This window comes from Hymenobacter bucti, from assembly GCF_042681145.1.
GTDB classification, from domain to species: Bacteria; Bacteroidota; Bacteroidia; order Cytophagales; family Hymenobacteraceae; genus Hymenobacter; species Hymenobacter bucti.
In genome coordinates this window covers 1-115,343 of record NZ_JBHUFD010000018.1, presented here as the reverse complement: position 1 = coordinate 115,343, position 115,343 = coordinate 1, and the positions used below count along the sequence as shown (strand labels likewise).

89 protein-coding genes and 1 tRNA gene are annotated in these 115,343 nt (G+C 61.1%); 51 read left to right on the top strand and 39 right to left on the bottom strand.

The window, feature by feature from the left end; translation table 11 throughout:
• Positions 1-305: 305 nt before the first annotated feature.
• Complete coding sequence (treA, locus tag ACFSDX_RS19620) at positions 306-1,949, bottom strand: alpha,alpha-trehalase TreA (RefSeq protein WP_382316650.1); 1,644 nt, start codon at positions 1,947-1,949, stop codon at positions 306-308.
• 195 nt (positions 1,950-2,144) lie between these two features.
• On the opposite strand from treA, the gene ACFSDX_RS19615 reads away from it, so the two are divergent.
• On the top strand, positions 2,145-2,699 hold the full coding sequence (locus tag ACFSDX_RS19615; protein WP_382316648.1) for a hypothetical protein: 555 nt from the start codon (positions 2,145-2,147) through the stop codon (positions 2,697-2,699).
• Positions 2,700-2,804: 105 nt separating this feature from the next.
• Here the strand turns inward: ACFSDX_RS19615 and ACFSDX_RS19610 are convergent, their stop codons facing one another.
• A complete protein-coding gene (locus ACFSDX_RS19610; protein WP_382316646.1) occupies positions 2,805-3,356 on the bottom strand; it encodes an RNA 2'-phosphotransferase in 552 nt (183 codons plus the stop codon).
• Positions 3,357-3,463: 107 nt separating this feature from the next.
• Between ACFSDX_RS19610 and murB the strand changes: the two genes are divergently transcribed.
• Together murB and ACFSDX_RS19600 are read left to right on the top strand one after the other, a co-directional pair.
• A complete protein-coding gene (murB, locus tag ACFSDX_RS19605) occupies positions 3,464-4,507 on the top strand; it encodes a UDP-N-acetylmuramate dehydrogenase (protein ID WP_382316644.1) in 1,044 nt (347 codons plus the stop codon).
• Between the two features lie 98 nt (positions 4,508-4,605).
• Complete coding sequence (locus ACFSDX_RS19600) at positions 4,606-5,613, top strand: fibronectin type III domain-containing protein (RefSeq protein ID WP_382316642.1); 1,008 nt, start codon at positions 4,606-4,608, stop codon at positions 5,611-5,613.
• A gap of 78 nt (positions 5,614-5,691) precedes the next feature.
• On the opposite strand, the gene ACFSDX_RS19595 is transcribed toward ACFSDX_RS19600, so the two are convergent.
• A complete protein-coding gene (locus tag ACFSDX_RS19595; RefSeq protein WP_382316640.1) occupies positions 5,692-8,613 on the bottom strand; it encodes an MSEP-CTERM sorting domain-containing protein in 2,922 nt (973 codons plus the stop codon).
• A gap of 450 nt (positions 8,614-9,063) precedes the next feature.
• Between ACFSDX_RS19595 and ACFSDX_RS19590 the strand changes: the two genes are divergently transcribed.
• From ACFSDX_RS19590 to ACFSDX_RS19575, 4 genes are all read left to right on the top strand, one after another.
• On the top strand, positions 9,064-10,209 hold the full coding sequence (locus ACFSDX_RS19590; protein ID WP_382316638.1) for a putative sensor domain DACNV-containing protein: 1,146 nt from the start codon (positions 9,064-9,066) through the stop codon (positions 10,207-10,209).
• Positions 10,210-10,547: 338 nt separating this feature from the next.
• A complete protein-coding gene (locus tag ACFSDX_RS19585; protein WP_382316636.1) occupies positions 10,548-11,018 on the top strand; it encodes a hypothetical protein in 471 nt (156 codons plus the stop codon).
• Between the two features lie 50 nt (positions 11,019-11,068).
• The gene (locus tag ACFSDX_RS19580; RefSeq protein ID WP_382316634.1) at positions 11,069-11,872 is read left to right on the top strand and encodes a HipA family kinase; all 804 of its coding nucleotides are present in this window, start codon (positions 11,069-11,071) and stop codon (positions 11,870-11,872) included.
• Positions 11,859-12,236 (top strand): DUF3037 domain-containing protein, encoded by a 378-nt coding sequence (locus ACFSDX_RS19575; RefSeq protein WP_382318192.1) that lies wholly within the window; start codon positions 11,859-11,861, stop codon positions 12,234-12,236. Before ACFSDX_RS19580 ends, ACFSDX_RS19575 begins: the two co-directional genes overlap by 14 nt.
• A 27-nt stretch (positions 12,237-12,263) precedes the next feature.
• Here the strand turns inward: ACFSDX_RS19575 and ACFSDX_RS19570 are convergent, their stop codons facing one another.
• The 4 genes from ACFSDX_RS19570 to ACFSDX_RS19555 form a co-directional block, all read right to left on the bottom strand.
• Positions 12,264-12,623: a DUF4260 domain-containing protein gene (locus ACFSDX_RS19570; protein ID WP_382316633.1), complete on the bottom strand. Its 360-nt coding sequence runs from the start codon at positions 12,621-12,623 to the stop codon at positions 12,264-12,266.
• Between the two features lie 66 nt (positions 12,624-12,689).
• Positions 12,690-13,283, bottom strand: a complete 594-nt coding sequence (locus tag ACFSDX_RS19565) for a Crp/Fnr family transcriptional regulator (protein WP_382316631.1) — start codon at positions 13,281-13,283, stop codon at positions 12,690-12,692.
• 12 nt (positions 13,284-13,295) lie between these two features.
• Positions 13,296-15,224: an alpha/beta hydrolase-fold protein gene (locus ACFSDX_RS19560; protein ID WP_382316629.1), complete on the bottom strand. Its 1,929-nt coding sequence runs from the start codon at positions 15,222-15,224 to the stop codon at positions 13,296-13,298.
• 222 nt (positions 15,225-15,446) lie between these two features.
• A complete protein-coding gene (locus ACFSDX_RS19555; RefSeq protein WP_382316627.1) occupies positions 15,447-17,885 on the bottom strand; it encodes an endonuclease MutS2 in 2,439 nt (812 codons plus the stop codon).
• 496 nt (positions 17,886-18,381) lie between these two features.
• On the opposite strand from ACFSDX_RS19555, the gene ACFSDX_RS19550 reads away from it, so the two are divergent.
• On the top strand, positions 18,382-20,109 hold the full coding sequence (locus tag ACFSDX_RS19550; RefSeq protein ID WP_382316625.1) for a hypothetical protein: 1,728 nt from the start codon (positions 18,382-18,384) through the stop codon (positions 20,107-20,109).
• A 487-nt stretch (positions 20,110-20,596) separates the two neighbouring features.
• A complete protein-coding gene (locus ACFSDX_RS19545; RefSeq protein WP_382316623.1) occupies positions 20,597-22,318 on the top strand; it encodes a hypothetical protein in 1,722 nt (573 codons plus the stop codon).
• A 142-nt stretch (positions 22,319-22,460) separates the two neighbouring features.
• Here ACFSDX_RS19545 and ACFSDX_RS19540 read toward each other — a convergent pair whose 3' ends face one another.
• Entirely contained in the window at positions 22,461-23,219 is a 759-nt protein-coding gene (locus tag ACFSDX_RS19540) for a TIGR02757 family protein (protein ID WP_382316621.1), read from the bottom strand.
• Positions 23,220-23,340: 121 nt separating this feature from the next.
• Positions 23,341-24,267 carry a LysM peptidoglycan-binding domain-containing protein gene (locus ACFSDX_RS19535; protein ID WP_382316619.1) on the bottom strand — a complete coding sequence of 309 codons (927 nt, stop codon included), beginning with the start codon at positions 24,265-24,267 and terminating at the stop codon, positions 23,341-23,343.
• Positions 24,268-24,480: 213 nt separating this feature from the next.
• Here ACFSDX_RS19535 and kdsB point away from each other — a divergent pair, with 213 nt between their 5' ends.
• Positions 24,481-25,230, top strand: coding sequence for a 3-deoxy-manno-octulosonate cytidylyltransferase (kdsB, locus tag ACFSDX_RS19530; RefSeq protein WP_382316617.1), 750 nt, complete (start codon positions 24,481-24,483; stop codon positions 25,228-25,230).
• Here the strand turns inward: kdsB and ACFSDX_RS19525 are convergent.
• The 4 genes from ACFSDX_RS19525 to ACFSDX_RS19510 all read right to left on the bottom strand — a co-directional run bounded on the left by ACFSDX_RS19525 (position 25,227) and on the right by ACFSDX_RS19510 (position 29,607).
• A complete protein-coding gene (locus ACFSDX_RS19525) occupies positions 25,227-25,655 on the bottom strand; it encodes a DUF1622 domain-containing protein (RefSeq protein ID WP_382316615.1) in 429 nt (142 codons plus the stop codon). The two genes, kdsB and ACFSDX_RS19525, sit on opposite strands and share 4 nt — an antisense overlap.
• 3 nt (positions 25,656-25,658) lie before the next feature.
• The gene (locus ACFSDX_RS19520; protein ID WP_382316614.1) at positions 25,659-26,177 is read right to left on the bottom strand and encodes an HPP family protein; all 519 of its coding nucleotides are present in this window, start codon (positions 26,175-26,177) and stop codon (positions 25,659-25,661) included.
• Positions 26,178-26,344: 167 nt separating this feature from the next.
• Positions 26,345-28,879: an ABC transporter permease gene (locus tag ACFSDX_RS19515; protein WP_382316612.1), complete on the bottom strand. Its 2,535-nt coding sequence runs from the start codon at positions 28,877-28,879 to the stop codon at positions 26,345-26,347.
• Positions 28,880-28,920: 41 nt separating this feature from the next.
• The gene (locus ACFSDX_RS19510; protein ID WP_382316610.1) at positions 28,921-29,607 is read right to left on the bottom strand and encodes an ABC transporter ATP-binding protein; all 687 of its coding nucleotides are present in this window, start codon (positions 29,605-29,607) and stop codon (positions 28,921-28,923) included.
• A gap of 237 nt (positions 29,608-29,844) precedes the next feature.
• Here ACFSDX_RS19510 and ACFSDX_RS19505 point away from each other — a divergent pair, with 237 nt between their 5' ends.
• Together ACFSDX_RS19505 and ACFSDX_RS19500 are read left to right on the top strand one after the other, a co-directional pair.
• Complete coding sequence (locus ACFSDX_RS19505; protein WP_382316608.1) at positions 29,845-30,528, top strand: arylesterase; 684 nt, start codon at positions 29,845-29,847, stop codon at positions 30,526-30,528.
• An 18-nt stretch (positions 30,529-30,546) separates the two neighbouring features.
• Positions 30,547-31,077 (top strand): GNAT family N-acetyltransferase, encoded by a 531-nt coding sequence (locus tag ACFSDX_RS19500; RefSeq protein WP_382316606.1) that lies wholly within the window; start codon positions 30,547-30,549, stop codon positions 31,075-31,077.
• Positions 31,078-31,139: 62 nt separating this feature from the next.
• On the opposite strand, the gene ACFSDX_RS19495 is transcribed toward ACFSDX_RS19500, so the two are convergent.
• On the bottom strand, positions 31,140-31,373 hold the full coding sequence (locus ACFSDX_RS19495) for a hypothetical protein (RefSeq protein WP_382316605.1): 234 nt from the start codon (positions 31,371-31,373) through the stop codon (positions 31,140-31,142).
• 119 nt (positions 31,374-31,492) lie between these two features.
• On the opposite strand from ACFSDX_RS19495, the gene murI reads away from it, so the two are divergent.
• Together murI and ACFSDX_RS19485 are read left to right on the top strand one after the other, a co-directional pair.
• A complete protein-coding gene (gene murI / locus ACFSDX_RS19490; protein ID WP_382316604.1) occupies positions 31,493-32,326 on the top strand; it encodes a glutamate racemase in 834 nt (277 codons plus the stop codon).
• 337 nt (positions 32,327-32,663) lie between these two features.
• Positions 32,664-36,005, top strand: coding sequence for a T9SS type A sorting domain-containing protein (locus ACFSDX_RS19485; protein WP_382316602.1), 3,342 nt, complete (start codon positions 32,664-32,666; stop codon positions 36,003-36,005).
• 79 nt (positions 36,006-36,084) lie between these two features.
• Here ACFSDX_RS19485 and ACFSDX_RS19480 read toward each other — a convergent pair whose 3' ends face one another.
• From ACFSDX_RS19480 to ACFSDX_RS19470, 3 genes are all read right to left on the bottom strand, one after another.
• Complete coding sequence (locus ACFSDX_RS19480; RefSeq protein ID WP_382316600.1) at positions 36,085-36,411, bottom strand: HesB/IscA family protein; 327 nt, start codon at positions 36,409-36,411, stop codon at positions 36,085-36,087.
• A 224-nt stretch (positions 36,412-36,635) separates the two neighbouring features.
• On the bottom strand, positions 36,636-37,052 hold the full coding sequence (gene iscU, locus ACFSDX_RS19475; protein WP_157565727.1) for a Fe-S cluster assembly scaffold IscU: 417 nt from the start codon (positions 37,050-37,052) through the stop codon (positions 36,636-36,638).
• Between the two features lie 129 nt (positions 37,053-37,181).
• The gene (locus tag ACFSDX_RS19470; RefSeq protein WP_382316598.1) at positions 37,182-38,396 is read right to left on the bottom strand and encodes an IscS subfamily cysteine desulfurase; all 1,215 of its coding nucleotides are present in this window, start codon (positions 38,394-38,396) and stop codon (positions 37,182-37,184) included.
• A gap of 183 nt (positions 38,397-38,579) precedes the next feature.
• Here ACFSDX_RS19470 and mce point away from each other — a divergent pair, with 183 nt between their 5' ends.
• The 4 genes from mce (at position 38,580) to ACFSDX_RS19450 (ending at position 42,388) form a co-directional block, all read left to right on the top strand.
• Positions 38,580-39,029, top strand: a complete 450-nt coding sequence (gene mce, locus ACFSDX_RS19465) for a methylmalonyl-CoA epimerase (RefSeq protein ID WP_382316596.1) — start codon at positions 38,580-38,582, stop codon at positions 39,027-39,029.
• Between the two features lie 131 nt (positions 39,030-39,160).
• Complete coding sequence (locus tag ACFSDX_RS19460) at positions 39,161-39,739, top strand: L-threonylcarbamoyladenylate synthase (protein ID WP_382316594.1); 579 nt, start codon at positions 39,161-39,163, stop codon at positions 39,737-39,739.
• A 112-nt stretch (positions 39,740-39,851) separates the two neighbouring features.
• Entirely contained in the window at positions 39,852-41,270 is a 1,419-nt protein-coding gene (locus ACFSDX_RS19455) for a CCA tRNA nucleotidyltransferase (protein ID WP_382316592.1), read from the top strand.
• A gap of 119 nt (positions 41,271-41,389) precedes the next feature.
• A complete protein-coding gene (locus tag ACFSDX_RS19450) occupies positions 41,390-42,388 on the top strand; it encodes a bifunctional heptose 7-phosphate kinase/heptose 1-phosphate adenyltransferase (RefSeq protein WP_382316590.1) in 999 nt (332 codons plus the stop codon).
• 20 nt (positions 42,389-42,408) lie between these two features.
• Here the strand turns inward: ACFSDX_RS19450 and ACFSDX_RS19445 are convergent, their stop codons facing one another.
• The 5 genes from ACFSDX_RS19445 to ACFSDX_RS19425 form a co-directional block, all read right to left on the bottom strand.
• The gene (locus ACFSDX_RS19445) at positions 42,409-42,963 is read right to left on the bottom strand and encodes a sugar O-acetyltransferase (protein ID WP_382316588.1); all 555 of its coding nucleotides are present in this window, start codon (positions 42,961-42,963) and stop codon (positions 42,409-42,411) included.
• A gap of 17 nt (positions 42,964-42,980) precedes the next feature.
• A complete protein-coding gene (locus tag ACFSDX_RS19440; RefSeq protein ID WP_382316586.1) occupies positions 42,981-43,190 on the bottom strand; it encodes a hypothetical protein in 210 nt (69 codons plus the stop codon).
• Between the two features lie 7 nt (positions 43,191-43,197).
• Positions 43,198-43,407 carry an alkylphosphonate utilization protein gene (locus ACFSDX_RS19435; RefSeq protein ID WP_382316584.1) on the bottom strand — a complete coding sequence of 70 codons (210 nt, stop codon included), beginning with the start codon at positions 43,405-43,407 and terminating at the stop codon, positions 43,198-43,200.
• A gap of 173 nt (positions 43,408-43,580) precedes the next feature.
• Positions 43,581-44,606, bottom strand: a complete 1,026-nt coding sequence (gene hemE / locus ACFSDX_RS19430; protein ID WP_382316582.1) for a uroporphyrinogen decarboxylase — start codon at positions 44,604-44,606, stop codon at positions 43,581-43,583.
• A gap of 33 nt (positions 44,607-44,639) precedes the next feature.
• A complete protein-coding gene (locus tag ACFSDX_RS19425; protein ID WP_382316580.1) occupies positions 44,640-45,260 on the bottom strand; it encodes a MarC family protein in 621 nt (206 codons plus the stop codon).
• 182 nt (positions 45,261-45,442) lie between these two features.
• Here ACFSDX_RS19425 and ACFSDX_RS19420 point away from each other — a divergent pair, with 182 nt between their 5' ends.
• Positions 45,443-46,543, top strand: a complete 1,101-nt coding sequence (locus tag ACFSDX_RS19420) for an endonuclease/exonuclease/phosphatase family protein (RefSeq protein WP_382316578.1) — start codon at positions 45,443-45,445, stop codon at positions 46,541-46,543.
• 116 nt (positions 46,544-46,659) lie between these two features.
• Here the strand turns inward: ACFSDX_RS19420 and ACFSDX_RS19415 are convergent, their stop codons facing one another.
• From ACFSDX_RS19415 to dnaK, 3 genes are all read right to left on the bottom strand, one after another.
• Positions 46,660-47,298 (bottom strand): LEA type 2 family protein, encoded by a 639-nt coding sequence (locus tag ACFSDX_RS19415; RefSeq protein WP_382316576.1) that lies wholly within the window; start codon positions 47,296-47,298, stop codon positions 46,660-46,662.
• Between the two features lie 153 nt (positions 47,299-47,451).
• Positions 47,452-48,066: a hypothetical protein gene (locus tag ACFSDX_RS19410; RefSeq protein ID WP_382316574.1), complete on the bottom strand. Its 615-nt coding sequence runs from the start codon at positions 48,064-48,066 to the stop codon at positions 47,452-47,454.
• Positions 48,067-48,378: 312 nt separating this feature from the next.
• Positions 48,379-50,313 carry a molecular chaperone DnaK gene (dnaK, locus tag ACFSDX_RS19405; RefSeq protein ID WP_382316572.1) on the bottom strand — a complete coding sequence of 645 codons (1,935 nt, stop codon included), beginning with the start codon at positions 50,311-50,313 and terminating at the stop codon, positions 48,379-48,381.
• 313 nt (positions 50,314-50,626) lie between these two features.
• On the opposite strand from dnaK, the gene ACFSDX_RS19400 reads away from it, so the two are divergent.
• From ACFSDX_RS19400 to ACFSDX_RS19380, 5 genes are all read left to right on the top strand, one after another.
• Positions 50,627-51,058 carry a CHRD domain-containing protein gene (locus ACFSDX_RS19400; RefSeq protein ID WP_382316570.1) on the top strand — a complete coding sequence of 144 codons (432 nt, stop codon included), beginning with the start codon at positions 50,627-50,629 and terminating at the stop codon, positions 51,056-51,058.
• A 198-nt stretch (positions 51,059-51,256) separates the two neighbouring features.
• On the top strand, positions 51,257-51,700 hold the full coding sequence (locus ACFSDX_RS19395; RefSeq protein WP_382316568.1) for a CHRD domain-containing protein: 444 nt from the start codon (positions 51,257-51,259) through the stop codon (positions 51,698-51,700).
• A gap of 143 nt (positions 51,701-51,843) precedes the next feature.
• On the top strand, positions 51,844-54,342 hold the full coding sequence (locus tag ACFSDX_RS19390) for a M1 family aminopeptidase (protein ID WP_382316567.1): 2,499 nt from the start codon (positions 51,844-51,846) through the stop codon (positions 54,340-54,342).
• 157 nt (positions 54,343-54,499) lie between these two features.
• Positions 54,500-55,348, top strand: coding sequence for a transporter (locus ACFSDX_RS19385; protein ID WP_382316565.1), 849 nt, complete (start codon positions 54,500-54,502; stop codon positions 55,346-55,348).
• A gap of 125 nt (positions 55,349-55,473) precedes the next feature.
• Positions 55,474-55,944, top strand: coding sequence for an META domain-containing protein (locus ACFSDX_RS19380; RefSeq protein WP_382316563.1), 471 nt, complete (start codon positions 55,474-55,476; stop codon positions 55,942-55,944).
• Positions 55,945-56,034: 90 nt separating this feature from the next.
• Here the strand turns inward: ACFSDX_RS19380 and argH are convergent, their stop codons facing one another.
• From argH to argB, 3 genes are all read right to left on the bottom strand, one after another.
• Positions 56,035-57,336, bottom strand: a complete 1,302-nt coding sequence (gene argH, locus ACFSDX_RS19375; protein ID WP_382316561.1) for an argininosuccinate lyase — start codon at positions 57,334-57,336, stop codon at positions 56,035-56,037.
• A 77-nt stretch (positions 57,337-57,413) separates the two neighbouring features.
• Positions 57,414-58,490: a M20 family metallo-hydrolase gene (locus tag ACFSDX_RS19370; RefSeq protein ID WP_382316559.1), complete on the bottom strand. Its 1,077-nt coding sequence runs from the start codon at positions 58,488-58,490 to the stop codon at positions 57,414-57,416.
• On the bottom strand, positions 58,478-59,263 hold the full coding sequence (gene argB / locus ACFSDX_RS19365; protein WP_382316557.1) for an acetylglutamate kinase: 786 nt from the start codon (positions 59,261-59,263) through the stop codon (positions 58,478-58,480). The genes ACFSDX_RS19370 and argB overlap by 13 nt, the downstream gene beginning before the upstream one ends.
• Before the next feature lie 423 nt (positions 59,264-59,686).
• On the opposite strand from argB, the gene ACFSDX_RS19360 reads away from it, so the two are divergent.
• From ACFSDX_RS19360 to ACFSDX_RS19270, 19 genes are all read left to right on the top strand, one after another.
• A complete protein-coding gene (locus ACFSDX_RS19360) occupies positions 59,687-60,280 on the top strand; it encodes a GNAT family N-acetyltransferase (RefSeq protein WP_382316555.1) in 594 nt (197 codons plus the stop codon).
• Positions 60,281-60,409: 129 nt separating this feature from the next.
• Positions 60,410-61,594 (top strand): argininosuccinate synthase, encoded by a 1,185-nt coding sequence (argG, locus tag ACFSDX_RS19355; RefSeq protein ID WP_382316553.1) that lies wholly within the window; start codon positions 60,410-60,412, stop codon positions 61,592-61,594.
• Between the two features lie 150 nt (positions 61,595-61,744).
• Complete coding sequence (gene argC, locus ACFSDX_RS19350; RefSeq protein WP_382316551.1) at positions 61,745-62,734, top strand: N-acetyl-gamma-glutamyl-phosphate reductase; 990 nt, start codon at positions 61,745-61,747, stop codon at positions 62,732-62,734.
• Between the two features lie 71 nt (positions 62,735-62,805).
• On the top strand, positions 62,806-63,099 hold the full coding sequence (locus tag ACFSDX_RS19345; protein WP_382316549.1) for an Imm50 family immunity protein: 294 nt from the start codon (positions 62,806-62,808) through the stop codon (positions 63,097-63,099).
• A gap of 242 nt (positions 63,100-63,341) precedes the next feature.
• The gene (locus ACFSDX_RS19340) at positions 63,342-64,505 is read left to right on the top strand and encodes an aspartate aminotransferase family protein (protein ID WP_382316547.1); all 1,164 of its coding nucleotides are present in this window, start codon (positions 63,342-63,344) and stop codon (positions 64,503-64,505) included.
• Between the two features lie 255 nt (positions 64,506-64,760).
• Complete coding sequence (carA, locus tag ACFSDX_RS19335) at positions 64,761-65,852, top strand: glutamine-hydrolyzing carbamoyl-phosphate synthase small subunit (protein WP_382316545.1); 1,092 nt, start codon at positions 64,761-64,763, stop codon at positions 65,850-65,852.
• Between the two features lie 195 nt (positions 65,853-66,047).
• On the top strand, positions 66,048-69,284 hold the full coding sequence (gene carB / locus ACFSDX_RS19330; protein ID WP_382316543.1) for a carbamoyl-phosphate synthase (glutamine-hydrolyzing) large subunit: 3,237 nt from the start codon (positions 66,048-66,050) through the stop codon (positions 69,282-69,284).
• A gap of 116 nt (positions 69,285-69,400) precedes the next feature.
• Positions 69,401-70,345, top strand: a complete 945-nt coding sequence (locus tag ACFSDX_RS19325) for a Rossmann-fold NAD(P)-binding domain-containing protein (protein ID WP_382316541.1) — start codon at positions 69,401-69,403, stop codon at positions 70,343-70,345.
• A gap of 152 nt (positions 70,346-70,497) precedes the next feature.
• Positions 70,498-70,989: a GNAT family N-acetyltransferase gene (locus ACFSDX_RS19320; protein WP_382316539.1), complete on the top strand. Its 492-nt coding sequence runs from the start codon at positions 70,498-70,500 to the stop codon at positions 70,987-70,989.
• An 89-nt stretch (positions 70,990-71,078) separates the two neighbouring features.
• Positions 71,079-71,684 carry an urease accessory protein gene (locus ACFSDX_RS19315; protein WP_382316537.1) on the top strand — a complete coding sequence of 202 codons (606 nt, stop codon included), beginning with the start codon at positions 71,079-71,081 and terminating at the stop codon, positions 71,682-71,684.
• A 173-nt stretch (positions 71,685-71,857) separates the two neighbouring features.
• Positions 71,858-72,163 carry a GIY-YIG nuclease family protein gene (locus ACFSDX_RS19310; RefSeq protein WP_382316535.1) on the top strand — a complete coding sequence of 102 codons (306 nt, stop codon included), beginning with the start codon at positions 71,858-71,860 and terminating at the stop codon, positions 72,161-72,163.
• Between the two features lie 135 nt (positions 72,164-72,298).
• Positions 72,299-73,024: an urease subunit beta gene (locus ACFSDX_RS19305; protein ID WP_382316533.1), complete on the top strand. Its 726-nt coding sequence runs from the start codon at positions 72,299-72,301 to the stop codon at positions 73,022-73,024.
• Between the two features lie 41 nt (positions 73,025-73,065).
• Positions 73,066-73,566, top strand: coding sequence for a hypothetical protein (locus tag ACFSDX_RS19300; protein WP_382316531.1), 501 nt, complete (start codon positions 73,066-73,068; stop codon positions 73,564-73,566).
• Between the two features lie 29 nt (positions 73,567-73,595).
• Positions 73,596-75,317: an urease subunit alpha gene (gene ureC / locus ACFSDX_RS19295; protein ID WP_382316529.1), complete on the top strand. Its 1,722-nt coding sequence runs from the start codon at positions 73,596-73,598 to the stop codon at positions 75,315-75,317.
• 276 nt (positions 75,318-75,593) lie between these two features.
• Positions 75,594-76,601, top strand: coding sequence for a YihY/virulence factor BrkB family protein (locus ACFSDX_RS19290; protein WP_382316527.1), 1,008 nt, complete (start codon positions 75,594-75,596; stop codon positions 76,599-76,601).
• Between the two features lie 171 nt (positions 76,602-76,772).
• A complete protein-coding gene (locus tag ACFSDX_RS19285) occupies positions 76,773-77,441 on the top strand; it encodes an urease accessory protein UreF (RefSeq protein WP_382316525.1) in 669 nt (222 codons plus the stop codon).
• Positions 77,442-77,526: 85 nt separating this feature from the next.
• The gene (ureG, locus tag ACFSDX_RS19280; RefSeq protein WP_382316523.1) at positions 77,527-78,279 is read left to right on the top strand and encodes an urease accessory protein UreG; all 753 of its coding nucleotides are present in this window, start codon (positions 77,527-77,529) and stop codon (positions 78,277-78,279) included.
• Positions 78,280-78,616: 337 nt separating this feature from the next.
• Positions 78,617-83,122 (top strand): glutamate synthase large subunit, encoded by a 4,506-nt coding sequence (gene gltB, locus ACFSDX_RS19275; protein ID WP_382316521.1) that lies wholly within the window; start codon positions 78,617-78,619, stop codon positions 83,120-83,122.
• Positions 83,123-83,163: 41 nt separating this feature from the next.
• Complete coding sequence (locus ACFSDX_RS19270; RefSeq protein ID WP_382316520.1) at positions 83,164-84,633, top strand: glutamate synthase subunit beta; 1,470 nt, start codon at positions 83,164-83,166, stop codon at positions 84,631-84,633.
• A gap of 496 nt (positions 84,634-85,129) precedes the next feature.
• Here ACFSDX_RS19270 and ACFSDX_RS19265 read toward each other — a convergent pair whose 3' ends face one another.
• Together ACFSDX_RS19265 and ACFSDX_RS19260 are read right to left on the bottom strand one after the other, a co-directional pair.
• Entirely contained in the window at positions 85,130-85,957 is an 828-nt protein-coding gene (locus tag ACFSDX_RS19265; protein WP_382316518.1) for a phosphatase PAP2 family protein, read from the bottom strand.
• Positions 85,958-86,153: 196 nt separating this feature from the next.
• Complete coding sequence (locus ACFSDX_RS19260) at positions 86,154-87,020, bottom strand: urease accessory protein UreD (RefSeq protein ID WP_382316516.1); 867 nt, start codon at positions 87,018-87,020, stop codon at positions 86,154-86,156.
• Between the two features lie 192 nt (positions 87,021-87,212).
• Here ACFSDX_RS19260 and ACFSDX_RS19255 point away from each other — a divergent pair, with 192 nt between their 5' ends.
• From ACFSDX_RS19255 to ACFSDX_RS19240, 4 genes are all read left to right on the top strand, one after another.
• A complete protein-coding gene (locus ACFSDX_RS19255) occupies positions 87,213-87,929 on the top strand; it encodes a 3-ketoacyl-ACP reductase (RefSeq protein ID WP_382316514.1) in 717 nt (238 codons plus the stop codon).
• Between the two features lie 241 nt (positions 87,930-88,170).
• Positions 88,171-94,221, top strand: coding sequence for a carboxypeptidase-like regulatory domain-containing protein (locus ACFSDX_RS19250; RefSeq protein ID WP_382316512.1), 6,051 nt, complete (start codon positions 88,171-88,173; stop codon positions 94,219-94,221).
• Between the two features lie 359 nt (positions 94,222-94,580).
• Positions 94,581-95,105 carry a hypothetical protein gene (locus tag ACFSDX_RS19245; RefSeq protein ID WP_382316510.1) on the top strand — a complete coding sequence of 175 codons (525 nt, stop codon included), beginning with the start codon at positions 94,581-94,583 and terminating at the stop codon, positions 95,103-95,105.
• Between the two features lie 168 nt (positions 95,106-95,273).
• Positions 95,274-95,939, top strand: coding sequence for a DUF6766 family protein (locus ACFSDX_RS19240; protein WP_382316508.1), 666 nt, complete (start codon positions 95,274-95,276; stop codon positions 95,937-95,939).
• 22 nt (positions 95,940-95,961) lie between these two features.
• Here ACFSDX_RS19240 and ACFSDX_RS19235 read toward each other — a convergent pair whose 3' ends face one another.
• The 3 genes from ACFSDX_RS19235 to ACFSDX_RS19225 all read right to left on the bottom strand — a co-directional run bounded on the left by ACFSDX_RS19235 (position 95,962) and on the right by ACFSDX_RS19225 (position 98,432).
• Positions 95,962-97,047, bottom strand: a complete 1,086-nt coding sequence (locus ACFSDX_RS19235; protein WP_382316506.1) for a PAS domain-containing sensor histidine kinase — start codon at positions 97,045-97,047, stop codon at positions 95,962-95,964.
• A gap of 148 nt (positions 97,048-97,195) precedes the next feature.
• Complete coding sequence (locus ACFSDX_RS19230; protein WP_382316505.1) at positions 97,196-97,900, bottom strand: GAF domain-containing protein; 705 nt, start codon at positions 97,898-97,900, stop codon at positions 97,196-97,198.
• A 244-nt stretch (positions 97,901-98,144) separates the two neighbouring features.
• Complete coding sequence (locus tag ACFSDX_RS19225; RefSeq protein ID WP_382316503.1) at positions 98,145-98,432, bottom strand: hypothetical protein; 288 nt, start codon at positions 98,430-98,432, stop codon at positions 98,145-98,147.
• Positions 98,433-101,535: 3,103 nt separating this feature from the next.
• On the opposite strand from ACFSDX_RS19225, the gene ACFSDX_RS19220 reads away from it, so the two are divergent.
• Entirely contained in the window at positions 101,536-101,811 is a 276-nt protein-coding gene (locus ACFSDX_RS19220) for a globin family protein (protein ID WP_382316501.1), read from the top strand.
• A 1,246-nt stretch (positions 101,812-103,057) separates the two neighbouring features.
• On the opposite strand, the gene ACFSDX_RS19215 is transcribed toward ACFSDX_RS19220, so the two are convergent.
• The 4 genes from ACFSDX_RS19215 to ACFSDX_RS19200 form a co-directional block, all read right to left on the bottom strand.
• A complete protein-coding gene (locus ACFSDX_RS19215; RefSeq protein ID WP_382316499.1) occupies positions 103,058-103,276 on the bottom strand; it encodes a hypothetical protein in 219 nt (72 codons plus the stop codon).
• 414 nt (positions 103,277-103,690) lie between these two features.
• Entirely contained in the window at positions 103,691-104,083 is a 393-nt protein-coding gene (locus ACFSDX_RS19210; RefSeq protein ID WP_382316497.1) for a hypothetical protein, read from the bottom strand.
• 827 nt (positions 104,084-104,910) lie between these two features.
• A complete protein-coding gene (locus ACFSDX_RS19205; protein WP_382318190.1) occupies positions 104,911-105,927 on the bottom strand; it encodes a chemotaxis protein CheB in 1,017 nt (338 codons plus the stop codon).
• A gap of 600 nt (positions 105,928-106,527) precedes the next feature.
• Positions 106,528-106,600, bottom strand: a tRNA-Lys gene (locus ACFSDX_RS19200).
• Between the two features lie 155 nt (positions 106,601-106,755).
• Here ACFSDX_RS19200 and ACFSDX_RS19195 point away from each other — a divergent pair.
• A complete protein-coding gene (locus ACFSDX_RS19195; RefSeq protein WP_382316495.1) occupies positions 106,756-107,454 on the top strand; it encodes a hypothetical protein in 699 nt (232 codons plus the stop codon).
• 101 nt (positions 107,455-107,555) lie between these two features.
• On the opposite strand, the gene ACFSDX_RS19190 is transcribed toward ACFSDX_RS19195, so the two are convergent.
• Positions 107,556-109,019 carry a hypothetical protein gene (locus tag ACFSDX_RS19190; protein WP_382316493.1) on the bottom strand — a complete coding sequence of 488 codons (1,464 nt, stop codon included), beginning with the start codon at positions 109,017-109,019 and terminating at the stop codon, positions 107,556-107,558.
• 116 nt (positions 109,020-109,135) lie between these two features.
• Positions 109,136-109,936: an SDR family oxidoreductase gene (locus ACFSDX_RS19185; RefSeq protein WP_382316491.1), complete on the bottom strand. Its 801-nt coding sequence runs from the start codon at positions 109,934-109,936 to the stop codon at positions 109,136-109,138.
• 275 nt (positions 109,937-110,211) lie between these two features.
• Here ACFSDX_RS19185 and ACFSDX_RS19180 point away from each other — a divergent pair, with 275 nt between their 5' ends.
• Together ACFSDX_RS19180 and ACFSDX_RS19175 are read left to right on the top strand one after the other, a co-directional pair.
• On the top strand, positions 110,212-110,463 hold the full coding sequence (locus ACFSDX_RS19180; protein WP_382316490.1) for a hypothetical protein: 252 nt from the start codon (positions 110,212-110,214) through the stop codon (positions 110,461-110,463).
• 63 nt (positions 110,464-110,526) lie between these two features.
• The gene (locus ACFSDX_RS19175) at positions 110,527-114,780 is read left to right on the top strand and encodes a T9SS type B sorting domain-containing protein (RefSeq protein WP_382316489.1); all 4,254 of its coding nucleotides are present in this window, start codon (positions 110,527-110,529) and stop codon (positions 114,778-114,780) included.
• Positions 114,781-115,343 lie beyond the last annotated feature (563 nt).

Genomic DNA, 115,343 nt, shown 5'->3' with positions numbered 1-115,343 from the left:
TTAAATATAGCTGTGCTTACCTATTCAAGCAGCGCTATAGCATCTTTAGAAGAATTAATAGACCCATTTCCTCCAAAAAGCTTGGCCTATACTTCGGTTAGCAGTGCCCGAAGCCGATGGCCGCGGCGCCCGCACGCGTGGTAGCAGGCGCCAGGCGCACCATTGCGCCAGCGCGCACATTGCCCGCCGCGGACATACCGGGCACCCCCTGCGCCATTAGCTGAAGCGCTCAGCCGTTAGCCCGCGTTTCGCAGGCTCTGCATAATCAACGCTGCTTTAGTAGCGCACGCCTACCCAGGCAATTCTTACCGCCCGGCACGCTTCTCTTCATTCAGCAGCGTCAGCAGCACGCCATTGGTCCAGCCAAAGCCGTCTTGCAGCGGATACTCGCCGCCGCCGGCCAGCAAGTCGGTTTTCTCGACGTTGTACTTCTCGAGCAGCTTACCGGTTTGGGTGAAAACGCGCACGTTGAGGCGCGTCCAGCGGTGGGCCACGGTGTCGGCGAGGGCTTTTTGCTGGTAGCGGCGCAGGCCCACAATGGAGAGGTATTCGAGGGGCGCCCAGGCGTTGGGGGCGTCCCACTGCTGGCCGCTGGGGTTAGTGGTGGTAAGCAGGCCGCCGGGGCGCAAAAACTCGTTTTGGAGGTGCTGGGCCACTAACTTGGCCTGGGCGGGCGTAGCCACGCCAAAGGCCAGCGGAAACGCCCCGGCCAGCGTGTGCACTGGGGACGGCCGCCGCTGGGGCAAGTCGTAATCGACGTAGAAGCCCGCCTTGGCATCCCAGCAATACTTCCGGATGGCGGCGGTGCGCGCTTGCCCGGCCTGGCGGTATTGCCGGGCTTCGGTCGAGTCGCCGGCCTGGCGGGCGGCGGCACCTAGGGTTTGCTCCAGGGTCAGCAGCAGGCAGTTGAGGTCCACGGGCACGAGGCTGGTGGTGCGAATGGTTTCCAGCCCCTTGCCGGGCACAAACCAGCGCGAGCTAAAATCCCAGCCCGAGGCGGCGGCGGCCCGCACGTTGCGGTTGAACTCGGGGGCCGGCTGCGGGCTCTTTTTGGCGGCTTCCACGTCCTCCTGGTACGACTCTTCGCGGGGCTGGTCGCTGTCGTCCCAGTAGCGGCTCAGGGTTTCGCCGCCGGGCATGCGCACGGCGCGGCCGGCGGCGGTACCGGGCTTCAGGTCGGCGGCGCCGGCCGTCCAGTAGGCGTATTCGAGCTTGAGCTGGGGGTGAAATTGCGCTATAGCCTGGCTGCCGGGGCCTTCGGCCTGGGCCAGCAGCTGCACCATGAGGGCAAAAAACGGCGGCTGCGAGCGCGAGAGGTAGTAGGTGCGGCTGCCGTTGGGCACGTGGCCGTAGCGGTCGATGAGGTAGGCGAAGTTGGCCACCATGTCGCGCAGCAGCGCCGTGCGACCCGCCTCGCGCAGGCCCAGCATCGTGAAGTACGAATCCCAGTAATAGATTTCGCGGAAGCGCCCGCCCGGCACCAGGTAGGGGCGCGGCAGCGGCAGCAGCGACGAGTACTGCGCCGCCTCAGCCTGCCCCGGCCGGCGCAATACCGTCCAGAGCGTGTCGAGATGCGCCCGGATGCCGGCCTTCACATCGCTGCGGTACACGTCGGTGGCGGCCACGGGCGGCCGGAAATACTGCCCCACGAAGGTCTTCAGCTCGAAGCCAGGCTGGGTGCGCTGGCGCTCGTAGGCGGCCACGATTTCGGCGGGCGGGGCGGTGGGCAGGGCGTCCACGAAGGTCTTGTTATCGGCATACACCCGGCCCAGCTGCACAGCCTCAAACAGGCCGGGGTAGAGCTGGCGTGGCGTGGGCAAAGTGGGTAGGTTGGCGGTCTGCCTGACGGTGGCGGCAGTTTGGGCGGGGGCGGGGGCGGGGGCGGGGGCGCGCTGGGCGGCTACCGGAGCGGCTGCCGCAAGCAAGCCGCTCAGAAGAAAATATTTCATAGCAACGTGGGTGGGAATGGCACGCCAGCCTAGGGCCGACGGCCCTGGCTGGTGAGGCGTGAAGCTTAGCCGTGCAAAATAGCGGCTGGCCCACCAGCTCGTTGAAGTCAGCGAAAAAGCTGAGCCGTAAGGGCGCACTGCACCTATATTTGTGCTTATCAATAAAATACTTATTAATCTATCATAATCTGCCTTATGCGCAATATTATCCTTCAAAAATCATACCTAGTACTACTGGCTTTTCTCCTTCTGGGAGCCGGAAGCTGCAAAAAAATTCTGGAGCTGCTCAGCTTCAAGGTCAGCGACTCGAGCAGCTTCACCATCCCGGGCACGCCCTTCGTGCCGCCGGGGGTGTCGCTGAGTATTCCGGGCGTGTCGGTGCCCACCACCGCGCAAACCACTTATAAGAACAATAACACGTCGGCCGAGTACGTGCAGGACGTGACCCTCGACCAGCTGACCCTCACGGTGACCAACCCGAGCACTCAGAATTTTAATTTTCTGAAGAGCATCAGCATCTACATCGCCACCAACGCGGCGGGCTCCAACAAGGTGCTGCTGGCTTCGCTGCCCACCGTGCCCACCGGCCAGACCAGCATCACCTTAAACCCGGCCGGCAACAAGCTCGATTTATATTTAAAGAACAGCGCTTACACGCTGACCACCACCGCCGAGCTGGCCCAAACCCTGCGCCAGAACACCGACGTGCGCGCTGACTCGCGCTTCAACGTGCACGCCAACCTGCCCTAGGTGCCACGGCACGCTAGCGAAGGGGGGTAGGGAGCGGGGCTCCCTACCCCCCTTTTTTCGTTGATTGAGATAAGCCAAAGCAGCCGATAAAACTAAATAGGCATTTCACCCGGGTAGCTCGCGCACGTACTGCGGCGGCACGCTATCGACCAGCCACACGCCATTGCCCGAGCGGTAAAACACGCCGCCCGCCGCGTGCAGCGCGGCGGCATCTACGGCCAGCAGCACGGGGCGGCCCCGGCGCTGGCCCACGCGCCGGGCGGTGGCCTCATCGGTGGTGAGGTGCACGTGGTGGCGCTGCATTTTCTGCAAGCCCGAAGCCCGGATAGCGGGCAGCGCGGCCGGCGCGGTGCCGTGGTAGAGCACGGCGGGCGGCGCGGCGGACGCGAGTTGCAAGTCAACTGCTACGCTGTGGCCCTGCTGGGCGCGCAGGCGCTGGCCCGTTTCATCGAAGGCAAAGCGCTGCTTGTCATTGTCTTCGACCAGGTCTTCCAGCTCGTCGCGGGTGAGGGGGTGGCCGTGGGCAGCGCAGGCGGCCAGCAGGTCGGGCACGCTAGCCCAGCCGCCGGCTTGCAGCGTGAGGCCAATGTCAGCGGGGGCGTGGCGCAGGTGCTTGCTGAGAAACTTGCTGAGGCGGGTGGCGGCTTTGGGTTCCATGCGGCGAAAGTAGCGCGGACGCTGCAAGTCCGCGAATACAGTAGCTCGCTCAACTACTTCCCGCGCGGACTCAGCAGAGTCCGCGGTACTTCCCGACCTTTGCGGCCATGCAGCTCGAAGAACACGTTTCCCTCCGCCCCTACAACACGTTTGGCCTCGATGTGCAGGCCCGTTATTTTGCCCGCTTCGCCTCGGCCGAGGCGCTGCGCCAGCTGCTGGAGCGGCCCGAGGTGCAGGCCGGCCCGCTGCTCATTCTGGGCGGCGGCTCCAACCTGCTGCTGACGCAGAACTTCGGCGGCGTGGTCTTGAAAAACGAGATTAAAGGGCTCGAAATCATTGGGGAGGATGCCGACACGCACACGGCTCTGCTGCGCGCCGGGGCCGGCGAAAGCTGGCACGGCCTGGTCGAGTACGCCCTCGGCGAAGACCTGCACGGCGTGGAAAACCTGTCGCTCATCCCCGGCACGGTGGGCGCGGCGCCGCTCCAGAATATCGGGGCCTACGGCGCCGAGCTGCAAGACACTTTCGAGCGGCTGGAAGCGCTGGAAATCAGCACTGGGCAGCTGCGGGTTTTTGGTAAGGAAGACTGCGGCTTTGGCTACCGCGAAAGCGTATTTAAGGGCCCGCTCAAAAATCAGTTCGTGGTTACGGCTGTGGTGCTGCGCCTGCACCGCGCCGCGGCCCAGCGCCCCACCAACGTACGCTACGGCGACATTCAGACCACACTCGCCGACCTAGGTATCGAAACCGAGCCCACCCCGCAGGACGTGAGCCGTGCCGTGGTGCACATCCGGCGCTCGAAGCTGCCCGACCCGGCCGAAATCGGCAACGCGGGCTCGTTTTTTAAGAACCCCGAAGTGTCGCAGCATAAGTTCGACGAGCTCAAAAGCCGCTACCCCGCCCTGCCCGGCTACCCGGTGCCGGGCGGCGTGAAGGTGCCCGCCGGCTGGCTTATCGAGCAGGCCGGCTTCAAGGGCTTGCGGCGCGGGGCGGGCGCCGGTACCCACGGCGTGCACGACCGCCAGGCGCTGGTGCTGGTGAACCACGGCGGCGCCACCGGCCAGGAATTGCGCGCGCTGGCCGAGGAAATTATCCGCTCGGTGCGCGACCTTTTTGGCATTGAGTTGCACCCCGAAGTGAATATTTTGTAGCCTACCGGGAGCGTAACCAAGGGGCGGTAAGCTATGGTATTTTGTCGGCTTACTTTGCGGCTGACCAAAATTAGCCCAGCTTCTCGCGCCTTCGTTTTATGCTCATTTCTACGCTTTTAGTAGCCGCTGGCTTTTTGACCCCGCCGGCGGCGCCCGGCCCCGGCACTCCGGCGGCGGGCCCACTGGCGGGGCCCATTGCGGGCGTTATTTCGCTCAAAGCGGCGCGCACCCAGGGGGTGGGCGCTACGGTTACGGTGCGGGGGCTGGTGCTCAACGGGGCTGAGCTGGGGGGCCTGCGCTTTGTGCAGGATGGCGAAAGCGGCCTGGCACTCTACGCCCTGCCGAGCCGGGTACCGGGCTTCGATGCGCTGCACGCCGGCGACAGCGTGCAGGTAACCGGCCAGCTCAAAAACTACAACGGCCTGCTCGAAATGGACCCCGTGCTGGCGGTGCACAAAGTCACCGGCAACCGGCCGCTGCGGGCGCTTAGGGTGCCGGCCGCGGCCCTCACCGGCGCGTTTGTGGAAGCAAATGAGGGCCGCCTGGTGGAGATAACCGGCGTCACGCGCCTCACCAGCCCGGCCGGCGCCACGGTCACGACGCTCGCCGCCAACGCCAACTACCTGCTCAATGGCCAAAGCGGCGGCCTGCTGCGCGTCGTCAACGCCAGCACGGGCCCGGCCGGTCTGGTCGATGCCGCCGTGCCGCAGGGCGAGGTATTCAACGTGCGCGGGCTGCTGAGCCAGTACTCGCCCACCGGCACCGGGGGCTACCAGCTGCTGCCCCGCCTGGCGGCCGACCTCGTGCGCGGCGGGGGCCTGCCCCTCCTCACCGGCGAGCCGGTGCCGGTGAGCGTCACGCCCCAGAGCGTCACCATCGAGTTCACCACCACGCACCCCGGCGATACGCGCGTCAAATACGGCCCCTCGGCCACCCAGCTGCTCGAAACGCGCACCAGCGAAACCCTCACCACCCAGCACCGCATCGTGCTGGATGGCCTGGCGCCGGGCACCACTTACTATGTGCAGGCCGGCTCGCACAATGCCGCAGGCACCACCAGCGCGCCCGCCGTGCCCATTATCACGGGTGGCAAGAAGAAAAAATAAGCGTTGCTAGTAAGCAGGAAGTGGGCCAAGGGGAAGGCGAGTTACTCGCCTTCCCCTTGGCCCACTTCCTCTTATCTACTACCCAGCCACGCGGTAGCGCTGCCGCAGCTGCCGCACCCCTAGGGCCAGCCCAAGCAGCAAGAGCAGCCACTGGCCGCCGTTGAGGGGCACGGCGGCGGCATCGCCGGCCGGGCGCGGCGGCTCCGTTTCCTGGGCGTCGAGGTTGTGGTTAGCGGCGAGTACCTCCTCCTGCTTGCGCTGGAGGGCAGCCTTCTGCGCGTCGTTTTCCAACACCAGGTAGGCCGTGAGCGGCGTGAGAATGCCGGCCCGAAAGCTGGCTTGAATGAAGGGCAGGTGCCCGCGCCCGGCCGCTTCGGGGTGCAGGCTTTGCCACTGCCCGAAGCCGTGCAGCAGCAGGCCCGTGGCCCAGCGGGTGGGCGCCCCGCCGGGCACGGCCAGCGGGTCGGCCGGGTGGGGCAGCACGAGGGCGGCCTCGCCGGTATCGGGCAGGTAGGCTAGCGCATGGGCCGCGTTGGGCCAGGCGCGCACGGCGGGCCCCAGGGCGGGCGGCGGCCCGCTGGCGAGCGCCGTGGCCGGGGCCTGGCGGAGCGAGTGCGCTTCGAGGCGGCCATCGGGCAGCAGCACGTAGAACTCGTCGCTTTCGGGGTAGGCGGCCCCTAGGTCAGCAAAATTGGCGGGCAGCACGGCACTACCCAGGCTATCAGTCACGACGACCAACCGTGGGTAGGTGGCGGCGGGGCGCAGCTGAGCGGCGGTGAGTGAGCGGCGCACGGCCCCGGTGAGGTAGCAGCCGCCCTCGTTCCTGCACTCAGCGAGCGCCCGCTGCCAGTCGGCCCCCTCGCCCAAGGGCGCCGTGTAGGCATTTACCAGGCTGAAGCGCGGCCCCACGGCCAGCGGCTGGGTGCGCAGCAGCGCCTGCACGCGCTGCACGTAGCCGGCCTTGGCCCCGGCCTGCCCCCGCGATACATCGAGCAAAAAGTGGTAGTAGGGCCGCCGCTGCACCAGCGGCAGCTGGCGCTTGGCCGCGGCCCCTAGGTACACCACCGCGCCGCCCGCGGTAGCCGCGGGCGCGGCGCCGGCCGGCGCCGCGCCGGGCGTGCCGAGCTGCACCGTGCGGCCGCCGATGGCCAACTCAAACGGCTCCTTATGCAGCAGCTGGATGCCGGTGCGGCGCACCTCCGCCCCCACTACCGGGTACACGCGCAGCGACAATTGGTTGGGCCCAAGGTAGGAGAGCAAGCCGGGGTCCTGGCCCGTGCGGTCGTTCACAATCTGCGAATAAACCCAGGTAGCGGCCTTGCGCTCGGCCAAGGTGCCGTACTCGCGGCGCGGGCCAATGTCGAGGTAGTAGTTGCCCACCCAGCAGCCGGCCGGCAGGGTAATGGCCGTGCTGTACTCGGCCTGGCGGCTGATGTCGGTATTGGCAATTTCGAGGTCTACCCAGCTCACCCAGGCTTGCTGCTTGGCATCGTAGGTGCTGCGGGTGCTGAGCTGTTGCAGGGCCGGCTGCCCGACCGTCGGGCCCTGGTCTTCGGCGAAGTTGGTGGGGGGCGTCCAGCGGTTCCAGCGCGGGCGCTTGGCCAGCGGCTCGGCCCCCAGGAATATCTTTTGCAGGTCGGCAATCTTACTCTCGGGCAGCGTGAGGTTGTCGAGTACCAGCCAGTTGTAGTAGGTTGATAAATAAGGCTGCTGCGAGCCCATAAACAGGTCCCAATTGCTGTCTTTGTGCTGCTGCACCACGGCCAGCGCGTGGGTCAGGGCCGCCGCGTCGAGGTCGTAGTGCTTGGCATAATCGGGGCTGTAGGCGTATTCCAGCGCCTCGTGCAGCACCTGGCGCTGGTGCCAGTAGCTACCCGTGAGGCCCAGCGGTAGCACCACCAGGCCGCCCACCAGCACCGCCCGTCGCACCAGCGGCGCGTAGTAAGGCGCTAGCGCCCCTAGGTCGTCGTGCAGCGTGCTCACGTGCACCACCAGCAGCATGAGCGGCGCCAGCATCAAAAAGCCCGAGCCAATGGCGATAACCGCCACCATCGACAGCGGCAGGAAGGGCAGAAACACCAGAAAAAAGTACGCCGTGTAGCCCAGCAGCGCGCTGCGCGCCCCCAACAGCGCCAGCCGCCCGCGCGGACCTAGGCGGTGGGCGGGCAGGCACAGCAGCCCGCCGTTCAGCACCGCCAGGCCGTAGAACCACGGGCTATTGAAATTACCGAAAATACCGGCCTCGGTATCAGTGCTGAAGTGCCCGAAAAACAGCCCCGAATTCACGGCCAGCCCCAGCACCGGCAGCACGGTGGTCAGCACCACTTTCCAGACAATGCTGTAGTCGCCCCACTCCTTTTCCTGGCCCAAGCTCAGGATGTAAACCGCCCGCACCAAAAAGAACAGAAACAGCAGCGGCCCCACGCCTATCGCCCCAACCAGCAGCACGTAGCCGCCGCCCATGCCGTGCTCAAACCAGCCGCTCAGCAGCCCCCAGAGGCCCGTGAGCAGGCCCAGCGCCAGCCACGCCCCCACCGGCACCGCCACGGCCAGCCCTAGGTTGGCCAGGGCGCTGTGCGGCCGGCCGGGGGGCGTAAAGCGCACCACCAGCACCAGCAGCGCGTGCGCCAGCGTGGGCATCAGAAAGGTCCAGACGCAGACTACAATATCGGTGGGCACCAGCCAGCGGGGCACGCTGCGCGGCAGCACTTCGTCGGCGTGGAAGGTGTAGAGGCCCACAAACAAGCTGTAGGCCACCAGCGCCGCCACCGCGTACCAGGTGCTCACCTCCTGCTCGTGGGCCCAGGCCCAAACCAGGTACACCAAGCTCACCAGCCCGAGCGCCCCCAGGCCCCACCCAAAGCTCTGCCACAGCCCCACGCTGGCCGGCGGTAGCAAGGAGTGAACGACCGAAAACTCGCCGTAGCAGAGCGCCGCCAGCAGCAGCAAGGGGCCGACAGTGAGCGCCAGTAGCCATTTGGGATTGAGAAAGTTGTGCATAACAGGGTACTGGTGCAGAAAATGAAAGAGCGTGGAGGTGGTTGGCTGGCCAGCACTAAGCTTTGGGCCGAATGGCACGTGGCGAATTGACCGTCGCAAATGTATTACGAAGAACTTTGTATTTCAAAGTTAATAAAAAACAAACCGCTCTTTTCGCTTTTTTCGGGTGCTTTCAAGACGCGGCTTGACTCAGCCCCAAGCGCCTACCCTAGCGAGCGTAGCGAAGCAATCGCATCTGTTGAGCGCCGCTGTTCGGGTGCGATTGCTTCGCTACGCTCGCTAGGGCAGGCGCTTTTAGACTGTTTAATTCAACCCGCTACTAAGCAAAAGCATGGGGTTTGCTGTTCTCCTACGCGCTTGGTAATGCGCCCCCCTCAGGGGCGGGCGCTCGGGTGCGGCGGGCGGCCCGCCTGGCGCCTATGTGGCGCTTTCATCCGCTTATTTCGCCTTATGCTTTCAGAACCTACTTATTTGGCGGCCCGCATGGTCGCGCCAGTGCTGGCCGTGCACTTTGCCCAGCACTGGGCCAATGCGGCGCGGCTGGGCGCCTCCTCGCTGGTGCCCCCACCCGACGCCGCCCTTATCGAAGCAGTTATTGACGTGGCCTTTTGGGCCAGCCTGCGCCGCGAGGAAGGTCGGCCGCCGCGCATTTCGCTGGCCCTGCTTTCGCCCGCCGAGGCGGTGCAGCCGCTGCGCTTTGCCCACCGCCTGCGCCTCACGCCCCAAAGCATCATTAAGCTGGCGCCGGCCGTGGAGCAGCCCGGCATCCACCTAGGGGTGGGCCAGGACGAGCAGGGGCTCTACGTGTGGGGCACGGTCACGCAAATCCCGCCGGTGTGCTTCGTGCTGGAGGTGGTCGAGCCGGGCCTGCTGGTGGCCAAGCACCGCCGAGCCGATGGCTTCGGCAAATTCGTGAACGTGGCCGTGCTGCGCGGCGACCAGGTGCGGGTGGTGGACGAGGAAAACCGCGGCCTGGCCGACTCCCCGGCCCTGCACGAGTCGCTGCCCGCCATCGCGCTTTCGTCCACCATTCCGGGGGCCAGCCCGGTGGTGGAGGTGCTGCTGGAGCTGGCCCGCGCCATGCGCGCCCACGGCCGCGGCGGCCTGGTGCTGATGGTGCCCGCCGGCTCCGAGGCCTGGCAGGCCTCCATCGTGCAGCCCCTGAGCTACCCCGTGGACCCGGCCTACAACAACATTGCGACGCTGCTCAACGAGGCCGACCACACCCAGCGCGACTGGCAGGATAGCCTGCTCGATACCATTGGGGTGGTGGGCGGCTTCACAGCCGTGGATGGCGCCACCGTCATCACGCGGCAGTACGGGCTGCTGGCGTTCGGAGCCAAGGTTACGCGCAGCCTCGCGGGCTCGCCCGTCGAGCAGCTCGTCGTGACCGAGCCCGTGGTGGGGGCCAGCGCCACCATCCTGCACCCCGCCAAAAACGGCGGCACTCGCCACCTGGCCGCCGCGCAGTTTGTGCACGACCAGCACGATGCTGTGGCCCTGGTGGCCTCCCAGGATGGCAATTTCACGGTTTTCACCTGGTCTGAGCAGTTCGGCATGGTGCACGCCCACCGCATCGACGTGCTGCTCTTGTGACCTAAGCGTTGGCCGGCGATGCGGCTGGTTCTCACCCAAAGCAGCTTGAGGCATAGCGCGCTTGGCCAGTCGCGGGCACCTAGAGCAGTTTCGGAGTCAGTGTACGGGAGGTCCGTAGCGCGAACTTTGGAGTTCGCGCTACTTCCTGCACCCGGTGGCCGGCGCCGCGCTGGCTGCCCGGCGCCGGGCAGCAGTCCGTAATACCTTCGTGGGCAGGAAGCCCTACCTAGCAGCATGGGGCAAAGACGTGCCCGCCGAAATTGCGCCGGTGCGGGCCAAGCTGGTAAGCGCGGCCTATAAGTTGAAATAACGGCCGCCAGCATTCTCTAAAATACCCCATGACCGAACCAACCAGCACCGCTTTTGAACGGGCCCGCACCGGGCTCTGGACGAGCCTGCAAAAGCACCTAGCGCTTATCTACCAGGCCGAAACCACCTTCGCCAAGTCGGTGGCTTTTGCCGATTCCTTCCCATTTTCACCGGCCTTGGTCGAGGCCGAGCCGCTGGCCGAATACCAGCAGCAGCGCCGCGCCCTGCGCGACCTTTTCACCGACGAAACGGCCCAGCTGGACACCCTAACGAAGGCCATCCGCACCAAGGGCTACTCGGAAAACGAGAAAAAGCAGCTGTATCTGTTGCTGCTAGGCTACCTGGACATTGCCGCTTCGGTTTTCGACCGGCTAACCACCCAGGTGCCCAGCGGCCTACCCAAAGACGAAGAGCTGGAAGCCACGCAAGCCCGCTTCGAGCGGACGCGCAATTTTGCCCGGCTGCACGTGAAAGGCATTGCCGGGCTGCTGGGCAGCTAAGGAGTTTGCCGGCGCGGCCCGTCCTTTGCAGCCCTCTTTGTTACGCGTCCATGCCCGCTCCTACCCTCGCCCTGCGCACCGTTAATGTCACGCGCTACATCACGCCGCTGCGCGAAGGCGGCTCGCTGCCGGCCCTCGTGGAGGCCGACGATGGATTTATGTACGTGGTCAAATTCCGGGGCGCGGGCCAGGGCATCAAGGTGCTCATCGCCGAGCTGATAGTGGGCGAACTGGCCCGCGCCCTGGGGCTGCGCATGCCTGAGCTAGTGTTTTGCGAGCTCAACGAAGCCTTCGGCCGCACCGAGCCCGACGAGGAAATCCAGGACCTGCTCAAGGCCAGCGTGGGCCAGAACCTGGCCCTGCACTACCTGGCCGGCGCCAGCACCTTCGACCCGCTCGTGACCAAAGTGGAGCCCGCGCTGGCCTCGCTCATCGTGTGGCTCGACTGCCTGACGCTGAACGTGGACCGCACCGCCCGCAACACCAACATGCTCATCTGGCACAAGGAGCTGTGGCTCATCGACCACGGCGCGGCGCTCTACGTGCACCACACCGGCCCCGAGTGGGCGCAGCCGCGCCCCCAGCCCCGCGCTTTCTCGCAGGTGAAAGACCACGTGCTGCTACCCCAGGCCAGCGAGCTGGCCGCCGCCGATGCCGCGGGCCACGCCCGCCTCACGCCCGCCGTGCTGCGCGAAATCGTGGCCCTGGTGCCCGACGAGTGGCTCACCGACGAGTCGTCGGCCCTGGCGCCCGCCGCGCGGCGCGCCGAGTACGTGCAGTTTTTGGAAGCCCGCCTGGCGGCTTCCGCCGTGTTTGTTCAAGAAGCCCAAGCCGCCCGCCATGCACTTGTTTGAGTACGCCGTGCTGCGCGTGGTGCCGCGCGTCGAGCGCGAAGAATTTCTGAACGTGGGCGTCATCCTGTTCTGCCCCGCCCAGGGCTTTCTGCAAACTCAGTTTGAGCTGAGCGAAGCGCGCCTGCTCGCCTTCGCCGGCCACCGCCTCGACCTAGGCGAGCTGCGCGAGCGCCTGCGCTCGTTCGAGCGCATTTGCCGGGGCCGGGCCGAGGGCGGGCCAATTGGGCAGTTGGCGGTGGCCTCACGCTTCCGCTGGCTCACGGCCCAGCGCAGCACGGTGGTGCAGACCTCGGCCGTGCACCCCGGCCTGTGCACCGATGCCGGGGCCACCCTAGGGCGGCTGTTTGCCGAGCTGGTGGGGTAGCTGGCGCGATTTTGCCGCGGGCCCAGCTTAGGCGGCGGGCGGCCCCAGCGGGCTTAGATGGGTGTGTTTGAAGCCCGTTTCGTGCTTGAAGCCGTAGCCCAGCAGCCGGTCGAAGCTACTGTGAAAGAGCACCACTACGCCCGCCAGCAGCAGCGCGGGCTGGCCCAATAGGTAGCCCGCCGCGCCCAGGGCCAGCGCCAGCAGCTTGTGGTGGGCCAGGTTGTAGCACCACGCGCCCAGGCGCGGCCCGGCCAGGTAGCCCAGCATGCTCAGGTCGGGCACCAGGAACAGGGCCGGCAGCCACCACCAGGTATAGGGCAAGTAGGCAAAGACCAGCACGGCCAGCAGCAGCGAGGCCAGCTCATCGAGGTTCAGCAGGGTTTTCATGGGGCGTGGGGGTTAATTGATGGGGCAAAGTTCCGCCCCGCGCCTAGCTCCCCACGATAACAAAAGCTAAGAAAACGCCGCGCCCTCGGCCGCCACCCGCGCCCGAATACGGCTGAGCGACACCGGCGTAATGCCCAGGTAATTGGCCACCAAGTGCTGCGGCACCCGCTCCAGAATCTTGGTTTTGCCGCTGCGCAGCAGCTGGCGGTAGCGCGCCTCGGGCGCGAGCGTGAGCTGCTCGACCAGCCGCGCATCGGTGCCCAGCAGGTGGTACTCGGCCAGCAAGCGCCCAAAGCGCTCGTACACGGGCAGCTGGTCGTAGAGCCCGCGCAGCACGGCGTAGTCGCACACCACCAGCTCGCAGTCGGTGAGGGCCTGAATACTGAGCTGGCTGGGCCGGCCCGTCAGGCAGCCGGCGTAGTCGGCCAGCAGGTGGTTTTCGAAGAAAAAATACGTGGTGCGCTCCTCACCCGTGGCCTGCGGGTAGTAGAGGCGCAGCGCGCCGCTCAGCACCAGCGCCAGCTCGGGGCGGGTTTCGCCGGCTGCCACGAAGTGCGCGTGGCGGGCCAGGTGGCGCGGGCGCAGAGCCGCCGCCAGGGGCGCCCACTCCGCCTCGGTAAGGGCCACAAAACGCTCGATGTAGGCGCGCAAAGGGTGCATGGAGGACCAGAATTAGTTGAACAGCCCTTGCGCGAACTTATACAAATCGTGGCGCCACACGGGCCAGGTGTGGCCTCCGGCGTATTCGCTGTAGCTATACTTGAGGCCCAGCTCGTCGAAGCGGGCGCGCATCACCTTGTTGTTGGCGTAGGCAATATCCTCGGGGCCGCCCATCGACAGCCACAGCTGCTTCAGGTTGCCGTTGAGGGTGCTGGCGTTGGTCTTGATGTAGTCATACTGCGGGTCCGACAGCGCGGCGTTGTTCGCAAAAAAGCCCGAGCTGAACACCCCTAGGTAGCCAAACATGGCCGAGTTGCGCAGGCCGGCGTACAGCGTTTGCAGGCCGCCCAGCGAGAGGCCCGCCAGCGCCCGCCCCCCGGCGCCAGGGGCCGTGCGGTAGTTGGTTTCCACCAGCGGCAGCACCACTTGCTTGAGCTCATTTTCGAAGCTTTTTAAGCTGTTTTCGTTGAAGCCCGCCAGGCCGCCCGGCCCGCCCATGTTGCCATCGAGCATCACCACGAGCATGGGGCGGGCCTTTTTGGCGGCCAGCAGGTTGTCCAGTATCAGGTTGGCCTTGCCCTGGCGGGCCCAGCCGGTTTCGTCTTCGCCGCCGCCGTGCAACAGGTACAGCACGGGGTATTTTGCGGCCGCGTTGGCGTCGTAGCCAGCCGGCGTGTACACGAACAGCTGGCGCCACGAGTTGGTCACGGCTGAGAAGTAGCGCCGGCTGCGCACCTCGCCGTGGGGCACGTCTTGCAAGGCATAAAAGCCCTCGCTGCGCGCCGGAATCTCGATGCCGCTGGCCTGCCGCCCCATGCCGTAAAAGGTGTCGCTGGCGGGGTCGGCCACGGCCAGGCCATCCACCAGCAAGGAGTAGTATTGAAAGCCCTGCTTGATGGAGTCGGTGGTGGCCGTCCAGTAGCCAGTGCTGTCTTTGGCCAGGTCGTATTTACGCCCTAGGTCGATTTGCACCTTACGCGCCTCGGGCGCTTTAACGCGGAATACCACCCGGTTATCGGGCAAAATCTGGGGGTATTTGGCGTTGCGCACGTTGGTGGCGGCCGGCGTGCCCAGCACCGTGTAGGTGGGCAAGCTGGCTGCATCCACGGGCTTAAACAGGAACTGCGAGAACATGTACAGCCCGTTTTTCCAGACCTTAAAATCGTGCCCGCCCGCCTCTAGGTAGTACACGTGCGGCACCGCATGCTCATAGAGGTAGTCGTGCATGCGCTTACTGATGCCCAGCAGCCCGTCGGCGTCGCCGCACGAAATCCAGAGCAGCTTGAGCTGCTGCTTGGCCTTGGCGGGGTCGGGCACCAGCTGCTCGGGTAGCTTGGTGTTGGGGGCCGACGAAAACCCGCCCACCCAGGCAAATTTATCGAGGTTGCCCAGCCCAAAATTCAGCGACTGCCCGCCACCCATCGACAACCCGGCCAGGGCGCGGTTTTCGCGGTTGGTGAGCACGGGATAGTTTTTTTCGACGTAGGGAATGAGGTCGGTAAGCAAGTCCTTTTCAAAGTTGGCAAAGGCCGCCACCTTCTCCTTGGAGTAGATATCGCCCACCGCCCGGTCGTCCTGCATGGCCCGGCCGTTGGGCATTACCACCAGCATGGGTTTGAGTTTGCCCTCCGCGTAGAGGTTGTCGAGTATTACCTGCGGGTTGCCGCCGCGCAGCCACTCCTTTTCGGTGCCCCCAATGCCGTGCAGCAGGTACAGCACCGGGTATTTTTTCTTCTTGGAAAAGCCCGGCGGCGTGTACACCAGCGCCTTGCGCACCGTGCCCACCGTCTTGGAAGCGTAGCTGATACTATCTAGCCGGCCCGCCGCGACGCCCGCCCGCGGCTGGTCGAAGCCCTTGGGCATTTCCTTGACTACTTGGGCAAAACCGGCGCTTGCGCTCAACAGGGCCGCACCTAGGGCGAGGGTAACTAATCGGCTCATGATTTGAATAATACGCGGCCCCTACCAGGCCGCGTGTGACAGCTGTTGCGGGCAAAATCTCGGCCCCGGCAGCAAGCTACTAGGCGCACGAAGAAAAAGTAACTATCTGGGTGCAGCTGCGCTCACCCGACCTTTCCTTCCCCCAAAAAATCAGCCGCCCGCCGCTTTCAGAATTGTCTTCCGAAGGCAGCGGGCGGCTGAGTCAGGGCCGGCTGGTTTTGCTTATTTGAGCACGGCCAGGGTCACGCCGTCGCCGCCGCGGTCGGCGTGCTCGTCGCCCACGCTGGCCACGGTGCGGTTGCGGCGCAGGTAGTCGCGGGCTATCTGGCGCAGCACGCCGTTGCCGCGGCCGTGCAGGATTTTGATTTCGGGGATGCCGAACATCACCGCATCGTCCACGAAGGACATGAGCTTGGTGAGCGCGTCTTCGGCGCGCTCGCCGCGCAGGTCGAGGGTAGGGCTGAAGCCCGCCATGCGGCCGGTGAGGTCGAGGCTCTGGCCGCCCGAGTTGGCGACGGCCGTTTTGCGGGCGGTGGCTTCGCGCTCGCGCACTTCGGCGCGGCTCAGCTTTTCGAGCTGCGCCACTTTCACCAGCGTTTTCATGCCGCCGAAGAGGACTTCGGCGGTTTTGCCCTTCACGCTCACCACTTCGCCGTGGCCCTCCTGGCCCAGAATGGCCACGCGGTCGCCGGTACCGAGGGTGTTGGCGTCGGCCAGCTCGCGGGTAGGACGGGCCTTGGGGGGCTCGGCTTGCAGCTTTTCGCGCACGAAGGTGTCGAGCTTTTCGCGGGCCTGCTTGGTGGTTTCCTTGTCGGCCTGCGAGTGGCGGATTTCGGCAATGGTGGCCTCGATTTGCTGGTTGGTGTCCTTGAGCAGCTTCTGGGCCTGGTGCTTGGCGTCGCGCAAGCGTTCGAGGCGGGTGTCTTCGAGGTGCTTCTTCAGGTCCAGGTATTCCTGGGTGAATTTGCGCAGGCCGTTTTGCAGCTTTTCGGTGTCGCGCAGCTTGGCTTCAAGCTCGGTTTTGTCCCGTTCGAGGCCTTCGAGCAATTGGTCGTAGCGAATTTTGTCTTTGCCCACCAGCTGGGTAGCGCGCTCCACAAGCTGCCTAGGTAGGCCAATCTTGCGCGCAATCTCGATGGCGAACGACGAGCCCGGCTTGCCCACTTCGAGGCGGTAGAGCGGCTGCAACCGCTCGGGGTCGTAGCGCATGGCGCCGTTCACGAGGCCCTCGGTCTTCTCGGCGAAGTTTTTGAGGTTGGTGTAGTGGGTGGTAATCACCCCAAACGCCCGCTCTTTGTTCAGCTGCTCCAGCACGGCTTCGGCAATGGCGCCACCTAGGGTGGGCTCGGTGCCGGTACCAAATTCGTCAATCAGCACCAGGCTCTTCTTATTGGCCACGGTCACGAATTGCTTCATGGCCAGCAGGTGCGAGGAGTAGGTCGAGAGGTCGTTTTCGAGGCTCTGCTCGTCGCCGATATCCAGCAGAATATCCTCGAACATGCCAGCCTCGGAGTAGTCGTCGCACGGAATGAGCAGGCCGCATTGCAGCATGTACTGCACCAGGCCCACCGTCTTGAGCGACACTGACTTACCGCCCGCGTTGGGCCCCGAAATGACGAGGATGCGCTGCTCGGGCGTCAGCTCAATGTCGAGCGGCACCACCTGGCGCTGCTCGGCGTCTTTGCCAGCGGCCTTGTTCTGGTCGCGGAACGTGAGCGCCAGCACCGGGTGCCGCACGCCACGCCACCGGATGAGCGGGCGGCTGCTGAGCTCGGGCAGCTGGGCATCGAGCTCGCGGGCCAGGCGCGCCTTGGCCCGGATGAAGTCAAGCAGCCCTAGGTAGCTGTAGGCTTTGCGCAGGTCGGGCAGGTGCGGGCGCAACTGGTCGGTGAGGGCCGAGAGAATGCGAATCAGCTCGCGCTGGTAGGCGTTTTCGAAGTCCTTGATGTCGTTGTTGAGCTCGAATATTTCGGCCGGCTCGATGTACACGGTCTGGCCCGACGCGCTTTCGTCGTGAATCAGGCCGCGCAGGCGGCGCTTATGCTCGGCCACCACCGGCAGCACCAGGCGGCCGCCCCGGATGGTGGGCTCGGCGTCGCCGGGCGTCCAGCCCTCGCTTTTGGCGTGGCGCAGGATGCCCGCAATCTGCTTGCGCAATTGGCCCTGGCGCTGAATAAGCTCCTGCCGAATCTGGCGCAGCAGCGGCGAGGCATCGTCGCGCACCTTGCCCTCGTCGTCCACTACTTTATCCATGGCGGCCAGCAGGTTGCGGTCGGCCTGAATGCCAATGCCCAGCAGGCGCAGGCTCGGGTAGAGGTTTTCGGCGGCGTGGGTGAAAAAGGTGAGCGCGGCCCGGATGGTGCGCAGGCTCATCTTGATTTCGTAGAACGCGGCCACGTCGAGGAAGGCGCCCGGCAGCGAGGCGCGCTTGAGGTGCATCGTCACGTCGAAGAAAAACGCGCCCGGAAACTCCGAGCCGCTGTTCAGCAGCTGGGTAAATTCATCGGTTTGGGCCAGCAGCTTGGTTAAGCGTTCGTGGTCGGTGATGAAATCCATTTTGGCCACGTACTGCCGCCCGAGGGCCGATAAGCAGAGCTGCTCGAGCAAGTCGCGGAGGGTAGAGAAGCCAATTTTGGCTTCGAAGTTCTGGGGTACTAACAAATCAAAAAAGGCGGGGAATTTCAGTGTAGAACCGCAAAAGTAAAACACCTGAGCGGGGTAGAAGATTCGCGGAATCAACTAAGTAGCGGCAGCTGCCTACTGCTTGTGCTGCCTCCTAGCTTAACTAACAAACTAGCAACTACGCAAGGGATACGCACCCAACTGCTAATTAGCTACAATATAGCTTGTGAGAAGGTGCAACTATCCGGAATATTTATATAAAAGTCCTTTTAATTGCCTTGACTATAAGCCTAACTATATTCTAATTTTGAGCGCTTATAACATTTACTGCTATTTAATAAAGCACCCATATTTATTGCACTGATTATCAATAATTTATTTTTAAATAAAGCTTGATTAGACAGCAGTTTTTCTACTGACTTCTACCACTACTAACCAGCCGTCATTGGCAAACTCACGGAGTATCCGAGCACTTTCCATCTGATTTTCTTACCTTCTACAACTACAATTTGTACTATTTTCTACCGATTAATTCATGAAAGTACTTCATCGTTCGCTACTTGGCTTATCGCTGCTGACTGGTGGTACGGCGGCGGCGCAGGGGCCGGCTACGGCGCTGCGCCCCGCCCAAACCATCGCGCTGGGTCCGCACGCCACAGTGGGCGGCACCGTGGCGCTGCCCAACCACAATACGGTGTTGCTACTTACCAGTTCGGAGTCGTCTGATGTGGTGGCGCAGTGCCTCGCCCCCGATGGCCACACGCTCTGGACAACGCCCCTCACCCGCTTTGGGCACACCGCGCACCGGGCGGGACCCCTGCTCGACAACTGGCAGCTAGGTAAGAGCCCCGAAGTGCGGGCCGCCAGGCAGTTGCAGCAGGAAATAGCCGCTGCCGAGCTCTACACACTCAAGGTGTTTACGGACGGTAATGAAGTAATACTGGCCGAGCACATTTCGGAGGAAGCAAGCAAGAGCTTGGTAAAAGCCGGGGCCGCCAGCCTCCCAGGATGCCAGATGCACGTGCAGCGCCTCGACGAGCAGGGTGCTCTTACCAAGCACTTGTTTAATGCGGGGCCCACGGCAGCGGCTAAGCAAACGGAGTCGCTGCGGCTGGCTAGCTACGCCGATGCGAATGGGTACGTGGAAGTAGTGCGTGAAACGAATCCGCGGGAGGAGAACGTGGCTTTCTACACGCTGCACTATGATTTAAAAACCAATGCTATTCGCCGCGAACCGCTGGCGCTGCCCACTACCCCCGCGCACGCGGGTAGCCTAGGCCCCTTCAGGCACTGGTACCAGGAGTGGGCCTACCTGGGCCACCGCCCCAACCAAACGTATTTCTGCCGCCGCACCCTGGTCGCCGACGCCCAGCAGAAGCCCGGCAAGCAGCCCGTTACGTACCAAGTATACCTGGCCGACGACCAGGGCCAGACCGCGCCCGGCGGCTTCAGCACTACGCTGGACCTAGGCAAGGGTACGGCACCGGTGTACTCGGGGGCTATGCCCAGCTATGGCGAGCTGGACCATATTCCGCGCTACTACACGCAGCAAGGCGCCAGCGGCTCGGTTACCTCCGACGAATGGGACACGTCGACGGGAGGCCTAGGGTCGTTTTACCTCGACCGCAGCACGGGCGACGTGCTTGTTTTTGGTGAGTACGGCAAAGGCGACTTACCGGCAGTAAATTCCCATCCCGAGTTACAGGGCTTTTTTGAGCAGCGCTACGCGGCCGATGGGCGGCTCGTGGCGCAGCTCCAGGCGCCGTACAGCGACGCCATGCGGGCCCGGCAGAAAAATGGCAGCTTCCAGGGTCACCCCGACCGCCAGCTGCGCTTTTTCTTCGACCCGCTCACGGGCCAGAGCCAGTACAGCTTTTCGACGCTGCCCCCGCACGGCCCCGGCGAGCACCTTAGCTTGTTTATGGACCGCGACCTGAAGATGCAGCGCTACGAGTACTCGCCGGCCAAAGCCAAAGGCGAGCAGGTGTTCACCACCATCCAGTTTGCGGAGCCTTTCTGCGTGTACAACGCCGACGGCAACACGGCTAACTTGCGCACCTACGCACACGCCGCCAAAGACGATTTGCCCGTGTACACCGCCCTCGAAAACCTGCGCCAAGCGGCCGGCCCTAACCTTCCCGACCATAAATTTTATCTTAGCGCTAGCAGCCCTGGCACCGGCCTCGTGCTAGAGCAGCCCCTAGGTATCGGCGGAGCGCTCAAGGTGTACACGTTCGAAGCCGAGTTACTATCTAAGAACTGATACTCACGAAAAAGCACTGGCCCAGCAGCCAGTGCTTTTTTATGGCTAGCGCAAGCAGTTAGCTTAGCTCCTCAGCTGCTTTGCTACTTTACCCACGCCGTCACCGCGCTCCGGCTTTAGCCAGCACCTACCGCGTGCACCGGGCAATGAGCGCGGCCACCACCGCTACCACTAGCAACGAACCTAGGCGCAGCGCCAGAAATACCCAGGCGGGTAGTTCGGGGCCTTTCGAGTTTTTGAGCATGGCGAGTTGTACGCTACTCGCCTATTTAAGGCACTTTAGAATAGGGGATTTGGGAAGCAAAAAGCGGGAAACAACTTGTAAAAAAGCACTGGCTACTTAGATTTCAGCTTTGAAAAACAGGTCTATTTATTCTGTCCTACTCTGAAAACCAATTGTTCAACTGCACTGGCAGCTAGCGGCAGCCTGCTTCGGCTTCCCGAGCCTATATTTTTTTAATTTACTCCTTATATCACGTTATCCTTTATGAAATCATTTTACCTTGGATGGGCTACGCTGCTGCTGGCAGGCCCGGCGCTGGCCCAGTCGGCTGGCCCACCTAAGCCTGCGCAATCCATCACCCTCGACGACCACGCTACCGTGGGTGGCGTGGTTACTTTACCCAACCAAAACACGGTGCTGCTGCTCACCAACTCGGCCAAAACCGATGTGGTAGCGCAGTGCTTGGCGCCCGATGGCCACACGGTCTGGAAAACGCCCCTCACCCGCTATCAGTATTCTCTCTTCAACTCTGGCCACCTGCTTGATAATCGCCAAATTGCCCTTGGGCAGCCGGCCCGTGACCGCAAGCAGCTGGCCAAGGAGATGACGGCCGCCAGCCTCTGGCCCGTGAACGTGTTTACGGACGGCAATGAGCTAGTGCTGGCGGAGGTATTGGGGGCCGATGCCGCCAAAGAATCGGTCAAAAGCGGCTCGACTAAGCTCGCAACTGACCAGGTTTTTGTGCAGCGCCTCGATGCGCAGGGCCACCTTACCCAGCACCTGTTTGAGCCACCGGCCGCCCCGGAGTCGCGTAAAGTGGAAGTGCGCACGCTCGGCCGCTACGCCGACGCGGCCGGCTACGTGGAGGTCGTGCGGGAGCTAAACACCCGCGAGGAAACCACCACTTTCTACCTTCAGCATTACGACTTGGCTACCCGTGCGCTGCGCCGCGAGCCAGTAGTGCTGCCCCCCACTCCCAAGCAGCCAAACAATATGTTTTTGCGGCACTGGTACCAGGACTGGGCTTTCCTGGGCCATCGGCCGGGCCAGACATATTTCAGCCGCCGCACGCTGGAAGGCGGCCCTAAGGCCAAGCCCGGCGACTTGCCCACAAACTTTCAGGTGTTTGTGGTGGATGACCACGGGGCCGCGGCAGCGAGTGGGTTCCACACCACGCTGGAGCTCACCACCGGCACCCACCCCGCTTATTCGGGCCGGGTGCCTGGCCTGGGCGGGGCCAACCATATTCCGTATTACTTCAACATGTCCCAGGGTAAGAATTACATCCGTATGGACGAGTATGAGGTCAGCAGTGGCGGCGTGGGCGGGCTATACCTCGACCACGCTACCGGCGACGTGCTAGTGTACGGCGAGTACGCGCTGGGCGAGGTGCTTATGGACGGCAGCAGTACCAAGTTGGATGGTGTATTTATGCGCCGCTACGCGGCCGACGGCCGCGTGCTGGCCAGTGCACAGCTGCCCTACACCCCCGAGATGCGCAACTATGGCAGCTCAAGCATCTTCCGAGGCGGCCTTTACCGGTACGTCCGCTTTCACGCCGACCCGCTGACCGGCCAGTACCAGTTTGTGATTACCAACGTGCCGCCGCGCCATACCGATGATGGCTATATTCCCCACTATGGCCAGCAGCAAACGTATACTTTCTACTTTGACCAGGCTTTGAAATTACAGCGCTACGACCACCCCGATAGCAAGCGCAAAGACGAGCCAGTGTACACGTCTATTCACTTCGCGCACCCCACCTATGTTACCAGCAATTTCAGCGCGGCCCACAATGTGCGCACCTACGAGCGCGCTGGTCCGGCTGACCTACCCGTGTACGTGGCCCTTGAAAAGCTACTTCAGGCAGCTCCCGGCGATGCCGAACAGCACTATTTTTACCTGAGCCCTACCGGTTTGGGCAAGGCCTTGGTGGTAGAAAGACCATTAGGCATAGGCGGAAAGCTGAACGTCTACACGTTCTAAATACGGTATCTGAACTTACGCAAAGCGCCTGCTGGGCGTCACTAAAGTGGCGTTCAGCAGGCGCTTTTATATCGTACCTAAACCTAGCCATCTACTGCCATCCGATTCGGCTTAGCCAGCCTTGGCCGGTATGATGGGCCAGCTACCCCACGCCCTCGCCAAAGAGCGCGAAGTCGTACTTCACCGGGTCTAGGGGGTCGAGCAGGCGCAGGTTGGCCGTCAGTTCTTCGGCGGCTTGCCAATCTACTTTTTCGCGCTTGAGCAGACCTAGGAGGCGAGCCTGGCGCTCGACGTGCACGTCGATGGGGCAGATGAGCTCGGCGGGCGAAATGCGCTGCCAGAGACCAAAATCGACGCCCTTATCGTCGCGGCGCACCAGCCAGCGCAGGTACATATTGAGGCGCTTGCAGGCCGAGCCGCGGGCGGGCGTAGCCACGTGCTTGCGGGTGCGGGCCGGGGCGTCGGGCAGGCTGAAGAACAGGTTGTGGAAATTTACCAGCCGCTCGCGCATGGTGGCGCCGTGCAAAAAGGCGTCCTCCAGCGAACTGTTCCCTTCGTAAAACCAGCGCAGCCAGTGCACGAAATACAGCAGGTCGGTATCGCAGAAGGTGCGGTGGCAGAATTTGAGCAGCTTTTTCAAATCCTCGTCCTCGTGCTGAGTGATGAACTGGTAAGGCGCATTGTCCATACGCTGCATTAGCTCGGCGGTTTTTTTGAGGATAGTGGGGCGCTGGCCCCAGGCGAGCAGCGCGGCAAACAGGCCGCTGATTTCGATATCCTGCAACTGGCTAAACCGGTGCGGGATGCTGATGGGGTCTTTGGCAATAAAGGCGTGTTGGTTGTACTGGTCGGCCCGCGCATCGAGGAGGGCGCGGAGTTCTGCTAGTTTAATTACGTCCATAAAATGCGTTTGTCATTGCGAGCGCAGCGAAGCCATCGCACCCGAACAGCGGCGCTGAACAGGTGGCGATGGCTTCGCTGCGCTCGCAATGACAAACAAGGCTAAAGCGTAGAATAAGTCCCTACGGCACGTAGCTGGTTTCGACCCGGAACTTCGAGTCGCTGGTGCCCAGCTTCTGCACGGCGCGGGGCGAGAGGCGCACCAGAATATTGTTGTTTTCGCCGGTGTCGGGCAGCGGGCCGATAACGCGCACGTACACCGACTGGCCGTTCATCTGGTTTTTGACCTGCATGATGGTGCCCACGACCGCCGTTTTGTGCAGGGCCAGGTATTTATCGGTGCCGCTGTTGGCGATGGCGGCGGCCATGCCGCTCTCCGTCACGCGGCTTACTACCTCGCTGGCGCGGGTGGGGGCGCGGGTTTCGGGCGCTTCGGCGTCGGGCTCCTTGGTCGTGGTGATAGTCGCAATCTGGGCCGGCGCGTTAGGGTTTACCCTAGGCGCGGGTGCCGCGGCCTCGGTGGGAGTGGGCCGAGCGGGCGGGGTGGCGGCAGCTACCGGCGCGGCCCCGGTCTCGGCGGCGCGCAGCAGCAGTTCCTGGCCCACGCGCACCGAGCCACCCGCGGGCAGGCGGTTGAGCAGCATCAGCTCGGCGGGCGAGAGGTTGTAGCGGCGCGCGATGCCAAACAGCGTTTCGCCCTTGGCCACGGTGTAGCGGGCGGGCGCGGTGGTAGCGGCAGCAGCGGGCGCACCTACGGGCGCCTTTGTGGGCGTGGGCGTGGCCGCGGTGGGCCGGGCGCCGCCAGCACTGGGCCGCGGCACGAGCACTACCTCCCCAATGGCGAGGCCGTTTTTGAGCTGCGGGTTGGCGCCGGTAATCTGGTCGACGCTGACGCGGTAGCGGCGGGCCAGGGCAAACAAGGTTTCGCCCTGCGCCACGCGGTGGCGCACCAGGCGCTGGCCGCCCCGAAATTCTTGCCCTATCGAGTCGGCGGGCGCCGGGTGGGCGGCGGGCACCACGGGGCCGTGCAGCGAACTAATAATCAACAAAGAAGCAAACAAACTCATGCGCGGAAGCGAGCTAAATAATACCTATCCCCGTTTAAAACGGGCCCTGGCGCAACGCCAGCAGCCAACAAAGTAAATAGCTAACGGCCGGGCGGCCGTAGTTTCGGAGCAGAAAGCGGCGAGCAGGCCTTGATTTCTAACGCCAAGCTGCGCGCTTATCGTCTGTTTCACCTTCCCAACCCTTTTTTCTTTCGCATGTCTCTGGCTATCGGCATCATCCCGGCCCGCTACGCTTCGACCCGCTTGCCCGGCAAGCCGCTCATCGAGCTAGGTGGCCAAACCATGATTCAGCGCGTGGTGGGCCAGGCTCGGCTGGCGGGCCTGGCCCGCGTGGTAGTGGCCACCGACGATGCGCGCATCCTGCACCACGTGCACGAGTTTGGGGGCGAGGCCGTGCTCACGCGGCCCGACCACCCCAGCGGCACCGACCGTGTGTGGGAGGCGTTTGAGCAGCTGGGTAGCCCCGCCGAGGTGAGCTGCATCGTGAACATCCAGGGCGACGAGCCCTTCATTCACCCCGCCCAAATTCAGGCGCTGGTCACGCTCTTCGACCAGCCCGCGCCGCCCGACATTGCCACGCTCATCAAGCCCGTCATCACCGACGAAGAATTATTCAGCCCGCACCTGCCCAAAGTTGTGACCGACCGGCGCGGGCGGGCGCTGTACTTCAGCCGCCACCCCCTGCCCTACCAGCGCCAGCAGCCCGAGGGCGAGTGGCTGCTGCACCACCCCTACCACCGCCACCTAGGCCTCTACGCCTACCGCCCCGATGTGCTGCGCCAGCTCACGCAGCTGCCGCCCTCGCCCCTCGAAGTGGCCGAAAGCCTGGAGCAGTTGCGCTGGCTCGAAAACGGCTTCGTCATTCAAACCGCCGTGACCGAGCTCGAAGCCTTCGGCATCGACACGCCCGAAGACGTGCGCCGGGCGCTGCTGCGGCTGGCCTAGGCGGCGGGGCGGGCGCCTTGCTTGGGGCGCGCTACTACGGTCTGCTCATCGCCGCTTTGCCGGCGCTCGTCCTGCATTTCTTTCGATAGAAAGAAGTTGAGCGCGGTGCGGATGACGGCGATGGCGCCGAGCTTGCCAAGCTGCTCCCAGCTCGGGGCGATGGCCGTGGACAGGATATCGGCCCCGAGCTGAAACTCCAGGGCCAAGGCCAGGTAGCGCGCCAGCGTGAGGCGAATGGCCGTAAAATCGGCCGTGCGGTGCTTCGCCAGTTCCTTCACCAGCAGTAGCCCCGCCGTGATGATACCTAGGGCAATAATGGCCGCGCCCACCAGCTCGGCCCCTAGCTTGAGCCACTGCACGGCGGCTACCACACTGGCTTCGGTGCGGGCAAATAAGGTGATGGGAGTTTCGGGAAGGGCTTGCATAACCTAGGCAAGGGGGGTGAAGCGCCGCACCAAATAAGCCGACGCGTGCTGCACGGCCAGCAGCACGAGCACCAGCCCCACGGCCAGCCCAAACAGCAGCAGGCTGCCCTCGCCCGTGCCCGCCCGGAAGGCAAAATTTAGCGCCGTAGCCACGGCCGGCGGGTGCATGGTATTGGTCGCTATCATCACGGCAATGACGCTCAGCAGCGCCAGCGCCGCGCTCAGGTAGCCCGGCCCCAGCCACGCGTGAAACCCGAAACCCAGCCCGGCGCCCGCTAGCTGGCTGACGACCAGCGTACGGGCGCTATTGGCCGGGTGGCTGGGGTCAAGGTAAATCAAAAAGCAGCTCGACGCCAGCGACGCGAACAGCAGCTGTTGATTGCTGAGCAGCTTGAGCAGCCACAGCAACCCCAGCACCGTGACGGTAGGCAAGATGGCCAACAGAATTTCGCGCCGCCAGCCCAAACGCGGGCGGCCTAGGGGCGCGGCCGGGGTGGCGGCGGTAGAGGAGGTAGGAGGCATGGGTAAAGACGCAGGCTGGCGCTTAGCTCCCATACGACCAACCCGCTACCTAGGTAGGAAAATCATAAAGCATCCGCTAATTGGCTTGTAAGCTGACCCGCAAAAAAGAGGCGTGCGGGAAGACCTAGGTCCTCCCGCACGCCTCTTTTTTTAGTGGCAATGGTAATCTACCCCTCGGCGCGCAGCACCGCCAGCGGCGGCTGGCTCAGCACCGAGCGGCTATTGAGACCGCCGATGAGCGCCGTGAGGCCCGCCACTAGCGCCACCAGCGCCGGCAGCCACAGCAGGCTGCTGCTGACAAAAGGTGTTTCGAAGACCCAGAAGGCCAGCGCCCACGCCGCCAGCGCCGCCAGCAGCACGCCTGCCAGCGCGGCCAGCGTACCCAGCAAGGCGTATTCGAGCACCGTGATGCGTAGAATCTGGCTGCGGCTGGCGCCTAGGGTGCGCAGCAGCACGCTTTCGCGGGTGCGCTGGTAGCGGCTGATGAGCACTGAGCTGGCCAGCACCAGCAAGCCGGTGAGAATACTGAAGCCCGCCATAAAGCGAATGACGAACGAGATTTTGCTCAGAATCTCGTCCACCGTTTGCAGAATCAGCCCCAGGTCGATGGCCGACACATTGGGGAAGTCGCGCACCAGTGCGCGCTGCGCGGCGGCGAGTTGCTGGTTATCCTTCACCCGCGTGAGGATGACGTGGAACTGCGGCGCGGGCTCGAGCACGCCGGTGGGGAACACGACCAGGAAATTGGTTTGCACGCGGGCCCAATCGACCTCTCGGGTGCCGCCCACCACGGCGCTGAGCGGCGCGCCCTGCACGTTGAAAGTCAACGTATCGCCGAGCTTGAGCTTAACGCGCTTGAAGTAGTCACCATCGACCGACACGCGGGGCAGGCCGCCGGCCACGCCGGGCTGGGGTGGCGTGCCAGCGGTCAGCTTCTCGCTGGCGCTGAGCGTATCGCGGTACGTGACGCGGTACTCGCGGGTGAGGGCGAAGCGCGGGATGCCGTTGGCGGTGTCTTTGCGCAGCTCGCCCACCGTGCGGCGGTTGATGGAGGCGAGCCGCATCGTCACGATGGGCACGCGCTGCATGATGGGAATGCCTTGGTTGAGGAGCAGCTGCTCGACGCCTTTTTCCTGCTCGGTCTGGATGTCGAACAGCACCAGATTGGGCTGCTGGCCGCTGGCCGAGAGCTGCACCCGGCTCAGCAGCAGCGCTTGGGTGAGGAAAAGCGTAGCCAGCAAAAACGTGCCCAGCCCCAGCGAGATGATGAGCGTAACCGTCTGGTTCTGGGGCCGAAATAAATTGGCCAAGCCCTGGCGCGCCACATAGCTCCAGCCCACCGGAAAATAGCGGCGCAGCAAGTAGCGCAGTCCCAGGCCCAGCCCGGCCAGCGCCCCTAGGGCCACCAGCAGCCCGGCCGCGAACCCTAGGGCCTGCTTCCAGTCGCGGGTTTGGGCGTAAGCGAAGGCCACGATGAAGAGCAACACCACGCCCAGCACCAGCCCGCGCAACGGGTCGGGCGCGGTCGTGTCCTCATCGAACGAGGCGCGCAGCACCCGCAGCGGCGACACCCGCCGGATGCTCAGCAGCGGCAGTAGCGCGAAGAGCACCGCCATCGCCAGGCCCGTTATTAGCCCGATGGCCACGGCGCTCGGCGACACCGCCACGCTCACGGCCACTGGCAAAAAGCTGCCCAGCACCTTGGGCAGCACCAGCTGCACCACGGCCCCTAGGGCCGCGCCAATGATGGCGCCCAGCAATCCCAGCCCCGACGTTTGGATAAGATAGATGAGCAGCGCCTGCCGGCCGCTCGCGCCCAGGCAGCGCAGCACGGCCACCGAGGCCAGCTTTTCCTGCACGTAGAGGTTCACGGCGCTGGCCACGCCCACGCAGCCCAGTAGCAGCGCCACGAAGGCCACTAGGCTCAGGAAGCGCGTGAGGTCGCGGAAGGCGCGGCCGGTTTGCTGCTGGCGGCTGGCCACGGTATCGGAGTCAATATTGCTAGCCTCTAGCTTGGCCTCAAGCGGCTTGATGGTAGCCGCCACGTCGGTGCCAGCCGCAAACTGGTAATAGGTGCGATACTGCACCCGGCTGCCAGGCTTAATAAGATTGGTCTTGGCCAGCAGGCTTTTAGGAATGAAAACCTTAGGCGCCACGGCCGCGCTGAAGCCCGTTTGGCCCGGCGTGCTCATCACCCGGCCCACGATGGGCAGCGTCAGCGTGCCGACCTTGACGGAGTCGCCCACGCGGGCGTTGAACTGCGCCAGCAGCACGTCATCGACCAGCGCGCCCGCGCTTTGGCCAGCCTTGAACTGCGCGGCGGCGGCGGCGGGCTGGGTCTCCCAATCGCCATAGTAGGGAAAACCCGGACCTAGGGCCCGCACCTGCGCCAGCCGCACGCCCTGCGTGCGCGGAAACGAGACCAGCGACGCAAACGAAGCCTCATCGCTGCGCGTGCGGCCCAGCTTGGCCAGGGTCGGCGCCAGCTTGGCGTCGAAGGGCTGGCTGGAAGACAGGACCAAATCGGCTCCTAAGAGCTCGCGCGCCTGCTCGCGAATGCTGCGCGCCAGATTGTCGCCGAAGGAATTGATGCCCACCAGCGCCGCAATGCCCAGCACAATGCTCGACATAAACAGCGCCAGCCGCGAACGGCTGCGGCGCGAGTCGCGCCACGCCATTGTTATTAACCACTTGAAATCCATATCGTTTTTACTGGCTGTTCACTAGCTTTTGCTGGCGCGAGTTAAGCCGTTTTGCCAACCGTTTCTTCCACCACGCGGCCGCCTTTCATGCGCATGGTGCGCTGGGTTTTGGCGGCCAGCTCCAGGTCGTGCGTCACGAGCACGAGCGTGGTACCGGCTTCTTTATTCAGGTCAAACAAGAGGCCTTGCACGGTTTCGCCGGTGTCGGGGTCGAGGTTGCCGGTGGGCTCGTCGGCGAAGAGGATGGCCGGGCGATTGGCAAAGGCGCGGGCCAGGCTCACGCGCTGCTGCTCGCCGCCCGAGAGCTGGGCCGGATAGTGGTGGCCGCGCTCGCCGAGGCCCACGCGCTCGAGCAGCGCCTGGGCGGTGCGAGCCACGTTGCGCTCGCCGCGCAGTTCCAGGGGCACCTGCACGTTTTCGAGGGCCGTGAGGGTGGGCAGGAGCTGAAAATTCTGAAAAATGAAGCCCACGTGCTGGTTGCGCACCGCTGCTCGTTGGTCTTCGCCCAGGCTATCGAGCTTGATGCCTTGCAAGGTCACGCTGCCGCTGCTGGCGCGGTCGAGGCCGGCGCAGAGGCCTAGCAAAGTGGTTTTGCCGCTGCCCGAGGGGCCCACGATGGCAAACGTATCGGCCGGCTGGAGGCTAAAGCTGACTTCGTGCAGCACCGTGAGCTGGCGGCCGGCGCTGGTGTAGGTTTTGGTGAGGTTTTCGACTTGGAGGCTGGTCATCTAACTAAAAAGAAACACGCTCGTCATGCAGAGCGTAGCGAAGTATCTCGCGTGGTGCAGTAAATTCTTATGTAAACAACGGTGCGAGCGAGATGCTTCGCTACGCGCTGCATGACAGCCTAGGCGTTGTGCACGAGGAAAAAGCGTTTCGGGAAGAAAAACGTCTCCCCGCTGGTTATAGGCTACGTAGGACGCGCAACCGCGGCCTATACTTTCGCCGTTTTCGCCTTTTGCTCTATGAAATACCTCTCAAGTAGCGCCCTTCTGCTGGCTCTGCTGGCCGCCGGCTGTCAGTCCGACGCCCCCGCCACCACTGCGGCCGCACCCGCCGCTACTACGGCGGCGGCCGAAGCGCCGGCCGCCAAGTCGCAGCAAACTATTTTGTTCTTTGGCGATAGCATCACGGCCGGCCTGGGCGTGGACCCCGACGAGGCCTACCCGGCGCTCATCGGCAACCGGGTCGATTCGCTGCACCTGCCCTACACCGTCGTCAACGCGGGCCTCAGCGGCGAGACCACCGCCGGCGGCCGCTCGCGCCTGCACTGGGTGCTGAGCCGCCAGCCTGTGCACGTGTTTGTGCTGGAGCTGGGCGGCAACGATGGCCTGCGCGGCCTGCCCCTCGCCGACACCCGCCAGAACCTGCAAGCCATCATCGACACCGTGCGCCGGCAGTCGCCCCAGACCAAAATTGTGCTGGCCGGCATGCAGATTCCGCCCAATATGGGCCCCGCCTACGCCGCCGAGTTCAAGCAGCTCTACGCCGATATTGCCACCAAAAACAAGCTTACGCTCATCCCGTTCCTGCTCGAAAACGTGGGCGGCATCGCCCGGCTCAACCAGGCCGACGGCATTCACCCCACGCCCGAAGGCCACCGCCTGGTAGCCCGCACCGTGTGGCGCACCGTGCAGCCGCTGCTGTAATAGCGCTACTATTGCGGCATGGAAGTCCCAGTTATCGAAACGGCGCGGCTGCGGCTGCGCGGCCACTACCCCGGCGACCTAGCCGCCTCCGTGGCCATGTGGCAGGAGCCCGCCTTTTACCAGCACCTCACCGGCCACCCGCTGCCCGAAGAAGAAATCTGGACCAAAATGCTGCGCCACATGGGCGTGTGGCACATCTGCGGCTACGGTTTCTGGGCCGTGGAGGAAAAGGCGACGGGCCATTACATTGGGGCGGTGGGCTTTGGCGAGTGGCAGCGCGATATCACGCCCTCGCTCAAAGGCTTTCCCGAAGTGGGCTGGGTGCTGGCGGCGCACACGCACGGCCGGGGCTACGCAGCAGAAGCCGCGCAGGCCGCCCTGGCCTGGGGCGATGCCCACCTGCCCGTAGCGCGCACGGTGTGCCTGGTTGATATCGGCAACCTAGCCTCGCTGCGCCTGGCGGCCAAGGTTGGCTATCAGGAAATCGACCGCGTGTTTTACAAAGGCATACCGGTGGTGCTGCTCGAGCGGTTTGCGGACAGGCCGTAACGTGGGCTTTTAGTCCGCAAGCCCCTAGGTGTGGGCGGGCTAAAAGTCCGCGCTACGGCTCTCTAAATCACCCGTATCCCGTTCACATTTACCTCATCGCGCAGCAAGTCCAGGCTGCGATAAGCTACGGGCCGGCCTTCGGCCGTGCTAAGCGCCGGTAGCTCGCCCACTAGCGCAATGTCGAGGATGAGCTGCGTGAGCTTGCGCTCGCCTAGGTACACGGCCACGGGGCGGGCGTGGTGTTGGGTTGCGTAGGCCGCCAGGGCTTGGTCTATCTCATGCAATACGGCACTCATAAGGAGGTGAGCCTAAGAGGTAAGGAGCAGGAAAAATAAGCGCCGCGCCGCCTTGTTACAACTCCCGCACCCTGGGGCGCGGCCCAACCGCCGCCCCACCCCGACCTTTGCGCTTACCTATGACTACTACTGCTGCTACTGCCGGCGCCGCTCGGCCCATCGGTATTTTCGACTCCGGCATCGGGGGGCTCACGGTGGCCCGCGCCGTGGCCCAGCGCCTGCCCCACGAGCGGCTGGTGTACTTCGGCGACACGGCCCACCTGCCCTACGGCGAGAAAAGCACCGCCGCCATCCAGGCCTACTCCATCAAAATCTGCGATGTGCTGCTGCGCCAGCACTGCAAGCTTATCCTCATTGCCTGCAACTCGGCCAGTGCCGCCGCCTACGAGCTGGTGCGCGAGTATGTGGGCTCTAAAGCCGTGGTGGTGGGTATGATAGACCCCGTGGTGCAGCACGTGGGCCAGCACTATGCCGGCCGGCCGGTGGGCCTCATCGGCACCAAGCAAACGGTGGGCTCCAACATCTACCGCAAAAAAATCGACCAGCTCGACCTAGGCGTAGACCTGCACGCGCTGGCCACGCCGCTGCTGGTGCCCATGATTGAGGAGGGCTTTTTCAACGGCCGGGTGTCGGAGGAAATCATCCGGGCCTACCTCGACCACCCTACCCTGCACGGCATCGACGCGCTACTGCTGGCCTGCACGCACTTCCCGCTCATCAAGCCCCAAATGGAGGCCCACTACCAGGGCCGCGTGGCCGTGCTCGACCCCTCCGATGTAGTAGCCGCCACCGTGGCCGAGGCCCTGGCCACCCGCCAGCTACTGGCGCCGCCCACTGAAACTGCCCCCGCGCACCACTTCTACGTCAGCGACTTCACGCGCTCGTTTGAGGAGAGTACGAGAATATTTTTTGGCCAGGAAGTACAGTTAGAGCACTACCCGCTCTGGGAGTAATTATCCAACTTAAGCTCGGCCTTTGCGCCACCCTAGCTGCTCGGCTAGGGTGGCTTTTTTGTGCCCCTAGGTCAGCTCAAAGGCCAAACACATTGGTAAATAGTCTTATAGCCTACCGTAAGGTTGTACTTGTTTTAATACAATTCAATTTTTGCCCCAGCCGCTATGAATAGGTGAACACACATTGTAAAATGACTATCAGCTACTTACATAACTAGCATTCTACTAAATTCTGATATAGCTTTGACAGGTAGTATGGCCCTATTACAAATCATTCCATAATTCTTACCAACGTCACGTTACGCTCTCCTCTTTCAGATTCCCTTTTTCATCCTTTATGAACACAAGCTTTACGCTTACCAACCTGGCTACCACTTCGCGCCGCCTGCTGCGCACCCTGCTTCTGCTCCTACTGCCGCTGCTCGGCTGGGGCCAGACGTTCATGGGTACCTATTCGTTTTCTAGCGTTGCGGGGGGCAGCTCCGGCACCACTGACCCTACCCCGGTACCAACGGCCACAGGCGTCACCTTCGGGTCGTTTTCGGCAGTTGGCACGCCAGCTAATCCGAACGCGGATAATCGCTTCAGCTTTACCAGCTGGCCAGTTGGTGCTACCGATGGCAGCGATGCGTTCTCGAGTACGGGCGCGCTTAATCCAGGCAAGTATTATTCGGTTACGCTGACCCCACAGCCCGGCTTCGTCCTCTCGCTGAGCACTATCACCTTCACGCTGCAACGAACGGGCACCGGCATTCGGCAGTATGCGGTGCGGTCGAGCACCGACAACTACGCCAACAATCTGCCGGCTTCTATCACGGCCAATTCGAACCTGAGCGTAGTAGCAGGCAATACTTTTCAGGTAGTAGATGCGGCCAGCGTAGCTGGTACCGCTCAAACTGGCAGCACCATTACCCTAGGGGGCACCGGCCACACCAACGTGAGCGACGCCGTCACGTTCCGTTTCTACGGTTTCAACGCCGAAACCGCGGCCGGTACGTTCAGCATCGACGATGTCAGAATCACGGGCGCCACTACGGCTACCAACGCACCCACTATCAGTGGCTTTACCCCCGCCGCCGGGCCAGTGGGCACCAGCGTCACCGTTACGGGTACCTACTTCACGGCCAGCACTACGGTGGCTTTCAACGGCGTGGCCGCCACCAGCGTGGCGGTCACCAATGCTACTACGCTCACGGCCACCGTGCCAAGCGGCGCTACTACCGGCGCCATCAGCGTGGGCACCTCGGGCGGCACGGCCACCTCGGCCACGGCCTATACCGTTACGGTTCCGACTATTACGGTGAGCCCCAGCTCCCTCACGGGCTTTGTGGCCGCAACGGGCGCTTCGTCCGCCGCGCAGACTTATCAGGTTAGCGGCAGCGCGCTCAATGGCACCAACCTCGTTGTTACGCCTTCCAGCGCCAGCTTCGAAGTATCGCTCGATGGCAGCAGCTACGCCAACTCCGCGAGCATTGCCCTAGGTGGCAGCTCCACGCTGGCGGCTACTACCGTCTACGTGCGGCTGGCGAGCACCGCGGCTACCGGGTCACCGAGCGGCACCATTGCCAACACCAACGGCGCAGTAACCACCCCCGTGGCCGTGAGCGGCACCGTGGTGGCCGCCACCGTTGCCAGGCGCTGGACGGGCGCGGCGGGCACCACTTCGTGGTTCGACGCCACCAACTGGGAGGGCAACACATTGCCTGGCGCCAGCGACGACGTGGTACTCGACCACCGCTACGTACCAGCTAAGTACACCGTCTCGCTCAGTAGCGGCGCCTCGGTAGCGCAGTCGGCCGCTACTGTTCGTTCGCTGCGCATCCGGCCGTTTGCGGGCGATTCCATCCTGTTCGTTATTCCTACCAGCAATACTATTTCGTTTATCGCTGCTAATAGCGTCAATCCTGCTTCGGGCGCACTCGCGCTCTCGCTAACGCGCACCGCGGCGGGCGATACCGCCCTTTCTATCGCCACAAAAGGCGCCTTCATTAATCGGTCGGGGGCAACTACTGGGGATGTCTTCGACCCGGCAGGCAGCAATCCTACGGTGTTCTTATTGACTGGCGGCAGCTTTTACCACCGCACGGCACGCAGCAGCGGCGGGCTGGTAGAGAACCTTTCCGGCGCCGCCGGCACCGAAAGCGGCAATTTCTTTTACCGCATTCCAGGCTCCAGCACCACCATCAGCGGCTCGGGGCGCGCCTACGGCAACTTGATTTTTCAGCGGGGCGGCGCCAGCTCCTACGTCACCAGCGGCACGGCCACGCTCACTATCAACGGCAGCTTGATTATTGAAAGCGGAGTCGCTTTCTCAGTCACTATCAATGGCGCGGTCCTGTTAAAAGGCAATCTTATTAATGCAGGCAATTTCCGGCTTGAGAATGCCTCTGCGGGTACCACCGGCCGCCGGCTGGTGCTGCAAGGCAGCGCCCCCCAAGTACTCTCGGGCACCGCCCTGGGCGACCCTACTGCTGGCGGGCTCTCGTACCTAGGTCCCGATGCGCAGCTGGAAATCAACAATACAGCGGGCGTAACCCTGCAAACGCCCGTCACGCTGAGCAACCAACTGATACTCACCAACGGCTTGCTTACCACCACGGCCAGCAATATTCTTACGCTCGCCCCAGCAGCAACCATAACCGGAGGCTCAGGCAGCAGCTTCATCAACGGCCCCGTGGCCCGGCCGATAGCGGCCGTAGCCAACGCGGCGGGCGTGTATACTTCCTACACCTTTCCCGTGGGCAAAGGCGCTTCGTACCGTCCCATTACCTTGAATATCAACACGCAAACCAGCACTACCACCTACCGCGCCGAGCAATTAGAGGGCGACCCCGGCCAGAACGTTATGGGTAGCGACCTGACGCGCGTTAGCAAATTTCGCTGGTACACCCTCACCCCGCTCAACGGCGGCGTAGTGACGCAGCCCAGCGGCTTTGCTGGCACCGTTACCCTATCAGTGGGCGCCAGCGATGGTGTCACCGACCCGACCGCGGCCACCCTAGTAGTGGGCAAACGCACCGATGCGACCCAGCCGTGGACCAACATTGGGCGTAGCGCCGTGGCTAGCACGGCAACTGGCAGCACGCTTACCTCGGCAGTCTTCACCAGCTTCTCTGATTTTGTATTAGCCAGCACCAGCGATAATTCTATTGCCAACCCGCTGCCCGTCACACTCGTTAGCTTCGGCGTGGTTCGCCAGGCCAGTGGCCAGGTTCAGGTAGCCTGGGCTACGGCCTCGGAGCAGCGCAGTGCCTACTTTGAAGTGCAGCGTAGCCTGGATGGCCAGGTATTCGCTACCCTCGAAAAAGTAGCGGCCAACGGCACTACTACCCAAGCTCACCACTACGCCAGCCTCGACAAAACCGCCCCGGCCGGCCAGCTCTATTATCGCCTGCGCCAGCTCGATACCGATGGCACCGCCACCTACTCGCCGGTAGCATCCGTGAGCCCTTCCGAAACGGCGCTCACGCTCTACCCCAATCCCGCCCTCAGCCAGCTCACGGTAGTCGGGGCCGCCGGCCAGGAAGTGCGCGTGTTCGACCTGGCTGGTCGGCTGCACCTCACTACTAAATTGCCCGCTTCGGGCCAATTGTCAGTAGCAGCCTTACCGCCCGGCACCTATCTGCTGCGGATATCGCAGGCCGGGCAGGCCCACACTATGCGCTTTACAAAGGACTGACGCACCACCAATCTTACGCAAAGCGGCCCTAGGTACAGTATACCTAGGGCCGCTTTGCGTAAGGACAAATTCTACTTATTTAGACCGAGAAGCTCTCGCCGCACCCGCACGAGCGCGAGGCGTTCGGGTTGTGAAACTGAAAGCCCTTCCCATTCAAACCATCCGAGAAATCTAGCTCAGTGCCGGCCAGGTAAAGGAAGCTTTTCATATCGACCACCACGCGCACGCCTTTATCTTCAAATTCCTGGTCCATGGGCCGCATTTCGTTGTCAAAATCCAGCTTGTAGCTCAGGCCTGAGCAGCCACCACCGGCCACCGAAGCCCGCAGGCGATAGCTGGCATCAAGCTGAGAATCGTGAATCAGGTGCTCAATTTTATCTTTGGCTTTATCCGAAACAGTTATCATATAGCTAGTTGGCTGAAGTTAGTAGGAAAGGGCCGCCGCCGCACCTAGTAACGAGGCGGGCAGCATGAGAATAACAAAGATAACGCTAAGAAGGATTCTAAATAGCGCAAAAAAGTAAAAGCCGCTGCCCATCGGGCAGCGGCTTTTGGAGCTCGTTCAAACGGAGTAGCGCTTAGGTTGTCACTACATGTGCAGCAACAGAGTGGCGCTCCGTTTTCCGAAACCTAGTGGTGCGACTTCTCCAGCTCCAGAGCCGGTAGGCCGTTCTTCACGCGGTAGTCGTTGATGGCCATTTTGATAGCATCTTCGGCCAGTACCGAGCAGTGTATTTTCACAGGCGGCAAGGCCAGCTCTTCCACGATTTCCATGTTGTCGATGGCCAGAGCCTCGTCAACCGTTTTGCCTTTCAGCCACTCCGTAGCCAGGCTCGACGAGGCGATGGCCGAACCGCAGCCGAAGGTCTTGAACTTGGCATCAGTGATAGTATTAGTGGCTTCGTCCACCTCAATTTGCAGGCGCATTACGTCGCCGCACTCGGGGGCGCCGACCAGGCCGGTGCCTACCGTTTTCTTGCTTTTGTCCAGCGTGCCCACGTTGCGGGGGTTGCTGTAATGGTCGATTACCTTATCGGAGTAAGCCATGGGGTTTCAGTTATCAGTTAATAGTTATCAATTATCAAGCTATAGTCGGTAACCAGTTAGCGATTATCAGATTAACATCAGCTTTAAACTACTGACTGATAACTGCTAATTGCTGACTGATAATTGACTCTAGTGTTCTGCCCACTCGATAGTGCTGAGGTCAACGCCTTCTTTATGCATTTCCCAAAGCGGCGACATTTCGCGGAGCTTGGTGACGGCCTCTTTTACGTGGCCAATGGCGTACTCGATTTGCTCGTCGGTGGTGAATCGGCTCAGACCGAAACGCAGGCTGCTGTGGGCTAGGTCATCGCTGAGGCCTAGGGCTTTGAGCACGTAGCTAGGCTCCAGGCTGGCGCTGGTGCAGGCCGAGCCGGAGGACACGGCCAGGTCTTTTACGCCCATCATCAAGCCTTCGCCTTCTACATATTTGAAGCTGATGTTGGTAACGTGGGGCAGGCGGTGCTCTACCGAGCCATTCACGTAGCTTTCTTCCAAGGGCAGCAAAGACTGCTCTAGGTGGTCGCGCAGCTTGCTGAGGCGCTCGGCATCAGCGGTCATTTCGAGGCGGGCTAGCTCACAGGCTTTGCCGAAACCTACGATGCCAGGTACGTTGAGCGTACCTGAACGCATGCCGCGCTCGTGGCCGCCGCCGTCCATTTGGGCAGTCACTTTCACCCGGGGGTTCTTGCGACGCACGTAGAGCGCGCCCACGCCTTTGGGACCGTACATTTTGTGGGCCGTGAAGGCCATAATGTCAATGCCATCGGCCAGCACGTCCACCGGAATCTTACCTACGGCCTGCGTGCCATCGGTCATGAACAGCGCGCCGTGCTTGTGAGCAATGGCGGCAATTTCGCGGATGGGCTGGATGGTGCCCGTCTCGTTGTTGCCGTACATGATGGTCACCAGAATGGTTTCGGGCGTCATGGCGGCTTCTAGCTCTTCAAGGCTGATGAGGCCCTTATCGTTTACGGGCAGGTAAGTAACCTTGCCGCCGAGCTTCTCGATGTGCTTACAAGTATCGAGCACGGCTTTGTGCTCGGTGGTAGTGGTGATGACGTGGTTGCCGCGCTGGCTGTACATCTCAAACACCCCTTTGATGCCCAAGTTGTCGCCCTCGGTAGCACCGCTGGTGAAGATAATCTCCTTCGGGTCACAGTTGATGAGCTGGGCAATCTGGTTGCGGGCGTAGTCCACGCCTTCTTCGGCGGCCCAGCCAAACGGGTGGTTGCGCGAAGCGGCATTACCAAACACGTCGGTGAGGTAGGGCATCATGGCCTCCAGCACGCGCGGGTCGAGCGGCGTGGTGGCGTTGTTGTCCAGATAGATAGGTAGCTTAAGCATGGCGCTGGGCTGGATTTATCGAGTAAAAGCTAACGTTAGGTGTAGGCTGTTTATGAAACAGAATTTTGGCCTAAACAGTTTTTCTTAGGCTACAAAAATAGCTTAATAATGCGCAACTGTGGTCGGGCTTGCCGCAGCCTGCACCAGCGCCCTCCTAAATTCGCGTTTTACCCGCCTGCCTTCATGCTCACCAACCTTGAACACCTAGGCCTGGCCGTGCGCGACTTGTCCGCCGCCACTGCCCTTTATACCCGCCTGCTGGGCCTGCCGCCCTACAAAACCGAGCACGTAACCAGCGAGGCCGTCGACACGGTTTTTTTCCAGGTCGGTGGCTCCAAAATCGAGCTACTAGCCGGCACCAGCCCCGAAAGCGCCATCACGAAATTCTTGGAGAAGAAGCCCGAGGGCATTCATCACGTCGCATTCGAAGTCGATAACATCGTAGCCGAAATGGCGCGCTTGCGTGCCGAAGGCTTCATTCTATTAAATGATGAACCTAAGCGCGGCGCCGACAACAAGCTGGTGTGCTTCGTGCACCCTAGGAGCGCGGGCGGCGTGCTAGTCGAGCTGTGCCAGACCGCAGATTTAACTGATTTAACGGATGGCGCAGATACGCCCGCTGAAGCGGGCTGACTATGCTACGGCGCCATATTTGCGGCTCCTCCGTAAACGAGGAGCTGGTGGCGTAGTTGTTGCCGGCAGCTAGCTTCCGAATTGGCTCACCGCTGTGTGCCGCGGCTCTTTTTGCTTACTTCGTTCTTACTATGTCCACCAATTTCTTTCGCCAAGAAGTCGATTCCGCCGTTGATATTCTGCTCGCGCAGCAGGTTATTCTCTACCCCACCGATACCGTGTGGGGCCTGGGCTGCGATGCCGAAGTGCCCCGCGCCGTCGAAAAAATATACAAGCTGAAGGGCCGCGCCGAAGACAAGCCCAGCATTGTGCTGGTGGCCGACCTCGCCATGCTGGCCCGCTACACCACCGAAATACCCGCCGAGCTGGAAGCCGCCATCGCCGCCCAAACGCGCCCCACCACCTACCTGCTGCCCGCCAGCCGCGCCCTGGCGCCGGGCCTGGTTGCGCCCGATGGCACGGTGGGCCTGCGCATTGTGCAAGACGAGTTTTGCCACAAAGTAGTGCTCCGCCTAGGTCATGGTTTAGTGTCAACCTCAGCCAACAAGAGCGGCGAGCCCACGCCCGCCGTGTACGCCGAAGTAGACCCGGCTATCGTGCGCGGCGTCGACCACGTGGTGAGCTGGCGGCAGGACGACGCTACCCGCGTGGCCCCGTCGCGGGTAGTGCGCCTGGGGCCGGGCGGCGCCTTGGAAGTGGTACGCGAGTAGTGTACCGTGGACCCTTCGGGTGCGCGAGTGGTCAGGCTTGCCTAGGCCGATGAACCCGCTCCACTCGCGGACCCGCAGGGTCCACGGTACAATCGGGCGTAATTTTGCGCCCATGACCACGCCCACGCTGCCCGACCTGCCCATCTTCCGTACCATTGCCGACGCGGCCCACGAGCTGGGCCAGCCGGCCTACGTTATTGGGGGCTACGTGCGCGATTTGGCCCTGCGCCGGGGCAGCAAGGACATCGACGTGGTGACGGTGGGCGACGGCATTCAGCTGGCGCAGGCCGTAGGGCGCCGGCTGCCGGGCCGGGGGCGCGTCACGGTGTTCAAGAATTTCGGCACGGCCATGCTGCCCACCGAGGAGGCCGGTGAAATCGAGTTTGTGGGCGCCCGCAAGGAAAGCTACCGCGCCGAGAGCCGCAAGCCCGAGGTCGAGGCCGGCACGCTCGAAGACGACCTGGCCCGCCGCGACTTCACTATCAACGCCCTCGGGCTGAGCCTGAACGCCGAGGACTTTGGCGCGCTCGTAGACCGCTACGGTGGGATGAAGGACCTGGCTGCCAAGACCATCCGCACGCCCCTAGGTCCCGATATCACGTTCTCCGACGACCCGCTGCGCATGATGCGGGCCATCCGCTTTGCCTCACAGCTCAACTTTGATATCGAGCCCGATACTTACGACGCTATTTCCCGCAATAAGGAGCGCATCAAAATCGTGTCGCAAGAGCGCATCACGATAGAGTTGAACAAGATAATCGAGTCGCCGGTGCCGAGCTACGGCTTCAAGCTGCTGTTTCAGACGGGCTTGCTCCAGCTCATCTTCCCGAAGATGGCGCTGCTGCACGGCGTAGAAAAAGTGGGCCAGCATGCCCACAAAGACAACTTCTACCACACCCTGCAAGTGCTCGACAACGTAGCCGCCGCCGGCGGTGACCTGTGGCTGCGCTGGGCGGCCGTGCTGCACGACATTGCCAAGCCCGCCACCAAGCGCCTCGACCCCAAAATCGGCTGGACCTTCCACGGCCACGAGGACAAGGGCGCCCGCTGGGTACCCGGCATTTTCACCGACCTCAAGCTTCCCCTGGGTGAGGAAATGCGCATGGTGCAGAAGCTGGTACGCCTGCACCTGCGCCCCATCGCGCTAAGCAAGGAAATCGTAACCGACTCGGCCGTGCGCCGCCTGCTCTTCGAAGCCGGCGACGACATCGACCGCCTGATGCTGCTCTGCCGCGCCGATATTACCAGCAAGGACCACCAGCGCAAGGCCCGCTATCTCCACAATTTCGACATTGTGGAGGAGAAGCTGCGCGAAATTGAGGCCAAGGACCACCTGCGCAATTTCAAGCCCGTTATCACCGGCGAGGTCATCATGGAAACCTTCGGCCTCAAGCCCTCGCGCCAGGTCGGCGAGCTGAAAGAAGCCGTGCTCGAAGCTATTCTGGACGGCGAAGTGCCCAACGAGTGGGAGCCCGCCTACGCGCTGCTGCTAGCCCGCGGCGCGGCCCTAGGGCTCACGCCGGCGCAGTAGCGCGGACTGAAAGCCCGCGCTACGCCATCTTAATCCAATATCCTTGTGCTGGCATACCTAGGTAGCCAGCCCCGCCGGCCGGCCGCAAGAACCCTACCGGCCGCGCCTAATTTTGCCCCATGCCCGCCCCTACCCCACTCGCCGAGTTATTCCAGCAGTTTGATAAGCTTCACGTTCTCATCGTGGGCGATGTCATGGTCGATGCCTACGTGTGGGGCCGGGCCAACCGCCTCTCGCCCGAGGCGCCGGTGCCGGTCGTGAACGTGGAGCGCACCGAGCAGCGCCTAGGGGGCGCCGCCAACGTGGCCCTCAACGTGCAGGCGCTGGGCGCCACGCCGCTGCTGTGCTCGGTGGTGGGCGATGACCTAGGCGGCGACCAGCTGCTGGGGTTGCTGCACACCCACCACTTGCCCGCCGATGGCATCGTGCGCAGCGCCCACCGCCCCACCACCTTCAAGCAGCGCATTCTGGCCCACGGCCAGCAGCTGCTGCGCATCGATTCGGAGGTCGAAACCAACCTCAACGCCGAGGAAGCCGCGCAGCTACTCAGCGCCTTCGACGACCTGCTGCCCCGCGCCGACGTGGTTATTTTTGAAGACTACGATAAGGGCGTGCTTAGCGAAACCATTATCAACCAGTGCATTGCCCGCGCCCGCGAGCGCGGCGTGCCCACGGTGGTGGACCCCAAGAAGAAGAACTTTCTGGCCTACCGCCACTGCACGCTGTTCAAGCCAAATCTGAAGGAGCTGCGCGAAGGCCTCAAGCTGGAATTTGGCACGCCCGACGTAGACCGCCCCGGCTTTGAGGCCGCCGTGGCGCGCCTACGCGAGCTGCTAACGCCCGAAATTGTGCTGGTAACGCTGTCCGAGCACGGTGTATTCACCCAGCAAGGCGAGGAGAAGACCTACCTGCCGGCCCACCTGCGCACCATTTCCGACGTGTCGGGCGCGGGCGATACGGTTATTAGCATCGCGGCGTGCTGCGTGGCGCTGGGCCAACCGGCCGCCTTCACGGCCGCCCTGGCCAACCTAGGCGGCGGCCTGGTGTGCGAGCAAGTGGGCGTGGTGCCGATAGAAAAGCAGCGGCTGCTGGCCGAAGCAGCAAAACTCAGCCTGTAACGCAAACCGGAAAGCTCGCGTCACGCCAGGCTCTTTATCACCCGCGCCGGGTTGCCCACAGCCAGCGAATAGGCCGGAATATCCTTCGTCACGACCGCGCCCGCGCCGATGACGCAGCCCGCCCCAATCGTGATGCCGGGGCACACGATGGCGCCGCCCCCAAACCAGCAGTCGTCGCCGATGGTGATGGGCTGGGCCAGCTCCAGGGTGCGGCGCACTACCGCGTCGAGCGGGTGCGTAGCGGCGTAGAGCTGCACGCCGGGCCCGAACAGTACGTTGGAGCCGATAGTAATGCGCGCCGCGTCGAGCACCACGCAGTTGACGTTGAAGTACACGTTGGCGCCGCAGTGAATGTGGCTGCCATAGTCGCAGTGGAAGGGCGGCTCGACCCACAGGTTGGCGCCGGCGTGGGGCAGTAGCTCGGCCAGGATGCCGCGGGCCGCGTCGCCCACCACGTACTCGGTCACGTTGAGGCGGTGCAGTAGGCGCTTGGCACGGGTACGGGCGGCCACCAATGCAGGGTCAAAAGCGGCGTAGAGCTCGCCGGCCAGCATCTTTTCTTCTTCGCTGCGCATACTGGCGTGGGAAAAGCCTAGGGTCGGGAAAACTGCGCTACCAGCCACAACACGGCCAGCAGCACTATTGGCGTGGTGATGATGGCCGCCATCGCGGTGGCAATGACTATTACCGCTTCCGACGTAAAAAGCCGCCGGAACAGCCGCCGCCACAGCAGGAAAAGCCCGCCGGAGATAACTATCGATAGTATGTAAAAGCCAATGCTACTCGGTTGTATCAGTTCCATTTTAGGCCTAGGCTTTTTTCAAAAATTCGGTTTTGAGCACCATCGTGCTGCCGCCCGCGCGGCCCTCCACCTCGGCCGGCGAGCTGGTGAGGCGAATATTCTTCACCAGCGTACCCCGCTTCAGCGTCTGCGACGAGCCTTTCACCTTGAGGTCTTTAATGAGCGTCACCGCGTCGCCTTCGGCGAGAGCAGTGCCGTTGCTATCTTTCACGTCCATACGGATGAAATTTATTCAATCATCTGGTCTAAAACTATTTACCATTGTCATACTGAACAAAGTGAAGCATCTTGGTCAGTTCGTTGGAGTACTAATCCTAACGCGGCCCTAAGCAAGATGCTTCGCTGCGCTCAGCATGACAGTAGTAGATACTAGTCCACAGATTTACGGCTCTACCCCTGCCACACCTTCACCGTTTCCACGAATACCTTCACGTTGTCGGGGTTGGTATCGGGGTACACGCCGTGGCCTAGGTTGGCGATGTGGGGGCCGCCCGCAAACTCGGCCAGCATGGCCTGGGTGGCGGCGCGCACCTGGTCGGGGGTGCCGTAGAGGGCGCAGGGGTCGAGGTTGCCTTGCAGGGTTTTGCCGGGGGCCTGCTGACGCACTTGGGCCGGCGACTGGTTCCAGTCGAGCCCAATGGTGCGGCAGGGCGAGTGGGCGAAGTCTTCCACGGCCCACCACGCGCCCTTGGCAAATACCGTAACGGGCACCAGCGGCGCCAGCGCCGCGCTGATGCGGTTAATGTAGGCGGTCGAAAACTCGGCGTAGTGCGCGGGCGGCAAGATGCCGGCCCACGAGTCGAACACCTGCACGAGGTCGGCCCCGGCCGCCACCTGCGCTTGCAGGTAGGCAATGGTCGTGACCGTGATTTTCTCCAGCAGCTGGTGCGCCAGGGCGGGCTCCTGGTAGAGCATTCGGCGGGCTTTGCTGAAGGTTTTGGAGCCGTGGCCCTCCACCATGTAGGCCAAGATGGTCCAGGGTGCGCCCGCGAAGCCGATGAGCGGCACCCGGCCACCCAGCTCGCGCTTGGTGATGCGCAGGGCTTCGAGCACGTAGCCTAGGTGCTCCTCTGGGTTGGCCACGCGCAGCTTCTCCACATCGGCGGCGTTTTTCACCACCTCGGGAAAGAGCGGGCCTTTGGCCTCAATCATCTCGTAGGTGAGGCCCATGGCCTCGGGCACCACCAGGATGTCGGAGAAAATAATGGCGGCGTCCACGCCAAGCGCATCGACGGGCTGAATGGTGACTTCGGCGGCCAGTTCCGGGGTTTCGACCAGCTCCTTGAAGCCCGAGAGGCGGCCGCGCAGCGCGCGATACTGGGGCAGGATGCGGCCGGCTTGGCGCATGAGCCACACGGGCGTGCGCTCGGTGGTTTCGCCCTTAGCGGCGCGGAGGAGGATATCGTTTTGTAGCATAGAGTGGCCGCAAAAGTACGGCCGCCCCGCCGCCTACCGGCTCAGGCCCGGAAATAACGCTCCCACGGCCGTGGCCAGAAAGTTGACCCCAATCGCCAGCGTGATAAACCCCATGATGCGGGCTAGCGCTGCCATGCCCGGCCGCCCCAGCAGCCGCGTGAGCCGCAGCGACGATAATAAGACAATAAAGCTGGCCAGCGCCACCAGCCCAAAGCCCAGCAGGGTCATGCCCTTGTCGTAGTACGTGGGCCGAATGAGGCCGATGCAAATAGCCATCGAGCCCGGCCCCGAGAGCATGGGCATGGCCAGCGGCGTAAAGCTGATGTCGTCCTTAGTCTTACTTTCTTCGAGGGCGGCCGGCCCCACGCGGTCGCGGTTGGCACCCGGCGTGAGTAGCTCAAAGGCCGAGCGCATGAGCAGAATGCCGCCCGCAATGCGCAGGTGCTGGATACTGATACCAAAGAAATTCAAAATATACTGCCCGCCTAGGTAGGCCACGCTCAGGATGCCCACCATATAGAGGCAGGCCCGCAGCGCCGTCTGCATCCGGTCCGCTGGGCTGTCGTCGGTGGTGAGCGTAAGGAAAACGGGCATCGCCCCGAAGGGATTGACCACCGAGAAAATGGTGGTGAAGGTGGCAATCAGAACTTCCATGCCGCAAAGGTAGTGGAACCCGCAGAGGGTTAATGGAAGGTAACTACGCCCTTAGCAGTAGAATGCAAAATCAAATTGCTTTCCTTATTCCCATTCCCAACTCTTCCATCCATCGCCTATTTACCTACTCACTTTCGCTCTATTGCTATTTTCGCTCTATTGCTATTACTACCTTTACGCGCGTGACTGATATTTATTTGGTTCTTCGCGGCCTAGGGCTGGGCCTAGGCGGGGTGGGCGTGCTCGTGACGCTGCTGCCGCTACTGCGCCAAACGGCGTGGTGGGTGCGCGTTTTTGATTTTCCGCGCCTGCAAATTGTGGCGGGGCTAGTGCTAAGCCTGGCGCTGCTACAAGCCCCAGGCACGGCGCTGGCCTGGCTGCCCGTGCACCTGCCCACCGTGCTGGTGCTGGCCGCCATTGCGTACCAGGGCAAGCGCGTTTGGCCCTACACGCCGCTGCACCGCAAGCAGGTGTACGACGCCCAGCGGCCGGCCACCGACATGGCCAACCACCTCAGCCTGCTCGTAACTAACGTGCTGATGTACAACCGCGATGCGTCGCGCTGCCTAGGCGTCATTCGCCAGTATAATCCTGACATCGTGCTGGCCGTTGAAACCGACGATTGGTGGCTGAGCCAGCTGGCGCTGCTAGCGAAAGACTACCCGCACACCTGCCACGCGCCGCTACCCAACACCTACGGCATGCTGGTTTTTTCGCGGCTGCCACTGCGCGCAAAGGAGATTCAGTACATTCTCGACCCCGACATCCCGTCTTTTCATGGCCGGGTAGAGCTGCCGAATGGCGTGCCAGTGGCGCTGCACTTTGTGCACCCCAAGCCGCCCGCTCCCAAGGAGTCGAAAACCAGCACCCGCCGCGATGCCGAGCTGCTGCTGGTGGGCCGCGCCATTCAGCACCACGACGGGCCCACCATCGTGGCCGGCGACCTCAACGACGTGGCGTGGTCGCACACCTCTGAGCTGTTTCGGCGCCTGGCCCGGCTGCTCGACCCTAGGGTGGGCCGCGGGCTGCTGCCCACTTTCCATGCCGATTATAAGCTGCTGCGCTGGCCCCTGGACCACGTGTTTCATTCGGCGCACTTCCGCTTACAGCACTTGGAGCGCCTGCCGCACATCGGCTCCGACCACTACCCCATCTACATCCGCCTCAGCTACGAGCCCCAGGGCTGGCAAGACCAGGAGCTGGAACTGGAAGCGCCCGACGCGGCCGACCGCCTCGAAGCCCGCGAGAAAATTCAGGAGGCCGCTACCGAGCCGCTCGACTAGATTGGCGCGGTGCCAGCCTGGGCACTGTTTCACATAACTAAAGCTCGCCCCAACTACCGAAGGTAACCTTCTACGGCCGGAGCGAGCTGCTAACGAGGGGGATAATTGTTAGCAGGTTAGTTATTCTTGGCGGCAACTCTCGCCGTGGCCGCTTCCTCGTAGGCCAGGGTGGTGTGGGCGAGCGGGGTACTGAGGTGGCCTTTGAGGGTGCGCAGCACTGGCCGCACTTGCAGCGTGACGCGCTGACGGCGCAGGTCGCCAAAACCCAGGGCAAAATTGCGCAGCGCGGGCAGGGCGTCTTCGCCCAAAAACTTGTAGGTATTAAACTCAAAGGTGAGCGGCACCCGCACCGAATCACCGGCGGGCACGTTCACGGCCGCCGCCTGCCGCCCCGTACCGAGGGCCCGGCCATCGAGCAGCACCGTGTACGCCACCCCCGTAATGGCGGCCGGGGCGGAGCTAGGGTTGTAGGCGTTGAGCTGCAGGCGCACGCGCAGCGGCAGCTGCTTGCTCACGTAGCCCGCAATAATCTGGTTGCGGCGCGGCAGGTCCATGTCGGCTGGCTCGCGCAAAGCCAACACGTTGAGGCCGTTGAGCGACGCTTCTTCTACAGCGCGCACCCGAAACTCGGGGGCGCGGTGCGCCAGTGCTCCCGGGCTGGCTTCGTGCAGCGCACAGCTGGCCAGCGAGGCCACGCTGCCCCCTAGGAGCAGCGCGTGCGCAAATCGAAACGAAAACCGAATAGCACTAATCATAAAATAAGCTGGTGAGCTTCTTAACTCAGCTCTAAGCCTATGCAAACTAACCAGGTAGCAATCGCCTTATTCCGGCCATTTAGCCGAACCGTAAGCCGGACCCGCCGAACGGCGTTTCTAACAGTCTAAAAGCCGCGTGGCCCATCCGTGCGGCTAGCGCGGCAGCGCGGCCGGCACCATCACCATGGGCTCCGAGTAGCGGTTGGCCTGGCTCACGTGGCTGCGGGGCGAACGCAGCAGGGGCCGCACGCGCACGGATAGCCGCTGGCGGCGGGGGTCACCGAAGCCCAGGGCAAAATTGCGCAGCGCGGGCATGGCATCCTCACCCAAAAACTTGTAGGTATTAAACTCAAAGGCGAGCGGCACCTGCACCGAGTCGCCGGCGGACAGCGATAACTCCGAAAGCAGGCGGCTGGTACCGAGCGGCCGGCCATCGAGCAGTACCGAATAATCGAGGCCCGTGAGCACTACCGTTTCTAAGCCCGGATTGTAGGCGTTGAGCTGCAGGCGCACGCGCAGCGGCAGCTGCTTGTTCACGTAGCCCGCAATAATCTGGTTGCGACGGGGCAGGTCTAGGTCGGCGGGCTCGCGCAGCGGCAGCACGTTGAGGCCATTTAGCGAGGCTTCTTCCACAGTACGCACCCGAAACTCGGGCGCCCGGCTAGGTCCCTTTTCCTGGCGGGTTTCGCGCATAGTGCAGCTAGCGCCCAGCAGCAGCCCCAGGCAGGATAGTGCAGCAGCATGGGATAGTAAAAAAGCAGTCTTCATAGGAGAGAGAGGTACGTAGCTAGGTCGCTACTCGGTTGGCGCCCGGTAAGGTCTCAAAAGCCCTGGGCATCCCAAATGACTACTATTTTCAGGCGTAGACAAGAAGCTTAGCACAAACTATACCGTTGCTTACCGTTTAGCCTACAAAATTATCATTTATTCTTCGAATATATACAAATCTCACCATACTTTAACGCAAAAAGGCCGGGAGCGCAAGCTCCCGGCCTTTCAAACAACTTAATAAAAATAACGGCTAGTCAGGGGCTTCAGCCCCGTATCTGCGCAATCCGTTAAATCCGCTAAATCTGCGGTTTATTTACCGTCTACTTCTTCGTAGTCGACATCGGTTACGTGGTCGCCGGCCGGCTGGCCTTGGCCACCCTGGCCGCCATCGGCGCCGGGGAAGCCTTGGCCGCCGGGCTCACCGCCCTGGGCACCCGCTGCCGCGTACATTTCCTGCGAAGCTGCTTCCCAAGCCTTGTTCAGCGCGGCTACGCCGGCTTCGATGGCACCTAGGTCCTTGCTTTCGTGGGCTTTCTTGAGGTCAGCGAGGGCGCCTTCCACAGCGGTTTTGTTGCCGCCGCTCAGCTTGTCACCAAACTCCTTGAGCTGCTTCTCGGTCTGGAAAATGAGCGAATCAGCGTCGTTCACTTTCTTGATGCGGTCGGCTTCGGCTTTGTCGGCTTCGGCGTTGGCGGTGGCCTCGTTGCGCATCCGCTCGATGTCGGCGTCGGACAGGCCCGAGCTGGCTTCGATGCGGATTTTCTGCTCCTTACCGGTGCCCTTGTCCTTGGCCGTTACGTTGAGGATACCGTTGGCGTCGATGTCAAAAATCACTTCAATCTGCGGTACGCCGCGGGGCGCGGGCGGAATGCTGTCGAGGTGAAATTTACCAATCGTGCGGTTCTGCGAAGCCAGCGGGCGCTCGCCTTGCAGCACGTGGATTTCTACCGAAGGCTGCGAATCCGAAGCCGTCGAGAAAGTCTCCGATTTCTTGGTCGGGATGGTCGTGTTCGACTCAATAAGCTTGGTCATCACGCCGCCCATCGTTTCGATGCCCAGCGAGAGCGGAGTTACGTCGAGCAACAGCACGTCTTTCACCTCGCCGGTGAGCACACCGCCCTGAATGGCCGCGCCGATGGCCACTACTTCGTCGGGGTTCACGCCTTTCGAAGGCTTCTTGCCGAAGAACTTTTCTACCTCTTCCTGGATGCGCGGAATGCGGGTCGAGCCACCCACCAGAATCACTTCATCGACTTGCGAAGCGCTCAAGCCAGCGTCTTGCAGCGCCTTTTTGCAGGGCTCCATCGAGCGGCGCACGAGTTCGTCGCTCAGCTGCTCAAATTTGGCGCGGCTCAGCTTCACTACCAAATGCTTGGGGCCCGAGGCGGTAGCCGTGATGTAAGGCAGGTTGATTTCGGTTTCGTTCGAGCTCGAAAGCTCAATCTTAGCCTTCTCGGCAGCTTCCTTGAGGCGCTGAAGGGCCAGCGGATCTTTGCGGAGGTCGAGGTTTTCGTTGTCGCTGGCGAACTGGTCAGCCAGGAAGTTGATGATAACCTGGTCGAAGTCATCACCGCCGAGGTGGGTGTCGCCGTTGGTGCTCAGCACTTCAAATACGCCATCACCCAGTTCGAGGATGGAAATATCGAACGTACCGCCGCCTAGGTCATACACGGCAATCTTCTGGTCTTTGTGCTGCTTATCAAGGCCGTAGGCCAAGGCTGCCGCCGTGGGCTCGTTGATGATGCGCTTGATGTCGAGGCCCGCAATGGCGCCGGCTTCCTTAGTAGCCTGGCGCTGAGCGTCGTTGAAGTAAGCGGGTACCGTAACTACGGCTTCGGTTACGGTGGTACCTAGGAAATCCTCGGCCGTCTGCTTCATCTTCTGAAGCACCATGGCCGAAATCTCCTGCGGCGAGTAGTTGCGGTCGCCGATTTTCACGGCTACCGTGTTATTGGAGCCGGGCACTACGTCGTAGGCCACGTATTTGCTTTCATTGCTCACCTCGTTGAAGTGGCGGCCCATGAAGCGCTTGATGCTAGCGATGGTGTTAGTGGGGTTGGTAACGGCCTGGCGTTTAGCCGGGTCACCTACCTTGCGCTCGCCCTTGCCGTTGTCGAGAAACGCGACAATCGACGGCGTGGTGCGCCGGCCTTCCGAGTTGGGAATTACAACTGGCTCGCCGTTTTCCATTACCGCGACGCACGAGTTGGTGGTGCCCAAGTCAATACCGATGATTTTGCCCATGATTAAGGTGGGTGCTAAAGTTTAAAAAGGATGAGGTGTCTGGTTGGAGAGGACAGCTACGCGGCCGTCGAGAGCCCTAGTACAAGCCGCGTACCAGCCCCTTATTTCTGCCACTTTGGCGGGGCAGCCGACCCTATTCTGCCAGGGCGGCAAGCTTGGCGCCGGGCAGCGGGCCTAGGTCTGCCTTCTTAGCAGGTGCAGCACGTAGGCCACCATATTCGCAACGGCATAGTTTGCTCGCCAAAGGTTCAGGTATTATTCCGTTACTTTACTGCACAACCTACTTACTCACCCACTTCAATCTCAGTTTATTATGAAACCTCTACTCCTGGCCGCGCTGGCGGCCCTTACCCTGGCCACGGCCTGCAAGAAGGACAACGACGCTACCACCCCGGCTCCCCTGCAAGTAACGGGCACTTTCAGCGGCGCCAACGAGGTACCGGCCGTGACGACCAGCGCCACTGGCAACGTGAACGGTACTTACAGCAAAACCACCAAAATACTGAGCTACACAGTCACATATGCGGGCCTCACGCCCACGATGGGCCACTTCCACACCGGGGCGCCCGGCGCGACGGGGCCGGTGGTTATCACATTTCCCTACCTAGCCTACTCGCCCATCACCGGCTCGACGCTGCTGAGCCAGGCGCAGGAAGACGCCCTGCTGGCCGGCAACATGTACGCCAACCTGCACACCGCCACCAACACAGGTGGCGAGATACGCGCCAACGTGGTAGCCAAGTAAGCCCTGCCGCTACTGCCACTCACCGAGCCGGCCGCTACCCAGCGGCCGGCTCTTTGCATATAAAGCAGCTGCCGCACTTTTTATCGGAAAAATGCAAAAAAATAGAAAAACAATATAGCGACCCAACTAGCTATGAGACAATACCTTTGCAGCGCTTTATCAGCTACCATTTATTCATTCCTAAATTTATTTTTTATTGTGAAGAAAATTCTCCTTTCCGCCCTCACCGGCCTAGTACTGCTCAGCGCCTGCAAAAAAGACAACGAAGCAACACCCACCATGCAGGTTTCGGGCGCGTTGAACGGTAGCAACCAGGTACCCGCCGTGACGGCCTCAGGCTCGGGCTCCGTTTCGGGCACCTATACGCCCAGCTCTAAGGTACTGAACTATACCGTTACCTACGCCGGTCTCACGGGTGCGCCCACCGGCGCCCACCTGCACTTCGGTGATGCCAAGCACAAAACGGCCGCGCCCACTGTCCCATTTTCGAACCTGCCCACTACCACCAGCGGCACTTTTAGCGGTACCGTTACGCTGAACGCCATGCAGGCCGATTCGCTGACTGCGGGCCGCATCTACGCCAACATTCACACCGCTACCAATGGCGACGGCGAGCTGCGCGCCAACCTGACGGTTAAGTAAAGCTGCCTATTACTTGCTCCTTCGAGCCCGTCGCTGTTGCAGCGGCGGGCTCGTTTTGGTTGGCGTCGGCCAGCTGGGCAGCAACTTTACTGACCTAGGACGCATCTTTGGCAGCACGAATATTTTCTCGTTTGCTTCCTTTAATGAAATACGCTTTTCTAGCCGCGTTACCGGGCTGCCTGCTGCTCGCCGCAGTAGCCCAGGCGCAGGCTCCCGCTACGCCGCCCGCCGCCCCTAGCTCGCCCTACCGCGCCTCGGCCACCAAAATCAACGACCTGGTGCACACCAAGCTGGCCGTGCGCTTCGACTACGCCAAGCGCTACCTCTACGGCCAGGAATGGGTGACGCTGAAGCCCCACGGCTACGCCACCGACTCGCTGCGCCTCGATGCCAAAGGCATGGACATCAAGACGGTGGCCCTGATGAACGGTAGCACCCAGCAGCCCCTCAAGTACGACTATTCAGACCAGGCCAACCTGCGCATCAACCTAGGGAAGCTCTTTAAGCCGGGCGAGCAGTACATCGTGTACATCGAGTACACGGCCAAGCCCGACGAGCTAAAGGTGCAGGGCTCGGCCGCCATTACCGATGCCAAAGGCCTGTATTTCGTGAACCCCGACAGCACGGTGAAGGGCAAGCCCGTGCAGGTCTGGACGCAGGGCGAGACGGAAGGCTCGTCGGCCTGGTTTCCGACCATCGACCGGCCCAACCAGAAGACGACCGAGGAAATTGCCATGACCGTGCCGGCCAAGTACGTGACGCTCAGCAACGGCCGCCTCGTGAGCCAGACGCCCGCCGGCCCCGGCCTGCGCACCGACACCTGGAAAATGGATGACCCGCACGCGCCCTACCTGTTTATGATGGCCGTCGGCGACTTCAAAATCTACAAGGATACCTGGCGCGGCAAGGAAGTAAACTACTACCTAGAGCCCAAGTACGCCCCCTTTGCCAAGCAGATTTTTGGCAACACGCCCGACATGATGGAATTTTACTCCAAGCGCTTGGGGGTAGAATACCCGTGGAATAAGTACGCCCAAATCGTGGCCCGAGACTACGTGAGCGGGGCCATGGAAAACACCACCGCCACGCTGCACGGCGAGCAGGTGCAAATGACCGATAAGGAGCTGATAGACCGCGAGTACAGCAGCGAATCGGTGATTGCACACGAGCTGTTTCACCAGTGGTTTGGCGACTACGTGACCGCCGAATCGTGGTCGAACCTGACCGTGAACGAGTCGATGGCTGACTTCTCGGAAGGCCTCTACGCGGAGTACAAATACGGCCAGGACGCCGCCGACGCCCACAACTACCGCTACGCGCAGCGCTACCTAGGCAGCAAACGCGACGTGACTAAGAACCTGGTGCGCTTTCATTATGACAGCCAGGAGGATATGTTTGACCTCGTGACGTACCAGAAGGGCGGCGCCATCGTGCAGATGCTGCGCACCTACCTCGGCGACGACGTATTCTTCGCGGGCTTGCAGAAGTACTTGCAAGACAATAAGTTCGGCAACGGTGAAGCTCACCAGATGCGCCTGGCCATGGAGGCGGTGTCGGGCAAGGACCTGAACTGGTTCTACAACCAATGGTACTACGGCGCGGGCCACCCCGTGGTGAGCATCGACTACGCCTGGGACGCGGCCGCCAAAAAGCAGTCCGTAACCGTGAAGCAGACGCAGCCGGGCCAGCCCTTTCAGCTACCGTTTACCATTGATTATTACGTCAATGGCAAGCCCGTGCACCAGCAGGTAACGATGACCGAGGCCACCCAGACTTTCACCATGCCCCTGGCCGCCAAGCCCAACCTCGTGAATGTGGACGCTGATAAAACCCTACTCTGGCAAAAAACCGACTCCAAGCCGCTGGCCGAGGTAGCCTACCAGTACAAGTATGCCCCGCGCTTCGTGGACCGCGCCGAGGCCCTCACGGCCGCCCTGGCTCAGCAAACCACCAGCCCCGCCGCTCGCGCCGTGGTAATGGCCACCCTCCAGGACAAGTTTTACCAGCTGCGCATAGCCGCGGCCGAAGGCCTGAAGCTTGACAATAAGGACGTGGCCAAAGCCGCTACGCCCACGCTTCGCAAGCTGGCCACCACCGAGAAGGAGCCGCACGCACTGGCGGCCATGCTCAATGCCCTAGGTCAGCTAAAAGACAAAAAAGACGAGAAGCTAGTAGCCAATGAGTTGGCCGGCAACCCTTCGGCGACGGTGCAGGGCGCGGCCCTGCGGGCCCTGGGTAGCATCAACCCCAGCCAGGCCCTGGCTAAGGCCAAGGCCTACGAGGTTGATGCGCCGGGGGCGCTTACCTCGGCCATGCTCAGCGTGTATGCCCAGCAGGGCGGCTCGGCGCAGTGGGCATTCATCCGCGACCGCTTCGACGCGGCTACCGGCCAGAGTAAGTTTCGCTACATCGGGCCGATGACCCAGGTCCTCGGCCGCCTTGACGACCCCAAAGCCTTTTCGGAAGACATAACCCGCCTGCAGCAGCTGGCCACGACCCCGCAGCTCAAAGCCTACGGCATTGACAAAGCAATGGTAAGCGCCCTGCAAAAAGGCGCCGAAGCTCAAAAAGGCAAGCCCAACGCCGCCCAAAATCAAGCCACGGCCGAGGCTGCTATCCAAGCTATTCAGGCAGCTAAATAGGCTGTAATATGGCCTCTGCGAGTCGGCTCGCACGCTGCATACTGGTGCTCCTCAAAGGCGCGAACTCAATTGGGTTCGCGCCTTTTTTGGTAGTGAGCCAAGCCAAGCGCCGCCCTACGTTGAACTATCCCGCCAGGTTTCGCGTCGGCAGTAGTCTATGCGCAAGACCACTCCGCTGGTACTGGCCGCCCTGCTCGCAGGCCGCCTCACCCCCGCCCTGGCCCAGAATACTCCCGACGAAAACAATCCGAATTTCGACGCTCCTTTCGTCCAACACATACGCCCCGACCGCCCTGGCCAAACCATTACGGCGGGCGTGCTGCGGGCGGGCGAGTTTCAACTCGAAACCGGCTTGCAGCGCTACGCGCCCGCTACCTGCGCGGGCCTCACCGGCAGCAGTACTACGCTGCGCATCGGCTTCTTTAACAGCATGGAGTTTCGGCTATCGCAGCCCTACCTGTTCGGTAAGCCGGGCGCCACGCTAGTGGGCGGCGAAACGCCCGGCCTGCGCCCCGACTCGGTGGGCTGGGCGCCGGTAACAGTGGGGGTAAAGCTCATGCTAACGCCCGACCGCGCCAGCCGCTTTCAGGCGTCGCTGCTCGTAGAGGCCGCGCTTCCAAATACCGGCAGCGCGGGCCTGCGCCAACCTAAGATTGCGCCCGGCGGGCGCATTTTGCTCAGCCAGCAGCTCGGCCGCCGCGCCGCGCTGGAGGGTAACTTTGGGTTCACCCAATACGGCCTGACCGCCGCCGACGTATTGCGCGGGCAGTATCTGGGGTCGCTGGCGCTCACCGCGCCCATCACCAACAATGCCGGCTATTTTGTGGAAGGCTACGGCCGCGGCCGCGAGCAGCTCACCACTGGTGCCACCGCCGGCCTCTACTACCGGCCCTGGACGGGCCTGCGCCTTGACGCTACCCTAGGCCGCGTGCTCGGTGGCTTGGGCGCGGGCGCTACTACTGTGGGCGTGGGCTTAGGGCTACGCCTGGGCAATAATCGCCATTGAGTTATCGCGCGTTACTTTGCAGTCCGATTACAACCTGGAGAACAATAAATGACAATCTAACTGACCTATAACGAATACGTTGTAGGTCAGTTTTTTTTGAGTCTCTACCACTAGTTTCCTTTGCAATGCGCGCTTCCCTCCTTTTCCTTCTCTCCGCAGTAGCTGGCGTGGGCTGCCAGTCGCCGCCCACCACCAGCACCGGCAACCCCACGGCCGCCAGCCGTCCACCGGCCCCAGCCGCCTCGCTATTCGAAACCCGCTGGGTGTTGCGCCAGGTTGGCACCCAAGCCATCACGGTGCCCGAAGGCGGCCAGGAGCCTTACTTATTGCTCCGCCGCACCGGCGCCGCCGAAGGCCAGGGCAGCTGCAATCGCTTCCGCAGCACCGCCGCCACCGACAGCACCAGCCACCTCATTTTCACGCCCGTACTGAGCACGCGCATGGCCTGCCCGGCAATTGCTACTGAGCAGGCTTTCACGCAGGTGTTGGCCGCCGCGCACTCCTACCGCATCAGCGGTGATACGCTCCGTTTGTACGCGCCCACAGAGCCCGATGCTGCCCCACTGGCCCGGCTAGAGGCGGTGTATTTACGCTAATTCTAGCAGTAGCGCGGACTTACTGTCTGCGAGTAGTAAGTCCTATTGGCTTCAACTACTCGCGGACTGCAAGGCTGCGCTACTACTGCATTACTTTGCCCACGGCAGGCGCTCGCGGGTGGCGTGCAAGCGTTTGGTAAGCACGCTCAAACCTGGGTTGTGCACGCTCCCTAGGTGCGTGGTGGCAAACTCCTTGTGCGGTACGTAGCTGCCATTGTCCACGGCCTGCCCCACTTGCTTATACGCATCGCGGAACGGCACGCCGCTTTGAATTAGTTGATTGATGTTTTCCACCGAAAATATCGCGTCGTATTTCGGCTGATTAATAACGCCCGGCACCACTTTTAATTCGGGCACCGCGAAAAGCAGAATATCCAGAATATCGGCAAACTGCACCATCGGCCGAAACAGGATTTCTTTCAAAATCTGGAAGTCGCGGTGGTAGCCGCTCGGCAAATTATTTATCGTCAGAATAATATCGGTGGGTAGCGCTTGCAGCCGGTTGCAGTGCGCGCGCACCAGCTCAAATACATCGGGGTTTTTTTTGTGCGGCATGATGCTGGAGCCCGTCGTAAACTCCTTGGGCAGCAGCACAAACCCTAGGTCCTGGCTATTGTACAGCACCAAGTCATACGCCAGTTTGCTGAGCGTGCCCGCCACGCCCGCAATGGCGAAGGCCAGCGTTTTTTCGGTCTTGCCGCGCAGCATCTGCGCGCCCACCGCGCTCACTGCCACGTGAGCAAAACCCATCTCCCGCGTCGTTTGCTCGCGGTCGATACCGAAGCTGCTGCCGAAGCCCGCCCCCGACCCTAGGGGGTTGCGGTCGGCCACGGTGTGCGCCGCTTCCAGCAAGCTCATATCCAGCAATAAATGCTCGGCATACGCCCCAAACCACAGCCCGAAGCTACTCGGCATGGCGGCTTGAAAATGCGTGTAGCCCGGCAGTAAGTTGTCTTTATATTTTTCTCCTTGCCGCAATAATACGTCGGCTAACTCCAGAATTTTCGCGCCGATTTTCTCGCAATAATCCTTGATAAATAATTGAATCGCGGTCAGAACCTGGTCGTTGCGCGAGCGCGCCACGTGAATCTTTTTGCCCGCGTCACCGAATTTATCGGTCAGATAATATTCGATTTTGGAATGCACGTCTTCAAATTCCGAATCAATTACAAACGTGCCGTTTTCAACCTGCGCCAGCAGCTCATCCAGGCCCGTCAGCAACTGCGTTTCTTCTGCCTGGGAAATCATTCCAATGCTGGCCAGCATTTTGGCTTGCGCCTTGGAAGCCAGCATATCGAAGGGTGCCAGATACATATCCAGCTCCCGGTCTTGCCCCACGGTGAATTTTTCGATTTTATCGTTAACCGAAAAGCCTTTTTCCCAGATTTTCATAAGACAGGTTGTAGAGACGCATCCTTGCGTCTCAGCGTTAAGCGAGCTGAACAACGACAAGACGCAAGGATGCGTCTCTACCCCGCTCGCAATTCAAAATCAGTCAATAATTCAATATAATCCGCAATTCCGCTGCGGATTTCACTCAGCAAAATATACTCGTCCGGCGCGTGCGAACGGGCGCTGTCGCCCGGCCCCATTTTCAACGTTGGAAACCGCATCAGCGCCTGGTCCGACAGGGTTGGCGAGCCATACGTGGTCTTACCCATCGCTACCGCCTTCCGCACAACTGGGTGTTCCAAACTCAATCCTGATGACTGCAGATGCGTCGAGCGCGGCTTGATTTCGGCCTGCACGTTGGCCCGGATTATTGCCAGGATTTTCTCGTTCGTGTAGCACTCCGTGGGACGTACGTCCACCACGTAGCGGCACTCGTCGGGCACTACATTATGCTGCGTACCAGCGCTGATTTGCGTCACCGTCATTTTCACCGGCCCGAGCATTTCCGACAAGTTCGGAAACTGATAGGTACGCAGCCAATTAATATCATCGAGCGCTTTATAAAGCGCGTTATCGCCTTCATCACGAGCGGCGTGGCCGGTGCGGCCCCGCGCCACACCATCGAGCACTAGCAAGCCTTTTTCGGCGATGGCCGCGTTCATGCCAGTTGGCTCGCCCACGATACCTAGGTCAATTTCACCTAATTCGGGCAAGATGCTTTTGACGCCGTTTGCCCCCGAAATTTCCTCCTCCGCCGTGATGGCGCAAATTAAATTAAAGGCCGTGGGCCAGTCGTGGAAATACCGGAATACCGCCAACAAGCTCACCGCCGACGCGCCCGCGTCGTTGCTACCCAGGCCGGTTAATTTATCACCTTCCACCGTCGCGCCAAAGGGCGGATACGTCCACGCCACGCCCGGCTTCACGGTGTCGTGGTGCGAGTTGAGCAATAGCGTAGGTTTCGTATCGTCCCACGTGCGGCTCACGGCCCACACGTTGTTATTTCGCCGCTGCGCCGGAATACCGTGCCGCGTCAGAAACTGTTCCAAAATATCGGCCGTACCGGCTTCTTCACGGGAGAACGAGGGCGTTTTAATTAATTCAATTAATAACGCGATGGACTCGTCGCTCAGCTGCTTAATTAATTCAGACATAGCACCGTGCGCAAGTCCGAATTAATGTGCAGCGCGTGCCCGATAATTACCCGGCTCACGCCTTGGTTGAGCGCGGCAAACGCATTCTCCAATTTCGGCAACATCCCGTCGGCAATGATGCCCTGCTGCTTCAACTCGATGTACGTTTCCGAATTGATTTCCCGAATCACGGATTGGTCGTTGGCCACGTCGCGCAGCACGCCGTTTTTCTCGAAGCAGTAATGCAGCGTCACGGCGTAGAACTCGGCCAGCGCTACGGCCACGGCCGAGGCGATAGTATCGGCGTTGGTATTTAGCAATTGGCCCTGCCCGTCGTGAATAATGGGGCACAGCACCGGCAGCAGGCCGGAAGTTAGCAATTGTTGCAGCAGATTTTTATTAATGCTCGCGGGCGTTAAGTCACCGACGAAGCCGTAATCAATATCCTTTACCGGCCGCTTAATTCCGCGGATTACGTTGCCGTCGGCCCCGCTCAAACCCAGCGCATTCGTGCCCAGCTTTTGCAGCTCGGCCACTACTTGCTTGTTGGTTTTACCGGCGTAAAACATCGTCACGATGTCGAGCGTAGCGGCGTCGGTCACGCGGCGGCCGTTGATGAGCTGCGGCGTGAGGCCGAGTTCGCGCATCATGGTGCTGGCGCCTTTGCCGCCGCCGTGCACCAGGATTTTGGGGCCGCTGGTGGCCGCCAGTAATTCGAGGAATCGGGTTAGCTCGGCGGCATCGTCGATAATGCCGCCGCCGATTTTGTAGATGGTAAGCTCCGGCTTGTTCATAATTTGTTTATCGCTGGCGCTGGCCCCGCCGCGAAAAAAAACGCTCAGTCTATTGCGGGCAAAAGTAGGAACTTTTACCTTTGTGGCTCCATTATGGCCCTTGGTTTGCTAGCGTATCGTGCTAGCCCACGGCTGCTTCCCGCAATGACTCACCTGGTTCGCACCAATTTTCTGCTTTCCCCCACGGCCCGCTCGGGCTCGGAAAGCGTGCGCCCGCTGGTTTGCGCGTTGCTGCGACGACCCTAGCCGGCTTCAACTGCCGGATGCTGGCCCCTAGGTCAGCCTTTTCGCGGGCTACTCGTATCTATACAAGTAGAGAGCCCCACCGCTTAACCGATAGATTTCGGGTTTTCTGCCGCTAACTCGCTGGGTGCGAGGGCCGGTTAACTACGTCTCCTCTCTTAGGTTATCCCTTTTAACATCATGACAATTCGGGTTGCAACGGCCGCAGACGCGCACTACGCGGACCTGCTGTGCCAGTGGTACATCGAGTCGGCCAAGCAGCGGGGCACGGGCATCGCTAAGCGCGAGCCGGAATATGTACGCGAAAAAATGCGCCAGGGCAACTCCGTTATCGCCTTCGTCGACGGCGAGCTGGCCGGCTTTTGCTACATCGAAACCTTCGAGAGCGGCAAGTTCGTGGCCAATTCGGGCCTCGTGGTCAACACCGCACTGCGCAAGCACGGCCTGGGCCGCGCCATCAAGCGCGAGGTATTCCGCCTGTCGCGCACCAAGTACCCGGAAGCCAAGATTTTCGGCATCACCACCAGCCTGGCGGTAATGAAAATCAACAGCGACCTGGGCTACGAGCCGGTTACGTTCTCGGAGCTGACCACGAGCGAAGACTTCTGGAAAGGCTGCAAGAGCTGCAAAAACTTCGGCATCCTGATGGAGAACGAGCGCAAAATGTGCCTCTGCACCGGTATGCTGTTCGACAAGCTGGACGCGCCCCTACCCGCCGTGGAAGAGTCGGCAATAGCCGACAATATGCGGCTGCCCATCGTGACGCAGCAATAAATAACGAATCCGTAACCTAGGCGGCCGCACCCGGCGCGGCAGGCTTGGTTACTATTCGACACTCAGGCAACAAGCTCAACTTTTGATTTTTTACTAAGCGGAGTTCATCCCTTCGTTTTACCGTTTGCAATGAAGAAAAAGGCAATTGTAGCGTACAGCGGCGGCCTCGACACGTCGTACTGCGTGGTGAACCTCTCGCGGGAGCACGACCTCGAAATTCACACCGTCATCGTGAATTCGGGCGGTTTTTCGGCCGAGGAATTGGTGTCCATCGAAAAGCGCGCCTACGAGCTAGGCTCGGTAAAGCATGAGGTAATCGACATTACGGAGCGCTACTACCACGATTGCCTGCGCTACCTGCTGTTTGGCAACGTGTTGAAGAACGACACCTACCCGCTGAGCGTGAGCGCCGAGCGCATGTTTCAGGCGCTCGCTATTGCCGAGTATGCAAAGCGCGAAAACGCCGAGTTCATCGTGCACGGCAGCACCGGCGCCGGCAACGACCAAGTGCGTTTCGACGTGGCCTTCGCCGTAATCGCGCCTGATGTCGAAATCATCACCCCCATCCGCGACCAGAAGCTGTCGCGCCACCAGGAAATCGAGTACCTGCAAAGCCAGGGCTTCGAGATGAGCTGGGAAAAGGCCAAATACTCCATCAACCGGGGTATTTGGGGCACCAGCGTGGGCGGCGTTGAAACGCTGACTTCGCGCCAGGCTTTACCCGAGAGCGCCTACCCCACCCAGCTTTCCAAAACCGAGCCCAGTCAGCTGGAAATCACCTTCAAAAAAGGCGAGCCAGTAGCACTGAATGGCGAAAAAATGGGGGCCGTGGCACTCATCCAAAAGCTCAATGAAATAGCTGGTGCCTACGCCATCGGCCGCGACACGCACGTGGGCGACACCATCTTGGGTATCAAAGGCCGCGTAGGTTTCGAGGCACCGGCGGCGCTGCTACTCATCAAGGCGCACCACCTGCTGGAGAAGCACACGCTCTCGCGCTGGCAGCAGCTCAACAAAGAGTCGATTGCGACCTGGTACGGCACGCTGCTGCACGAGGCGCAATACCTCGACCCGGTGATGCGCGACTTTGAAGCCTTCCTGGCCTCGTCGCAGGAGCGGGTGACGGGCACGGTGTTCGTGGAACTGCGGCCTTATCACTTCGAGTTGCTCGGCATCGAGTCGAAGTACGACATGATGCAGTCGAAAGTAGCGACGTATGGCGAGGAGAATAACGCCTGGGATTCGCGTGACGCGCGCGGGTTTATCAAGATTTTTGGCAATCAGCTGAAGATTCACGCTAGCCTCAACGACTAACCTCACCCCCTAGCCCCCTCTTCAAAAAAGAGGGGGAACTAGCTTTAGTTTTAGTCTCTAGTTTTTCATTACAAATAATCGTTCGGCTCCCCCTCTTTTTTGGAGAGGGGGTCGGGGGGTGAGGTTCCCCGCGAAGGGTGACGTAAACAAATGCAAAACTCAAAAATCACTGTCGGCATCGTGGGCGGCGCGGGCTACACGGCCGGCGAACTGGTGCGCCTGCTACTGCACCACCCGCACGCCACAATCGGCGCGGTGGTCAGCTCGACGCAGGCCGGGCAGCCACTGCACTCGGTGCACGACGACCTGCTGGGCGACACCGACCTCACCTTTGCCAGTGAGTTAGCCGGCGATGAGGATGTGGTATTTCTGTGCCTCGGCCACGGCCACTCGCGCAAGTGGCTGCTCGAAGCCAACCTACCCACCAGCACCAAAGTCATTGACCTGAGCAATGACTTCCGCCTGGCGGCCGACCGCGACGTGGCCGGCCGGCACTTCGTGTACGGCCTACCGGAAATGAACCGCGAGCAAATCCGCACCGCCAACAGCATTGCCAATCCGGGGTGCTTTGCCTCGGCTATTCAGCTGGCGCTGCTGCCGCTGGCGGCGGCGGGGCAGCTGCACGATGCCGTGCACGTCTCGGCCATTACGGGCAGCACCGGCGCGGGCCGAGGCCTCGTCGAAACGACGGGCTACACCTGGCGCACCGGCAACATTTCGACCTATAAAACCTTCACGCACCAGCACTTGGGCGAGATTGGCGAGACGCTGGTGGGCTTGCAGCCGGGCTTTGCTGAACCGGTACGGTTCGTCCCCTACCGGGGCAATTTCACGCGGGGCATCTTCGCTTCGGTTTATACTAGCTGTGAACTTTTAGTACCCGAAGTACAAAAGTTGTACACTGACTACTACCGCGACGCGCCGTTTACGGTCGTGTCGGACAAGGAAATCCACCTCAAGCAAGTTGTGAACACCAATAAATGCCTGCTGCACGTGTCCAGGCACGACGACCAAGTGCTCATCACCTCCGCGCTGGACAACCTACTGAAAGGCGCATCGGGGCAGGCTATTCAGAATATGAATCTGCTGTTTGGCTTGGAGGAAACGGCGGGGTTGGGCATTAAGGCTTCGTTTTTTTAATCTAGACCGTCCGTCATGCTGAGCTTGCCGAGGCATCTTGGCAGGTTCGTTAAGTTAAGTAGTAACTGACTATGGATGAGTATCCAGCAATGAGCCGAGTTATTAATTCGGAAGTACTACTTCAGCATTTTGGTTACTGGCCAAATTTCCATGATGCCGAGGTAATTAAAGTCACTTTTGAAGCACTACCTACTTGGCGCTCCGCTGTAACTTTCACAATCAATGTTTTTGACATGACTAATGAAGTCACTAAAAAAGGCTATTTTAAGTTGGTTAAGAAATGTCAGATTGAGCTACAATTAACTGGAATAAAAGAGTTGGTTTTTGATTACTTCAGCTTTCAAAATGTGCTTTTTGAACTCTGATTTGAAGAGCAAGGAAGTGACATCAAAGCAGTTTTCAGTTCATCGGTTGGCATGACGGCAACTGTAGTTGCTGAAGAAGCCTTGGTTTTGAGTCTTGTTTCTATCAATAACTTGCAAGCAGATAATACTGAGGGTGAAGGGGCTAGAGGTTCAGCCCAGCCTCTTTAACTCAACGAGCCTGCCAAGATGCTTCACTGCGTTCAGCATGACGGTCTACTAAAAAGATAACCTAACTAGAAACCATGAACCTCTTCGACGTTTATCCGCTCGTGAACATCACGCCGGTGCGGGCGCTCGGCGCGACGCTTTGGGACGAGAACGGCCAGCAATACCTGGATTTTTACGGCGGCCACGCCGTGATTTCCATTGGCCACAGCCACCCGCACTACGTGCAGCGCGTGCAGGAGCAGGTGGCCAACATCGGCTTCTACTCTAACTCGGTGAAAATCCCGATTCAGCAGGAGCTGGCCGCGAAGCTGGGCGAGCTGTCGGGCTACCCCGACTACACGCTGTTTTTGTGCAACTCGGGGGCTGAGGCCAATGAGAACGCGCTGAAACTGGCCTCGTTTCACACCGGCAAAAACCACGTAATTGCCTTCAAAGGCGCGTTTCACGGCCGCACCTCGGGCGCAGTAGCCGCCACCGACAATCCCAAAATCGTGGCGCCCTTCAACGCGGGCCACGGCGTGAGCTTCGTGCCCTACGACCTCGCGGCCGTGGAACAGGCAATGCTGGCGCAGCCGGTGTGCGCCGTCATTATCGAGCCGATTCAGGGCGTGGGCGGCGTGGTGCTGCCGACCGACGAGTTTTTGCAGGGGCTGGCGGCGCTGTGCGCGCAGCACGGCGTGGTGCTCATTGCCGACGAGGTGCAGAGCGGCTACGGCCGCAGCGGCGAGTTTTTCGCGCACCAGCACGCGGGCATTCGGCCGGGCATCATCACGGTGGCCAAGGGCATGGGCAACGGCTTCCCGATTGGCGGCGTGCTGATTTCGCCCAAGTTTAAGGCGTCGTATGGCTTGCTGGGCACCACGTTTGGCGGCAACCACTTGGCTTGCGCGGCGGGCCTGGCGGTGCTCGAAGTATTGGAGCAGGAAAACCTGGTGGCGCACGCGGCCGAGCTGGGCGCGTACATTATGCAGGAGCTGCGGGCGCACAGCCAGGCCACGGTGGTGCGCGGGCGCGGGCTGATGATTGGCGTGAAGTACGATTTCCCCATCAAGGAAATTCGCGACAAGCTGATGTTTGAGCATCATATCTTTGTGGGCAATGCCAGCGACCCGAACGTACTGCGCCTACTGCCGCCGCTGAATATTATCAAGGCCGAGGCCGACCGGTTTTTGCAAGCACTAGCGGCGCTGGAGCCAGCTAAGGTGGCGGTTGATAATGCGGTAGTCGAGCAGGATTAATACCCCAGAATTATGCCAGCAATTATGTATAAATGCGGTAATAGACTCAGGTTTGGAGAAATTCCAAACCCGAAGGAATGGCTTACCATTTCTGATGTCGATTACGATAGGTATGCAGGCACAATTGACGCGGAGACTCTTTACGCAAGAATGAAGTCTATTCTGGTTTGTGACCAGTGCGCAAGACTCTGGATTTTTTGGCAGGGCTTTCAATCAGACCCTATTTGTTACTCTGTAGATTCTTGATTTAACTAAGTGGATACTAAGCAAGTAAAACTCATCCTCGAAGACGGCACCGAAATTCAGGGCCAGTCGTTCGGCGCATTCAGCTCGGTGGCGGGCGAAGTCGTGTTTAGCACGGCCATGACGGGCTACCCCGAAAACCTCACTGACCCCTCGTTTGCGGGCCAGATTCTGGTGCTCACCTACCCCATCGTAGGCAACTACGGCGTGCCCGGCGAGGACCTGTACGAGTCGATTTCAAGCATTTTTGAGTCCGACAAAATCCATATTGCCGGCCTAGTGGTGAACTACTACTCGGAAGAGCACAGCCACTGGAACGCCGCCAAGAGCCTGGGCGACTGGCTAAAAGAGTACAATATCCCCGGCATTGCGGGCGTGGACACGCGCATGCTCACCAAAATCCTGCGCGAAAAGGGCGCCATGCTGGGCAAAATCGTGGCCGAGGAAGACGTGCCCCTGCACGACCCCAACCTCGACAACCTGGTGGCCCAGGTGAGCCCGCCCGAGGTAAAGCACTACGGCCAGGGCCAGCACAAAATCGTGCTGGTAGACTGCGGCACCAAAACCAATATCATCCGCTGCTTCCTGGAGCGCGACGTGGAGCTGATTCGGGTGCCCTGGGACTACGACTACAGCCAGCTCGACTACGACGGCCTGTTTCTGAGCAACGGCCCCGGCGACCCCAAGATGTGCGAGGCTACCATTAAGCATTTGCAGAATGCCTTGCAGCAAGACAAGCCCATTTTTGGCATCTGCCTCGGCTCGCAGCTCATGGGCCTGGCGGCGGGCGGCGACACCTTCAAGCTGAAATACGGCCACCGCAGCCACAACCAGCCAGTGCGCCTCACCGGCACGCAGCGCAGCTACATCACCAGCCAAAACCACGGCTTCGCGGTCGATACCGATACGCTACCCGCCGAGTGGACCATGCTGTTTGAAAACCTCAACGACGGCACTTGCGAGGGCATCAAGCACAAAACCAAACCCTTCTTTTCCACCCAATTTCACCCCGAAGCCGCCGGTGGCCCGCAGGACACGGAGTTCATGTTTGATGATTTTATTGAAGCGGTAAAAGAGTATAAGGCAACTAGCAAACCGAGCTAGTTGCCTTATTTTTTAGCCTGTGACCCAGCAGAAGCATTAGGCGACTATGCACTTAATGACGGCATAACAGGCATTTATGCTCGGATGGACCCCGATAACGCAGCGTTTAGAAAAGGCTTTCCACGGCTCTTACATAACTAAATAATTTCCTTACTAGCGAGAATAGCTGAAACCCTTTTTCAGCCCACACGATAGATGAACAAACCCACTAAAGTTCTTGTCCTCGGCTCCGGAGCCCTCAAAATTGGGGAGGCCGGCGAATTTGACTACTCCGGCTCGCAGGCACTGAAAGCGCTGAAAGAGGAAGGTATCCGCACCATCCTCATCAACCCCAACATTGCCACCGTGCAAACCTCGGACGGCATGGCCGACGACGTGTACTTTCTGCCCGTGACGCCCTACTTCGTGGAGGAAGTCATCAAGAAAGAGCAGCCCGACGGCATTCTGGTGGCCTTTGGTGGCCAAACGGCACTCAACTGCGCCGTGGCGCTGTACCGCGGCGGGGTGTTTGAGAAATACAACGTACGCGTGCTGGGCACGCCCGTGCAGTCCATCATCGACACGGAGGACCGGGATATTTTCAAGGACAAGCTTGACCAGATTGGCGTGCTCACGGCCCGCAGCGTAGCCGTGACGACGATGGATGCGGCCTTGGCAGCTGGCGAAAAAATCGGCTTTCCCATCATCGTGCGGGCCGCGTTTGCCCTAGGTGGCCTGGGCAGCGGCTTCGCCAATAACATGGACGAACTGCGCGCGCTAGCCGAAAAATCTTTCAATACTTCCGACCAGATTTTGGTGGAAGAGTCACTGAAAGGCTGGAAGGAAGTGGAGTACGAAGTAGTGCGCGATGCGTTTGATAACTGCATCACGGTCTGCAATATGGAGAACTTCGACCCCATCGGCATCCACACCGGCGAGAGCATCGTGGTGGCCCCGTCGCAGACGCTCAGCAACCGCGAGTACCACAAGCTGCGCTCGATTGGCATCAAAACCATTCGGCACCTGGGTATCGTGGGCGAGTGTAATATTCAGTACGCGCTGGACCCGGTTTCGGAGGATTACCGCGTGATTGAGGTGAACGCCCGCTTGTCGCGCTCGTCGGCGCTGGCCTCCAAGGCCACGGGCTACCCGCTGGCTTTCGTGGCCGCCAAGCTAAGCTTGGGCTACTCGCTGGCCGAGCTTAAAAACAGCGTGACGCAAACCACAACGGCGTTTTTTGAGCCGGCGCTCGACTATGTGGTGGTGAAGCTGCCGCGCTGGGACCTGGGTAAGTTTGCGGGCGTGCAGCGGCAGATTGGCTCGGCCATGAAAAGCGTGGGCGAGGTGATGGCCATTGGCAAGTCGTTTGAGGAAGCCATTCAGAAGGGCCTGCGGATGCTGGACACCGGCAAGCGCGGCTTTGTGGGCAACGCCCCTGAAACGGCTGACAATGCGACCATCGACCGCCTGCTGAACGAGCCCAACGAGGAGCGCATTTTCGCCATCAACCAAGCGTTTGAGGCAGGCTACACCCTCGACCAAGTGCACGAGCTGACCAAAATCGACCACTGGTTTTTGCAGCGGTTGTACGTCATTTTTGAGCTGGGCCAAAAGCTGGCTGGCCAGCGTGAGAAGGGCTTGGAAGGTTTGGAAATCGACCTATTGCGCGAAGCCAAAAAGGCTGGTTTCTCGGACCAGCAGCTCGCCGTGCAGCTACTCGGCGCCCGCGATGTGAAGGCCGACGAACTGCGCGTGCGCGCCCACCGCAAGGCCCTGGGGGTATTGCCGGTGGTGAAACAGATTGACACGCTGGCCGCCGAGTTTCCGGCCAAGACGAACTACCTGTACCTCACTTACCACGGCACAGAAAACGACCTGGAGCGCGAAACCGAGAAGTCGATTGCCGTGCTGGGCTCGGGCGTATACCGCATCGGCTCGTCAGTAGAGTTTGACTGGTGCGGCGTGAACGCCGTACAAACGGCCGCCGCCGAGGGTTACAAAACACTCATCATCAACTACAATCCCGAAACCGTCTCGACCGACTACGACGTGAGCGACCGCCTCTATTTCGAGGAGCTGAGCTACGAGCGGGTGATGGACATTCTGGATTTTGAGCAGCCAACGGGCGTGATTCTGAGCACCGGCGGCCAGATTCCGAACAACCTAGCTACTCGCCTCGACGAAGCCGGCGCGCCCATCCTGGGCACCTCGGCCAAGAGCATTGACATGGCCGAGAACCGCCACAAGTTCTCGAGCATCATGGATGAGCTGGGTATCGCGCAGCCCCGCTGGAACGAGCTGACCTCGCTGGACGCCATGCACACCTTCGTGGGCGAGGTGGGCTACCCGGTGCTCATCCGGCCGAGCTACGTGCTGTCGGGCGCGGCCATGAACGTGGTGTCCAACCCCCACGAGCTGGAAGAATTTCTAAAAACAGCCGCCGAAGTGAGCGCTGAATATCCGGTGGTGGTATCGGAATTCATTCAGGAAGCCAAGGAGATAGAGCTGGACGCGGTGGCCGACCACGGCGAAATTGTGAGCTACGCCATCTCGGAGCACGTCGAGTTTGCGGGCGTGCACTCGGGCGACGCCACCATGTACTACCCCCCGCAGCGGGTGTACGTGGGCACCATCCGCAAGCTCAAAAACATCGCCGAGAAGATTGCCAAACGCTACGACATCAGCGGCCCCTTTAATATTCAGTTCCTGGAAAAGCACGGCGAAATCCGGGTGATTGAGTGCAACATCCGGGCTTCGCGCAGCTTCCCGTTTGTGTCGAAGATTTCGGGTAACAACTTGGTTACCAAAGCCACGCAGGTACTCCTGGGCAAGAAGGACATTGTCCGCGACGATAGCGAGCGCGTGTATGACTTGCCTTTCGTGGGCGTGAAGGCGCCGCAGTTCTCGTTCACGCGCCTGCCCGGCGCCGACCCGGTGCTGCGCGTAGACATGGTGAGCACCGGTGAAGTAGGCTGCCTGGGCGACACCGCCGAGGAAGCGCTGCTGAAGTCGATGCTGAGCGTGGGCTATAAAATCCCGGAGAAAACGGTGCTTATCTCGGGCGGCCCTATCAAGTCAAAGGTGGCCCTGCTGGCCGCCGCCGAGCTGCTGGTGAAAAAGGGCTACCAGGTTTTCGCTACCCAGGGCACGCACCGCTTCTTCGCCGAGAACAAAGTGCCGAGCAGCCTGCTTTTCTGGCCCGACGACCACCAAGAGCCCAACGTGCTAACCTACCTGCGCGAGAAAAAAATCGACCTGGTTATCAACGTTCCTAAAAACCTATCGAAGGGCGAGCTGGATAACGACTATAAAATTCGCCGCACGGCCATCGACTTCGGCGTCCCGCTGCTGACCAATGCGCGCCTGGCCTCGAAGTTCATCCGGGCCTTCTGCTCGCTAGGGATGTCAGACTTGAAGATTAAGAGCTGGAACGAGTATAAGGCGATGTCATAGCCGCGCCGGCTCGAACTAAATAAGGTAAAAACAAGGTGCGAGGCCAATGGCCTACGCACCTTGTTTTTTTGTAGTTGATTTTACTTCCCCGCGGGCTACCATTTCCGCGCTACCTCATGAAAAACTTCCTTTCTTTTGCCGATGCGGGCGATTACAAGGCGCTGCTCAACCAAGCCCTCGAAATCAAGCAGAATCCTTACGGCTACCAGCACGTGGGTAAGAATAAAACCGTGGGGCTGATATTCTTCAATCCCAGCCTGCGCACGCGCCTCAGCAGCCTGAAAGCGGCGTATAACCTGGGCGCGCAAGCCTGGGTGCTGAACGCCGGGGCCGACTCATGGACCCTGGAAATGGCCGACGGCGCCGTAATGAACGGCACCACGCAGGAGCACATCAAAGACGCTATCGCGGTGATGAGCCAGTATTGCGATGTGCTGGGCGTGCGCACTTTCCCCACACTCAAGGACAAGGAGGCCGACTACAGCGAGGAGGTGATGAGCAAGATTTTGCAATACGCCACGGTCCCGGTCATCAGTCTCGAAAGCGCCACGCTGCACCCGTTGCAGTCGTTTGCCGACCTCATTACGGTGGCGGAGACGAAGCAGAAGGAGCGCGTGAAAGTGGTGCTGACTTGGGCGCCGCACGTGCGCGCCCTGCCGCAGTGCGTACCCAACTCGTTTGCCGACTGGTTTTCAGAAGTTGACTGGGTGGACTTCGTGATTACCCACCCGCACGGCTACGAACTGGACCCCAAATTCACGAAGGGCGCCACCATCGAGTACGACCAGCGTAAGGCGCTGGAAGGGGCCGACTACGTGCAGGCCAAAAACTGGAGCAGCTACCGCGACTACGGCCAGGTGCTCAGCAACGACCCGAGCTGGATGCTGACGCCCGAGCACATGCGCCTGACCGACGAGGCCAAATTCATCCATTGCCTGCCCGTGCGCCGCAACGTGGAAGTGTCCGACGCCGTGCTCGACGCGCCGGGCTCGCTCATCATTCAGGAGGCGGGCAACCGCACGTTTTCGATGCAAACGGTGCTGCATGAGCTGCTGAAATAGATTACCGCTCTACCGCGCAACCCCACCCCCGGCCCCTCCCCTTCGGGAGAGGGGAGCCGACCGTTAGCCAACGTTTCCTAACGCCGGGCTCCCCTCTCCCGAAGGGGAGGGTCTGGGGGTGGGGTTACACATTTGGGCACGTTACCACATTTATGAATTCAGAAATCACTATCCGTCCCATCGCGCCCGGCGATAATGCGGCCCTGGCCCGCGCCATCCGCGAAACGCTCACCGAATACGGGGCCGCCAAGCCTGGTACGGCCTTCTACGACGAGGCCACCGACCACCTCTACGAGTTGTTCAGCCAGACGGCGCGCAGCGCCTACTTCGTGGCCGAGCGCGACGGCGAGGTGCTGGGCGGCGGCGGCATTTTCCCCACCGAAAACCTGCCCGCCGATACCGTGGAGCTGGTGAAGCTCTACCTCCTCCCCGCCGCCCGCGGCCGGGGCGTGGGCAAGGCGCTGATACAGCAGTGCCTCGAAGCCGCCCGCGCCGCCGGCTACGCCCGCGTGTACCTCGAAACCACCGCGGAGCTTACCCAGGCCATTCCGCTCTACGAGCGACTGGGCTTCACGTATTTGCAAGAGGCGCTGGGCAACAGCGGCCACTTTGGCTGCCAGATTTGGATGATTAAGTCCGTGTAGCGAGTACCGTGAACCCTGCGGGTCCGCGGGTGAGTAGCTAGGTACCGCCGCGCGGACCCGCAGGGTCCACGGTACTTTCTTTGTGCCCGATGCAGCCCATTATCCCCATTCTTTTCGCGGCCGTGGTCGGCATGGGCCACGCCTTTGAGCCCGACCACCTGCTGGCCGTGAGCACGCTCGTTACGCGCCACGACCGCCTAGGGCCGGCCCTTCGCGACGGGCTCTTCTGGGGCCTGGGGCACACCACCATGCTGGTGTTGTTCGGGTCAATTATTATCTTCAGCCGCGCTACCTGGCTGCACTCGGGCTATTTTGAGGTGGCGGTGGGCGTCATGCTCATCGGGCTAGGCATCAGCCGCTTGCTTGACAAGAACTCGTATCAGTCGTTTCAATTGCCCAAGCAGCGGGCGGGTTTTGCCTACACCGTGGGGCTGGTGCACGGGCTGGCCGGCAGCGGGGCGCTGGTGCTAGCGGTGCTGAGCGCCATTCCGCAGCCGGCCTGGGCCGTGGCCTATATTCTTTTATTTGGCCTCGGCTCGGTACTGGGGATGCTAGTGGCGGTGGGCCTAATGCGCGTGCCCTTCACGCTGCGCATGCAGTTGGGGCGGCGGCTGCGGGCCGGGGCGGTGGTGCTGTCGTCGGCGCTCAGCGTGGGGTATGGCGGGTGGATGATTTACAGTAATTTGCTAATCTGAACGGTCATGCAGAGCGCAGCGAAGCATCTCGCTCGCCTCATTGCTTACCTCGTCATGCAAAGCGCAGTGAAGCATCTCGCGTGGCGCAGTAATTCCTAACGTTCGCAAGCGTCAGCACGCGAGATGCTTCGCTGCGCTCTGCATAACAACGACTTTTTTTAACTTCCTACGCCATGTATGTCTACATGCTCACCAATAACATTCGCACCGTGCTCTACATCGGCGTGACGAATAACTTGGCACGGCGACTAGCTGAGCATAGCGACACCCTAGGCCAACGCAATAAATTCACGGGGCGCTACCAAGCCAACCTACTCGTGTATTTCGAGCTTTGCGCCGACCCCACGCAAGCCATTGCCCGCGAAAAAGAGCTGAAAGGCTGGAGCCGTGCCAAAAAGGAGAAATTGATTGCCGGCTTCAATCCAACCTGGGAAGCCATCGATTTAGAAACGTGGGCTGGCGAACCGGACTTACATTAGCCCGTCAAATACCATCCGTCATGCAGAGCGCAGCGAAGCATCTCGCGTGGTGCAGTAATCTCTTCCGCAAACAACGGTGCGAGCGAGATGCTTCGCTGCGCTCTGCATGACCCTTCAACGTTGCTCTAATACCCCATGCACCTCGCCCCCAAAGACCTCGACAAGCTCGTGCTGCACCAGGCCGGCGTAGTGGCCCAGAAGCGCTACGCCCGCGGCCTGCGCCTCAACTACCCCGAGGCCGCCGCCCTGCTCGCCACCCAGCTGCTCGAGTTTATCCGCGACGGCGAATCGGTGGCCACGCTCATGGACAAGGGCAAGCAGTTGCTGGGCTTCAACGACGTACTGGAGGGCGTGGCCGACCTGCTGCCCGAGGTGCAAGTAGAAGGCACCTTCCCCGACGGCACCAAGCTCGTGACCGTGCACCAGCCCATTTGCCGCGAGCACGGCTCGCCCGAATTGGCGCTCTACGGCAGCGGCCTAGCCCGTACGGCTCCGGCCGCCGCGCCAGTGCCCGCCGCCGTGCCGGGCGAGTACCTGCTGGCCGACGGCGACATTATCCTGAACGAAAACCGCCCCGTTATCGAGCTGGAGGTGCTGAATCGGGGCGACCGGCCAGTGCAGGTGGGTTCGCACTACCCCTTCTTCGAAACCAACGCGGGGCTGGACTTCGACCGGGCGGCGGCCTTTGGCTACCGGCTCCATATTCCGGCCGGCACGGCAGTGCGCTTCGAGCCGGGCGAGCGCAAGCGCGTGCAGCTGGTAGCGCTGGCCGGCGAGCGCCGCGTGTACGGCGGCAACGGCTGGATTGATGGCCCGCTCGATGAGGCCGGTAAGCAACAGACGCTGGAGAAGCTGGGGTAATTAGCCCAAACCAAAAACTTCACTTGTAACTGATTCTCATCGTGTACAACCTTCACTCAAAACTCGGTTTCGGGAAGCATATAGGCATGCCAATTTGGGTTATCGCAGTACACGACCCAACATACATTGATTGGTGTATTCAGAATATTGATGATTTTGCTATTGATGAGTTAGAAGACCTAGAACTACTTCCGATTTATCATTCTTTCAGTGATAACAACCCTGATGCGCTAAATCGAATGCGTGAAAAGATTGCATCCAGTCCTGAAATGTATAAATCAAATTTACCAACTCCTTTTCTTGTAAGCGAATACTTCGCAGAAAAAGGATATGATTTTTATTTAGAAAATTTCAAGCCACTTATGAATAAATATTATAAGTATAAAGAGGCAACACTCAATGTAAACAATATCAAATTAGAAAATTTGCGTCATCAAGATTTACGAGATGATTCATGGGACTCAAGTGAAAGGTACACCTTTGATGACACAATTAATGATGCGTTTGAAGGAGACTATAGTAATTACTCGAATATAGATTAGTTATCATTAATTCTTAAAGACGTAAGCTAATGTCCCTACCCCTTTCCCGGCAGGCGTATGCCGCTATGTATGGCCCGACCGTGGGCGACCGAGTGCGCCTGGGCGATACCGACCTGCTGCTGGAGGTCGAGCGCGACTACTGCGTGTACGGCGAGGAATGCAAGTTTGGCGGCGGCAAAACCCTGCGCGATGGCATGGGGCAGGCGGCAGGCATCGGGCAGGCCGACGCGCTCGACCTACTGATTACCAACGCGCTGGTACTCGACTACACCGGCGTGTACAAGGCCGATATAGGCATCAAGGGCGGGCGCATCGTGGGCATTGGCAAGGCGGGCAACCCGCACATCATGCCCGGCGTGGACCCGCGCCTGGTGGTAGGCGTGACCACCGAAGTGGTAGCCGGCGAGGGACACATCCTCACGGCGGGCGGCATCGACTGCCACATCCACTTCATTTGCCCGCAGCAGATAACCGAGGCGCTGGCCTCGGGCGTGACCACGATGGTGGGCGGCGGCACCGGTCCGGCGGCCGGCACCACGGCCACCACCTGCACGCCGGGCGCGTTCTACCTCGAAATGATGCTCAAGGCCACCGACGCCTTCCCCATGAATTTCGGGTTTTTGGGCAAGGGCAACTCCTCGAAGCCCGAGGGGCTGGCCGAGCAGGTGGAGGCCGGCGCGCTGGGTTTTAAGCTGCACGAGGACTGGGGCACTACCCCGGCCGCGATTGATAACTGCCTGACTATCGCCGAGAAGTACGACGTGCAGGTGTGCATCCACACCGATACGCTCAACGAGAGCGGCTTCGTCGAAAACTCGGTGGCGGCCTTCAAGGGGCGCAATATTCACTCGTACCACACAGAGGGCGCGGGCGGCGGGCACGCGCCCGACATCATCAAGATTTGCGGCGAGCCCAACGTTATTCCGTCGAGCACCAACCCCACGCGGCCGTTTACGGTGAACACCATCGACGAGCACCTCGACATGCTGCTCGTGTGCCACCACCTCGACAAGAACATCCCCGAGGACGTGGCCTTTGCCGAGAGCCGCATCCGCCCCGAAACCATCGCCGCCGAAGATATTCTGCACGATATGGGCGCGCTGAGCATCATCAGCAGCGACTCGCAGGCCATGGGCCGGGTGGGCGAGGTCATCACCCGCACCTGGCAAACAGCCCACAAGATGCGCCAGCAGCGCGGTCCCCTGCCCGAAGACGCCGGCGCCCAGCGCCCCAACGACAATTTCCGCGCCCGCCGCTACGTGGCCAAGTACACCATCAACCCCGCCCGCGCCCACGGCATGGCCGAGGAAATCGGCTCCGTCGAAATAGGTAAGCTGGCCGATTTGGTGCTCTGGAAACCGGCATTATTCGGCTCGCGGCCCGAGATGATACTCAAAGGCGGCGTAATCGTGCAGGCCCAGATGGGCGACCCGAATGCCTCCATTCCCACGCCGCAGCCGTCGTTTTCGCGGCCCATGTTCGGGGCGTTTGGCGGGGGCGTAGGGTACTGCTCGGTAGCCTTCGTATCGGGCGCTTCGCTGGAAAAAGTATCGACCGAGTACGGCCTGAGCAAGCGCGTGGTAGCAGTGAAAGGCTGCCGCACGGTGGCCAAGAAGGACATGGCGCTGAACGACTACCTACCCAACATTTCGGTGGACCCGGAGACGTACCGGGTGATGGTCGATGGCGTGCATCTGACGTGCGAGCCGGCACAGACGCTGCCGCTGGCGCAGTTGTATAACTTGTTTTAGCGCCTAACCTCATCCCCGGCCCCCTAGAGTTGTTAAGTTCGTGAGGCGAGCCTTCCCAGAAGTTAACGGCGGCGGATAAGGCTGTACGTTAAAACAGCCGCCAGCTAGGCGTAGCAACCTAACTAAGCTGCCGGCAGTCATTCACCGCAGGCAGGCGTAACTCGAAACGCAGCTAAGCAGTAACCCGGGCGTAGCACGTCAGCAGCCTTATTGACTGACCCTACCCCCTCCCGGTGAGTCAGCTACCGGCCCTGGTGAACTCCCTCCGCACAACGCATGAATAAAGTAGCAACGCAAGTCTGGTGTTTGCTGCGGCAAACGGCCGCCAGCTTTCTGCGCGACAACGTACTCCAATTGAGTGCTTCGTTAGCTTACTACGCCCTTTTTGCGCTCGGCCCGATGCTGCTGCTAGTAGTGTTTGTGTTCGGGTATTTTGGCGGCAGCCAGCGCGTTGAGAGCGGGCTGTTCGTGCAAATACAGGAGCTCATTGGGCCTGGGGCAGCAACGCAGGTCCGCAAAATCATGCAGTACGCCGTGCTGGACGGCTCCCATCCGCTGAGTACCGGGGTGGGCCTGCTGCTGCTGATACTTGCCGCCACTTCCGTGTTCACGGAAATCCAAGACTCCCTCAATAGCATCTGGCAACTGAAGATTCGCCCGGATGCGGGCTGGTTCAAGGTGGTAAAAACCCGGCTGCTATCCTTTTTCCTGGTTATCGGCCTGGGCTTACTGCTGCTGGCTTCGCTGGGGTTAAACGTGCTGTCGACGGGCCTGCTAGCCAAGCTGCCCGCCATTTCTCCCCAGGGGTCGGCGGTACTGAGCCACGCGACAAACTTACTGGTTAGCTTACTATTTACCAGCGCCTTGTATGCCGTGCTCTACAAGGTGCTGCCCGATGCGCGCATACGATGGCGAGATGTGGCCGTGGGCGCCGGCTTCACCGCCGCGCTCTTTATGCTGGGCCGGTTCAGCATCACGTACTACATCGGCCACAGCAACCTAGACAGCGCCTACGGGGCAGCGGGCACGCTGGTGGTGTTACTGGTGTGGGTCTATTATTCTTCCTTGATTCTGTACGTCGGCGCCGAATTTACCAAATGCTATGCTGCTAGCCATGGCACGCCAATCCGGGCCAATGATTATGCCATGGTGGTGCAGACGGTGCAACTGGAAAACAAGCACGGGCAGGTTCTGATAGATGAGCAACATCGTAAACGCAAATACACCGAACGGGAATTGCAAAAAGCCAAAGACGCCCTGGATGCCGCCGCGCCGCCAGCTTGAGGTGGTATAGGCATGATGCGTCCGACGCACCTGGCATCTAGCCTGGTCAGGACCACCTCACTAGCTACGCGAGGGCGGCCGACCTAGGTGACTGCCGCCCTACAATAAAGCAGCGTGGCGTTTCGTAAGCCAGGCATCGTTTTGTAGCTTGCCGGCTCCACCCAACCCGCCGTGCCGCACCTCGCTCGCCTGCTCCACCTCGCCGATTCGGCGCTGCCCACCGGCTCCTTCGCCTATTCTTACGGCCTGGAGAGCAGCATTACGTTCGGGCTGCTGCGCACCGAAACCGAGTTTCGTAGCTACCTCTATTCGTTTTTGCAGCAGGCAGTGGGGTTCGAGCTGCCGTTCGTCACCTCGGCCGCTACGGTGTCCGCCGCCGACCTAGGGCCACTTTTACTGGAGTACGATGCGCAGCTGCTCACGCCGCCCCTGCACCAAGCCAGCCTCACGCAAGGCAAAAACTGGCTCAAGCTGCTGGCTAATTTTTACCCCGAAGCCGACCTAGGTGACCTGGGCAACGAGCTAAATCAGCAAGCGCTACCCGCGCATTTCGTACCGCTGTTTGGGCTAACCCTAGGGCGCGTGGGCTTCGCTGCCACTGATATTCAGGCTACTTACTTACACCTGGCGCTACGCGACCAGCTCAGCGCGGCCATCCGCCTGGGCTTTATCGGGCCGATGGCGGGGCACCAGCTGCAACACGATTTCTACGGCGTGTTTGAGAATCTGCTGGCCGCGGCCGATATTCGGCCCTATTCCGAGGCCGCGCGCTGCACCGTGCTGCTCGACGTGGCCCAGATGCTGCACGACGATATTTACTCGCGGCTGTTTCAGAATTAAGCGTAGCGCGAACTCTGCGAGCCCGCGAATACGGCCCACCTAATCCCTTTCATCCGCGGACTCGCAGAGTCCGCGCTACATCTAAATGGCCTTCGTCGATAAACTCGCTCTTCTCCTGCACGGCCACAGCCACGAGGCGCTGGAGTCGCCCGGCGACTTTGCGGCCCGCGAAACGCGCCGGCTGCCACCCTACCGCAATTTTCGCAAGCGGGCGTTTACAGTGGGCATCGGTGGGCCGGTGGGCACCGGCAAAACGGCGCTGCTCAAGGCGCTGTGCGAAAACCTGCGCACGGATTACCGCCTAGGGGTCGTGACCAACGATATTTTCACCCGCGAGGATGCCGAGTTTCTCATCCGCGAAAGCGCCCTGACGGCCGACCGCATCGTGGGCGTCGAAACGGGCGGCTGCCCGCACGCGGCCATCCGGGAGGATATTTCGCTAAATATGGATGCGCTCGAAGGCCTGATGCAGCGCTTTGACAATCAGATTGATTACCTGTTTGTGGAAAGCGGCGGCGACAACCTGGCCGCTCACTTCAGCCGCGAGCTGGTCGATTACTCGATTTACGTCATCGACGTGTCGGGCGGCGACAAGATTCCGCGCAAGGGCGGGCCGGGCATTACGCAGGCCGATTTATTGGTCATTAACAAGATTGATTTGGCCCCAATGGTGAAGGCCGACCTAGGCGTAATGGAGCGCGATTCAAAAAAAATGCGCGGCGATGGGCCATTTGTATTTGCCCGTGCCACAGATGGCTTTAACTTAGACGCCATTATCGACCATCTGCACACAGCTAAGGCCCAAGCTTACGCTGCTGTACGTGAAGACCGACGATAACCGCGACAATGCCGTTTGATTTTCAGCGGCGTATCTTACTTCTGCGGTTCGCGCACCCACTGCGCAAGCCGCTCCGGCAACGGCTGACTCTGTTAGCTTGCGCCTCACTCCTGCCCTTCTCTCCCCTCCCCCGCCCATCACGGATGCCGATTTTCGGCACTAGCCTCGCTGTTTTTTGAAAACAGCTTGGGGCCAGCGCCGCGAAGCTGTGCCCAGCTGTATGTACCGTGGACCCTACGGGTCCGCGCGTGGCTAGCAGCCGGGCGATAAAACGCGCGGACCCGCAGGGTCCACGGTACATCTGCTCGAATCGCTAACTATCTCATTTCTACATAAAATGACCACGCCCACCCTTTACCGGCCCGAGTTTGAGCACGATGCGTGCGGCACGGGCTTCATCACGTACATCGACGGGCGCAAGAGCCACCAGATTGTGGCTGATGCCCTGACGATGCTCGCCAATATGGAGCACCGCGGGGCCTGCGGCTGCGATTCCGACTCGGGTGACGGCGCGGGCGTGCTTATCCAACTGCCGCACTGGTTTTTGCTGGAGGAAGGCGTGAAGCACGGCATCCGGCTGCCTGAGCCAGGCCAGTACGGCGTGGGCATGGTATTCTTCCCGAAGAAGGAAAAGCTGCGCGAAGGTACCCGCGCCATTATTGCGGCGGCGGCGCAGCAACTGGGCATTCCAGTATTGGGCTACCGGCCGGTGCCGGTGCGCACCGAGGGCATCGGCGTGACCGCGCTATCGGCCGAGCCGGCCATCGAACAGCTGTTTTTGGGCCGGCCCGCCGGGGCAGTCACCGAAGCTGATTTTGACCGCAAGCTCTACGTGCTGCGCCGGTTGATTATCAAAAATTTGAAGGAGCAGCTACCGGCCGCGATGGAGGCGTTTTATTTCGCTTCGCTCTCGTGCCGTACCATTGTCTATAAAGGGCAGCTAACTACGTACCAAGTCGGTATGTACTACCCCGACCTGAGCGACGAGCGCGTGACCTCGGCTTTTGGGCTCGTGCATTCGCGCTTCTCGACCAATACCATGCCCTCGTGGCGGCTGGCCCAGCCCTTCCGCTACCTGGCTCATAATGGAGAGATTAACACCCTGCGCGGCAACCTGAACTGGTTTTACGCCGGCCTGCCCACCTATACCTCGCCCTATTTTTCGGCCGAGGAAATGGAGATTCTGCTGCCCGTGATTGACGCGGGCCAGTCGGACTCGGCCTGCTTGGATAACATCGTGGAGCTACTCACGCACTGCGGCCGCTCGCTACCCCACGTGCTAATGATGCTGGTGCCCGAAGCCTGGGACGGCAATGAGCAAATGGACCCGCTCAAAAAGGCGTTCTACGAGTTCCACGCCACCTTTATGGCCCCCTGGGACGGCCCGGCTGCCCTCAATTTCACCGATGGCAACCTCGTGGGCGCTATGCTTGACCGTAACGGCCTGCGCCCGCTGCGCTACGCCATCACCAATGATGGGCGCGTGCTGGTAGCCTCCGAAGCGGGCACCCTACCCCTCGCCCCGGAGACAATTATCAAGAAAGGCCGCTTGCAGCCGGGCAAGATGTTCGTGGTGGACATGGCCGCTGGCCGCATCCTCACCGACCGCGAGATTAAGGCCGAAGCCGCTGGCAAACAGCCCTATGGCACCTGGCTGGAGAACTACCAGATTCAGATGGCCGACCTGCCCGAGCCGCGCCTTGCGTTCACCGACCTCGGCGCCGAGGCCGTAATGAAGTACCAGCAGACCTTCGGCTACACCCGCGAGGACCTCGAAACCATCATCGCCCCGATGGCGCTGGAGGCCAAGGAGCCCATCGGCTCGATGGGCGTGGATGTGCCGCTGGCCGTGCTATCCGACCAGCCGCAGCACCTGAGCAGCTACTTCAAGCAGTTTTTTGCGCAGGTCACCAACCCGCCCATCGACCCCATCCGCGAGCGGCTGGTGATGAGCCTGGCCACTTTCATCGGCAACAACGGCAACATCCTCGATGAGGACCCCCGCCACTGCCACTGCGTGGCCGCCAAGCAGCCCATCCTCAGCAACCGCGAGCTCGAAAAGCTGCGCAGCATTGACACTGGCTCGTTTCAGGCCAAGACCCTGCAAACCTATTTCAAGGCCGACGGTAAGCCGGGCGCCTTGCAGCGCGGCGTGGAGCGCCTGTGCCGTTACGCCCAAGATGCAGTGGATGACGGCTTTGAAGTGCTCATTCTCTCCGACCGGGCCATGGACTCGGAGCACGCGCCCATCCCGTCGCTGCTAGCGGTATCGGCGGTGCATCACCACCTGATTAAAAAGGGGATGCGCGGCTCGGTGGGCCTCGTGGTGGAGGCCGGCGACGTGTGGGAAGTGCACCATTTTGCCTGCTTGCTGTCGTTCGGGGCCACAGCCATCAACCCGTATTTGGCCTTGGCTACCATCCAAACGCGCCACGCGGCTGGGCTGCTGGGGGCGGAGTTACCCGCCGAAAAGCTGGCTTACAACTACATCAAGGCGGTGTGCGACGGCTTGCTGAAGATTTTCTCGAAGATGGGAATCTCGACCTTGCAGAGCTACCACGGCGCGCAGGTATTTGAGATTCTGGGCCTTAACCAAAGCGTAGTAGACCAGTATTTCAACGGCGCCGTGACCCGGATTCAGGGCCTGGGACTGGATGAGATTGCCCGGGAAACGCTTTATAAGCACTCGCACGGCTACAAGCAGGAAACGACCGTCGGCCCCGAGCTGCTCGACGCGGGCGGCGTGTACCAATGGCGGCGCAAGGGCGAGGCGCACATGTTTGACCCTGAGTCGGTTCACCTGCTACAACACGCCACGCGCACCGGCAACTACGACACGTATAAGAAGTACGCCAAGCTGCTCAACGAGCACCCGAACCAGCTCTTTACCATCCGCGGCTTGCTCGGCTTTGCCAAGCACCGGCCCAGCATCGCGCTCGAAGAAGTGGAGCCGGCCGAGGCGCTGATGAAGCGGTTTGCGACGGGTGCCATGTCGTTTGGCTCGATTTCGCACGAGGCGCACAGCACGCTGGCCATCGCCATGAACCGCATCGGCGGCAAGAGCAACACCGGCGAGGGCGGCGAGGACCCGCTGCGCTACGAGCACATGGCCAACGGCGACTCGATGCGCTCGGCCATTAAGCAGATTGCCTCGGCCCGCTTCGGCGTCACGGCGCACTACCTGACCAATGCCGACGAGCTACAAATCAAGATGGCCCAGGGCGCCAAGCCCGGCGAAGGCGGCCAACTACCTGGCCACAAAGTAGATGAGTGGATTGCCAAGGTACGCCACGCCACGCCGGGCGTGGGCCTGATTTCGCCGCCGCCGCACCACGACATCTACTCCATCGAGGACCTAGCGCAGCTGATTTTCGACCTCAAAAACGCCAACCGCGCCGCCCGTATTAACGTGAAATTGGTGAGCAAAGCGGGGGTAGGGACCATCGCGGCCGGCGTGGCCAAAGCGCACGCCGACGTGATTCTCATCTCGGGCTACGACGGTGGCACGGGCGCCTCGCCGCTCAGCAGCATCCGCCACGCCGGCCTGCCCTGGGAGCTGGGCCTCGCCGAAGCGCACCAGACGCTGCTGCGTAACCAACTTCGCAGCCGCGTGGTGCTGCAAGCCGACGGCCAGCTCAAAACCGGCCGCGACCTCGCCGTGGCCGCCCTCCTAGGTGCCGAAGAATTTGGCGTGGCCACGGCCGCCCTCATTGCGGGTGGCTGCATCATGATGCGCAAGTGCCACCTCAACACCTGCCCGGTGGGCGTAGCTACCCAAGACCCTGAGCTGCGTAAGTTGTTCAGCGGCAAGCCCGAGCACATTGTCAACCTCTTCCGCTTTCTGGCCGAAGAGCTGCGCGAAATCATGGCCGAGCTGGGCTTCCGCACCCTCAACGAGATGGTGGGCCGCAGCGAATTCCTGAAAGTGAACCCCGACGCCGGCCACTGGAAAGCCAAGCTCATCGACCTCGAGGCGGTGCTGCACCCGGCCCCCAATATCTCGGGCGGCACGCTTTACAACAGCGAAAGCCAGGACCACGGCATCGCCGACGTGCTTGACTGGAAACTGCTGGAGCACGCCCAGCCCGCGCTGGAGCGCCAAGAGGCCGTAACGGCCGAATTCGACGTGAAGAACACCGACCGCACCATCGGCACGCTGCTCTCCAACGAGATTGCCAAGCGCTACCAAGCCGCCGGCCTGCCCGACGATACCATCCGCTATAAGTTCACCGGTTCAGCCGGACAAAGCTTCGGCGCGTTCTCTTCTAAAGGCCTGACCTTTAAGCTAGAGGGCGAAGCCAACGACTACGTAGGCAAGGGCCTGAGCGGGGCGCGGCTCGCCATTTTCCCGCCCGCCGCCAGCACGTTTATTCCCGAGAATAACATCCTCATTGGCAACGTGGCGCTCTACGGCGCGACTTCAGGCGAGCTCTACGTGCGCGGCAAGGCGGGCGAGCGCTTCGCAGTCCGCAACTCGGGCGCAACGGCGGTAGTCGAGGGTGTGGGCGACCACGGCTGCGAGTACATGACCGGCGGCCGGGTGCTAGTCCTAGGTCGCACGGGTCGCAATTTCGCGGCCGGCATGAGCGGCGGCCTGGCCTGGGTCTACGACCCTGAAGGCCAGTTTCCCGTGAACTGCAACCCCGACATGGTGTCCCTCGAAGGCCTCACCGAAACCGACGAAGCCGAGATTCAAAAGCTCCTCCAGCAACACCACGAGCTGACGGGCAGCCACTTGGCTAACTTCCTGCTGGGCAACTGGGAGGAGGAAGCCGGGCGCTTCGTGAAAGTGTTCCCACTGGAGTATAAGCGGGTGCTGGAGAAGGCGATGAAGGTGGGGTAACCCTAGGTACATTAGGCAAGCAAAAAACAACTATACCTATCATGGGCAACATCACCGGCTTCAAAGAATACCCGCGCACCGCGCCGCCTAAAGCGGCCCCGACCGAGCGCGTTTCCCACTACCAGGAATTCATCGGCCTTTACCCCGAAAAGGAGCTGCACAACCAGGCCGCTCGCTGTATGAACTGCGGGGTGCCCTTCTGTCACTCGGGCTGCCCGCTGGGCAACATCATCCCCGAGTTCAACGAGGCGGTGTACCGGCAAGACTGGCGCGAGGCCTACGACATCCTCTCAGCCACCAACAATTTCCCCGAGTTTACGGGCCGCATCTGCCCCGCGCCGTGCGAGTCGGCCTGCGTGCTGAGCATCCACAGCGCGCCGGTGGCCATTGAGGAAATCGAGAAGCACATCATCGAAATTGCCTTCGAGAAAGGCTACGTGCAGCCCACCGCGCCGGTGCTCAAAACCGGCAAAACGGTGGCCGTAGTGGGCTCTGGCCCGGCGGGTATGGCCGTGGCGGCGCAGCTCGCCGAGGCCGGCCACACCGTCACAGTGTTTGAGCGCGACCCGCACGCTGGGGGCCTCATGCGCTACGGCGTACCCGATTTCAAGCTGGAAAAATGGGTGATTGAGCGCCGCATCAAGCTGCTCGAAGACGCCGGCGTGACGTTCCGCTACAACGTGGAAATCGGCCGCGATATCTCGGCCGACGAGCTGCGCCGCACCTTCGACGCGGTGGTGCTGGCAGGCGGCGCCTCGGCCCCGCGCGAGTTGCCCCTGCCCGGCCGCGACCTCAAGGGCATCCACTACGCTATGGAGTACCTCACGCAGCAAAACCGCCGCGTGAGCGACACGCCCGTGGACACTGAGCACATTCTGGCCGATGGCCTCGACGTGGTAGTTATCGGTAGCGGCGACACGGGCTCCGACTGCGTGGGCACGGCCAACCGCCAGCAAGCCAAGTCGGTAGCACAGTTTGCCATGATGCACCAGCCTGGCGAGGAGCGCCCGGCGCACACGCCCTGGCCGCTCTACCCTACCGTGTTTCGCACCAGCAGCTCGCATGAAGAGGGCTGCCAGCGCTACTGGGGTGTGAACACCAAAGCCTACCTAGGCGACGAAAACGGCGATGTACGCGCCCTGCTCGTGAGCGACGTAACCTGGGAAACCGACGACATGGGCCGCCGCATCCGCTTCGAGGAAGTGCCCGGCTCCGACCGCGAAATCCCGTGCCAGCTGGTGCTGCTGGCCCTGGGCTTCACCGGCCCGGCCAATGCTAGCCTGCTCGGCCAGTTCGGAGTAAGCCTCGACCCGCGCGGCAACGTGCACGCCCCCGAAACCACCTACCACACCAGCGTGCCCGGCGTGTTCGCGGCCGGCGACATGCGCCGCGGCCAGTCGCTCATCGTCTGGGCCATCTCGGAAGGCCGCGAAGCGGCGCGGCAGATTGATATGTTTTTGATGGGCAAGACGAACCTGCCGAGCAAGAACGCGGTGGGGATGTTTGGGTGAAAGTATTGGGATTGATGTAAAAAAGAAGCCCCGAAAGCTATTGCTTTCGGGGCTTCTTTTACGGCAAACTAAATTTAAGTTCGCTACTCACGAGTCGAAACGGAGTGTCATTGCACCATTTAAACCCGCTATCGGAAAACAATAGCCAAGAACTCACAAAGGCAATTAGCCCTATTAATGAACTTACGAAATATAAAATCTTGCGGGGTTTGGTTTTAAACCCTAAACGCTCTAAACCCTTAAAAAGAATATAAGCCAGTGCTAAGTCTATCGTCAAATTTAGCGCTAATATGCTCGTATATACTTCATAACAAAAAGAACACGCAAAGGCATTTGACCTGAATGCAAAAGGGAATCCATACAATCTATCATAGCCACCATCTTCCGTCACCACAATACGCTCAATAGTGACCGACAAAAAAAGGAGCAGCGCGGCTGGCACATAGTATTGTATCCATCTTTTAAGTACTAACGTTACCGTTCGCATAAGCGGCAGCTACAGCTGCTTGCTCAGCAGCATACCGCTGTACGCATACCCGTTCACGTTCACGCCTTGCAGCGGCGATAGGGAGATGCCCCGGCGGCCGGCCATCTTGTGCAGCTGTGGCACCACCACGCCCATCGTAGCGCCCACGGCATAGCCCACGATATTGTCGGAGAGGAAGTGCTTGCCGGCTCGGATGCGGCAATACGCCACGGCGGCCGGCACGGCGGCCGCCGCGCCCCACACGTAGGGCTGGGCCGGCGAGTCGGGGTTGAAATCGTGGAAGACTTTGGCCGCGAAGAAGGTAGCCGCCGCCGTGTGCGCCGTGTGGCCCGCGAAAAACGAATTGGTTTCGATGCGGCTGGTGCGCTGGTCGCCGCCCTCGGTGCCGTAGAGGAAGGGCCGGTAACGCGGCAAATTGCCGATGGAGGTAGTGAAGAGCGCATCGGCGGCCAGCACCGTTTGCACGTACAGCACCGCCACCTGCCCGTAGTGGCTGCGGATGGCCGGGCTCAGGGCCAGCAGGCCGGGGGCGATGGCCAAGGCGGGATAGCAAAGCAAGTCGCTGGCCGTTTGAGCACTTTCGCTGAAGTAGCCGGCCGAAAAGCGGTCGAAGCGGGGCACGTCTTCCTTGCGCAGCGCGGCCAGCTCGGTAGCATTTAGGCCGCTGCGCTGCATAGAGCGGTAGAGGCCGAAGCCGCTCACGGCCAGCTCGCCGGCAATGATGGGCGCATCAATTGCAAAGCGTGTGTGGTAGGGCGACGGAGCCTTTTGGGCGGTGGCGGGGAGGCTCGCCAGCCCTAGGGTGCCGGCGAGTAACAAGGCGGAAAGGTGCTTCATGAAATTAAAAATGAGGGTAAAACGCAGGGCACACGGTTAGGGTTATCGCCAAATCACAGCTGTTTTAAGAAGAACTGCATCGGTAGCTTAAAACATGGGGCTCGCGCGGTCCTTGGGTTACTGTAGCGTAATGCGGCTTTTCAATGAGCTCGTGAGTTGAAAGTCTGCGCTACACGGCAATGGCTCAAAAATCGCGCTAATATTTGCGCCGCAACGCGTCAAATCCCAATAACTCCTCCCCCGCCAGTGCCGCCGCCACGGCCCGATACACCGGTTCCAAGTCGAGGCGAGACATACCTAGGGCGCGCACGAGCAGCACGTTTTCCCGCGCCTGGGTCACGGCCACTACGTAGGGCCGGCCAGCTAGGCTGGCGTGCAACTCCGTCTGGCCAGGCGGCGGCAGTTGGCGCAGCGCGGCGGCTACTACTTTAAACTGCGCGCCCGCGGGCGGCCCAACGAGGTAGAGTGACAGCGCTGATTGATACGGCCCGAACGTGGCCTGCGACGTGCCCAGGTGCTCCTCGGGCCGCAGGGCAAAGCGGTCGAGCAGCGTGAGGCGGCCCGCCACGCTCACGCGCAGCTCGGTGCTGAAGCTAGTGAAGGCAAATTTTTCGCCTAGGTCGGTGCGGCCGGCGTGGTACCAGTCGGCCAGCAGCAGCGTGGCCGACTCGGCCAGGTGCCAGTGCTGCACTTGGCGGTAGCGGCTATCGGCCTGGGGCACCAGCGGGTCGGGCAGCACCACGGCCAGGGCGTGCTCGGCCACGTGGCCGTCGGTGAGCTGCGCGGCCTGCTGGCCATCTATTGACTTAAAGATGCGGGTATTGGCCTGGGTGCTGAGCAGCAGGCGGCTACCCGCCTCGCAGCGCACGCGCAGCCGGATGCTGTCGCCGGCCACCAGCCCGCCGCCGTAGCTGGCCAGCACGGCGTGGCAGGCGGGGCCGGCCGGGGCGGCGGGGTTGATTATTTTGAGGGGCTGCACGCTGCGGCTGGCCACTAAGCGCGACTGCTGCCGCACCTGCGCCACCGTGAGCGCGCTCCACAAGTGGGCGTCGTCGTCGGGCATTGAGCGGCAAGTTAGAACGGTGTAGCTTGGACTTTGTAGTCCGAGCGCGAGCGCAGCTCGCATCTACCCTAGGAAACGTTTGCTTACGCGGGATGCGAGCTGCGCTCGCGCTCGGACTACAAAGTCCAAGCTACACCCGCCAACCTCGCAGCCCGATTACCAGTTATACGGCCACCTATTCTTTAATTTCAAATGGAAAACCTAACCGGAAAAATTGCCCTCGTAACGGGCGCGGGCAAAGGCATCGGCAAAGCCGTAGCCGTAGCTTTGGCCAAAGAAGGCGTGCACGTAGGCCTGCTAGCTCGCTCTACCAATCAGCTCGAAGCAGTGGCCGCCGAGCTGCGCGCCCTGGGCGTGAAAACCGCCGTGGCCTCGGCCGACGTGGCCGACGAAGCGGCCGTAACCGCTGCCGTAGCGCAGCTCAAAGCCGACCTAGGGCCGGTTGATATCCTCATCAACAACGCGGGCATCGGCACATTTGCCAAGTTTTTGGAGATGCCCGCGGCTGAGTGGGAGCACATTATCCGCGTGAATCTGTTTGGCGTGTACTACGTGACGCGCGCCGTGCTGCCCGACATGCTGGACAAGCAGAGCGGCGACATTATCAACATCGCCTCCACGTCGGGGCAGCGCGCCTCGGCGGGCAGCAGCGCCTACAGCGCGTCCAAATTTGCCCTCATGGGCCTCACCGAGGCCCTGATGCAGGAGGTGCGCAAAAGCAATATCCGGGTCTCGGCCCTCACGCCGAGCACGGTGGCTACCGAGCTGGCCATCAGCAATAACCTCACCGACGGCAACCCCGATAAGGTGATGCAGCCCGAGGATTTGGCCGAGTTTATGATTGCGCAGCTCAAGCTGAACCGCCGCATCTTCATCAAGGAAGCGGGCATGTGGTCGACTAACCCGTAATGCCCATCCGTCATGCTCATCTGGCGTCCGCGCAGCGCAGCAGAGTCGAAGCATCTCTACCGCTTCGTTGCTAACGCCAGGAGTTAGTTCACCAGCCAAGATGCTTTGACTCCGCTGCGCGGACGCCAGATGAGCATGACGAAAAACGGCTTTCCGTGCTACATATTAGCCGGAAAGCCGTTTTTTTGTGTGCAATCTGCCCTAGGCCGGCATCGGAAGGGTATTCCCCTTCCCGCCACTTATGCCGCGACTGCTACTCCTCCTGATTTTCTGCGGATTCATTACCACCACCCAGGCGCAGCAGCGGCTGGCGGCGGCCCGGCAGCGAAGCTACCTTACCAAGGTTTTCCGCCTCACCGAGGCGCAAACCAAGCTACTTTACGAGCGCGGCCTAGGGGCCGCCCGGCCCGATTTTTTCGCGGTGCCCGTCGATTCATTTCCCACCGACAGCCTGCGGCTTCGGCCACTACCGCCGGGCTATTACCTGGTGGCCCACACCGAGGCCGCGCAGCTGGTGTACTGGCTGCGCACCGAAACCAATCGCACCATCGAAGTGCTCGACAACCAGGTAGACCTGGCCCTGGTGGTGCGCGACTCGCTGGGCCGCCTGCTGCCCGAGGCACGGGTGCAACTGCGCCGCCGCCCCGTGCCCTACGATGCCGCCACCCGCACCTACCGCCGCGCCGGGCGCGGGCGGGCGGGCCTAGTGGCCGTGACCTACGGCGGGCGCACCACGTTTCACGCGCTGGAGCAGCCCCGGCAGGAGCTGCGCTCGGCGGGCGGCCGGGTGTGGCGGCGAGTGGTGCTTGGCTGGCCGCTGGGCTACGCTACGGGGCCGGTGCGCCAGCTGGCGCGCGACCTGCGCCACGCCGCCAACACCACTACCGGGCTGGTGGGGATGCTGCGCGCACCTTTCGAGGAGGACGTGCGCGCGCAGCGCCGGCGCGCCCGCCGCACCCACCCCCAGCGGCGCTGGGGCAGCTACGTGGTACTGAGCCAGCCGCGCTACCGACCCACCGCCGACACCCTGCGCCTAAAGGCGCGGGTGCTGCACCGCCGCACCGGCCGCCCCTACCGCCGGCCCCTCACGCTGTGGCTGTCGCCTGATGAGTATGAGCCTGACGAGCCCGGCAAACGCCTGGCCGAGCTGCGCCCGGTGCGCCCCGGCACTTTCGAGTACGTGCTGCCGCTGACCGACACGCTGGGCTTGCGCGCCGACGATGAGGCGTATCTCTACTTCAAAAACAAGCGTGGACGCTTGGTGGCCAGCCGGAGCTTTCGGGTAGAAGACTACGAGCTCGACAATGCCCACTACGCCCTGCGGGTAGCCGAAAAAGACCAGCGCCACGGCCAGCCGCAGGCCGTGTACCTGCGCGGCACCGATGCCAACGAGCTGCCCCTACTCGATGCGCGGGTGCGCCTGGTGGTGATGCCGCAGCGCGAACCAGGCCCGCTACCTAGGCGGCAGGTATTCATGCCCGACACGCTCTGGACGCACACGCAGGCCCTGGACCCGGTGGGCGAAACCCGCGTGAACCTGCCGCCCGGCCTGTTCCCCGACGTGGATTTTGACTATCAGGTACGGGCCATTTTCCTTACCGCCGATAACGAGCGGCACGTCGAAACCGCCCGCGTAGCGTACCAGCGCGACGCCGGCCGGCTGCGCCTCACCCTCAGCCGCGACTCGGTGCGCCTCAGCTACGACTCGCTGGGCCGGGCCCGCCCGCACCGCGCTACGCTCGAAATTGCCGACCGCGCCGAGCCCGGCCGCGCCGCCGCGCCGCCCGTGGCGGTGCAGCTGCCGCTGAGCGTGCCGCTCGATTTCCTGGCCGACTACTACCGCCTCACCGATGCCGCCGGCCGCGCGGCCACCCTGCACCTCGACGCCGATAATGCCGACCTAGGACTAAGCTCTGACCGCAGCGCTGACTCGGTGGTGCTGGCCGTGCGCAACCCGCACCGGGTACCATTCTGGTACTTCGTGTACCGGGGCAATGCGCTGCGCTACCGCGGCTACGGCCCCGATTATCAGTTGCGTGTTAAGGATAAAAGCCCGGCGGCCTGGCACGTATCGTTGCACTACCGCTGGGGCGATGCCGTGCGCGTGGCCGAATACACGGTGGGCGCACCAGCGCGCCAGCTGCTGGTAGCCACCGACCAGCCCGCCGTAGCCTACCCCGGCCAAAAAATCCGGCTCGGCTTCACCGTCACCGACGAGCGGGGGCGGCCCGTGCCCGATGCCGACCTCACGGCCTACGCCTACACCCACAAATTTGAGCAGCCGTATTTGCCGGAAACACCCAATTTTCAGCGGGTGGTAGCGGGGCGGCAGGCGCGGCGGCGCTTCCGGCTGGGCGCGCAGTTTGATGCCCAAGCGGCCGCCCGCCAGCCGCTGCCCTGGGCGCGGTGGCGCACGCGGCTGGGGCTCGATTCGCTGCGTTTTTACCAGTTTCTGTATCCCGAAACGGGCCTTTTTGCGGAGTACCAGCCCGCGCCGGGCGGGCTCACGCAGGTGGCGCCGTTCGTGGTTGATTCGGGGCGGGTGCAGGCGCCCATCGCGGTGTATGTCGATGGCCAGCCGGTTTATATCCACGCCGTGAACGAGTACGACCCTTACCCGATGGTAGCCGACAGTGGCCGCCACACCCTGAGTTTGCGTCTGCCCGACCGCCTCCTTACCCTGCGCAACGTGTACCTGCGCCCCCGCCACAAGCTCACCCTCAGCATCGACCTCAACCACCCGCGCCCCGACCTCACGGTAGAGAAGCGCCCCCGCGTGCTCACGCCCGCCGAGCAGCTGGCGCTGGGCCGCAGCATCGTGCTAGTTGATTCGCCCCGCGACCCGGCCTTTACCACCCTGCGCCAGGGGCAGCGCCTGCGCGTGCTGCGCGGCGATGGCTACGGCCTAGGGCGCCGCCGGACCGGCCCCTTCCGGCCCGATTCGGTGCTACTGCGGCGCGCTGATGGCCTGCGGCTCAAGTTTTTGTTTGAGCCGCTGTACGCTTACACGCCGCGCCCGCAGCTGCTTAAGATGGTGAGCGTGGAGCCGGGCCGCCTGGGCTACCTAGGCAGCACGGGCCTGCGTAATCCACTGCCTTTGGCCGACTTTGCCCTCACCGAGGCCGAGGTACGGCCCAGCCTCTACCCCGCCCCTTTCGAGCCCGAAGCGGTGCTCGACGAGCCCACCCAAACGCCGCCCGGCCAGGGCCGCCTGGCCCTGCGCTTGCCCCCGCGCCCCGATACCGCTCGTGCCAAATACCCGCTGCCCCAGCTGCGCTACGTGCTGCTCACGCGGCCCGACCAGCCCAAGTACCGGCGCCTGAGCCGGCGGCTATGGCTAGCGGCCCTGGCCCCCGGCCGCTACCGGGTGGCCGCGCTGCTCAGCGACAGCACCTGCCTGGCACCCGCCGAGCTGGCCGTGGTGCGCCCCGGCGGCCAAACCTATCTGCAACTACGCTGGGCCGACCGGCAACCGGCCGGCGCGCTCAGCCGTCGCATCGGCCGGCTGGTACGGGCGCGCTACGTGCCCCTGACACAGGAGCCAGCGGCCCCCAGCGCCCAGCCAGAAACCCCGTCAAAACTCCGCCACCTAGGGCCCGCGCAGCCCGACTGGCGCACGCTGCGCGGGCAGGTACTGGACTATAAATCGGAAGCCGGCTTGCCGGGGGTAACTGTACTGGTGAAGGGTACCGACGTAGGTACCGCTACCGATGTAGACGGTAGCTTTACGCTGCAAGTGCCGCCCGGTAGCACGACGCTACTGGCGTCCTTTGTTGGCTATGCCACCGAAAAACAGAACATTACATTCGGCAGTGAAGTAGTTTTCAAACTGCGGGAGGACACCAAATCGCTGCAAGAAGTCGTGGTAGTGGGCTACGGCAGCGTGCAGCGGCGCGACCTGACCGGAGCCGTGGCGACCGTCCAATACGGCTTGCAGGGCCGCGTTGCGGGCGTGCAAATCACCTCCGCCAGCGGCTACCTCAACGGCGGCATCGTGCTGCGCGGCAACCGCTCGGTAACGGACAGTGCACAGCCGTTGCTCGTGGTAGATGGCCGCGTGTACACGGGTAACCTAGGCGATATTTCGCCCGACAACATCGCCACCACCACGGTGCTGAAAGGCGCCGACGCCACCGCCCTTTACGGCAGCCGCGCCGCCAACGGCGTGCTCGTCATCACCACCAAAGGCAGCCCCAATCTGAGCCGACTCACACCCCTGCCAGCCCTGCCTACCCTGCCCGACGTGCCCACCGGCGACCCGCGCCTGGCGCTGCGCCGCCGCTTCCGCGACTACGCCTGGTGGCGGCCCACGCTCGTGACCGATGCCCAGGGCCGCGCCAGCACCGAGGTGGTCTTGCCCGACGACGTAACCAGCTGGGACACCTTCGTAATTGGCTCCGACCAGCGGCGGCGGCTGGGGGCAGCCACCAGGCGGCTGCGCTCGTTTAAGCCGCTGCTGGCCGAGCTGGCCGGCCCGCGCTTTCTGGTGGCCGGCGACCGGGCGCAGGTGCTGGGCAAAGTCCTGAACTACCGCCCCGACACGGCCCAAGTCACGACCACTTTCAAGGTGGGCGCGCAGGTCGTGCGGACCCAGGCGCACCGCGTCAGTAGCTCCGCGCTTGATACGCTGACGGTGGCGGCCCCCAGCGCCGGGGCCGATTCGGTGCAGGTTACTTATGGGCTGCAAGCGGCGGGCGGCTACGCCGATGGCGAGCAGCGCAGCATTATGGTGGTACCGGCCGGCACCCGCGAGCGGGTAGGTACGTTTGCGGCCGTCACGGCCGCCGACACGACCCTGACCTTGCCGCTCGACCCCAAGCTCGGCCCCGTGACGGTACACCTGGAAAGCGATGCGCTGCCCACGCTGCGCGCCGAAATCGAGCACCTGCAAGCCTACGCCTACCTCTGCAACGAGCAAATGGCCTCCAAACTACTGGCTCTGCTGCTGGAGCGCCGCATTTGCGCCGCGCAAAAAGTGGCGTTCAGGAATGACAAGGCAGTTAATTTTCTGGTGCGCAAGCTTCGGGAAAGCCAGCGCCCGGCCGAGGGCCTGTGGGGCACCTGGGCCACCACCGCGCCTAGTTACTGGGTATCGGCCCACGTGCTGGAAGCGTTGCTGGCGGCCTCGGCGGCCGGCTACCGCGCCGACCTGAACCGGCCCGCCCTGCAAGCTCACCTGCTGCGCGAGCTGGACACGCGCCTGAGCGTGCCCATCACCGCGCCCACGGCGGCCGAGCGCCGGCGCGGCCTCGTGCCCCGCCCCACGCCCGCCGAAACCGACGACCAGCTGCGCCTCCTGCGCCTGCTGCACCAGCTCGGCACCCCTACCGACTACCGCACCTACCTCGACCGCCTCAACCGCGCCCAACCCGGCCGCCGTGCCTTGGACCACTACCTGGCCAGTGTCGAATTGCGCCAACAATTGGGCCTGCCCTACCAGCTCGACAGCCTGCCGCGCTACCGCCAGCGCACCGAGCTGGGCGGCGCGTTTTACGCCGACACGGCGGGCCGCAACACCTACTACCGCTACCTGCTGCCCGACCGCGTGGCCACCACCCTGCTGGCCTACCGCGTGCTGCGCACCCAGGGCGGCCACGAGGCCGAGCTAGTGCGGATTCGCACGTTTTTGCTGGGCTTGCGGGGCGGCGGCTACTGGGGCAGCACCTACGAGGCGGCGAATATCCTGGCTACTATCGGCCCCGATTTGCTGGCGGCCGGTGGCGCCGCCGCGCCCGCCCAGGTGCAGCTGCGCGGCCCGGCGGCAGCCGAGGCGGCGGGCCGCATCAGCAAGTTTCCTTTCAGCCTGCAACTGCCCGCCGCCAGCGGCCCGCTCACGCTGCACAAAACCGGCCCGCTACCCGTGTACGCCACCGCCTACCAAACCCGCTGGAACCCCACGCCCGAACCCGCCGCCCAGCCCTTCACCGTAAGCACCACCCTAGGTGGCCAAACCGGCCGCCGCGTAAGCCTGCGCGCCGGCCAGCCCGCCGAACTGCTCGTGACCGTGGACGTGCGGGCCGAGGCGCGCTACGTATTGCTCGAAGTGCCCATTCCGGCCGGCTGCTCCTACGGCCCCGCGCCGGTGCGCAGTCCGCTCGAAGCACACCGCGAGAACCTGCGCCACCAGGTTGGTATTTTTATCGATTACCTGCCCAGCGGCCGGCATACGTTTCGGGTGGCGTTGCAGCCACGCTACCGGGGGCAGTACACCCTCAACCCCGCCCGCGCCGAGCTGGTGTACTTCCCCACCAAGTACGGGCGCGCGGGCAGCAAGCAGGTTGGCATTCAGTAATAACCAAGCTCAACGCTCCTTCCCCAAAGCTCGGCTAGTGACTAGAGTGACACCGGGGCGGGCAACAACTCGCTCACCGCCCCGGCACCAAGCACTGAGCTAAGGCGGCGGGCAGCTCAAAAACACCCGGCTAATTTTGCGCCAGGTTACGGCGTAGCCGATTATCCCCGCAAGGCTTTACGGCGCTTTTGAGTAGGTAACACCATATTTTTTCTACTTGCAAGCCCTGGCAGCGGTATTATTCTACCTTAAAACTGCACTATGCCACGGCCTGACCTAGGGAGCTTATTCGGGGAAAAACCAGCCCGCAGTTCTTAACGTTTGAGGAGGCACTATCCAGTTGTCCACCTTATTCTGTCATGAGAAAATCCTTACTCGGCCTGGCCGCCCTCGCCGCGCTGGCCGCCTGCCGCGAGTCTAACACCAGCGTCAAAAGCGCGCCATCGGCCGAGCCCATCGCGGCCACTAAAACGCTGTGCTTCGATACCACTTTTACCAAGCCCGCGCAGCAGCCCCGTTCGTATTCCTACGTCGCCGACATCGTGGTGGGCACCGGCAAAACGATGACCGTACCGGTCCAGATTGACTGGACCACCGTTTCGGAAGGCGGCTGCCCGCAGGTAGCCTCGCTGCGCGTGTACCAGCTCGGCGCGGCCGACCTGCGCACCAACGTGCTGGTGAAAGCCATGCGCGACGCCACCTGTAAGCCCGGCCCCCTACCCAGCGGCCCCGGCCGCACCCCCACCGGCGCCGTGTACGTCAACCTTACCTGCCAGGCCAAGGCCGTGCGGGCGTTCAGCAATTTTCGCTTCATGCTCAACGGCCTGGGCTACCACGACAACTTGGAACAAACCCTGACCACCGCCAACGCGGCAGCTCGGTAGCTTTCGGCTCCTCTTTTCGTTGAAAGTCCCGGCCGGTGGCCGGGACTTTTTTGCTGGTACGGGTCGGCGCAATACTACCTGTGGCCATTGCCCCGCCGCAGGGGGCACCCAGGCACCTAGGCGTAGCTTTGGTGGTTGGCCCTGGGCTTTCACTCGTTTCCTTCTACCATGGGTCGTTTCGCGCGTTTTTTCTATCAGAATGGCTTGCTGCTGGTCATGTTTGGGCTCATTGTGAGCGCGCTGGTTGGGCAGGTGCTCACGGGCTGGCACGACAACAACGCCGACCTGCACCAAATGGGCCTGGCCACCCTCACGCTGCCCGAATACCTGCGCTCGGGCCACCTGCTCGAAGCCACTTTTGAAAACTGGGAAAGCGAGTTTTTGCAGATGGGCGTCTACGTGGTACTCACCATCTGGCTGCGCCAAAAAGGCTCGCCCGAGTCGAAAAAGTTGGATGAGCCGGAGGACGTGGACCAGCAGCCCGACCCCGCCAAGCCCGGCGCGCCCTGGCCCGTGCGCCGGGGCGGCCTGTGGCTGGGGCTCTACCGGCACTCGCTGAGCTTGGCGCTGTTTGGGCTATTCCTAGGGTGCTTCTACCTGCACGCCAAGGGGGGTGGCATCGTGTACAACATCGAGCAGGCGCACGACGGCCAGCCGCTGGTATCAACCTGGGGCTATATGCACACGGCGCGTTTCTGGTTCGAGTCGTTTCAGAACTGGCAGAGCGAGTTCGTATCCATTTTCTCACTGGTGGGCTTGTCTATCTTTCTGCGTCAGCAGTCCTCGCCGCAGTCTAAGCCCGTTGATGCCCCTACCGCCGAAACGGGTAAATAGGTGGCGGCGGCCCCAGGGGCACCTAGGCCGGCAAAGCAGGCAGCTCCACGTAAAACGTGGTGCCCTGCCCGGCCGCACTCTCCAGCCAAATGCGGCCTTTGTGCAGCTCCACAATGGTTTTTATCACCGACATATCTAGCCCGGTGGTGCGCTCGCCGCGCAGCCCCGGCCGCCGGGCCCTAGTAAACTTATCAAAGAGCGCATCCTGCAAATCGGCCGGGATGCCGATGCCGCTGTCGGCCACCGTGAGCAGCGCTTGGGTGCCGCGGCGCTCAATACTCACCTCAATCTGCCCCCCGTCGGGCGTAAATTTGATGGCGTTAGACACCAGGTTGTTGATAACTTGCTGCAGCTTGTTGATGTCGTAGTTGACATAAATCGGCTGTTCGGCCGCCACCACGCTGAAGCGCAGGTGCATGTGCCGCTCCGAGCGCTCGTACTCCTCCATGGTGGTGCGCAGCCACGCCACCAGGTCGGCTCGCTCCAGCCGCAGCACTACGCTGGCCGACTCCATAAACTCATTGTCGACGAAGTCCCGAATCAGGTTTACCCCCTGCGTGCAGGTGCGCTGCATCAGGCGCAGCAGCTCCCGAATTTTATCGTTGGGGCCGTCCAGCTCCCACGTCAGGTGCTCAGTTAGTTGCTGTAGCAGCGCGAGCGGCGCGGCCAGGTCGTGCGACAGAATTTCGAGCGTCGCGTTCTTTTTGGTGTTAAATTTTTCTCCGTTGATAACCACTTCCTTCTCGCGGGTAATATCGCGCACCGTGCCCACCAGGTAGCGCGCCCCGGTGGGCAGCTGCCGCGGGCACACGCTCACGCGCAGCCACTGCGTACCCTCCGGGGTACGGCTCAGGCGCATCTCCACATCCTGGATGCACTCTTCTGGCGCGGCCTGCGCCACGCGCTGCAACAGGTACTGCCAGTCGTCGGGGTGCACGCGGGCCAGCAGGTAAGGCAGGTCGTCGTGAATGTGCTCGCTCGGGTCGCCAGTAATCTGCTCGTAAGCCGGGCTCACGTACATTACCCGCTGCTCGCCTAGGTCGTAGGCAAAGTACAGTTCATTGCCGTGCTCAAGCAGAGGCCGAAACAGGTCCAAGTAGTCAGGCATACGCGAAGGTAGCCCAAGCTATTGTTTTTGTCCCGCCAGCCGCAGCTCCGCGCATTCGCATCAGCGCAAGACACTTACAGCCAGCTTATTCACCCATAAACACATACCGTATTAAGGGGCAATAACCTACGCACCGGCACGGCAGACCTTAGTCGTAGTCCTGCAAAATCGTGCGCAAGTCGCGCAGGCGCCGCATCACGGGCTGAAGTATTTCTTCGGGCACTGGCGTCGAACTTCCGTAGCGTGCCGATAGGTAGCGCACCAGCGCACCCAGTGCGTAGAGCTCATCGCGCGCCTGCGTCCGGATTTCCAACCAGCGCCGGTCGTTGAGACTGTTGCGGCAGTGACTGCGCACCGCAATTGCGTGGCTTACTATTTCGGCCGTCGCTTCTAGCAGCTGCTGCTCGGCGGGGCTGAACTCCCTAGGCTGCGGGCCAGCCAGGCACAGCGTACCGATGGTGCGGTGGTCAGGCATGCGCAGCGGTGCCCCCGCATAAAACCGCACCTGGTAGGCCAGGCTATTTTGAATGGCAGAGGCATCAAGCGAATTTTGGGGAGCCTCGGCCAAGTCCTGATACACCACCACCCGGCTATGCCTAACCACGAGCGCGCACAGCGAGCTGGCCCGTGGGTGCGCAGGCTGGCGCGGAACACCGTAAGCAGCTTTAAAACTCAGCTGGTCAGCTTCCATTAAGCCCACGTAGGCGATTGGCAGCCGAAATAGATTCGCCAGTAACGCCACTAATTCGTCAAAAACATCTTCTTGCAGCGATTCAACAATGTTGTAGCTGTGCAATGAATGCAGACGAGCCGTTTCGTCGGCGGGCAACAGGGTGGGAGGAGTGGTTAACATACCAACACAAAATACAAGTAATATAATCCAATTATAGTTAAATATAGAGCACTAAGCAACCCAAATATAAACGCAACTTCACTAATACCACATGTCTTGCTACATAATCGCTCATTTTTAGGCCGCAATCCAAAAGGCGCTCATTCTTAGCTTACAGCCCGTGGCAGGCTCCGCTTTCCTCATGAGGTCGGACCGCACAAAAAAGGCCACCAGCACTACTGGTGGCCTCTCATAATTTGGCAGCTTAGTTGAGCGATGCTACGGCTTGGTCGAGCAGTTTATCTAAGTACGGCAGTTCACCCACCACCGCAGCTACGTAAGGTACCTGCAATGCACCGGCTGGACTACTAACCTTAGCTTCGCTGGCCTCTATGAGGGCATAAGCCACTATCTCGGCTACCGTGAGTGGCCCTTCTAAATTGGATGGTCGGCAGTATATTATAAAATTAAATACTTCGTACAAATCCGGCAGCACTCCGTCATTATCCTGTACTACAGCATCGAATGCGTCTTTATAACAATAATATTCCATATATAATACAATAATTGCGTTTGTATATCCGATACAAATTTATGCAAATCCTGCCCAAGAATACAAATAATTTTGTATTTTTTTTATTCATCCAATCTACATTTTTAACTTATCCCCAGGTGCCTGTACGCCTGTTTTCTACTGGTATCAATGGCCAACTCACCTCTGGCTTGTAAACTAATAATGCTTAACTTTTTGATTATCAATAAGTATATTCTATATATTCAGGCTTTGTGAACCAACTGCTCTTTGCTGTTCCCTTTGCAAGCCAGCAGGTTATTGCAAACCTGACACCCCCTAGGTTGACCCTAAAACGATTAAGCTCGCACTAAATGCCACAGCTGACCCAAGAGCCAGAACACAAGCCGATATACCCACAAGCTAATGACGCTCAGCGTAATGAGCATAAGCAGGTAGATAGCATTATCGCTAATGTGACGGTGAAACATGTGCTTTGGGAATATCTGTCACTGCTACGCTCCTCCTTACCCATGTACTAAGGGCGAAGCTGGCCCTGCACATAGGCATTAAGGAACATGATTTTGGACAAATCTAATACCAGCAATATACTTTTACCAAATATTCCCGGTCTTAGCCGTGCAAGGCGCACTATGTTTAGTAGCCTACCATATTTTCTTCCCAGAACCATTCATAAGCTTACCGGCACCAGAAGCGCCCGGTAAATAAGAGGCAAAGGTGCCGCACGATAAATAGCACTCTCTTACTGACCAATTGCTTACGCGAAACAGCACCCTTGTGCCTGTCTGCCCTCTGCGTTTGGCAGAGGCATTATTGTAAGAGACGTGGGCATTTACCCTAACGAACCATGATGATATGGGTAAAATCAGCGCCTAACCGTGGCCGTTTTCTCACGGATACCGGTGGTGCAATAAGGCCGGTGCGCATGGCGTTGGTAAACGGCCCGGCTTCGTATTTGAGCTGGTGGTATACCGTTGGCAGGTAATTAGGTAATGATGGCTGATTCATTTTGCTGATTGCGCAAACAACCTAGTCTTAGGTTACTCATATGAGGCTATATCAGACGCAACGCGCAATCTGAAAAGTAGTGGTTGAAGTAGCGACGCTTGTCCAACCCAAGCCAGCCTCCACCCACACAGTCCAACCCAAGCTTGCGTACTGCCTGAGCTTGGTATTATCGCACTACAGCTCGGTAGCGACAAAGTATTTTTAAGCGTGCGCAAAATGGTGCATAAGCATGAGATGGCAATTCGCTTAACTCAGACAGGCGATAGGCCACTATAATATATCGTGCATTTATAATGCACATAATCAATAACTTACTTACTTTATACGCCCAAAATTTATCACCAATAGGCACCTTTCCGGCCGCTTGATTTCGAAGTAAAGTAGTATTTATTCTTTCTTAAATACAGGTCAGTCCATCAATATATAGTTGCTCCGCTCTTGCCTAAATACTAATCAGTTTTTCTTCAGATAGTGAACCGTCACCCGCGTACTACCGTTAGCAAGGTATGTAATCCCACTCCACTCTCTTATGAAACGCTCGGCTCCCACCCCCGTTCAATATGCCACCCAGGCTGAAGCTCCCTGCCTGTCCTTTGGCGTCATTCGCACAGCCCTCATCGGCTTATCAGCAGTTCTGTTGTTACTGATAGGGCTGTTCTGCTTTTTCCGGGCTGGCACGCGCCATTCTGCTCCTCTGGCTTCACCTAAGGCCGTGCAGGCTTCTGAGTTGCGCATGGCTTCAGTACCAGCCGCTGCGCGGGTTGACTTGCGCTAAACTAGCTTGTTAAGTGGGCGCTAGGGTGACCGAGCAGGGTTGCCTATACTTTCATTCGCGGGTCTGCGAGCACCACAAGGGCTCGTAGCTTGGCCAGAATGCGCCGGCTTGATGTGGGAGCTGCTGTAAAAGCTGGCAGTTGGGCTACGCATGCCAGGCACTCTGCTGCAATGGCGGGTGGCAAGCCAGGAGCAATTTCGAGTGTTGGCTCGTGCGCCCGCCAGTGCGACTGCACAAACTCTGCCAGAGTGGCGGTTCTGACCTCGTCTTCGGCCGCGTATTTTGATTTTTGACTAGCAAAATAGGCTTGGTGCCTACTCTCTACCGCTCGCAGTGCCTCATCTAGCGCTCGCATGCGGCTGGCAACTTCTTTACCGAATAAAAAGGAGAGAGACCCTTGCATATTTCCTGGCCCAGCTTAGGCAGTGCGGCTGACTAAAAGACAAAATTCATGCCGCCTATCGTCGTTGTCCCTCCCCGGCCCATTCTCGCACCTCCTTCCTATTAGCCTTTGTCTGGGCTTGTACCCGCCTGCCTTGCTCAGCGCTCGGGTTGGCTGCTGACCTACAAAGCCGCCGAGCGCGCTCTACCTTAAAGTAGCGACTCCGAGCGCTGAATACGGCAGCCATTCTAAGCCCACCACCGACTGGGTAAAGCGGCATTACGATGCTAAACGACCTCGTAGGATTGCACCGGCTTATAAAAAATACAACACAACTTGCGCAGATAAGCAGCTCATTTTATTGGTTTAATACACTAATTATAAGTAAATTGGTGTTCGCCAATCAAAACAATCGGGTTTACTATGAACTTGATACTGCGCAAACGCCAGCACTGGCAGACTGAAAGTGATGGCCGGTGGTATTTTACGTTTATTTTTTCGACTTTATCATCCAATCGCTTGGAAACATACAATTTCGTTATAACTTTCTATTCAATAGTAGAAAACGGACAATAGTCCTCTACTTAGCACTTCCTTCAATTCCCACCACGCGTCCGTAGTATGTTCACCAATTTCTTGATTACCCTTCTTTGGGTAAGCAGTGGCCTGGCTATTTATTGCTATCTAGCTATCTGGGCTTTTATTCTGTTTGGCCTCATCTCAATTGTTAGCTTTTTCGCCTTTGCACTTGTGCAGAGCGGCTCTCTTTCGCAAGAGCCGCTAGAGTAGTAATGCGCTAGCTATTACTCTATCAGGACCACCTGCTACGTAAGGAGAGACGAGTTGCTTTTCCTACCCGGCGCGGGCGTTGCGGCTCGTGAATTAGTCGCTATCATTGCAAGTGCAGAGAAAATTTGCTATACTTAACATGTTAAGTATACCACCCTACCTATTGCGCTATGAAAGATATCAACGCCTTTCTCTACGGCAAAGTGGTTGCCCGCAAGATGCGGGCAATAGAGAATGCCCTTAAAGCACTGGAGCACAAGCACCAGGATTATTTTGCCTCCCAAAAATCGAGGTATGCGGCCGAAGGCGAGGCTAGAATCGCTACCCTGGCAGAGTTTGTGCAGCCGCAGTGGGTCAATATGCAACCTATGCTATGGGTAGACCCAGCCTTGCCTGCGACCATTGCGGCGGAGTGTACAGCGTGCTTTGATGCGGCTATAAGCTAGCCTAGGGCTCGAGTATTGCCAGCGGGCGCGGTGCTTTTGCTGGGCTCTAACCCAGCCCAGCGCTGGTTACTGGCCCTAGGCAACAGCAGACCATGAAGCAGTAGTCGAGGGTCTACCTTTACAGGATAACTGCGCAAATACATTGTGGGGAAACAGCAACGGCCCGTAAAGCACATCGGGACGCTGCCACGCTTTTGTGCGGCAGTACTTCATCGTCCGCTTTCGCTCTCCGGGCGCGAAAAAAGTCGTCATGCCCTACCACCCCCAGCAACTGGTTTCAATCTCGACGCGCCAGCAGCTACCCAGCGTAGACCAAAAAAGCTTGTAGCTCATCGGTTGGACAGTTCCAAACTGTATGCTACGCTGATACAATGCCCGGCCGGCTGCTCGAGCAGCCGACTTGCCAAATTTCCGAAGTAGGCATTCGAAGCAGCCGACGATACTGTAGTAAATACAGATGCCACCTAACAACGGATTTAATACGTATTTACCCTACCCGAAAGTAGTTAATTCTCTTTGCAGCAAGGATAAAACCACGTGAAACCTACACCACCGCATTGGTCTCGCCACGTTTTCTTTACCCTAGGTAATAAAATGCACCAGGGACTGGATAGCTATCAAGGTAGATTTTACATCTTAACCGCTTGTCGGTTAGCTGTGTGATGCTCAATTGCGCGCTTTGCTAGCTTCCCTACTTTGCAGTAAAGCACCCTACCGTAAAACTAGTCAACAGTGCGCGAGTATCTCCCCTTGGCCTATGCTACGCGAGCAGGCGCCCGGTGCGCTACTGCGGGGGGCCTTCCAAGAACACCATGCGCCAGCCAGCCCCACGCCAACCCGTCAGTTGAAAGGTCTGCCCTTGGTTCGGCCCGGGTGCGGGCTTTGGCACAATAGGGCTTTCCGCTTGCTGCCGCAAATTTTCAGGTAACAGCCGTGGCCACTTCAAGTCGACCAGGTTTTCTTTTTCACTATCTATGATCCGCATCTCCCACCGCTATAGTTAACTATTCAACTAAATACTCCCCTTAGGTCATAAGGTTTGTCGTTGCTAGTACGCAAGTTCTTGTTGCGCAGTTGTTAACTACCAGCTTTACCCTGCCAAAGCCGAGCAAATAGCTTTCAGAAAAGGAGCAGCGGCGCCCGTGACCTGCTAAACTATATGGCTAGTGTACCGGGCTATTCGCGGCTCCGGCCTGCTCAGCATTACTGGGCGGTGCACCTAGCCAGGGGTGGATGGTGGAGGGTCCTAGCGCGTTTGTCGGGAGAGGGAGGCGAATACTTTGTGGGGCAATAATAGCGCGCCGTGCACCAGGGCGGGCCCCTGAGACACCTCCGTGTGCCAATGAGCGCACACTTCTTTTATTTCCTCCACCGTAAAGTCGGGCATAGTTACGCGCGCAGCCAGCAGCTTATCCCAGCCCCATTGGGCTAGTAGGTGGTCGGCCTGCACGAGAAACGTATGCAACTCCGCCGCGCGGCGAGGTCCATTGTGATACTCGATAGCAATACATTGGTCTAAAGGATGGACTGATAATCGCCCGATAGTATTTTCAAAATAAGCAAAGGCTGCTGGTGTAGAAGTAAAACTATACACAGATATAATAAAAAGTAACTAATAAGACAAATTTTCTTGATATAAAGGTAGTTGCACCCAGCTTAGCGTCGTGTTAAATCAATAAATAAGATAAAATTATAGCCAGGATTTGCTATTAGCCATTTCCTTTACAGAAGAACTGGGTGCATTAACCATGCCATGCGCTTGCCTGTGATAACCAAAGCGCTTTTAAGGTAACAGGCATGAAAAAAAGCCCCGCGAGAGCGGAGCTTCCTATTACGGCTACCCGGTAGCCACTTTATCGGCTTTGCGCGGGGAAGCGGGCTAGCGGTCGCTTTTAATGAAGGCTGCGAGCGGCCGCCCGCTCAGGCCGTTGCCCTTCCAGGAAAGCTGGGCAAAGACCTCGTGGGGCAGCAGCATGGCGGCGTACAGGTCAGTGGGGGAGTGTTTCTGGGTGGACCAGTAATTGGCTATCGACGTGATTTCTTCCGGCGTGAGGGCCGCCATACTCCCCTCGTAATGCTGAAACTTGTCCCAGCCGTGCTGGGCCAGGAGTTCGCCGGCGTGATTGAGGAAGGCTTGCAACTCACCCGCCTGGCGTGGGCCCGTACGGTATTCTACTCGAATGTAGTGCTCAACGGGGTGTTCGAGCACCCTTCCTACTGGGTTCTCGAAGTACGTGTGCAGTAAGGCGGGTGCAGGACTAAACGTAGACACAATTTTGTATTTTATATAACAAGCAAATTCTCTGATTCAAAAGTATTTACAGCGGAAAAGGGCTGACTATTTATTTCGATGAACTAACGAAATTTTGGGTTGAATCAGATTGCACTCCCCTCCAATTATTCTTTGCAGGGCAGGCAACTGAACCCGGAAAAAGCCCGCTATTGCGGGCCTGTGGGTAGTGGATTTGGATGAGGGCTTGGTGTGCAGTGCACACTCTGGTAGCATCTGCTAGCTGCTGACCTGTTGGCAAGGCCTCCCCTATTGCTATGAATCTTGCTGCCTGCTACTGATTATTCCGGTAGGAGCTACTATTCTAGGCCGAGCGCACCGCATCCACAAGCGTGCCTCTAACTGCGCACCTGCCGCCGGACGAGAACAAAAAGAAGTGCCGGCCAGTAGGCCAGCCCTTTTTGATTCAACTATAGTATAGTAACGACGAGCCCGACTCAGGCAGGGCCTTTTCGTGGTTGGGCGCTAGGCAAGGCGGCCCAGATAAAACCAGTGCTCGTGGTAGGTTATCCCACGAAAGCGTGAGCTTTGCTAAAACGGTTTTCTAACGGAAAAGCCTTAGCGCTGGCAGCAGCGCGGGCAGAAATAAAAAAGCCCCCTAGACGGTATCTATGGGGCTTTTGGTGGCTCCGCTGAGACTGCACATATTGCCACTCCTTGCCGGAACATTCCGTCCATCATCGTTTTTACGCCGCCAGGGTACCATCTGCCGCACCGGGAACGGCACCTTCCGGCACCGAATCACCCACCGGGCGTTGACGGATTTCGCCCTTGCCAACGCTCGTAATCCCGGCCAGCACCAGCGGTGATTAATCAGACTTCTTTATCTCAAATTGCAGGTCGCCACTGAGGGATTCCTGCCGCATAATAGCCTGATGAATCTGGATAGCCTGCGCGCCGGACTCCTCCGCTTTGCGGTTGAACAGGGCCGCCACGGCCGGCTGCTTTTTCTGCGTGAAATGCTGGCCCAGCTTACTCGTCAACATATGGACTTCTTCCAGTCCGCGCATCGCCTGGTAGAGGAAGCCTTCCACCTTTTGGGTGACTTCGCCGAGCAGCGCGCTCGCCGTATAGGCGTGCCCGGTGTGACACCGGTAGCGAATCAGCTTGCCCTCGATGAGCTGCGTCAGCGCACCGTGGCACTCGGGACAAGTGAAGGAGGTGAGCTGGCCACGCTCGATAATTCCTAGCTTGAAAGCATTGTCCGCTTTGGCAATCTTCAGCTCTATGCCGAGCAGGTCCAGTTCGGCCTTGCTCACCCGGGGCTTGGCCGCCGGCGCCTCTAGGGTCAACCGCACGAGTAGGGCGCTGATTTCGGCCAGCGGTACAACGTAGTCAGCTTGGACGAACTCGAGCGCATTGGCAGGCATGTCCGGAACTTCGGCGTCATGGGGGTCTTGCACTACCGTTAGCCCGCCCAGCCGCTGCACCGACCACAAACCCGAGGTGCCATCATCGAGATAGCCCGTAAGCACGACCCCAATCACGCGTGAGCCATAGCCGTAAGCGGCGGAACGAAAGAGGGCGTCGATGGAGGGTCGAAACCGGTTTTCTTTCGGTCCGCGCTTGACCAAGACGGCGCCCGCCTCCAACAGCAGGTGATGGTCGGGCTGGGCCACGTAGATGGTGCCGGCCGCAAACTTCTCCCCATCATCCGCGTGCTTCACGGCCAGCGGCGTCACCCTACTAAGCAGTTCGGGCAGGATACTGGGAGAGTGGGCGCCCACGTGCTGCACGATAAAAACAGGGGCTGGAAAGTCGGTTGGCAAGGTTTTCACCAGCTCCAACAAGGCCGCGACGCCCCCCGCAGAGGCGCCAATAACCACAATGTCCCGGTACTTTGACCTGACTTTGGCTGAAGGTTGCTTTTTCACTGCTTGTATGGATAAGAAGCGATAATAGGCCAAAAAACAGAAAAAAACTAGTAAGCCAAATAGCTCGATTGCTATGTGATTGACAGATAACAAGTATCAACGCACAAGCATGAAAAATCCTCGACTAGTCTGGCCTTGTTCTTTCCCGATTTTTCACAGATTTGGGGGTCAAGAGCCCCTAGTGAGTTTTCGCTACAACCGGTGGGAATTCTACGTCTTGCCCCCCAAACGGCTGTAAGGCTGCCCAATTAAGCTGGCCACCCGAGCGGCGGCGACTGGTGGTGTAGGTAGTAAATCTCATTGCTGCCTGCTCATTAGTCAAGACTCCTTCCTACATTAGACGCGCCGGCCGCTGGCCAAGCCGAGTGAGAAACCAGAGACATAAAAAAAAGCCCCGACCTAGCCGGCCGGGGCTTTTTGGTAGCTAACAAACTACCCCGTAGAGATGCGGGTCTTGCTAAGACAGTTTTCCAGTGGAAAAAGGCTTCGCGTTGGCAGGAGCATTGGCAGAAAATAAAAAAGGCCCTCAGTGCATGACTGAGGGCCTTTTAGTGGCTCCGCTGGGATTCGAACCCAGGACCCGTACATTAAAAGTGTACTGCTCTACCAGCTGAGCTACAGAACCGTTACTTTTGTCTTTCACAACCGCGGTGCGCTACCGTGATTGTGGTACAAAAGTACAGCATTATTTTAAATTTAACAACCTTGCTGCAAAAAAAACCCGGCCGATTACGCGTCCTGACGTTACTGAGCAGCTTTATTGCCTTGCCATTCTGCATTTTGGCTTCGCCCACAGAATCAAAAAATAATTTAGTATCGGCCGCGCAAGCACCGCTCGCAAGCACGCAGCAAGCCGATTCGCTGTTTGAGCAGGGCCAGTTTGGGGCGGTGCTGCCGCTCTACCGGGCCCAAATCTGGCAAGAAAGGCAGGTGTCGGCCCGTCTTTTATTGCGGCTGGCCTACGCCGAGCACCAGCAGGCCCACTACGCCGCCGAGCTGCTGTACCTGAACATGGCCCAGGCCCGGCAGCCCCGCCTCAGCACCTGGCGGCAGCTGGCGAGCCTGGCCCAGCGGCAGCGGCTGGTGGGCTACCCCACTACCTGGCAGCAGGAAGTGCGCGTGCAGGTGCAGCGCTACTACTACCCCGTGCTGCAAGGCCTGCTGACCGGGGCGGTGCTGCTGGCCGTGTTTTTTTTGCTGCGGCGCGGGCGCACCAGCCGGGGCGGCTGGGTGGCGTATGGCGCCTACCTGCTCGGCACGGGCGCCTATCTATACTGGCTGCAGCCGGTGCCCACGGGCATTGTGGCGCGCGCGGGTGTGGCCCTGATGGCCGGCCCGGGCGCCGGGGCGGCCTGGCTGAGCACCGCCGCGCCCGGCGACCGCCTGCCCGTGCTGGGGCACCAGGATATTTGGCTGCGCGTGCGCTGGCAGGAGCGCGTGGCCTACGTGCGCGCCGACGACACCTTTGTGATTGAATAGCCGACCTAGGGCCCGCCCTAAGCAACCAGGGGCTGCCGGGTAGCGCCTCCCGAGAGAAACGCTACCCGACAGCCCCTGGCGAACTGATATTGCGGCGGTGCTTAGTTGAAGTAAACCTGGTATTGCAGTATCACGGCGCCGCGGCGCGAGTCTACCACGTTCAGGCCATCGCTGGCGCGCGTGATGTAGTAGGGGCGGTTTTGGTACGAGAGGGTGAACTTGGAGGTGTGACCCGCGGCGAGCCAGTTGATGCCCGCATCGTAGAAGTTCACGTCGTTGCTGAGGCGCGCGTAGTGGGCGTACTGATACGCCACGTAGGGCATGAAGGTACTGGTGCCCACTAGGTTGTCCTTCAGCTTGTAACCCAGCTGCGTGTACACTGCATTGCCGGTGCCGTACTCGGGGTAGGCGTTGCCGAAGCCCCCAATGGTGGTGCTCGTGATGCTGGAGCCGGTGCCGGGGTTCATGGGCGCGTTGTTGCGGATGTAGCCGGGGCCGTAGTCGAGGTGCAGGGCGGCGGCGTAGAAGCTCACGCTGGCAGCGTCGGGGGCGGTGCTCAGGGGCGCGTCGTAGAAGACATCGACGGCGTACTGCTGCATGGCCTTCGTTTGCACCGTAGCGGGGCTGCCCTGCGTGTACCACATGGCCTCGGGCTGCACAATAAAGCCCGCGCCGATGTTAAACACGCTCTTCTTACCTAGGTACGTGCCAGCGGTGTAGGGCGTGAGGTTGCTCTCCTGGTCCCGGAGCTGGTACGAGAAATAGCCCTGGTACTGCGGCTTGGGCGGGGTGCTGGCAAAGTTGGCGTTGGCGCCCGGCGTGGCCACGTAGCCCGCCGCTTTCTGGTACAGCAGCGGGTCGGAAATGGCCAGGCGGTAGTCGAGCTTGCCGAGCTTACCTTTCACATACATACTCAGCTTGCGGCCAAATTGGTCGGTCACGTCGTTGGTGGTTTCTTCCAGTGTGGGCAAGTCGAGGCCCATGATGGTGCCCGCCGACGAGGACGCGTAGCGGGCGAGCCCGTTCCAGGCCCCTAGGCCGGCGCCAAACGAGAGCTTGTTCTTCACGATGGCGTACTCGGCCACGGCATCGTGCAGGAAGAAGCCGCCCGTGCCGCTTTGGCTGGCGCCCGGCGTGCCGCCGCTTTTGCGGTCGGCGTTGTAGCTGAGGTTATTAATTCCGATTTGCGAGTAGATGAATACGCGGTCGGTGAGCTGGCCGTAGAACTGAATGCGGAAGCGCCGGATGCCGATGTCGTAGGTATTGGGTACGTTGTAGCCGCCCACGGTGGTGCCGGGGTTGCTTTCGTTGTAGCGCATCCACACCTGGTTAAGCAGCGTGAACTTGACGTAGTGGCTGGCGTCGGCGTTCAGCGGCAGTTTGCCATCCTTGAGGAAAAAATTGGGCGCGGGGGGCGCCGGGCGGGGCTTATCGGTGGCTTCTTCGGCCTGGGTTTGGGTGGGGTGCTCGGGGGGCGTAGAGGGCGTGGGGGTGACCTGGGCCGTGGCCAGCGTGGGCAAGAGGAGCGCCGCGCCGAGCACGGCGGGGAGTAGTAGTAACTTCATCAAACTGAAAAATGGGAACGCAAAAAACCGGTCCTCCGCGCCCAAAACGGGCGGAAAGAACCGGCAAAGCACTCCCTAGGTAGATGAGTACCGCGTGAGTTGCGGCAAGGCCGCGCTTACAATTCGCCCTCTTCCTTGCGGAAATTGTTCAGTACCATCTTGTCCATCAGGCCCGGTAGCCACTTATTTAAAAAAACCACTAATTTGCCCTCGCCCGTGAGCACGAAGCTGCGCTGACGCTTTTCAACGGCCCGGCGCAGGTGCTGGGCTACTTCCTCGCTGGTCATCATTTTGTCTTCGTCGCGGGGGGTGTCGTTCTGGGTTTGGCCGTTGGCGAGCAGGGCCGTGTGGCGGATGTTGGAGGCCGTGAAGCCGGGCGCGGCCGTGAGCACGTTCACGCCCTCGGGCAGCAGCTCGGTGCGCAGGGCTTCGAGAAAGCCATTCATGGCAAACTTGGACGCCGAGTAGCCCGTGCGGCCCGGCAGCCCCCGGTAGCCCGCGATGCTGCTGATGCCCACAATGGTGCCCTTACTGGCCAGCAAATGGGGCAGCGCGGCCTTGGTAGTGTACACAGTGCCGAAGAAGTTGGTTTGCATGAGCTGCTCCAGCACCTGCACGTCGACATCGGCAAACTTAGCGCGCATGCTCAGGCCCGCGTTGTTGATGAGCACGTCGAGGCGGCCGAAGGCGGCCACGGTGTCGGCCACGGCGCGGCTGGCATCGGCCAGAATACCAACATCGCCCTGCACCGTGCGGTGCTCGATGCCCGCCGCCGCCAACTCGGCGGCCGTGGCCGCCAGCCGGGCCGCGTCGCGGCCCGTGATGACGATGCGCGCGCCGGCCCGGCCAAAGTCTAGCGCGCAAGCCCGGCCGATGCCGGAAGTGCCGCCCGTGATGAGAACGACGGTATTTTTCATTGAAAGGAGAACAAAGAGGAAGAAAGCGGGCGGCCCGCGCTGGATTATTCGGGCCCGAAGGTAAGCTACGCCCCCCGGGCCAGCCCTAAGGCCGGGGCGTGCGCGCGGCAGCATTAGCCGAGCAGACGGGGCCGGTTTTCCAGCGGGCGGGGGCATTGGTCGATTGCTTTATGCGGGCCAACCATTAGCAGCCTATCTTTAGGCACCTAGGCAGTAGTGAGGGCACTTGTTGAGCTTAGGCTGATTTACTTTCCGCTCAGCTTCGCTCCTATTCTATGCCCCAACCGCTACTTTGGTGGGTAAAGCGCCCCGCTGGCCGCGGCTCTTTGCGGCGGCCCCGGCGCGACGCGGCCAGCGCCAGCCCTAGCCCAACGTTGATTTATCAGTTGAGGACTTACGGCGTGCCCCTAGGTATGCTCGCTAACGGCCCGGCGGGCTACGCCAGTGGCCACCAAGCATACGGCTGCACTACAGCTGCTACGCTACTACTAAGCTTAGCGGCCGTGCGCCGCGTGGCCCGTCGATAACCTATACCGGGCCAGGGCGATACCTGCCCTAGGTTGCTTTTTACGCTGCTACTTCTTTGCTCTATGGCTTTACTTCTACCCTGCCGGCCCTGGTATACCCTGCTGCTTTTGCTACTGCTGGCCTGCGCCGGGCGCCCGGCGCAGGCCACGCACCTGCTCGGCGGCGAGCTTACCTACCGCTACCTCGATGCCAATGGTCCCGCGGCCGCGCCGCTGCGCTACGAAATAACGGTGACGATTTATAACAACTGCAACATCGGCACCGCGGGCGTTGCGGCCCCCAACAACAACGCGAACGTGGCTTTCTATAACCAGGCGACGGGAGCCAAGCTCGTGCTTACCACGGTCAACTACCCGACCGTGGCGGACAACACCCAGACGGGCATCATGAACATTGCCTCGACCTCGCTCACGCCCACCTGCATTTCGCCCAAGGTGCCCACGGGCTGCACCATCACGGGCGTGTCGCAGCCATTTCGCTTGCAGAAGTTTATCGGCATCGTCAACCTGCCCATTTCGGCCAGCGGCTACTACGCTGTGTACACGCGCAGCGCCCGCAACGTGGACGTTACCAACCTTAGTAGCCCCAGCAACCAGGCCCTCACGCTCTACGCCACCCTGGCCCCGCCCTCGCTGCCCAACCGCTCGCCGGTATTTTCGGATACGGCCGTGGCCATCATCTGCCAGGGCGATACTACCATCTTGCTCAACAATGCCGTGGATGCCGACGGCGACCGGCTGGCGTACTCGTTTGGCAATCCCTACGGGGCATTTTCGGCCGGCAATGGCGTGCTGCCCGCGGCTTTTACGCCGCTGCCGCCGCGGGCGCCCTACGCCGCGGGCTACGGGGCCACCACGCCCTTTGGCACCGCCAACGGCAACTACGCCAGCATCAATGCCGCGACGGGCATTGCCAAATACCGGGCGGGCCCTACCTCGGTGGGCAGCAAGTACGTGGTGGCCGTGGACGTGAGCGAGTACCGCACCGTCAACGGGCGGGAAGTGCTCATTGGCACCACCCGGCGCGATTTGCAGCTCGTGGTGGCCAACTGCCCCAGTACCACGCCGCCGGTGCTGCCGCCGGCTACCACCACGCCGCGCAGCTATACCATAGAGGAAGGCAGCGCGCTAAGCATCCCGATAACCGCCACGCAGGCCGATAACCACCCGCTGGTGCTGACCCTCAACAGCCGGCTACTTGACGGGGCCGGCGGCTACAATGCGGCCCTAGGGGGTAACCAGGGCACGGTAGTGGCCGGTAACCCCAGCGGCACCGCCTCGGTGGTGGGCACGGGTACGGTGGCGGGCACTTTTGTGTATAATTCGGCCTGCGGCGAGGCCCGCGCCGCCCCCTACGACCTGGCCCTGACAGTGAAGGACAACGGCTGCGGCGGCAAAACGGTGGCCGACCTGCTGCGCATCACCGTTACGCGGGCGGCGGGGCCCACAGCCATCAGCGGCAGCCAGGTGGTGTGTGCGCTCAATTCAGCCTATACCTACTCGGCCAGCGGGGGCACGGCGCCCGGCGTGCGCTGGCGCGTGGTGGGTGGCACCATCGTAGGCAGCAACGGGGGCCGCTCGGTGCAGGTGCAGTGGACTGCCGCCGGCCCGGGCACGCTGGTGGCCAAAGGCCTGTCGCAGTACGGCTGCCTCACCGACTCGGTAAGCCAAGCCATTACGGTAGCGCCCGCTCCGGCCTTGGCGGTGACCGGCAACCTCGCCATTTGCCAGGGCGCCAGCACTACCCTCACCGTGGCCGGCGGGGGCGGCCCCTACACCCTCACGGGCGGCCCCGCGGCCCTCACGGGAGCCGGCCCGTTCGTAGTGAGCCCCGCCCAGACCACGACTTACACCGTCACGGGCGCACCTACCAGCAACGGGTGCACCAGCTCGGCCCAGGTTACGGTAGCGGTGGCGCCACTACCCGCCGCCACGGTAGGCGGCGCCACCCGCACTACATGCTCGGGCGTGCCCATTACCCTAGGGGCGCCCGCTGTGACGGGCAACACCTACAGCTGGAGCCCAACCACGGGCCTGAGCAGCAGTACCGTAGCTAATCCGGTGCTGACCTTCGCCAACGCGACGAGCGCTACTATTACCCAGACGTACACGCTCACCGTCACGAACACCGCCAGCGCGTGCACCAGCATGGCTACGGTTGTCGTCAGCATCAGCCCCGCGGCCAGCGTCTCGGCCGGTCCCGCCCAGGCGGTGTGCGATAAGCAAACGATTACCCTGGGTGCCCCCGCTCAGCCCGGCTACAGCTACCTGTGGGCGCCCGCCACCAACCTTAGCAGCGCCACCGCCGCCCAACCCACCCTCACGGGGGCGAATACCACCGGGGCGCCGCTCGTGCAGAAGTACGTGCTAGTGGCCTCAACAGCCCTAGGGTGCGTGGCGAAGGATTCGGTCCTCGTTACCATCAATCCGCGCCCGGCCACTGACTCTATCGTGGGCGCCGCGTCGGTGTGCCCGACCGTGGCGGGGGTGGTGTACACCGTCCGTAATCCGCGCGCTACCGCTTACCAGTGGGCGGTGGTGGGTGGCACCATCGGTAGCGGCCAAGGTACGGCTACCATTACTGTCGATTGGGGCGCGGCCGGCGCGGGCGCTGTGCGGGTGTACGCCACTAATGCCCTAGGGTGCTTGTCCGAGGTCGTCTTGCTCCCGGTCATCATCAACCAGCGCCTCCAGACGGTGAAGCCCACCGGGCCTACCAGCGTCTGCCAGACCGACGGGCCCTACCCCTACCAGACGCTGCTGGTCACGGGGTCGTCATACGCGTGGCAACTCTTTGGCACGGCGCAGGGCACGCTGGTCAATACCCTGAACAAAACCAGCATTAATTTTTCGCAGCCTGGCCTGGCCAAGTTAGTAGTCACCGAAACCAGCAACCCCGCCGGGGGCATTTGCCGGGGCGTGAGCGACACGCTCTACATCACCGTGCAGCTGTCGCCGGCGGCTACGCTCGCCATCCAGGGCCCTGCCCGCTTCTGCATGAACAGCGGCGCCGTAACCTATTCGCTGCCGGGCGCCCTAGGCTCTACCTACGTGTTTCAGCTCAACGGCACGGCCGTGGCCAGTGTGGGCAATAGCGTCATCATTCCAACTTCTACAGCCGTGGGCACTTACACCCTCACTGCCCGCGAAACGAATGCCAACGGTTGCGCGGGCCCACTGTATACCAAGCAGTTCGTGGTCGACCCACGCCCCGGCGCCATTGCCATCAATGGCCCCCGCTTTGTGTGCCCGGCCAGCGGCAGCCTCACCTACGTAGTCCCCAACGCCACCGCTGGCTCTACCTACCAGTGGGCGGTGGTGGGCGGCACCATCGCGGCTGGCCAGGGCACGGCCAGCCTCACCGTCAGCTTTACGGCGGGCACCACCGCGCCCAAAACCATCAGCGTCACCGAATCTTCAGCGGTGGGCTGCGCGGGCGCGCCGGTCACCATTACGGTAGTGCCCGACAATGCGGAAGCCCCCAGCCTCACGGTAGCCTCCGTAAACGCGCAAGACAATAGTAAGGTAGACCTCACCTTTTCCGTCGCCAGCGCCCAAACCACCCCCAATCCCGTGCGGGTACTGCGCCGCCCGGCGGGCAGCACTGCGGCTTTTGCGCAAGTGGGCACCGCGGCCGCCACGACCTCGGCCTACACTGATGCCACCGCCGCTGCCGCCCAAACGGCCTACGATTACCGCCTAGAGCTTACCAATGGCTGCGGCGACGTGCTAAGTAGCCTACCCGCTACCACCATTCACTTGGTTGCCGTGGCCACGCCCGGTCTAGGTGGCCGCAGCCAGGGCTCCGTGCAGCTCATCTGGACGGCGTACCAAGGTTTCCCCGTTAGCAGCTACCAGGTATATCAGCAAAATGATAAGGGTGCGTATGCCCTAGTAGTTACCGTCGGCGGCACTACGCTGCAAGCCACTGTCCCGAATGGCAGCCCCAACTCAGCTGCGGGTACGGGCTTCACCAAATGCTTCCGGATAGTAGCACTTTCGGCGGGCCCTGGCGGAGCCGCGCTGGCGTCTAACTCCAACGCTGCCTGCGTCGACTTTGCCAACAAGTTGACTTTCTACAACATCATTACCCCGAATGGTGATGGGCAAAACGATGTACTCATCATCGACAACGTGACGCTTTATCCCGGCAACTCCATCAGTATTTTCAACCGCTGGGGACGCGAAGTATACTCCGCTACCAACTACCAGAACAACTGGGGCCAGGAAGCTAGCACCACTCCCGGCACCTATTACTATCTCTTCAAACTCGCCGATGGTACCGCTACCAAGGGTTGGGTTGAGGTGGTGAAGTAGCAGTAAGCATCCGCCTTTTTCAGAATAAAAGACTGGCAAACTGCGTTTATTTTCTACGCAGTTCCAACGGATTATGTCCGGAGATTAGATTGGCTTTTGGGTACTACGTCCGCCCGCCGCAAGCTTGCGAGGAGTACCCTAGGGCCTTCTCTTTTTAGATAAGACATGCATACTAGCAAGGATACTGTACCGCCAGCCCAGCTGCTGATTTATATAGAATCAGTATACAAGGATTAAGTAATCAGGTAGGTAGCTGAGGATAGCTTTTCTTCAAATTATGCTCCCTGAGCTCCTTACTAGATGTCAACATATCCATGACAACCAGCATCTAGCCTCCTAAATTGTTAACAAATAATATTAACCAAACAACGGATTTATACCAATATGTGGCTCATTAATTCGCGTTGCTTCAACGCTTCACGCGAATAGCAACTCAGTAAGCATCCCCATCACTCGCTTAGAAAGCCCCCCAAATGCAAAAGTCCTCTGCTGGTCGCTGATGAAAGCGACGCGACAGGGGACTCACGTGTAAAGTTGGCGGCGACCGACTCTCCCACCGGTGA

Excerpts from the sequence above, each read along its gene's own strand:
- murI (WP_382316604.1), top strand. The coding sequence starts at position 31,493 with ATGACTACTACTGCTGCTACTGCCGGCGCCGCTCGGCCCATCGGTATT.
- ACFSDX_RS19310 (WP_382316535.1), top strand. The coding sequence starts at position 71,858 with ATGTATGTCTACATGCTCACCAATAACATTCGCACCGTGCTCTACATC.
- ACFSDX_RS19415 (WP_382316576.1), bottom strand. The coding sequence starts at position 47,298 with ATGATTAGTGCTATTCGGTTTTCGTTTCGATTTGCGCACGCGCTGCTC.
- ACFSDX_RS19190 (WP_382316493.1), bottom strand. The coding sequence starts at position 109,019 with ATGAAGTTACTACTACTCCCCGCCGTGCTCGGCGCGGCGCTCCTCTTG.
- ACFSDX_RS19235 (WP_382316506.1), bottom strand. The coding sequence starts at position 97,047 with ATGCCTGACTACTTGGACCTGTTTCGGCCTCTGCTTGAGCACGGCAAT.
- ACFSDX_RS19460 (WP_382316594.1), top strand. The coding sequence starts at position 39,161 with ATGTCCACCAATTTCTTTCGCCAAGAAGTCGATTCCGCCGTTGATATT.
- iscU (WP_157565727.1), bottom strand. The coding sequence starts at position 37,052 with ATGGCTTACTCCGATAAGGTAATCGACCATTACAGCAACCCCCGCAAC.
- ACFSDX_RS19265 (WP_382316518.1), bottom strand. The coding sequence starts at position 85,957 with ATGAAGCACCTTTCCGCCTTGTTACTCGCCGGCACCCTAGGGCTGGCG.
- ACFSDX_RS19370 (WP_382316559.1), bottom strand. The coding sequence starts at position 58,490 with ATGTCTGAATTAATTAAGCAGCTGAGCGACGAGTCCATCGCGTTATTA.
- ACFSDX_RS19540 (WP_382316621.1), bottom strand. The coding sequence starts at position 23,219 with ATGGACGTAATTAAACTAGCAGAACTCCGCGCCCTCCTCGATGCGCGG.
- argG (WP_382316553.1), top strand. The coding sequence starts at position 60,410 with ATGAAGAAAAAGGCAATTGTAGCGTACAGCGGCGGCCTCGACACGTCG.
- ACFSDX_RS19315 (WP_382316537.1), top strand. The coding sequence starts at position 71,079 with ATGCAGCCCATTATCCCCATTCTTTTCGCGGCCGTGGTCGGCATGGGC.
- ACFSDX_RS19590 (WP_382316638.1), top strand. The coding sequence starts at position 9,064 with ATGCTTTCAGAACCTACTTATTTGGCGGCCCGCATGGTCGCGCCAGTG.
- ACFSDX_RS19325 (WP_382316541.1), top strand. The coding sequence starts at position 69,401 with ATGAAAAACTTCCTTTCTTTTGCCGATGCGGGCGATTACAAGGCGCTG.
- ACFSDX_RS19455 (WP_382316592.1), top strand. The coding sequence starts at position 39,852 with ATGACCACGCCCACGCTGCCCGACCTGCCCATCTTCCGTACCATTGCC.
- ACFSDX_RS19600 (WP_382316642.1), top strand. The coding sequence starts at position 4,606 with ATGCTCATTTCTACGCTTTTAGTAGCCGCTGGCTTTTTGACCCCGCCG.
- ACFSDX_RS19400 (WP_382316570.1), top strand. The coding sequence starts at position 50,627 with ATGAAACCTCTACTCCTGGCCGCGCTGGCGGCCCTTACCCTGGCCACG.
- ACFSDX_RS19545 (WP_382316623.1), top strand. The coding sequence starts at position 20,597 with ATGAAATCATTTTACCTTGGATGGGCTACGCTGCTGCTGGCAGGCCCG.
- ACFSDX_RS19450 (WP_382316590.1), top strand. The coding sequence starts at position 41,390 with ATGCCCGCCCCTACCCCACTCGCCGAGTTATTCCAGCAGTTTGATAAG.
- ACFSDX_RS19255 (WP_382316514.1), top strand. The coding sequence starts at position 87,213 with ATGGAAAACCTAACCGGAAAAATTGCCCTCGTAACGGGCGCGGGCAAA.
- ACFSDX_RS19380 (WP_382316563.1), top strand. The coding sequence starts at position 55,474 with ATGCGCGCTTCCCTCCTTTTCCTTCTCTCCGCAGTAGCTGGCGTGGGC.
- ACFSDX_RS19500 (WP_382316606.1), top strand. The coding sequence starts at position 30,547 with ATGGAAGTCCCAGTTATCGAAACGGCGCGGCTGCGGCTGCGCGGCCAC.
- ACFSDX_RS19570 (WP_382316633.1), bottom strand. The coding sequence starts at position 12,623 with ATGAAAACCCTGCTGAACCTCGATGAGCTGGCCTCGCTGCTGCTGGCC.
- ACFSDX_RS19435 (WP_382316584.1), bottom strand. The coding sequence starts at position 43,407 with ATGGACGTGAAAGATAGCAACGGCACTGCTCTCGCCGAAGGCGACGCG.
- argH (WP_382316561.1), bottom strand. The coding sequence starts at position 57,336 with ATGAAAATCTGGGAAAAAGGCTTTTCGGTTAACGATAAAATCGAAAAA.
- ACFSDX_RS19615 (WP_382316648.1), top strand. The coding sequence starts at position 2,145 with ATGCGCAATATTATCCTTCAAAAATCATACCTAGTACTACTGGCTTTT.
- ACFSDX_RS19510 (WP_382316610.1), bottom strand. The coding sequence starts at position 29,607 with ATGACCAGCCTCCAAGTCGAAAACCTCACCAAAACCTACACCAGCGCC.
- argC (WP_382316551.1), top strand. The coding sequence starts at position 61,745 with ATGCAAAACTCAAAAATCACTGTCGGCATCGTGGGCGGCGCGGGCTAC.
- gltB (WP_382316521.1), top strand. The coding sequence starts at position 78,617 with ATGACCACGCCCACCCTTTACCGGCCCGAGTTTGAGCACGATGCGTGC.
- ACFSDX_RS19560 (WP_382316629.1), bottom strand. The coding sequence starts at position 15,224 with ATGAGCCGATTAGTTACCCTCGCCCTAGGTGCGGCCCTGTTGAGCGCA.
- ACFSDX_RS19360 (WP_382316555.1), top strand. The coding sequence starts at position 59,687 with ATGACAATTCGGGTTGCAACGGCCGCAGACGCGCACTACGCGGACCTG.
- carB (WP_382316543.1), top strand. The coding sequence starts at position 66,048 with ATGAACAAACCCACTAAAGTTCTTGTCCTCGGCTCCGGAGCCCTCAAA.
- ACFSDX_RS19320 (WP_382316539.1), top strand. The coding sequence starts at position 70,498 with ATGAATTCAGAAATCACTATCCGTCCCATCGCGCCCGGCGATAATGCG.
- ACFSDX_RS19425 (WP_382316580.1), bottom strand. The coding sequence starts at position 45,260 with ATGGAAGTTCTGATTGCCACCTTCACCACCATTTTCTCGGTGGTCAAT.
- ACFSDX_RS19220 (WP_382316501.1), top strand. The coding sequence starts at position 101,536 with ATGAAAGATATCAACGCCTTTCTCTACGGCAAAGTGGTTGCCCGCAAG.
- ACFSDX_RS19525 (WP_382316615.1), bottom strand. The coding sequence starts at position 25,655 with ATGCAAGCCCTTCCCGAAACTCCCATCACCTTATTTGCCCGCACCGAA.
- ACFSDX_RS19260 (WP_382316516.1), bottom strand. The coding sequence starts at position 87,020 with ATGCCCGACGACGACGCCCACTTGTGGAGCGCGCTCACGGTGGCGCAG.
- ACFSDX_RS19290 (WP_382316527.1), top strand. The coding sequence starts at position 75,594 with ATGAATAAAGTAGCAACGCAAGTCTGGTGTTTGCTGCGGCAAACGGCC.
- ureC (WP_382316529.1), top strand. The coding sequence starts at position 73,596 with ATGTCCCTACCCCTTTCCCGGCAGGCGTATGCCGCTATGTATGGCCCG.
- ACFSDX_RS19340 (WP_382316547.1), top strand. The coding sequence starts at position 63,342 with ATGAACCTCTTCGACGTTTATCCGCTCGTGAACATCACGCCGGTGCGG.
- ACFSDX_RS19345 (WP_382316549.1), top strand. The coding sequence starts at position 62,806 with ATGGATGAGTATCCAGCAATGAGCCGAGTTATTAATTCGGAAGTACTA.
- ACFSDX_RS19185 (WP_382316491.1), bottom strand. The coding sequence starts at position 109,936 with ATGAAAAATACCGTCGTTCTCATCACGGGCGGCACTTCCGGCATCGGC.
- ACFSDX_RS19595 (WP_382316640.1), bottom strand. The coding sequence starts at position 8,613 with ATGCACAACTTTCTCAATCCCAAATGGCTACTGGCGCTCACTGTCGGC.
- ACFSDX_RS19175 (WP_382316489.1), top strand. The coding sequence starts at position 110,527 with ATGGCTTTACTTCTACCCTGCCGGCCCTGGTATACCCTGCTGCTTTTG.
- ACFSDX_RS19485 (WP_382316602.1), top strand. The coding sequence starts at position 32,664 with ATGAACACAAGCTTTACGCTTACCAACCTGGCTACCACTTCGCGCCGC.
- ACFSDX_RS19250 (WP_382316512.1), top strand. The coding sequence starts at position 88,171 with ATGCCGCGACTGCTACTCCTCCTGATTTTCTGCGGATTCATTACCACC.
- ACFSDX_RS19305 (WP_382316533.1), top strand. The coding sequence starts at position 72,299 with ATGCACCTCGCCCCCAAAGACCTCGACAAGCTCGTGCTGCACCAGGCC.
- ACFSDX_RS19470 (WP_382316598.1), bottom strand. The coding sequence starts at position 38,396 with ATGCTTAAGCTACCTATCTATCTGGACAACAACGCCACCACGCCGCTC.
- ACFSDX_RS19580 (WP_382316634.1), top strand. The coding sequence starts at position 11,069 with ATGCCCGCTCCTACCCTCGCCCTGCGCACCGTTAATGTCACGCGCTAC.
- ACFSDX_RS19440 (WP_382316586.1), bottom strand. The coding sequence starts at position 43,190 with ATGGAACTGATACAACCGAGTAGCATTGGCTTTTACATACTATCGATA.
- ACFSDX_RS19565 (WP_382316631.1), bottom strand. The coding sequence starts at position 13,283 with ATGCACCCTTTGCGCGCCTACATCGAGCGTTTTGTGGCCCTTACCGAG.
- ACFSDX_RS19390 (WP_382316567.1), top strand. The coding sequence starts at position 51,844 with ATGAAATACGCTTTTCTAGCCGCGTTACCGGGCTGCCTGCTGCTCGCC.
- ACFSDX_RS19515 (WP_382316612.1), bottom strand. The coding sequence starts at position 28,879 with ATGGATTTCAAGTGGTTAATAACAATGGCGTGGCGCGACTCGCGCCGC.
- ureG (WP_382316523.1), top strand. The coding sequence starts at position 77,527 with ATGGCCTTCGTCGATAAACTCGCTCTTCTCCTGCACGGCCACAGCCAC.
- ACFSDX_RS19410 (WP_382316574.1), bottom strand. The coding sequence starts at position 48,066 with ATGAAGACTGCTTTTTTACTATCCCATGCTGCTGCACTATCCTGCCTG.
- hemE (WP_382316582.1), bottom strand. The coding sequence starts at position 44,606 with ATGCTACAAAACGATATCCTCCTCCGCGCCGCTAAGGGCGAAACCACC.
- ACFSDX_RS19385 (WP_382316565.1), top strand. The coding sequence starts at position 54,500 with ATGCGCAAGACCACTCCGCTGGTACTGGCCGCCCTGCTCGCAGGCCGC.
- ACFSDX_RS19445 (WP_382316588.1), bottom strand. The coding sequence starts at position 42,963 with ATGCGCAGCGAAGAAGAAAAGATGCTGGCCGGCGAGCTCTACGCCGCT.
- dnaK (WP_382316572.1), bottom strand. The coding sequence starts at position 50,313 with ATGGGCAAAATCATCGGTATTGACTTGGGCACCACCAACTCGTGCGTC.
- mce (WP_382316596.1), top strand. The coding sequence starts at position 38,580 with ATGCTCACCAACCTTGAACACCTAGGCCTGGCCGTGCGCGACTTGTCC.
- ACFSDX_RS19585 (WP_382316636.1), top strand. The coding sequence starts at position 10,548 with ATGACCGAACCAACCAGCACCGCTTTTGAACGGGCCCGCACCGGGCTC.
- ACFSDX_RS19230 (WP_382316505.1), bottom strand. The coding sequence starts at position 97,900 with ATGTTAACCACTCCTCCCACCCTGTTGCCCGCCGACGAAACGGCTCGT.
- ACFSDX_RS19495 (WP_382316605.1), bottom strand. The coding sequence starts at position 31,373 with ATGAGTGCCGTATTGCATGAGATAGACCAAGCCCTGGCGGCCTACGCA.
- ACFSDX_RS19610 (WP_382316646.1), bottom strand. The coding sequence starts at position 3,356 with ATGGAACCCAAAGCCGCCACCCGCCTCAGCAAGTTTCTCAGCAAGCAC.
- ACFSDX_RS19240 (WP_382316508.1), top strand. The coding sequence starts at position 95,274 with ATGGGTCGTTTCGCGCGTTTTTTCTATCAGAATGGCTTGCTGCTGGTC.
- ACFSDX_RS19550 (WP_382316625.1), top strand. The coding sequence starts at position 18,382 with ATGAAAGTACTTCATCGTTCGCTACTTGGCTTATCGCTGCTGACTGGT.
- ACFSDX_RS19480 (WP_382316600.1), bottom strand. The coding sequence starts at position 36,411 with ATGATAACTGTTTCGGATAAAGCCAAAGATAAAATTGAGCACCTGATT.
- ACFSDX_RS19270 (WP_382316520.1), top strand. The coding sequence starts at position 83,164 with ATGGGCAACATCACCGGCTTCAAAGAATACCCGCGCACCGCGCCGCCT.
- ACFSDX_RS19225 (WP_382316503.1), bottom strand. The coding sequence starts at position 98,432 with ATGGAATATTATTGTTATAAAGACGCATTCGATGCTGTAGTACAGGAT.
- murB (WP_382316644.1), top strand. The coding sequence starts at position 3,464 with ATGCAGCTCGAAGAACACGTTTCCCTCCGCCCCTACAACACGTTTGGC.
- argB (WP_382316557.1), bottom strand. The coding sequence starts at position 59,263 with ATGAACAAGCCGGAGCTTACCATCTACAAAATCGGCGGCGGCATTATC.
- ACFSDX_RS19520 (WP_382316614.1), bottom strand. The coding sequence starts at position 26,177 with ATGCCTCCTACCTCCTCTACCGCCGCCACCCCGGCCGCGCCCCTAGGC.
- ACFSDX_RS19575 (WP_382318192.1), top strand. The coding sequence starts at position 11,859 with ATGCACTTGTTTGAGTACGCCGTGCTGCGCGTGGTGCCGCGCGTCGAG.
- kdsB (WP_382316617.1), top strand. The coding sequence starts at position 24,481 with ATGTCTCTGGCTATCGGCATCATCCCGGCCCGCTACGCTTCGACCCGC.
- ACFSDX_RS19505 (WP_382316608.1), top strand. The coding sequence starts at position 29,845 with ATGAAATACCTCTCAAGTAGCGCCCTTCTGCTGGCTCTGCTGGCCGCC.
- ACFSDX_RS19245 (WP_382316510.1), top strand. The coding sequence starts at position 94,581 with ATGAGAAAATCCTTACTCGGCCTGGCCGCCCTCGCCGCGCTGGCCGCC.
- ACFSDX_RS19180 (WP_382316490.1), top strand. The coding sequence starts at position 110,212 with ATGCCCCAACCGCTACTTTGGTGGGTAAAGCGCCCCGCTGGCCGCGGC.
- treA (WP_382316650.1), bottom strand. The coding sequence starts at position 1,949 with ATGAAATATTTTCTTCTGAGCGGCTTGCTTGCGGCAGCCGCTCCGGTA.